Annotated in this window: 112 protein-coding genes and 1 tRNA gene (1 of these 113 running past the window's edge); 60 read left to right on the top strand and 53 right to left on the bottom strand. The window is 59.5% G+C overall.

Annotated features, from left to right (window positions below; translation table 11 throughout):
• Both AC2CGI_RS18050 and AC2CGI_RS18045 read right to left on the bottom strand, forming a co-directional pair.
• On the bottom strand, positions 1-247 hold the 5' end (the start) of the coding sequence (locus AC2CGI_RS18050) for an RNA polymerase sigma factor (RefSeq protein WP_021505140.1). The gene continues 299 nt to the left of window position 1, outside the view; only the first 247 of its 546 coding nucleotides appear in the window; the start codon lies at positions 245-247; its stop codon lies off the left edge, out of view.
• Positions 248-265: 18 nt separating this feature from the next.
• Complete coding sequence (locus AC2CGI_RS18045) at positions 266-799, bottom strand: tetratricopeptide repeat protein (protein ID WP_076741024.1); 534 nt, start codon at positions 797-799, stop codon at positions 266-268.
• Positions 800-1,001: 202 nt separating this feature from the next.
• Here AC2CGI_RS18045 and dusA point away from each other — a divergent pair, with 202 nt between their 5' ends.
• Entirely contained in the window at positions 1,002-2,012 is a 1,011-nt protein-coding gene (gene dusA, locus AC2CGI_RS18040; protein ID WP_019453217.1) for a tRNA dihydrouridine(20/20a) synthase DusA, read from the top strand.
• 155 nt (positions 2,013-2,167) lie between these two features.
• Positions 2,168-2,386: an envelope stress response protein PspG gene (gene pspG / locus AC2CGI_RS18035; RefSeq protein WP_004936761.1), complete on the top strand. Its 219-nt coding sequence runs from the start codon at positions 2,168-2,170 to the stop codon at positions 2,384-2,386.
• Between the two features lie 299 nt (positions 2,387-2,685).
• Here the strand turns inward: pspG and AC2CGI_RS18030 are convergent, their stop codons facing one another.
• Positions 2,686-3,669: a quinone oxidoreductase gene (locus AC2CGI_RS18030; RefSeq protein WP_015379219.1), complete on the bottom strand. Its 984-nt coding sequence runs from the start codon at positions 3,667-3,669 to the stop codon at positions 2,686-2,688.
• A 167-nt stretch (positions 3,670-3,836) separates the two neighbouring features.
• Between AC2CGI_RS18030 and dnaB the strand changes: the two genes are divergently transcribed.
• The gene (dnaB, locus tag AC2CGI_RS18025) at positions 3,837-5,261 is read left to right on the top strand and encodes a replicative DNA helicase (RefSeq protein ID WP_025160134.1); all 1,425 of its coding nucleotides are present in this window, start codon (positions 3,837-3,839) and stop codon (positions 5,259-5,261) included.
• 17 nt (positions 5,262-5,278) lie between these two features.
• The gene (alr, locus tag AC2CGI_RS18020) at positions 5,279-6,358 is read left to right on the top strand and encodes an alanine racemase (protein ID WP_076741023.1); all 1,080 of its coding nucleotides are present in this window, start codon (positions 5,279-5,281) and stop codon (positions 6,356-6,358) included.
• A gap of 44 nt (positions 6,359-6,402) precedes the next feature.
• On the opposite strand, the gene AC2CGI_RS18015 is transcribed toward alr, so the two are convergent.
• Positions 6,403-7,170 (bottom strand): transporter substrate-binding domain-containing protein, encoded by a 768-nt coding sequence (locus AC2CGI_RS18015; protein ID WP_076741022.1) that lies wholly within the window; start codon positions 7,168-7,170, stop codon positions 6,403-6,405.
• A 215-nt stretch (positions 7,171-7,385) separates the two neighbouring features.
• On the opposite strand from AC2CGI_RS18015, the gene AC2CGI_RS18010 reads away from it, so the two are divergent.
• The 5 genes from AC2CGI_RS18010 to maa all read left to right on the top strand — a co-directional run bounded on the left by AC2CGI_RS18010 (position 7,386) and on the right by maa (position 10,736).
• Positions 7,386-7,853 (top strand): Lrp/AsnC family transcriptional regulator, encoded by a 468-nt coding sequence (locus AC2CGI_RS18010; protein WP_004936775.1) that lies wholly within the window; start codon positions 7,386-7,388, stop codon positions 7,851-7,853.
• Positions 7,854-7,936: 83 nt separating this feature from the next.
• Positions 7,937-9,130: an amino acid aminotransferase gene (locus AC2CGI_RS18005; protein ID WP_041922290.1), complete on the top strand. Its 1,194-nt coding sequence runs from the start codon at positions 7,937-7,939 to the stop codon at positions 9,128-9,130.
• Between the two features lie 125 nt (positions 9,131-9,255).
• Complete coding sequence (locus AC2CGI_RS18000) at positions 9,256-9,672, top strand: secondary thiamine-phosphate synthase enzyme YjbQ (RefSeq protein WP_015379215.1); 417 nt, start codon at positions 9,256-9,258, stop codon at positions 9,670-9,672.
• A gap of 4 nt (positions 9,673-9,676) precedes the next feature.
• On the top strand, positions 9,677-10,030 hold the full coding sequence (locus AC2CGI_RS17995; RefSeq protein ID WP_021505135.1) for an MmcQ/YjbR family DNA-binding protein: 354 nt from the start codon (positions 9,677-9,679) through the stop codon (positions 10,028-10,030).
• A gap of 148 nt (positions 10,031-10,178) precedes the next feature.
• The gene (maa, locus tag AC2CGI_RS17990) at positions 10,179-10,736 is read left to right on the top strand and encodes a maltose O-acetyltransferase (RefSeq protein ID WP_053091215.1); all 558 of its coding nucleotides are present in this window, start codon (positions 10,179-10,181) and stop codon (positions 10,734-10,736) included.
• 31 nt (positions 10,737-10,767) lie between these two features.
• Here the strand turns inward: maa and AC2CGI_RS17985 are convergent, their stop codons facing one another.
• Positions 10,768-11,820: an NAD(P)-dependent alcohol dehydrogenase gene (locus AC2CGI_RS17985; RefSeq protein WP_004936787.1), complete on the bottom strand. Its 1,053-nt coding sequence runs from the start codon at positions 11,818-11,820 to the stop codon at positions 10,768-10,770.
• A gap of 229 nt (positions 11,821-12,049) precedes the next feature.
• Positions 12,050-14,878 (bottom strand): excinuclease ABC subunit UvrA, encoded by a 2,829-nt coding sequence (uvrA, locus tag AC2CGI_RS17980; RefSeq protein ID WP_015379213.1) that lies wholly within the window; start codon positions 14,876-14,878, stop codon positions 12,050-12,052.
• 277 nt (positions 14,879-15,155) lie between these two features.
• On the opposite strand from uvrA, the gene ssb1 reads away from it, so the two are divergent.
• Positions 15,156-15,686, top strand: coding sequence for a single-stranded DNA-binding protein SSB1 (ssb1, locus tag AC2CGI_RS17975; protein WP_004936793.1), 531 nt, complete (start codon positions 15,156-15,158; stop codon positions 15,684-15,686).
• An 85-nt stretch (positions 15,687-15,771) separates the two neighbouring features.
• On the opposite strand, the gene AC2CGI_RS17970 is transcribed toward ssb1, so the two are convergent.
• The 3 genes from AC2CGI_RS17970 to AC2CGI_RS17960 all read right to left on the bottom strand — a co-directional run bounded on the left by AC2CGI_RS17970 (position 15,772) and on the right by AC2CGI_RS17960 (position 18,142).
• Positions 15,772-16,728, bottom strand: a complete 957-nt coding sequence (locus tag AC2CGI_RS17970; protein ID WP_484593962.1) for a cyclase family protein — start codon at positions 16,726-16,728, stop codon at positions 15,772-15,774.
• A gap of 218 nt (positions 16,729-16,946) precedes the next feature.
• Positions 16,947-17,159 carry a YdgH/BhsA/McbA family protein gene (locus tag AC2CGI_RS17965; protein WP_004936800.1) on the bottom strand — a complete coding sequence of 71 codons (213 nt, stop codon included), beginning with the start codon at positions 17,157-17,159 and terminating at the stop codon, positions 16,947-16,949.
• 233 nt (positions 17,160-17,392) lie between these two features.
• The gene (locus AC2CGI_RS17960; protein ID WP_004936803.1) at positions 17,393-18,142 is read right to left on the bottom strand and encodes a 3-oxoacyl-ACP reductase family protein; all 750 of its coding nucleotides are present in this window, start codon (positions 18,140-18,142) and stop codon (positions 17,393-17,395) included.
• Between the two features lie 127 nt (positions 18,143-18,269).
• Here AC2CGI_RS17960 and AC2CGI_RS17955 point away from each other — a divergent pair, with 127 nt between their 5' ends.
• Positions 18,270-19,187, top strand: a complete 918-nt coding sequence (locus AC2CGI_RS17955; RefSeq protein WP_075684486.1) for a LysR family transcriptional regulator — start codon at positions 18,270-18,272, stop codon at positions 19,185-19,187.
• 55 nt (positions 19,188-19,242) lie between these two features.
• On the opposite strand, the gene bhsA is transcribed toward AC2CGI_RS17955, so the two are convergent.
• Positions 19,243-19,503, bottom strand: a complete 261-nt coding sequence (gene bhsA / locus AC2CGI_RS17950; RefSeq protein WP_004936809.1) for a multiple stress resistance protein BhsA — start codon at positions 19,501-19,503, stop codon at positions 19,243-19,245.
• Between the two features lie 195 nt (positions 19,504-19,698).
• On the opposite strand from bhsA, the gene AC2CGI_RS17945 reads away from it, so the two are divergent.
• The 5 genes from AC2CGI_RS17945 (at position 19,699) to AC2CGI_RS17925 (ending at position 24,804) form a co-directional block, all read left to right on the top strand.
• Positions 19,699-20,142 (top strand): lipocalin-like domain-containing protein, encoded by a 444-nt coding sequence (locus AC2CGI_RS17945; protein ID WP_015379208.1) that lies wholly within the window; start codon positions 19,699-19,701, stop codon positions 20,140-20,142.
• Positions 20,139-20,807 carry a glutathione S-transferase family protein gene (locus AC2CGI_RS17940; RefSeq protein WP_004936814.1) on the top strand — a complete coding sequence of 223 codons (669 nt, stop codon included), beginning with the start codon at positions 20,139-20,141 and terminating at the stop codon, positions 20,805-20,807. Before AC2CGI_RS17945 ends, AC2CGI_RS17940 begins: the two co-directional genes overlap by 4 nt.
• 47 nt (positions 20,808-20,854) lie before the next feature.
• Complete coding sequence (locus tag AC2CGI_RS17935) at positions 20,855-21,262, top strand: VOC family protein (RefSeq protein WP_015379207.1); 408 nt, start codon at positions 20,855-20,857, stop codon at positions 21,260-21,262.
• A gap of 333 nt (positions 21,263-21,595) precedes the next feature.
• Positions 21,596-22,957 (top strand): NCS2 family permease, encoded by a 1,362-nt coding sequence (locus tag AC2CGI_RS17930; RefSeq protein WP_004936819.1) that lies wholly within the window; start codon positions 21,596-21,598, stop codon positions 22,955-22,957.
• Between the two features lie 197 nt (positions 22,958-23,154).
• Positions 23,155-24,804 carry a Na+/H+ antiporter gene (locus AC2CGI_RS17925; RefSeq protein WP_004936822.1) on the top strand — a complete coding sequence of 550 codons (1,650 nt, stop codon included), beginning with the start codon at positions 23,155-23,157 and terminating at the stop codon, positions 24,802-24,804.
• Between the two features lie 73 nt (positions 24,805-24,877).
• On the opposite strand, the gene AC2CGI_RS17920 is transcribed toward AC2CGI_RS17925, so the two are convergent.
• Positions 24,878-25,765 (bottom strand): LysR family transcriptional regulator, encoded by an 888-nt coding sequence (locus AC2CGI_RS17920; protein WP_004936826.1) that lies wholly within the window; start codon positions 25,763-25,765, stop codon positions 24,878-24,880.
• A 139-nt stretch (positions 25,766-25,904) separates the two neighbouring features.
• Here AC2CGI_RS17920 and AC2CGI_RS17915 point away from each other — a divergent pair, with 139 nt between their 5' ends.
• Complete coding sequence (locus tag AC2CGI_RS17915) at positions 25,905-26,327, top strand: CidA/LrgA family protein (RefSeq protein ID WP_004936830.1); 423 nt, start codon at positions 25,905-25,907, stop codon at positions 26,325-26,327.
• On the top strand, positions 26,320-27,009 hold the full coding sequence (locus AC2CGI_RS17910; protein WP_004936833.1) for an LrgB family protein: 690 nt from the start codon (positions 26,320-26,322) through the stop codon (positions 27,007-27,009). Before AC2CGI_RS17915 ends, AC2CGI_RS17910 begins: the two co-directional genes overlap by 8 nt.
• Positions 27,010-27,050: 41 nt before the next feature.
• Here the strand turns inward: AC2CGI_RS17910 and AC2CGI_RS17905 are convergent, their stop codons facing one another.
• The 4 genes from AC2CGI_RS17905 to lpxO form a co-directional block, all read right to left on the bottom strand.
• The gene (locus AC2CGI_RS17905) at positions 27,051-30,989 is read right to left on the bottom strand and encodes a non-ribosomal peptide synthetase (RefSeq protein ID WP_076741021.1); all 3,939 of its coding nucleotides are present in this window, start codon (positions 30,987-30,989) and stop codon (positions 27,051-27,053) included.
• Positions 30,990-31,691: 702 nt separating this feature from the next.
• Positions 31,692-32,387, bottom strand: a complete 696-nt coding sequence (locus AC2CGI_RS17900) for a CTP synthase C-terminal region-related (seleno)protein (protein ID WP_171404461.1) — start codon at positions 32,385-32,387, stop codon at positions 31,692-31,694.
• Positions 32,388-32,502: 115 nt separating this feature from the next.
• Positions 32,503-33,423 (bottom strand): kdo(2)-lipid IV(A) palmitoleoyltransferase, encoded by a 921-nt coding sequence (lpxP, locus tag AC2CGI_RS17895; protein WP_004936843.1) that lies wholly within the window; start codon positions 33,421-33,423, stop codon positions 32,503-32,505.
• A gap of 299 nt (positions 33,424-33,722) precedes the next feature.
• A complete protein-coding gene (gene lpxO / locus AC2CGI_RS17890; protein ID WP_004936848.1) occupies positions 33,723-34,628 on the bottom strand; it encodes a lipid A hydroxylase LpxO in 906 nt (301 codons plus the stop codon).
• A 248-nt stretch (positions 34,629-34,876) separates the two neighbouring features.
• Between lpxO and AC2CGI_RS17885 the strand changes: the two genes are divergently transcribed.
• Both AC2CGI_RS17885 and AC2CGI_RS17880 read left to right on the top strand, forming a co-directional pair.
• Positions 34,877-35,218 carry a hypothetical protein gene (locus AC2CGI_RS17885; protein WP_004936850.1) on the top strand — a complete coding sequence of 114 codons (342 nt, stop codon included), beginning with the start codon at positions 34,877-34,879 and terminating at the stop codon, positions 35,216-35,218.
• Positions 35,219-35,363: 145 nt separating this feature from the next.
• Positions 35,364-35,594 (top strand): hypothetical protein, encoded by a 231-nt coding sequence (locus AC2CGI_RS17880; RefSeq protein ID WP_130054885.1) that lies wholly within the window; start codon positions 35,364-35,366, stop codon positions 35,592-35,594.
• A gap of 74 nt (positions 35,595-35,668) precedes the next feature.
• On the opposite strand, the gene fis is transcribed toward AC2CGI_RS17880, so the two are convergent.
• The 16 genes from fis to acuI form a co-directional block, all read right to left on the bottom strand.
• Positions 35,669-35,965 carry a DNA-binding transcriptional regulator Fis gene (fis, locus tag AC2CGI_RS17875; protein ID WP_000462905.1) on the bottom strand — a complete coding sequence of 99 codons (297 nt, stop codon included), beginning with the start codon at positions 35,963-35,965 and terminating at the stop codon, positions 35,669-35,671.
• The gene (gene dusB / locus AC2CGI_RS17870) at positions 35,947-36,951 is read right to left on the bottom strand and encodes a tRNA dihydrouridine synthase DusB (RefSeq protein ID WP_004936856.1); all 1,005 of its coding nucleotides are present in this window, start codon (positions 36,949-36,951) and stop codon (positions 35,947-35,949) included. Before dusB ends, fis begins: the two co-directional genes overlap by 19 nt.
• A 393-nt stretch (positions 36,952-37,344) precedes the next feature.
• Entirely contained in the window at positions 37,345-38,226 is an 882-nt protein-coding gene (gene prmA, locus AC2CGI_RS17865; protein WP_015379202.1) for a 50S ribosomal protein L11 methyltransferase, read from the bottom strand.
• Positions 38,227-38,237: 11 nt separating this feature from the next.
• Complete coding sequence (gene panF / locus AC2CGI_RS17860) at positions 38,238-39,683, bottom strand: sodium/pantothenate symporter (RefSeq protein ID WP_021505128.1); 1,446 nt, start codon at positions 39,681-39,683, stop codon at positions 38,238-38,240.
• Positions 39,673-39,915, bottom strand: a complete 243-nt coding sequence (locus AC2CGI_RS17855; protein ID WP_004936865.1) for a YhdT family protein — start codon at positions 39,913-39,915, stop codon at positions 39,673-39,675. Before AC2CGI_RS17855 ends, panF begins: the two co-directional genes overlap by 11 nt.
• A gap of 219 nt (positions 39,916-40,134) precedes the next feature.
• Positions 40,135-40,211, bottom strand: a tRNA-OTHER gene (locus AC2CGI_RS17850).
• A gap of 196 nt (positions 40,212-40,407) precedes the next feature.
• Positions 40,408-41,613 carry an MDR family MFS transporter gene (locus tag AC2CGI_RS17845; RefSeq protein ID WP_004936868.1) on the bottom strand — a complete coding sequence of 402 codons (1,206 nt, stop codon included), beginning with the start codon at positions 41,611-41,613 and terminating at the stop codon, positions 40,408-40,410.
• Between the two features lie 47 nt (positions 41,614-41,660).
• Positions 41,661-43,892, bottom strand: a complete 2,232-nt coding sequence (locus AC2CGI_RS17840) for a hypothetical protein (RefSeq protein WP_075684904.1) — start codon at positions 43,890-43,892, stop codon at positions 41,661-41,663.
• Entirely contained in the window at positions 43,892-44,845 is a 954-nt protein-coding gene (locus AC2CGI_RS17835) for a lactate/malate family dehydrogenase (RefSeq protein WP_015379200.1), read from the bottom strand. The genes AC2CGI_RS17840 and AC2CGI_RS17835 overlap by 1 nt, the downstream gene beginning before the upstream one ends.
• 25 nt (positions 44,846-44,870) lie before the next feature.
• Positions 44,871-45,938, bottom strand: coding sequence for a cupin domain-containing protein (locus AC2CGI_RS17830; protein ID WP_004936880.1), 1,068 nt, complete (start codon positions 45,936-45,938; stop codon positions 44,871-44,873).
• 419 nt (positions 45,939-46,357) lie between these two features.
• Complete coding sequence (accC, locus tag AC2CGI_RS17825) at positions 46,358-47,707, bottom strand: acetyl-CoA carboxylase biotin carboxylase subunit (protein WP_004936886.1); 1,350 nt, start codon at positions 47,705-47,707, stop codon at positions 46,358-46,360.
• A 12-nt stretch (positions 47,708-47,719) separates the two neighbouring features.
• On the bottom strand, positions 47,720-48,187 hold the full coding sequence (gene accB, locus AC2CGI_RS17820) for an acetyl-CoA carboxylase biotin carboxyl carrier protein (protein ID WP_004936889.1): 468 nt from the start codon (positions 48,185-48,187) through the stop codon (positions 47,720-47,722).
• A gap of 32 nt (positions 48,188-48,219) precedes the next feature.
• Positions 48,220-48,672 (bottom strand): type II 3-dehydroquinate dehydratase, encoded by a 453-nt coding sequence (gene aroQ / locus AC2CGI_RS17815; protein ID WP_004936891.1) that lies wholly within the window; start codon positions 48,670-48,672, stop codon positions 48,220-48,222.
• 287 nt (positions 48,673-48,959) lie between these two features.
• Positions 48,960-49,559, bottom strand: a complete 600-nt coding sequence (gene msrQ, locus AC2CGI_RS17810; RefSeq protein ID WP_004936895.1) for a protein-methionine-sulfoxide reductase heme-binding subunit MsrQ — start codon at positions 49,557-49,559, stop codon at positions 48,960-48,962.
• Positions 49,560-50,561 (bottom strand): protein-methionine-sulfoxide reductase catalytic subunit MsrP, encoded by a 1,002-nt coding sequence (gene msrP, locus AC2CGI_RS17805; protein ID WP_015379199.1) that lies wholly within the window; start codon positions 50,559-50,561, stop codon positions 49,560-49,562.
• Positions 50,562-50,717: 156 nt separating this feature from the next.
• On the bottom strand, positions 50,718-51,695 hold the full coding sequence (gene acuI, locus AC2CGI_RS17800) for an acrylyl-CoA reductase (NADPH) (RefSeq protein ID WP_021505125.1): 978 nt from the start codon (positions 51,693-51,695) through the stop codon (positions 50,718-50,720).
• Between the two features lie 203 nt (positions 51,696-51,898).
• Between acuI and csrD the strand changes: the two genes are divergently transcribed.
• The 10 genes from csrD to AC2CGI_RS17750 all read left to right on the top strand — a co-directional run bounded on the left by csrD (position 51,899) and on the right by AC2CGI_RS17750 (position 66,116).
• Positions 51,899-53,833 carry an RNase E specificity factor CsrD gene (gene csrD, locus AC2CGI_RS17795; protein WP_076741019.1) on the top strand — a complete coding sequence of 645 codons (1,935 nt, stop codon included), beginning with the start codon at positions 51,899-51,901 and terminating at the stop codon, positions 53,831-53,833.
• A gap of 413 nt (positions 53,834-54,246) precedes the next feature.
• Complete coding sequence (gene mreB / locus AC2CGI_RS17790; RefSeq protein WP_003855260.1) at positions 54,247-55,290, top strand: rod shape-determining protein MreB; 1,044 nt, start codon at positions 54,247-54,249, stop codon at positions 55,288-55,290.
• Positions 55,291-55,384: 94 nt separating this feature from the next.
• Positions 55,385-56,410 (top strand): rod shape-determining protein MreC, encoded by a 1,026-nt coding sequence (mreC, locus tag AC2CGI_RS17785; RefSeq protein ID WP_028127540.1) that lies wholly within the window; start codon positions 55,385-55,387, stop codon positions 56,408-56,410.
• A complete protein-coding gene (gene mreD, locus AC2CGI_RS17780; RefSeq protein ID WP_004936918.1) occupies positions 56,407-56,895 on the top strand; it encodes a rod shape-determining protein MreD in 489 nt (162 codons plus the stop codon). Before mreC ends, mreD begins: the two co-directional genes overlap by 4 nt.
• 10 nt (positions 56,896-56,905) lie before the next feature.
• Positions 56,906-57,490 carry a Maf family protein gene (locus tag AC2CGI_RS17775; protein ID WP_004936921.1) on the top strand — a complete coding sequence of 195 codons (585 nt, stop codon included), beginning with the start codon at positions 56,906-56,908 and terminating at the stop codon, positions 57,488-57,490.
• A 38-nt stretch (positions 57,491-57,528) separates the two neighbouring features.
• Positions 57,529-58,998 carry a ribonuclease G gene (gene rng, locus AC2CGI_RS17770; protein ID WP_004936922.1) on the top strand — a complete coding sequence of 490 codons (1,470 nt, stop codon included), beginning with the start codon at positions 57,529-57,531 and terminating at the stop codon, positions 58,996-58,998.
• 88 nt (positions 58,999-59,086) lie between these two features.
• Positions 59,087-62,890 carry an AsmA2 domain-containing protein YhdP gene (gene yhdP / locus AC2CGI_RS17765; RefSeq protein ID WP_076741018.1) on the top strand — a complete coding sequence of 1,268 codons (3,804 nt, stop codon included), beginning with the start codon at positions 59,087-59,089 and terminating at the stop codon, positions 62,888-62,890.
• Complete coding sequence (gene nit1 / locus AC2CGI_RS17760) at positions 62,887-63,747, top strand: deaminated glutathione amidase (protein WP_004936930.1); 861 nt, start codon at positions 62,887-62,889, stop codon at positions 63,745-63,747. Before yhdP ends, nit1 begins: the two co-directional genes overlap by 4 nt.
• Positions 63,748-63,754: 7 nt before the next feature.
• Positions 63,755-65,200 (top strand): metalloprotease TldD, encoded by a 1,446-nt coding sequence (gene tldD, locus AC2CGI_RS17755; RefSeq protein WP_021505122.1) that lies wholly within the window; start codon positions 63,755-63,757, stop codon positions 65,198-65,200.
• Positions 65,201-65,351: 151 nt separating this feature from the next.
• Positions 65,352-66,116 carry a CDP-diacylglycerol diphosphatase gene (locus tag AC2CGI_RS17750; protein ID WP_021505121.1) on the top strand — a complete coding sequence of 255 codons (765 nt, stop codon included), beginning with the start codon at positions 65,352-65,354 and terminating at the stop codon, positions 66,114-66,116.
• 58 nt (positions 66,117-66,174) lie between these two features.
• Here AC2CGI_RS17750 and AC2CGI_RS17745 read toward each other — a convergent pair whose 3' ends face one another.
• The gene (locus AC2CGI_RS17745; protein WP_076741017.1) at positions 66,175-67,857 is read right to left on the bottom strand and encodes a PglL family O-oligosaccharyltransferase; all 1,683 of its coding nucleotides are present in this window, start codon (positions 67,855-67,857) and stop codon (positions 66,175-66,177) included.
• A 692-nt stretch (positions 67,858-68,549) separates the two neighbouring features.
• Positions 68,550-69,491, bottom strand: coding sequence for a uridine-preferring nucleoside hydrolase UriH (uriH, locus tag AC2CGI_RS17740; RefSeq protein ID WP_015379191.1), 942 nt, complete (start codon positions 69,489-69,491; stop codon positions 68,550-68,552).
• Between the two features lie 207 nt (positions 69,492-69,698).
• On the opposite strand from uriH, the gene AC2CGI_RS17735 reads away from it, so the two are divergent.
• On the top strand, positions 69,699-69,974 hold the full coding sequence (locus AC2CGI_RS17735; protein ID WP_004936944.1) for a double zinc ribbon domain-containing protein: 276 nt from the start codon (positions 69,699-69,701) through the stop codon (positions 69,972-69,974).
• Complete coding sequence (locus tag AC2CGI_RS17730) at positions 69,971-70,315, top strand: hypothetical protein (protein ID WP_004936948.1); 345 nt, start codon at positions 69,971-69,973, stop codon at positions 70,313-70,315. The genes AC2CGI_RS17735 and AC2CGI_RS17730 overlap by 4 nt, the downstream gene beginning before the upstream one ends.
• On the opposite strand, the gene aaeR is transcribed toward AC2CGI_RS17730, so the two are convergent.
• Entirely contained in the window at positions 70,306-71,217 is a 912-nt protein-coding gene (aaeR, locus tag AC2CGI_RS17725) for an HTH-type transcriptional activator AaeR (protein WP_015379188.1), read from the bottom strand. The two genes, AC2CGI_RS17730 and aaeR, sit on opposite strands and share 10 nt — an antisense overlap.
• A 314-nt stretch (positions 71,218-71,531) precedes the next feature.
• Here aaeR and aaeX point away from each other — a divergent pair, with 314 nt between their 5' ends.
• From aaeX to AC2CGI_RS17700, 5 genes are all read left to right on the top strand, one after another.
• Complete coding sequence (gene aaeX, locus AC2CGI_RS17720; RefSeq protein WP_004936952.1) at positions 71,532-71,735, top strand: p-hydroxybenzoic acid efflux pump operon protein AaeX; 204 nt, start codon at positions 71,532-71,534, stop codon at positions 71,733-71,735.
• Positions 71,736-71,742: 7 nt separating this feature from the next.
• Positions 71,743-72,678, top strand: coding sequence for a p-hydroxybenzoic acid efflux pump subunit AaeA (aaeA, locus tag AC2CGI_RS17715; protein WP_004936954.1), 936 nt, complete (start codon positions 71,743-71,745; stop codon positions 72,676-72,678).
• Positions 72,678-74,645 carry a p-hydroxybenzoic acid efflux pump subunit AaeB gene (gene aaeB, locus AC2CGI_RS17710; RefSeq protein ID WP_033632003.1) on the top strand — a complete coding sequence of 656 codons (1,968 nt, stop codon included), beginning with the start codon at positions 72,678-72,680 and terminating at the stop codon, positions 74,643-74,645. Before aaeA ends, aaeB begins: the two co-directional genes overlap by 1 nt.
• Before the next feature lie 280 nt (positions 74,646-74,925).
• A complete protein-coding gene (locus tag AC2CGI_RS17705) occupies positions 74,926-75,393 on the top strand; it encodes a ribonuclease (RefSeq protein ID WP_004936959.1) in 468 nt (155 codons plus the stop codon).
• A gap of 5 nt (positions 75,394-75,398) precedes the next feature.
• Positions 75,399-75,698 carry a barstar family protein gene (locus AC2CGI_RS17700; protein ID WP_004936963.1) on the top strand — a complete coding sequence of 100 codons (300 nt, stop codon included), beginning with the start codon at positions 75,399-75,401 and terminating at the stop codon, positions 75,696-75,698.
• Between the two features lie 30 nt (positions 75,699-75,728).
• Here AC2CGI_RS17700 and yjgA read toward each other — a convergent pair whose 3' ends face one another.
• Positions 75,729-76,277, bottom strand: a complete 549-nt coding sequence (gene yjgA / locus AC2CGI_RS17695; RefSeq protein WP_004936968.1) for a ribosome biogenesis factor YjgA — start codon at positions 76,275-76,277, stop codon at positions 75,729-75,731.
• Between the two features lie 179 nt (positions 76,278-76,456).
• Here yjgA and pmbA point away from each other — a divergent pair, with 179 nt between their 5' ends.
• On the top strand, positions 76,457-77,797 hold the full coding sequence (pmbA, locus tag AC2CGI_RS17690; protein WP_004936970.1) for a metalloprotease PmbA: 1,341 nt from the start codon (positions 76,457-76,459) through the stop codon (positions 77,795-77,797).
• A gap of 138 nt (positions 77,798-77,935) precedes the next feature.
• Positions 77,936-78,322 (top strand): cytochrome b562, encoded by a 387-nt coding sequence (gene cybC / locus AC2CGI_RS17685; protein WP_015379185.1) that lies wholly within the window; start codon positions 77,936-77,938, stop codon positions 78,320-78,322.
• Positions 78,323-78,326: 4 nt separating this feature from the next.
• Here cybC and AC2CGI_RS17680 read toward each other — a convergent pair whose 3' ends face one another.
• Complete coding sequence (locus AC2CGI_RS17680) at positions 78,327-79,109, bottom strand: AraC family transcriptional regulator (RefSeq protein WP_004936980.1); 783 nt, start codon at positions 79,107-79,109, stop codon at positions 78,327-78,329.
• Between the two features lie 283 nt (positions 79,110-79,392).
• On the opposite strand from AC2CGI_RS17680, the gene AC2CGI_RS17675 reads away from it, so the two are divergent.
• The 3 genes from AC2CGI_RS17675 to AC2CGI_RS17665 are packed head-to-tail and all read left to right on the top strand — an operon-like array spanning position 79,393 to position 82,506.
• A complete protein-coding gene (locus AC2CGI_RS17675) occupies positions 79,393-80,847 on the top strand; it encodes an FAD/NAD(P)-binding protein (protein ID WP_021505114.1) in 1,455 nt (484 codons plus the stop codon).
• A complete protein-coding gene (locus AC2CGI_RS17670; protein WP_015379183.1) occupies positions 80,844-81,725 on the top strand; it encodes a formyltransferase family protein in 882 nt (293 codons plus the stop codon). The genes AC2CGI_RS17675 and AC2CGI_RS17670 overlap by 4 nt, the downstream gene beginning before the upstream one ends.
• On the top strand, positions 81,718-82,506 hold the full coding sequence (locus AC2CGI_RS17665) for a sulfite exporter TauE/SafE family protein (protein WP_015379182.1): 789 nt from the start codon (positions 81,718-81,720) through the stop codon (positions 82,504-82,506). The genes AC2CGI_RS17670 and AC2CGI_RS17665 overlap by 8 nt, the downstream gene beginning before the upstream one ends.
• A 37-nt stretch (positions 82,507-82,543) precedes the next feature.
• Here the strand turns inward: AC2CGI_RS17665 and rnk are convergent, their stop codons facing one another.
• Positions 82,544-82,954: a nucleoside diphosphate kinase regulator gene (gene rnk, locus AC2CGI_RS17660; protein ID WP_004936993.1), complete on the bottom strand. Its 411-nt coding sequence runs from the start codon at positions 82,952-82,954 to the stop codon at positions 82,544-82,546.
• Between the two features lie 453 nt (positions 82,955-83,407).
• On the opposite strand from rnk, the gene AC2CGI_RS17655 reads away from it, so the two are divergent.
• The 10 genes from AC2CGI_RS17655 to AC2CGI_RS17610 all read left to right on the top strand — a co-directional run bounded on the left by AC2CGI_RS17655 (position 83,408) and on the right by AC2CGI_RS17610 (position 92,203).
• Entirely contained in the window at positions 83,408-83,725 is a 318-nt protein-coding gene (locus AC2CGI_RS17655; RefSeq protein WP_086016691.1) for a glycine dehydrogenase, read from the top strand.
• Positions 83,726-83,761: 36 nt separating this feature from the next.
• Positions 83,762-84,127 carry a glycine-rich SFCGS family protein gene (locus AC2CGI_RS17650; RefSeq protein ID WP_004937000.1) on the top strand — a complete coding sequence of 122 codons (366 nt, stop codon included), beginning with the start codon at positions 83,762-83,764 and terminating at the stop codon, positions 84,125-84,127.
• Positions 84,127-84,423, top strand: coding sequence for a DUF4312 family protein (locus tag AC2CGI_RS17645; RefSeq protein WP_004937003.1), 297 nt, complete (start codon positions 84,127-84,129; stop codon positions 84,421-84,423). The genes AC2CGI_RS17650 and AC2CGI_RS17645 overlap by 1 nt, the downstream gene beginning before the upstream one ends.
• Before the next feature lie 30 nt (positions 84,424-84,453).
• A complete protein-coding gene (locus AC2CGI_RS17640) occupies positions 84,454-85,230 on the top strand; it encodes a DUF4311 domain-containing protein (RefSeq protein ID WP_004937006.1) in 777 nt (258 codons plus the stop codon).
• Between the two features lie 11 nt (positions 85,231-85,241).
• Positions 85,242-85,892 (top strand): DUF4310 family protein, encoded by a 651-nt coding sequence (locus AC2CGI_RS17635; protein WP_004937013.1) that lies wholly within the window; start codon positions 85,242-85,244, stop codon positions 85,890-85,892.
• A 63-nt stretch (positions 85,893-85,955) separates the two neighbouring features.
• Positions 85,956-87,095, top strand: coding sequence for an amidohydrolase/deacetylase family metallohydrolase (locus tag AC2CGI_RS17630; RefSeq protein ID WP_021505111.1), 1,140 nt, complete (start codon positions 85,956-85,958; stop codon positions 87,093-87,095).
• Entirely contained in the window at positions 87,079-88,197 is a 1,119-nt protein-coding gene (locus AC2CGI_RS17625) for a DgaE family pyridoxal phosphate-dependent ammonia lyase (protein ID WP_004937017.1), read from the top strand. The genes AC2CGI_RS17630 and AC2CGI_RS17625 overlap by 17 nt, the downstream gene beginning before the upstream one ends.
• Positions 88,194-88,934, top strand: coding sequence for a 2-dehydro-3-deoxy-phosphogluconate aldolase (gene dagF / locus AC2CGI_RS17620; RefSeq protein WP_004937022.1), 741 nt, complete (start codon positions 88,194-88,196; stop codon positions 88,932-88,934). Before AC2CGI_RS17625 ends, dagF begins: the two co-directional genes overlap by 4 nt.
• A gap of 86 nt (positions 88,935-89,020) precedes the next feature.
• Complete coding sequence (locus AC2CGI_RS17615) at positions 89,021-90,235, top strand: lactonase family protein (protein WP_076741016.1); 1,215 nt, start codon at positions 89,021-89,023, stop codon at positions 90,233-90,235.
• 51 nt (positions 90,236-90,286) lie between these two features.
• Positions 90,287-92,203 (top strand): BglG family transcription antiterminator, encoded by a 1,917-nt coding sequence (locus AC2CGI_RS17610; protein ID WP_044030379.1) that lies wholly within the window; start codon positions 90,287-90,289, stop codon positions 92,201-92,203.
• Positions 92,204-92,206: 3 nt separating this feature from the next.
• Here AC2CGI_RS17610 and AC2CGI_RS17605 read toward each other — a convergent pair whose 3' ends face one another.
• The 13 genes from AC2CGI_RS17605 to AC2CGI_RS17545 all read right to left on the bottom strand — a co-directional run bounded on the left by AC2CGI_RS17605 (position 92,207) and on the right by AC2CGI_RS17545 (position 101,264).
• Entirely contained in the window at positions 92,207-92,629 is a 423-nt protein-coding gene (locus AC2CGI_RS17605) for a helix-turn-helix domain-containing protein (RefSeq protein WP_015379178.1), read from the bottom strand.
• Positions 92,626-92,937 (bottom strand): type II toxin-antitoxin system HigB family toxin, encoded by a 312-nt coding sequence (locus AC2CGI_RS17600; RefSeq protein WP_004937033.1) that lies wholly within the window; start codon positions 92,935-92,937, stop codon positions 92,626-92,628. The genes AC2CGI_RS17605 and AC2CGI_RS17600 overlap by 4 nt, the downstream gene beginning before the upstream one ends.
• A gap of 294 nt (positions 92,938-93,231) precedes the next feature.
• A complete protein-coding gene (npr, locus tag AC2CGI_RS17595) occupies positions 93,232-93,504 on the bottom strand; it encodes a PTS phosphocarrier protein NPr (protein WP_004937034.1) in 273 nt (90 codons plus the stop codon).
• Positions 93,501-94,355, bottom strand: coding sequence for an RNase adapter RapZ (rapZ, locus tag AC2CGI_RS17590; protein WP_015379177.1), 855 nt, complete (start codon positions 94,353-94,355; stop codon positions 93,501-93,503). The genes npr and rapZ overlap by 4 nt, the downstream gene beginning before the upstream one ends.
• Positions 94,356-94,482: 127 nt before the next feature.
• Complete coding sequence (gene ptsN, locus AC2CGI_RS17585; RefSeq protein WP_016930212.1) at positions 94,483-94,944, bottom strand: PTS IIA-like nitrogen regulatory protein PtsN; 462 nt, start codon at positions 94,942-94,944, stop codon at positions 94,483-94,485.
• Positions 94,945-95,099: 155 nt separating this feature from the next.
• A complete protein-coding gene (gene hpf / locus AC2CGI_RS17580; RefSeq protein ID WP_004937038.1) occupies positions 95,100-95,387 on the bottom strand; it encodes a ribosome hibernation promoting factor in 288 nt (95 codons plus the stop codon).
• Between the two features lie 23 nt (positions 95,388-95,410).
• Positions 95,411-96,844 carry an RNA polymerase factor sigma-54 gene (gene rpoN / locus AC2CGI_RS17575; RefSeq protein WP_004937039.1) on the bottom strand — a complete coding sequence of 478 codons (1,434 nt, stop codon included), beginning with the start codon at positions 96,842-96,844 and terminating at the stop codon, positions 95,411-95,413.
• 52 nt (positions 96,845-96,896) lie between these two features.
• Positions 96,897-97,622, bottom strand: coding sequence for an LPS export ABC transporter ATP-binding protein (lptB, locus tag AC2CGI_RS17570; RefSeq protein ID WP_004937040.1), 726 nt, complete (start codon positions 97,620-97,622; stop codon positions 96,897-96,899).
• Between the two features lie 6 nt (positions 97,623-97,628).
• On the bottom strand, positions 97,629-98,168 hold the full coding sequence (lptA, locus tag AC2CGI_RS17565) for a lipopolysaccharide ABC transporter substrate-binding protein LptA (protein ID WP_004937045.1): 540 nt from the start codon (positions 98,166-98,168) through the stop codon (positions 97,629-97,631).
• Positions 98,137-98,715: an LPS export ABC transporter periplasmic protein LptC gene (gene lptC / locus AC2CGI_RS17560; protein WP_004937047.1), complete on the bottom strand. Its 579-nt coding sequence runs from the start codon at positions 98,713-98,715 to the stop codon at positions 98,137-98,139. The genes lptA and lptC overlap by 32 nt, the downstream gene beginning before the upstream one ends.
• Complete coding sequence (kdsC, locus tag AC2CGI_RS17555; protein ID WP_021505108.1) at positions 98,712-99,266, bottom strand: 3-deoxy-manno-octulosonate-8-phosphatase KdsC; 555 nt, start codon at positions 99,264-99,266, stop codon at positions 98,712-98,714. Before kdsC ends, lptC begins: the two co-directional genes overlap by 4 nt.
• Before the next feature lie 17 nt (positions 99,267-99,283).
• Positions 99,284-100,270 carry an arabinose-5-phosphate isomerase KdsD gene (gene kdsD, locus AC2CGI_RS17550; protein ID WP_033632015.1) on the bottom strand — a complete coding sequence of 329 codons (987 nt, stop codon included), beginning with the start codon at positions 100,268-100,270 and terminating at the stop codon, positions 99,284-99,286.
• Between the two features lie 16 nt (positions 100,271-100,286).
• A complete protein-coding gene (locus AC2CGI_RS17545; RefSeq protein WP_004937053.1) occupies positions 100,287-101,264 on the bottom strand; it encodes a calcium/sodium antiporter in 978 nt (325 codons plus the stop codon).
• Positions 101,265-101,567: 303 nt separating this feature from the next.
• Between AC2CGI_RS17545 and mlaF the strand changes: the two genes are divergently transcribed.
• From mlaF to murA, 7 genes are all read left to right on the top strand, one after another.
• Entirely contained in the window at positions 101,568-102,383 is an 816-nt protein-coding gene (mlaF, locus tag AC2CGI_RS17540) for a phospholipid ABC transporter ATP-binding protein MlaF (RefSeq protein ID WP_015379174.1), read from the top strand.
• 4 nt (positions 102,384-102,387) lie between these two features.
• On the top strand, positions 102,388-103,170 hold the full coding sequence (mlaE, locus tag AC2CGI_RS17535; RefSeq protein WP_004937059.1) for a lipid asymmetry maintenance ABC transporter permease subunit MlaE: 783 nt from the start codon (positions 102,388-102,390) through the stop codon (positions 103,168-103,170).
• 4 nt (positions 103,171-103,174) lie between these two features.
• Positions 103,175-103,723 (top strand): outer membrane lipid asymmetry maintenance protein MlaD, encoded by a 549-nt coding sequence (mlaD, locus tag AC2CGI_RS17530; RefSeq protein WP_004937061.1) that lies wholly within the window; start codon positions 103,175-103,177, stop codon positions 103,721-103,723.
• 14 nt (positions 103,724-103,737) lie between these two features.
• The gene (gene mlaC, locus AC2CGI_RS17525) at positions 103,738-104,367 is read left to right on the top strand and encodes a phospholipid-binding protein MlaC (RefSeq protein ID WP_004937063.1); all 630 of its coding nucleotides are present in this window, start codon (positions 103,738-103,740) and stop codon (positions 104,365-104,367) included.
• A complete protein-coding gene (gene mlaB, locus AC2CGI_RS17520) occupies positions 104,367-104,669 on the top strand; it encodes a lipid asymmetry maintenance protein MlaB (protein ID WP_004937064.1) in 303 nt (100 codons plus the stop codon). The genes mlaC and mlaB overlap by 1 nt, the downstream gene beginning before the upstream one ends.
• A gap of 140 nt (positions 104,670-104,809) precedes the next feature.
• Positions 104,810-105,064: a BolA family iron metabolism protein IbaG gene (gene ibaG, locus AC2CGI_RS17515; protein ID WP_004937066.1), complete on the top strand. Its 255-nt coding sequence runs from the start codon at positions 104,810-104,812 to the stop codon at positions 105,062-105,064.
• Positions 105,065-105,119: 55 nt separating this feature from the next.
• A complete protein-coding gene (gene murA / locus AC2CGI_RS17510; protein ID WP_004937068.1) occupies positions 105,120-106,379 on the top strand; it encodes a UDP-N-acetylglucosamine 1-carboxyvinyltransferase in 1,260 nt (419 codons plus the stop codon).
• 71 nt (positions 106,380-106,450) lie between these two features.
• Here the strand turns inward: murA and degS are convergent, their stop codons facing one another.
• The 3 genes from degS to zapG form a co-directional block, all read right to left on the bottom strand.
• Positions 106,451-107,509, bottom strand: coding sequence for an outer membrane-stress sensor serine endopeptidase DegS (degS, locus tag AC2CGI_RS17505; RefSeq protein ID WP_004937070.1), 1,059 nt, complete (start codon positions 107,507-107,509; stop codon positions 106,451-106,453).
• An 88-nt stretch (positions 107,510-107,597) separates the two neighbouring features.
• The gene (gene degQ, locus AC2CGI_RS17500; protein ID WP_004937072.1) at positions 107,598-108,968 is read right to left on the bottom strand and encodes a serine endoprotease DegQ; all 1,371 of its coding nucleotides are present in this window, start codon (positions 108,966-108,968) and stop codon (positions 107,598-107,600) included.
• A gap of 180 nt (positions 108,969-109,148) precedes the next feature.
• Positions 109,149-109,550 carry a Z-ring associated protein ZapG gene (zapG, locus tag AC2CGI_RS17495; RefSeq protein ID WP_004937074.1) on the bottom strand — a complete coding sequence of 134 codons (402 nt, stop codon included), beginning with the start codon at positions 109,548-109,550 and terminating at the stop codon, positions 109,149-109,151.
• A 231-nt stretch (positions 109,551-109,781) separates the two neighbouring features.
• Here zapG and zapE point away from each other — a divergent pair, with 231 nt between their 5' ends.
• On the top strand, positions 109,782-110,909 hold the full coding sequence (zapE, locus tag AC2CGI_RS17490; protein WP_004937077.1) for a cell division protein ZapE: 1,128 nt from the start codon (positions 109,782-109,784) through the stop codon (positions 110,907-110,909).
• Positions 110,910-110,996 lie beyond the last annotated feature (87 nt).

Genomic DNA, 110,996 nt, shown 5'->3' with positions numbered 1-110,996 from the left:
CTTGCCCCTGACGACGATGCTGGGCGCGAACTTCATTGAGCCAAATAGAGTGCAAGATGGCAAACAACCAGCGATCCAGGTGTGAACCGGGGGTGAATTGCGCGGCGCGCTCCAGCGCACGCACGCAGGTTGCCTGCACCAGGTCGTCGGCGACATCCCGCCGGTGCGAAAGCACCAGCGCATAGCGCCACAGGCGGGAGAGATAGTGGCCGAGTTCATCGCGTATCGCATCGCCGCTGATAGTCACCTCCGCAGGCGCGTCGGATCAAGATTCCGGTTGGCGGTCGATGGCCGCCGCCAAATCTCGGTACTCCTCGCACCCGGTGCCGCACAGCGACTGGATCACCTGCAGCTGTTGGCGCGCCAGGTCGGGCCGCCCTTTCAGCATATAGGCTTCCCCAAGGTACTCGCGCACTTTGGGGTATTTCGGATCGAGGGCCACTGATTTTAAATAATAGCCGATACCCTCATCGGCGCGGCCCAGTTTGCGCGTGGCGTAGCCGCGATAATTCAGTGCGACGGCGGTGTTGGGATTTTGCAGCGTGTTGAGCATATCGATCGCTTCCTGATAGCGGCCGCTTTTCGCCAGTGCATAGGCATAGTTAGTGCGGTCGGCGTCGTCGACTTTGCTGCCTTTATCCACCGTGCAGGTCTGGGTTTTACTGTCGTAAACCTGGCCTTTCGGACAGGTCGGCGGGGTTTGACCGCTGCCGTCGCCGCCCATCGCCAGCGCCGCGCCGGAAAACAGCAGGCAGCCGGCAATGGCCGATGCCAGCAGGCGTTTAATGAAGCTGTTCATGGTTGTGTCCTCAAGGCAGAGGCGCCGTGCGCGCCCGTAATGAGATAACACCTGAACGAGTGAATTTATTCGCCTTACTCCCCCTTATTTACGCCACCGGCAAGGCGGTTTTCCCAACGGCGTCGATTGTCGTTATAATAGCCGTTTGCGGCCGCGCGCCGTTCGTTGAACCCAGACAGACTCAGGTAGCCAGTAACTCAGCATGACGAAAGACAACCACGCCCCAACCTACGCCGCCAATCGCTTCTCCATCGCGCCAATGCTCGACTGGACCGATCGTCATTGCCGTTACTTCCACCGCCTGCTGACCAAGGAAACGCTGTTGTACACCGAAATGGTGACCACCGGCGCGATCATCCACGGCAAGGGCGACTATCTGGCCTATAGCGAAGAAGAGCATCCGGTGGCGCTGCAGCTGGGCGGCAGCGATCCGGCCGCGCTGGCGCACTGCGCCAAACTGGCGGAGCAGCGCGGTTATGACGAGATTAACCTCAACGTCGGCTGTCCGTCCGATCGGGTGCAAAACGGTATGTTCGGCGCCTGCCTGATGGGGCAGGCGACGCTGGTCGCCGACTGCATCAAGGCGATGCGCGACGTCGTATCGATTCCGGTGACGGTGAAGACCCGCATCGGCATTGACGATCAGGACAGCTACGCTTTCCTGTGCGACTTTATCCAGACCGTCGCCGGGCGTGGCGAGTGCGACATGTTCACCATCCACGCTCGCAAAGCCTGGCTCTCCGGCCTCAGCCCGAAAGAGAACCGCGAAGTGCCGCCGCTGGACTACCCGCGCGTTTATCAGCTGAAGCGGGATTTCCCGGCGCTGACCATCGCCATCAACGGCGGGGTGAAAACGCTGGAAGAGGCGCAACAGCACTTGCAGCATCTGGACGGCGTGATGATGGGGCGCGAGGCTTACCAGAATCCGGGCATCCTGGCGCGGGTCGACAGCGAACTGTTCGGCGCGCAGACCGCGGTGCCGGACAGCGTGGCGATCGTCGAAGCGCTGTATCCGTATATTGAGCGCGAGCTGTCCAACGGCACCTATCTCGGCCACATTACTCGCCATATCCTCGGTCTGTTCCAGGGCGTGCCGGGCGCGCGCCAGTGGCGTCGCCATCTGAGCGAGAACGCTCACAAGCCGGGCGCCGATGCGCGGGTGGTGGAGCAGGCGCTGGCGTTAGTGCGTCAGCCGCGTGTCGAAATGGCGTAGCCGAAAAAATTTGACCAACAGTTAGTCTTTTTCACCAGGCATTCGGCGCACTGCCGGATGCCTTCCTCGTTTTTTCAATAGGTTAGCCATTCCGCCATTCTGGCACGCTTCTTGTAATTCACTCTGCAGATACGTTGCATTGCAAAGGAGCAATCATGTTGGAAATCTTCTTTCTCATTGGCTTTGTGGTGATGCTGATGGTGACCGGCATCTCGCTGCTGGGGATCTTCGCTGCGCTGTTGGCGGCGGCGGCGTTCATGTTGTTGGGCGGGCTGTTCGCGGTGGTCATCAAGCTGCTGCCGTGGCTGATTTTGGCGGTGGTTGGGGTATGGATTTACCGCTCAATGCAGAAACCCCAGGTCAGGCGTTACTGATTTTTTGCTGAATAATCAGTCAGTCGCGATGAAACTTGCATAACTGCCTGCCACGCTAATGCGGCAGCGATCACAGCTTGGCAGTTTTCCCCGGCGATGTGGCACATAAAGCGTGTTTTTTGCCGGACGGGGCTGTTAGGATGTTGGTCGATGCAGTGATGCGACCCATTTCATCACCGTGAGAGACACCTAAAATTCGTGTTGCTAAAGCAACCCCTGTCTCTGGCGGACTCTGCTCTACCCCTACAAAACGCAGTAACAGAAAGGGCTCCGCAAGGAGCCCTTTTCTTTGGCTGCTATCAGGGGATCAGCAGGCTGGAACCGCTGGTGCTGCGGCTTTCCAGCACCTGGTGCGCACGCTGGGCGTCGGCCAGCGCGAATTTCTGCTCGTCTCTCACCTCCACCCGAATGGCGCCGCTGCCGATCAGCGAGAACAGCTCATTGCTGGCGTACTGCAGCTCGGCGCGGTTGGTGATGTAACCGTTGAGGGAAGGGCGGGTGACGTACAGCGAGCCCTTCTGATTCAGCAGCGCCAGATCGACTCCCGTCACCGGGCCGGAGGCGTTGCCGAAGCTGACCATCAGGCCGCGCCGCTTCAGGCTGTTGAGCGAGGCCTGCCAGGTGCTTTGCCCCACCGAATCGTACACCACGCCAACCTTCTCGCCGTGCGTCAGCTCGGCCACCCGCTGGGCGATATCCTCTTTGTGGTAGTTGATGGTGGCCCAGGCGCCGGCCTGTTTCGCCAGCGCGGCCTTCTCGTCGGAGCCGACACTGCCGATCAGGCGTGCGCCCAGCGCTTTGGCCCATTGGCAGGCGATCAGCCCGACGCCACCGGCGGCGGCATGGAACAGGAACACTTCACCCGGTTGCACGTCGTGGGTCTGGCGCAGCAGGTAATGCACCGTCAGCCCTTTGAGGAAAGAAGCGGCACCCTGCTCAAAGCTGAGGTTGTGCGGCAGCAGCGCCACTTTTTCTTCCGGCACATTGTGGACTTCGCTGTAGGCGCCGAGCGACGACTGCGCATACACCACCCGGTCGCCCGGTTTGATCGCGCTGACCCCGGCGCCAACCTTGACCACCACGCCGGCCGCCTCGGTGCCGAGGCCGCTCGGCAGGCTGGCCGGCGCGTACAGCCCACTGCGCACATAGGTGTCGATGTAGTTGATGCCGATCGCTTTGTTCTCGATCTGCACTTCGCCAGCGGCTGGGTCGAGCGGTGTAAAATCAACGTATTGCAAGACTTCCGGCCCGCCGGTGGCGGAAAACTGAATGCGCTTGGCCATATCGTTACCTCGTTTGAGTGTCTGATTTCACCCTATTCTTTTTAGTATCGGAGATCCAGTTCACCCGTGCGGGATTCAATACCTTTTTTGCATCGGTTATGACGCAAAAATCACGTATACTCTCGCGTCAAGATCCTTCATTCGCAACCGGATAAAGACTACGTTTCATGGCAGGAAAAAAACCAACCAACAAAACAAACGCGGACGAAACCAGAGAGCGTTCCAGAGATCGTCAGATGGAAGGGCTGAAGATGCCGCCGCACTCGCTGGAGGCCGAGCAGTCGGTGTTGGGCGGTTTGATGCTGGATAACGAGCGTTGGGACAACGTGGCGGAGCGCGTGGTCGCCAACGACTTCTTCAGCCGCCCGCATCGCCTGATCTTTACCGAGATGCAGCGTCTGCTGGAGATGAGCAAGCCTATCGACCTCATCACCCTGTCCGAATCGCTGGAGCAGAAGGGCGAGCTGGACTCGGTGGGGGGCTTCGCCTACCTGGCCGAGCTGTCGAAAAACACCCCGAGCGCCGCCAACATCGGCGCCTACGCCGACATCGTGCGCGAGCGCGCGGTGGTGCGCGAGATGATCTCGGTGGCTAACGAGATCGCCGACGCCGGCTACGATCCGCAGGGGCGCAGCAGCGAAGACCTGCTCGATCTGGCGGAATCCCGCGTATTCCAAATCGCCGAGAACCGCGCCAGCAAAGACGAGGGCCCGAAGGGCATCGAACGCATCCTGGAAGACACCGTCTCGCGCATCGAGCAGCTGTATCAGCAGCCGCACGATGGCGTGACCGGGGTCGATACCGGCTATCAGGACCTCAACAAGAAAACCGCGGGCATGCAAAAGTCCGATCTGATCATCGTCGCCGCCCGTCCTTCGATGGGGAAAACCACCTTCGCCATGAACCTGTGCGAAAACGCCGCGATGACCCAGGAAAAACCGGTGCTGATCTTCAGCCTGGAGATGCCCGGCGAACAGATCATGATGCGTATGCTGGCGTCGCTGTCGCGTGTGGATCAGACGCGCATCCGTACCGGCCAGCTCGACGATGAGGACTGGGCGCGCATTTCCAGCACCATGGGCATCCTGCTGGAGAAGCGCAACATGTACATCGACGACTCCTCCGGCCTGACGCCGACCGAAGTGCGCTCGCGCGCGCGGCGCATTTTCCGCGAGCACGACGGGCTTAGCCTGATCATGATCGACTACCTGCAGCTGATGCGCGTGCCGGCCCTGTCCGACAACCGTACGCTGGAGATCGCCGAGATTTCGCGCTCGCTGAAGGCGCTGGCGAAAGAGCTGCAGGTGCCGGTGGTGGCGCTGTCGCAGCTGAACCGCAGCCTGGAGCAGCGCGCCGACAAACGCCCGGTCAACTCCGACCTGCGTGAATCCGGCTCCATCGAGCAGGATGCCGACCTGATTATGTTCATCTATCGTGATGAGGTGTATCACGAGAACAGCGATCTGAAAGGGATCGCGGAAATTATTATCGGTAAGCAGCGTAACGGCCCGATCGGCACCGTGCGCCTTACCTTTAACGGCCAGTGGTCGCGTTTCGATAACTACGCGGGGCCACAATACGATGACGAATAATCAGCTAAGGAACTGAAATGAAAGCGGCAACCGCTGTAATCGACCGCCGCGCTCTGCGACATAATCTGCAACAGGTGCGCCGCCAGGCGCCGCAAAGCCGCCTGATTGCCGTTGTGAAAGCAAACGCTTATGGACATGGCCTGCTGGAAACAGCACACACCCTGCAAGACGCCGACTGCTACGGCGTGGCGCGCATCGGCGAGGCGCTGATGCTGCGCTCCGGCGGCATCGTCAAACCGATCCTGCTGCTGGAAGGCTTCTTCTGTGCCGAAGACCTGCCGGTGCTGGTGGCGAACAACATCGAAACCGCAGTGCACTGCATCGAACAGCTCGAAGCGCTGGAGCAGGCCGAACTGGCGCGCCCGGTGCCGGTGTGGATGAAGCTCGATACCGGCATGCATCGGCTGGGGGTGCGCCCCGAGCAGGCGGAGGCGTTTTATCAGCGCCTGTGCGCCTGCCGCAACGTGGCGCAGCCGGTCAATATCATGAGCCACTTCAGCCGCGCCGATGAGCCGGAGTCCGACGCCACCCTGAAACAGATCGCCTGCTTTGAGCAGTTCGCGCTAGGCAAACCGGGCCAGCGCTCGGTCGCCGCCTCCGGCGGCACGCTGCTGTGGCCGGATGCCCACAACGAGTGGGTGCGTCCCGGCATCATTCTGTACGGCGTCTCGCCGCTGGATAACGGCAGCGGCGCCGGGTATGGCCTGCTGCCGGCGATGACGCTGAAATCCAGCCTGATCGCGGTGCGCGAGCACAAGGCCGGTGAAGCGGTGGGCTATGGCGGCACCTGGGTAAGTCCGCGCGATACTCGCCTTGGCGTGGTGGCGATGGGATACGGCGACGGTTACCCGCGCAGCGCGCCGACCGGCACGCCGATCCTGATTAACGGCCGCGAAGTGCCGATCGTCGGCCGGGTGTCGATGGACATGATTTCGGTCGATCTCGGGCCGGACGCCGCCGATAAGGTGGGGGATGAAGCGGTGCTGTGGGGGCCGGCGTTGCCGGTCGAGCGTATCGCCGCCTGTACCGGCATCAGCGCTTATGAACTGATCACCAAGCTCACGCAGCGCGTGGCGATGGAATACATCGGTGACTGATGCGCCGCAGGGGCCGACGTGCGTCGGCCCCGTTTCTCAGCGCGTTACTTCTTTACCGCCAACCACTTGTCGATAATTTTCTGATACTCGCCGGTCGCCTTGGCCAGGTGCAGCCACTGATCCACATACAGTTTCCAGCTCAGATCGTCGCGCGGCAGCATGTAAGCCTTCTCGCCGTACTGCATCGGTTTGGTCGGATTCACCGCGCACAGCTTCGGATAGCGCTTTTGTTGGTACAACGCCTCGGAGGCGTCGGTGATCATCACGTCCGCCTTGCGATCCACCAGCTGCTGGAAAATGCTCATGTTGTCGTGCGTCAGCGTCAGTTTGGCCTTCGGCAAATAGGCGTGCACGAAGGCTTCATTGGTGCCGCCCGCCGGTTCCAGCAGGCGCACCGACGGTTTGTTGATCTGTTCTATCGTGCGGTATTTCTTCACGTCGGTGCAGCGCACCAGCGGGATTTTGCCATCGGTATCCAGCTTGTCGGCGAAGAACACCTGTTTTTGTCGCTCCAGCGTGACGGAGATGCCGCCCATGGCGATGTCGCACTTGCCGGAGACGAAGTCCGGCGTCAGGGTTTTCCAGCTGGTTTTCACCCACTTCACCTTGGCGCCCAGGCTCTTCGCCAGCAATTCCGCCATGTCGATATCGATGCCTTCATAGCCGCCGTCTTCCTTGAGGAAGGTGTAGGGCTTGTAGTCGCCGGTGGTGCAGACCTCCAGGGTCTTTTGCTGCAGCACTTTGTCCAGGTGGGATTGTGCGCCGGCGCTGCCGGCGGCGAGCAGCAGCGCGAGAGGGAGTAACTTTTTCATCTGGCGTCCTTTTTATACATTCGTGGTTTTATGCGTTACTTCGCCGTTAATTGTCGTTTGCCTGCATGAGTTAGCCGTTTTTTATGCCGCTTACCGGCGAAAACGTCGGGCGTTGCTGCTGTACGCGATTTAAGCGCCAGGGTGTGACGTCGGCAACGGTAAAAAAACTGGTAGGCTGTAACGTCAACATTTATTAACACAGTTTACAGGTGGCTATGTACAACATTGACGATTTTGATATGAAAATCCTGACGCTGTTACAGGCCAACGGCCGTCTGACCAATCAGGAGCTGAGCGAGCTGGTGGGGCTCTCCGCCTCCCAATGTTCGCGGCGGCGCATCAGCCTGGAGCAGGCGCAGCTGATCCGCGGTTACCACGCGCGGCTGGCGCCAGAGGCGGTCGGCCTGGGGCTGGTGGGGCTGATCGAAGTCAGCCTGATCACGCACGCGCAGGAGCAGATCGACAGCTTTCATCAGATGCTGGAGGAAGTGGACGCGATCCTGGACGCTTACAAGACCACCGGCGACGCCGATTACCTGCTCAAAGTGGCGGTGGCGGACCTGCCGGCGCTGAGCGAATTCATCAGCCAGACGCTGTCGCCGCACAAAAGCGTGGCGCATATCAAAACGGCGGTGGTGCTCAATCGCATCAAGGAAAACGGTTTATTGCCGGTGGCGAGATAAAGCTAAAACCGAATGCGCTTTTCCGTCTATATTAGGAACGTAACGCTGTGCCCAAAACCACAATAAACCAGGAGAAAAACCCCGTGTTCCAGAACGTTGACGCCTATGCCGGCGATCCCATTCTGTCGCTGATGGAAAAATTCAAACAAGACCCGCGCGCGCACAAGGTGAACCTGAGCATCGGCCTGTACTACGATGCGCAGGGCATCATTCCGCAGATGCGGGCGGTCGCCGCGGCGCAAGCGCAGTTGAACAGCGTCGAGCATGGCGCCTCGGTATACCTGCCGATGGAAGGGCTGCAGTCTTACCGTTCCGCCATCCAGCAGCTGCTGTTCGGCGCGCAGCACCCGATGCTGCAGCAGGGGCGCATCGCCACCATTCAGACCGTCGGCGGTTCCGGCGCGTTGAAAGTGGGCGCCGACTTCCTGAAAAGCTATTTCCCGGATTCGCAGGTGTGGGTCAGCGATCCGACCTGGGAAAACCACGTCGCCATCTTCAGCGGCGCCGGTTTCAAAGTGAATACCTATCCATATTTCGACAGCGAAAGCCTGGGCGTGAAGTTCGACGCCATGCTGGCTGCGCTGAAACAGCTGCCGAAGCACAGCATTGCGCTGCTGCACCCGTGCTGCCACAACCCGACCGGTTCCGACCTGACCCCCGCCCAGTGGGATGAGGTGGTCAAGGTGATCGCCGAACGTGAAATCATTCCGTTCCTCGACATCGCCTATCAGGGCTTCGGCGGCGGCATGGAGCAGGACGCCTACGCCATTCGCGCCATCGCGGCGGCCGGTTTGCCGTGCCTGGTGAGCAATTCGTTCTCGAAGATCTTCTCGCTGTACGGCGAGCGCGTCGGCGGCCTGTCGGTGGTGTGCGAAAGCGAAGAGGCGGCCGGGCGCGTGCTGGGCCAGCTGAAGGCCACCGTGCGCCGCAACTACTCAAGCCCGCCAAACTTCGGCGCGCAGCTGGTGGCCAAGGTGCTGAACGACGCCCAGCTCAAAACCCAGTGGCTGGACGAGGTGGAGAGCATGCGCACCCGCATTCTCGAGATGCGTCACGCGCTGGTGGACACCCTGAAGAGCGCGCTGCCGCAGCGCAACTTTGATTACCTGTTGGCGCAGCGCGGCATGTTCAGCTACACCGGCTTCAGCGCGGCGCAGGTCGATCGCTTGCGTGAAGAGTTCGGTGTCTACCTGATCCACAGCGGCCGCATGTGCGTGGCCGGCCTGAACCACAACAACGTGCGTCAGGTGGCCGAGGCGTTTGCCGCGGTGCAGTAACGCCTGTTAGTCTGAACGGACGTTCATCGGGAGCGATAGCGATATCGCTCCTTTTTTATTGCCGGCGCGCCGCCGAAGTTGCCGCAAACCGGAGAGAGAATATACTGATTGAGGGGCGCTCACTCATGTGGCATCAGCAAACGCTAATCCTCAGCGCAAAAGCGCGTGGCTTTCATCTGGTTACCGACGAGATAGTCAACCAGTTAACCCACTTACACCGCCTGCAAACCGGCCTGCTGCATCTGTTGCTGCAGCACACCTCGGCCTCGCTGACGCTCAACGAGAACTGCGATCCCACGGTGCGAGCCGATATGGAGCAGCATTTCCTGCGTCAGGTGCCGGAAAACGCACCCTATCAGCATGACTACGAAGGGCCGGACGACATGCCGGCGCACATCAAATCCTCGCTGCTGGGCGCTTCCTTGACGCTGCCCGTCAGGCACGGGCGGCTGATGTTGGGCACATGGCAGGGCATCTGGCTGGGGGAGCACCGCATCCACGGCGGATCACGCCGTATTGTGGCCACGTTACAGGGGGAATAACCCAATGAATAACAGCGCATTGCTGGAGTACTGCATGGCGAAGCCGGGCGCGGAGCAGAGCGACCAGAACCAGTGGCAGGCCAGCCAGATCAAGGTGGGTGACGTGATGTTCGCCATGGTGTGCGAGGTCGAAGGGCGGCCGGCGCTGGCGGTCAAGTCCAGCCCGGAGCTGGCGGAAAGCCTGCGTGAACACCATCCGGAGATCGTCGCCTGTAACGGCCTGAACAAGGCGCACTGGAATACGGTGTTTCTCGACGGCAACCTGCCGAACTCGCAGTTTTACACGCTGATCGACAGCTCCTATCAGCTGGTGGTGGACGGCCTGCCCGAACACGTGCGCCAGGAACTGCGCGCCTGATTGCCGGGCGGCGGCGCCGCCCGTTTTTCTTCTGTTTTTTTCATGTTAAAGCGTGATCGCGACCTGGGTTTGGGAACGTTCCCTTTTTATTGCGGCACTAAAACAGCTACGCTTGGGCATTCAAGACACGCGGATGAAGGAGGCCGACATGGCCATGAGCGAAGAAAAGCGCAAGATGATCGCCGGGGAACTGTACGACGCCGGCGATGAACTGCTGCGCAGCGAACGCCGGCGCGCACGCCAGCTAACGCATCGCTATAACCACTCCTCGCCGGAAGAGGGCGAGCTGCGCAAACAATGGCTGGGTGAGTTGCTGGGTTGCTATCAGGGCGGCACCATCGAGCCGACCTTCCGCTGCGATTACGGCTATAACATCTATCTCGGCAAGAACTTCTACGCCAACTTCGACTGCGTGATCCTCGACGTATGCGAGGTGCATATCGGCGACAACTGCCTGCTGGCGCCGGGCGTGCATATCTATACCGCCACCCATCCGCTGGACGCCGAGACTCGCGTCGGCGGGGCGGAGTTCGGTAAGGCTGTCAGGATTGGCGACAACGTGTGGATCGGCGGGCGTGCGGTGATCAATCCGGGAGTGACCATCGGCGATAATGCGGTCGTGGCCTCCGGCGCGGTGGTGACCAAAGACGTGCCGGCCAATTGCGTGGTGGGCGGCAACCCGGCCAGGATCATCAAGCAGCTATAAAAAAACGGGCGCCGCCGGGCGCCCGCCGTCATCAGGCGCGCAGCGAGTCGATATCCACCACGAAGCGGTACTTCACGTCGCTTTTCAGCATGCGTTCATAGGCCTCATTAATTTGCTGCATCGGGATCAGCTCGATATCCGACGTGATGCCGTGCTGCCCGCAGAAGTCCAGCATCTCTTGCGTTTCCGCGATGCCGCCGATCAGCGAACCGGCGATGCGGCGGCGCTTCATGATCAGGTTGAACACCTGCGGTGACGGATGATCGTGCTCCGGCGCGCCGACCAGCGTCAGGGTACCGTCGCGGCGCAGCAAGTTGAGGAACGGGTTCAGATCGTGCTGAGCCGCTACCGTGTTGAGGATGAAGTCGAAGCTGTTGACGTGCTGCGCCATCTCATCCGGGTTGCGCGAAATCACCACTTCATGGGCGCCGAGGCGCTTGGCGTCTTCGATTTTCGACGGCGAGGTGGTGAACAGCACCACATGCGCGCCCATCGCCCGCGCCAGTTTGACGCCCATGTGCCCCAGCCCGCCGAGCCCGACGATGCCGACCTTTTTGCCTGGCCCCGCGCCCCACTGGCGCAGCGGCGAATAGGTGGTGATGCCGGCGCACAGCAGCGGCGCGACGCCGGCCGGATCGAGGTTTTCCGGCACGCGCAGCACGAAGTCCTGATCCACCACCAGATTGGTGGAGTAGCCGCCGTAGGTCACGGCGCCGGTGTGGCGATCCTGGCCGTTATAGGTGCCGGTAAAGCCGTTCTCGCAATACTGTTCCAGCCCCTCATCGCAGCTCGGGCAGCTGCGGCAGGAATCCACCATGCAACCGACGCCGACCAGATCGCCGATCCGGTAACGCGAGACATGGTCGCCGACGGCGCTAACGCGGCCGACGATTTCGTGGCCCGGCACCACCGGGTAAATCGTATTGCTCCATTCATTGCGCGCCTGGTGCAGATCCGAGTGGCAGACGCCGCAGAACAACACCTGAATTTGCACATCGTGGTCGCGCAGGGCGCGCGGCTGGTAATCGAAAGGCACCAGCGCAGACTTCGCGTCATGCGCGGCATAGGCATGGGTAATGTTCATGGTCGCTCCAGTTATCAATGTAGGGGGGACAACGTTTGACCGGCAGCGAAGTGCCGGCGAGACGCGGCCTGAATCAGACAGGGCGGCCGCCGAGGGAACATTGATGATAGAAGCGGTGAGCGTGGAGGGAAATGCCTGAAAATGTCGAAATCTTGCCTGTTTCTGTTCGATTGCGGGGAAACGGGGCAGCGTGCGGACCGCCTGAACGACGGCCTGCACGCCGGCGACATTACTGGTTCAACAGCGGCTTCAGGAAGCGTGCGGTGTGCGATTTCTCGCAGTCGGCGACCGTTTCCGGCGTGCCGGCGACCAGGATCTCGCCACCGCCGCTGCCGCCTTCCGGCCCCAGATCGACGATCCAGTCGGCGGTCTTGATCACGTCCAGGTTATGTTCGATGACCACGATGGTGTTGCCCTGATCGCGCAGCTGATGCAGCACCGCCAACAGCTGCTGGATATCGGCGAAGTGCAGACCGGTGGTCGGTTCGTCGAGGATATACAGCGTTTGGCCGGTGCCGCGCTTCGACAGTTCGCGCGCCAGCTTGACGCGCTGCGCTTCACCGCCGGAGAGCGTGGTGGCCGACTGGCCGAGGCGGATGTAGGACAGGCCGACATCCATCAGGGTCTGCAGCTTGCGCGCCAGCGCCGGCACCGCGTCGAAGAAATCGCGCGCTTCTTCGATGGTCATCTCCAGCACTTCGTGGATGCTCTTGCCCTTGTACTTCACTTCCAGCGTTTCGCGGTTATAACGCTTGCCCTTGCACTGGTCGCACGGCACGTAGATGTCCGGCAGGAAGTGCATCTCGACCTTGATCACCCCGTCGCCCTGGCAGGCTTCACAGCGTCCGCCCTTGACGTTGAAGCTGAAGCGGCCCGGCGTGTAACCGCGGCTGCGCGATTCCGGCACGCCGGCGAACAGCTCGCGCACCGGGGTGAAGATACCGGTGTAGGTGGCCGGGTTGGAGCGCGGCGTGCGGCCGATCGGGCTCTGATCGATGTCGATCACCTTGTCGAAATGTTCCAGGCCGGTCACTTCGCGGAACGGCGCCGGTTCGGCGATGGTGGCGCCGTTGAGCTGGCGCTGGGCGATCGGGAACAGCGTATCGTTGATCAGCGTCGATTTGCCGGAGCCGGACACGCCGGTGATGCAGGTAAACAGACCGACCGGCAGCGTCAGCGTCACGTCTTTCAGGTTGTTGCCGCGCGCGCCGCTCAGCTTCAGCACCTTGGTCGGATCGGCCTGCACGCGCTGCGCGGGGATGGCGATCTCGCGTTTACCGCTGAGGAACTGGCCGGTCAGCGATTCCGGCTGCGCCATGATGTCGTCGACGGTGCCTTCCGCCACCACCTGGCCGCCGTGTACGCCGGCGCCGGGGCCGATGTCGATCACGTGATCGGCGGCGCGGATGGCGTCTTCGTCATGCTCCACCACGATCACCGTGTTGCCGAGGTTGCGCAGGTGGATCAGCGTTTCCAGCAGGCGCTCGTTGTCGCGCTGGTGCAGGCCGATCGACGGCTCATCCAGCACGTACATCACGCCCACCAGGCCGGCGCCGATCTGGCTGGCCAAACGGATTCGCTGCGCTTCGCCGCCGGAGAGCGTCTCCGCCGAGCGAGACAGTGACAGGTAGTTCAGGCCGACGTTCACCAGGAATTTCAGGCGGTCGCCGATCTCTTTCAGCACTTTCTCGGCGATTTTGGCGCGCTGGCCGCTGAGCTTCATGTTCTGGAAGAAGGTCATCGCATGGCCGATGCTCAGATCGGAGATCTCCGGCAGCGTGGTGTCTTCGACAAACACGTTGCGCGCTTCTTCACGCAGGCGAGTGCCGTGGCACGAGGCGCAAGGGCGGTTGCTGATGAACTTCGCCAGCTCTTCGCGCACCGCGCTGGACTCGGTCTCTTTATAGCGGCGCTCCATGTTGTGCAGCACGCCTTCGAACGGATGGCGGCGCACGGTGGTGTCACCGCGATCGTTGATGTATTTGAACTCGATAGACTCTTTGCCGGAGCCGCTCAGCACCGCCTTCTGCACGTTGGCGCTCAGGGTGTTGAATGGCGCTTCGACGTCGAACTCATAGTGCTCCGCCAGCGAGCGCAGCATCTGGAAGTAATAGAAGTTGCGGCGATCCCAGCCGCGGATCGCGCCGCCGGCCAGCGACAGCTCGGGGTTTTGCACCACGCGATCCGGATCGAAGAACTGCTGCACGCCCAGGCCGTCGCAGGTCGGGCAGGCGCCGGCCGGGTTGTTGAAGGAAAACAGGCGCGGTTCCAGCTCGCGCATGCTGTAGCCGCAGATCGGGCAGGCGAAGTTGGCGGAAAACAGCAGCTCGTCCGCTTTTTCGTCGTCCATATCCGCCACCACCGCGGTGCCGCCGGACAGCTCCAGCGCGGTTTCGAACGATTCGGCCAGGCGCTGCGCCATGTCGTCGCGCACCTTGAAGCGATCGACCACCACTTCGATGGTGTGTTTCTTCTGCAGCTCCAGCTTCGGCGGATCGGACAGATCGCACACTTCGCCGTCGATGCGCGCGCGGATATAGCCCTGGGCGGCCAGGTTTTCCAGCGTTTTGGTGTGCTCGCCCTTGCGGTCTTTCACCACCGGCGCCAGCAGCATCAGGCGCTTGCCTTCCGGCTGGCTCAGCACGTTGTCGACCATCTGGCTGACGGTCTGCGCCGCCAGCGGAACATGGTGATCCGGGCAGCGCGGCTCGCCGACGCGGGCGAACAGCAGGCGCAGGTAGTCGTGGATCTCGGTAATGGTGCCGACCGTGGAGCGCGGGTTGTGCGAGGTGGATTTCTGCTCGATGGAGATCGCCGGCGACAGGCCTTCGATATGATCGACGTCCGGTTTTTCCATCAGCGACAGGAACTGGCGCGCATAGGCAGAGAGTGATTCGACATAGCGCCGCTGCCCTTCGGCATACAGCGTATCGAAAGCCAGCGAAGACTTGCCGGAACCGGACAGGCCGGTGACGACGATCAGTTTGTCACGCGGGATGATCAGGTTGATGTTTTTCAGATTATGGGTTCGAGCACCACGAACTTCGATATTGTCCATTTACACTTCCCGTCTTGATGATACACCGCGCCTGTCGCGATTTTTGCGGGGGATTTTGTGATGGATCTCGCAAAAAACCGGCACAGCCTGGTCGAAACGCATAATTATGACACAAAAAAACCTGAATGAATATCCAGTATGCGAATGCAACAAGGCCGATCGAAAAGACAATTCTGGAATGCAATTCGCACTTATCAACACGGGTGTGGTTTCGTACTCAGCGTGGTAAACTGACGCGTTTATACTGTGTAGAAATCAATCATCGGGAGAAGTGCTCATGGCCAGCAGAGGCGTAAACAAAGTAATTCTGGTCGGGAATCTGGGTCAGGATCCAGAAGTCCGTTACATGCCGAACGGCGGCGCAGTGGCCAACATTACCCTGGCGACCTCCGAAAGCTGGCGTGACAAGGCGACCGGCGAACAGAAAGAGAAGACCGAGTGGCACCGCGTCGTGCTGTTCGGCAAACTGGCCGAAGTGGCGGGGGAATACCTGCGTAAAGGCTCTCAGGTCTACATCGAAGGCTCCCTGCAGACCCGTAAATGGCAGGATCAGAGCGGCCAGGATCGCTACACCACCGAGATCGTGGTTAACGTCGGCGGCACCATGCAGATGCTGGGCGGCCGTCAGGGCGGCGGCGCACCGGCCGGTCAATCTGCCGGTGGCCAGGGCGGTTGGGGCCAACCTCAGCAGCCACAGGGCGGCAACCAGTTCAGCGGCGGCCAGCAGCAGTCTCGCCCGGCGCAGAACAGCGCACCGGCGACCAGCAACGAACCACCAATGGATTTCGACGACGATATTCCGTTCTAAGCCTGGCGACAGCGCTAAAAAAACCCCGCTCAGGCGGGGTTTTTTGTGTTCGTTAGCCGCTGATTTTCTGCGGCGGTGTCGCCAATCAGTAAATTGCTACCGGGTTGATATTGACCTGGATTGAACCGACATACAGCGGTTGCCCCAGTACGAACAGGAATTCCCAGGTTTTCGTGCGGACCAGCGGGCGGCTGTCGATCAGCTCCAGGTTATAGACGCCGCGTTTGGCCAGCAGGTACTGGTTGACCGGGAACTCTTCGTCATTTTTCGGGTTAGGGTAAACTTCGGAGGCCCAGGTATCACCGCCGAAGGCCACGATGCCTTGGTCGGCCAACCATTTCGCCGCTTCCATGCCGATGCCCGGTTCAACTTCCAGGAACTTTTTATTGTCTTTGCCAATCAGCTCCAGCCAGCCGGTGTTGAACAAGACAACGTCGCCTTTGCGTAAACTGATGCCCTGCTTTTTAAGCACCGCTTGAATATCCGCAACGGAAAATTCGGTGCCGCCCGGAACGATCGCTTTATTATAATAAGCCGTCATATCGAGTACGACGCCGCGTGTGACCATGGGCGGCACTTTTTCCACGCCCAATTTTTTTACGCCATCTACGGTGACGAAATCCGCCGCCTTATTGCCGTTATAATAAACATTGTCGATGCCGATATGGCCAATGCCATTCAACTGAGTGCCGACGCCGGTCCAGGCATTCACCAATTCATCATTAAAGGTGAATTTATTTGGGCCAAGCGTTTTACCATCCTGTTGACCAGGCTGAATATTATATAAGCGGAAGCTGCGGTGGCGGAACGCTGGGAAATCTTTATCGACGGGCACCGCCAATGGCAATGTCTTGCCTTGTTTTACCAACTGCACAGACTGTAATACGACCTCTGGCGTGAGCAGGTTGGCCGCGCCGATTTCGTCTTTTGCGCCGTAAACGGAAGGATACCAGTCTGACGACTGAGCGGCGGATTCTGCGGCGTGCGCGGGCACTGCGGCCAGCAAAGGCAGCAAGAGGGAGAGGCGATACAATGATTTCATCAGTGACTCATCCTTATAACGGAGTATTGCAGGGCGAATGAAAGTGAGCCTCCGGAAATTGGCGGCGTGAGGCCGCCGAATAATAACCGGTGAGGGAACGGCTCATTTTTTCTGTGTACTGGGTACGTCAGCGTGATTTAAAAAAAGCGCCCGGCGATGATTTCCTTAATCATGCGGTAATGAATAACGCCGTATGCACGGCGTTATCGCTAAACGCATTATTTTTTCAGTTCTGCACTCATGGTGACGAAATTGCCCATGTAGGCGCTGGTAATTTTGTAGCCGCTTGCGCCGGCTTCTTGCGCTTTTTTAGCGATGAGGGCTTCGGTGGAATCCAGTGTTCTGCCGGTTGCGGTCACGCTTTCTGCCGCGGCGTTAAACGACAGCATGGAAAACAGAGCGAGTGAAATAACGGTGGTCATGGTTTTCATATCTTTATCCTGTGTTCGAAGGTTCGAAAAATAAGGGTGTCCGGTACGACACGATGGAGCGAAGGATAAAGACGTCGGCCTGGTGAATAAATAACAGAATCGTCAATAAACTATTCCATTTTTGCGCATAAACTAATTCTATTATTGTCTTTCAAGGCCGAATATGCCGTGCGAGGTGAGAAGCGGTCGTCGGGGAGCGAATGAAAAAAAAGCCCCTTGCGGGGCTTTGAGCGCTACGCCGAGAAGCCGCCGTCGATGCTCAGACTGGCGCCGGTGATATAACCCGCCTGCGGGCCCGCCAGGTAGGCGACGAAACCGGCGATTTCTTCATCTTTGCCGTAACGGCCGATCGCCATCAGCTGCTTGAGCTGATCGGCGAACTCGCCGGCGTCCGGGTTCATTTCGGTGTCCACCGGACCGGGCTGCACGTTATTGACGGTGATGCCGCGTGGGCCGAGATCGCGCGCCATGCCCTTGGTCAACCCGACCAGCGCCGATTTGCTCATCGCGTACACCGCCGCGCCGCCGAACGGCACGCGCTCTGCGTTGGTGCTGCCGATGTGGATGATACGGCCGCCGTCGTTCATGTGGCGCGCCGCCTCCTGGCTGGCGACGAATACGCTGCGTACGTTGACCGCCAGCATGCGATCCAGGTCGTCCAGCGCCAGTTCCTCGGTGCCGCCCAGCGTAAATACCCCGGCGTTGTTCACCAGAATATCCAGGTTGCCGAAGTGACTCACCGCCTGGCGAACCGCCTGCTGCAGCGCCGCAGCATCGGCGCTGTCGGCCTTGATGGCGAGGGCTTTGCCGCCGGCGGCGGTAACGGCGCTCGCCACCGCTTCGGCGCGATCGGCCGAGGCGGCGTAGGTAAAGGCGACGGCGGCGCCCTCGCTCGCCAAGCGTTTCACGATGGCGGCGCCGATGCCGCGGGAACCGCCCTGAACGAATGCGACTTTGCCTTGCAGTGGGAGTGCTGTGGTCATGTTATTTCTCCAGAGTGGATGAGGGTAAAGTGTCGGCATTCAGTATCGGAGATCGCTTGCACGGCCACTAGCCACAAAGAGCTATAATCAGTTAAAACCATTAGTTTAAAATCCATAAGGAAAAAGCATGCTGGGACATCTGGAGTGCTTCGTCAGCAGCGCGGAAAACGGCAGTTTCTCCGCCGCCGGCCGCAAGCTGGGCCTCAGCCCGGCGGCGGTAAGCAAGAATGTCACCCGGCTGGAGGCGGTGGTCGGCGTGCGGCTGTTTCAACGCAATACCCGCAAGTTGATCCTCACCGAAGCAGGCGAGCGTTTTCTCGGCGAGGTGAGCGGCGGGTTGCAATCGATCCAGTGTGCATTGAAGGGGTTGAGCAGCGGCGGCGGCGCGGCGGCCGGCGGCTTGAAGGTCAGCATGGGCACCGCCTTCGGCCTGCACTTCGTGTTGCCGATGCTGCCGATGTTTTTGACGCAGTACCCGGCGATTGTACCGGACTGGCATTTCGACAATCGCCAGGTGGATCTGATCGGTGAGAACTTTGACGCTGCGCTGGGCGGCGGCATCGAGTTGGCGCAGGGGATGATTGCTCGCGAGCTGGCGCCCGCGCATGGCGTATTGGTCGCTTCGGCAGAATACTTGCGGCAGCGGCCGCCGTTGACGGAGCCGGAGCAACTGGCGCAACACGCCGGGATTTTCATCCGTTCGCCGCAGACCGGGCGCATTCGCCACCAGCCGCTGCGAAATGCCCAGAATGAGCAGCGTGCGCCGGGGATGACGGTCAGCATGACGGTCAATGAACCGGAAGCGGCGGCGCGGGCGGCGGAAATGGGATTGGGCATCGCGCTGATCGGCATGCCGAATGCGGCGCCTTATCTGGAAAGCGGCCGTCTGGTGCGGGTTCTGCCGGGCTGGTATGTCGATCGCGGCAGCGTGTATCTCTATTTCCCCACCACCAAATTCTTACCGACCAAAACCCGGGTGTTTGTCGATTTCATCACCGAACAGTTCCGCCTGCAGAAGTTGGCGGCGCGCTTTGACGCCCGCTAAAACGAGAAAAGCCCCTTGCGGGGCTTCTTTCTTCCGTCGGTTGGCTGTCCGACGATCAGTTGAAGATTTCTGCGGTGCCGTACAGTTTGTTCTGACCACCGGCGGCGACGATGCGGTAGGCGCTGGCGCCCGACGCGGCGGCTTTGCTGGCCAGTTCGCTTTCCAGCGCGCTCAGGTTAGCGGCGCCGCTCACGGTGACGACGCCGATCTTCTGGGCGTCTGCAGCAGGTTGGCTGGAAGGTAGGTCAGCGGCGAAGGTAGCGAAAGAAGCGGTAGCCAGCAGTGCAGCGGTAGCAAAAATTTTGACGTTTTTCATGATGCGTTCCTCAGAGTGTTTGTTAGGTGAGAGCCCGTTGTCTCTCGATGTGTTAAATACTAGTGCACCGGATGTGAATAAAAAATCGGAGAGTTTTGAGTATCTCTGTCAAATAAATTGATTGTTTTTCATCCGCTGGCGCGGGGCAACAATCGCCACTACCCTTTACAGACGATCCTTAACCGGAGAAGCGTCATGACGATGAATGCGTTTATCGGTAGTTGGGCGTTGGTGTCGTCGGCGTTCAAAAACCAGAACGGCGAGCTCAATTACCCGCTGGGCGAGCAGGTGTTGGGGCGCATCCACTATGAGGCCAACGGCACGATGGCGGCGCAGCTATACAGCGCCGTGCGGCCGCGTTTTGTCGCCGACGATTTGACGCAGGGATCCGAGCGGGAGATCCATGCCGCCTTCATCAATATGATTTGCTACTTCGGCCGTTATCAGGTGGAAGAAAGTGAGCAACGGGTGGTGCATCAGGTTGAAGGCTGCTCGTTCCCCAATTGGATAGGCAGCCGTCAGGTGCGTTTTTACGCCTTTAACGCCGATCGGCTGACGTTGCGCACGGTGCCGCTGCAGCTCGGCAACGGCGTGCAGGTTGGCGAACTGGTGTGGCAGCGGACAGGAGCGTCGTCATGATCATCGTTCATCATCTCAATCACTCGCGGTCGCAGCGCATTCTGTGGTTTCTGGAAGAGCTGGGCGTGCCCTATCAGGTGCAACGCTACGAGCGCGATCCCAACACCATGCTGGCGCCGCCGGCGCTGAAAAAGATCCACCCGTTGGGCAAATCGCCGGTGATCGTCGATGGCGATCTGACACTGGCGGAATCCGGCGCCATTATCGAATACTTGCAGGAAGCCTACGACGCACAGGGCATGTTTATGCCAACCGACTTCCACGCGCGTCAGCAATACCGTTACTGGCTGCACTACGCCGAAGGATCGCTGATGCCGCTGTTGGTGATGAAGCTGGTGTTCAGCCGTCTCGGCCAGCCGCCGATCCCCTGGCTGCTGCGGCCGGTGGCCGGCGCGATCGGCAAAGGCGTGCAGCGGGAATACCTCGACAAGCAGATCGCGCCGCACTGCGAATTCCTCGAACAGCACCTGAATAAGGGCAGTTGGTTCGTTGGCAACGACTTCAGCGCGGCGGATATTCAGATGAGCTTCCCGCTGGAGGCGATGGCGGCGCGCGGCGCGTTGGATGATTGCCCGAAACTGCGCGGTTTCCTGCAGCGCATTCACGCCCGGCCCGCCTACCAGCGGGCATTGGAGCAGGGCGGCCCTTACGACCTGCTGAGTTAGGCGGATGGGCTATACTCGATGGGGTCATTCTTCATCGGAGGTAGCCCATGGCTACGCAAATCTTCGTCAATCTGCCCGTACGCGATCTGCCTGCCTCAATGGCGTTTTTCACCCAGCTCGGCTTCAGCTTCAACCCGCAATTTACCGACGATACCGCCGCCTGCATGGTGGTCAGCGACACGATTTACGTGATGCTGCTGACCCACGACAAATTCAGGATGTTTACCCCGAACCCGATCGGCGACGCCAAACAGGCCACCGAAGTGTTGGTGTGCCTGTCGCAACCCAGCCGGGCAGCGGTGGACGAACTGGTGCGCAAGGCAATCGCCGGCGGCGGCAATACCTATCATCCGCCGCGGGACTATGGCGTGATGTACGGCCACGGATTTCAGGACCTGGACGGCCATATCTGGGAATTGATGTATATGGATCCCGCGGCGGTGCAGGCGCAATAAGCTCGCCGTGAAGCAGGTCGGCAGGGGCGCCGGATCGCCCCGTCTTTTCGCGCAGAAGCTATTCCCGCCGTTTTCTGCATAAATTGCCGCGATCTTTAGTTGATTAGACGCTAGGGAAGGCAGGATAATCGTTTGCCTTGAATAAACCACCATAAATCACCCGTACCGCGCGCTGCGAGTTAAACGTTTGCCTGGGTGCGCATCGCCGTTGGCGGTGTGGCATAAGGGCAGGGATGCGGAACGTGACGTAAACGATTACGTGGCGATCGGGCGCGGGCGAGATTACAGGCCTGCTGTGACGGGCCGATTCATGAAACACAGGGGAAGTAACCTATGTCGAACTCTCAAGCGAACCACGCCGCAAAACCAACCGGCGGGCTTGATGGCTATTTTAAAATTTCCGCGCGCGGCAGCAGCGTGCGTCAGGAGGTGGTGGCGGGGCTGACCACCTTCCTGGCGATGGTGTACTCGGTGATCGTGGTGCCGAGCATGCTGGGCAAAGCGGGTTTCCCGCCGGCGGCGGTGTTTGTCTCCACCTGCCTGGTGGCCGGTCTGGGGTCGCTGTTGATGGGGCTGTGGGCTAACCTGCCGATGGCCATCGGCTGTGCGATCTCGTTGACCGCCTTTACCGCCTTCAGCCTGGTGCTGGGCCAGCACATCAGCATTCCGGTGGCGCTGGGCGCGGTGTTCCTGATGGGCGTGCTGTTTACCATTATCTCGGTCACCGGCATCCGCGCCTGGATCCTGCGCAACCTGCCGATGGGCGTGGCGCACGGCACCGGCATCGGCATCGGGCTGTTTCTGCTGCTGATCGCCGCCAACGGCGTCGGCCTGGTGGTGAAGAACCCGCTGGATGGCTTGCCGGTGGCGCTCGGCGCGTTCACCTCTTTCCCGGTCGTCATGACGCTGGTCGGCCTGGCGGTGATCTTCGGCCTGGAGAAACTGCGCGTGCCCGGCGGCATTCTGCTGGTGATCATCGCCATTTCCATCATCGGCCTGATCTTCGACCCGGCGGTGAAATACCAGGGGCTGTTCGCCATGCCGAGCCTGGCGGACGCTGACGGCAAATCGTTGATCTTCAGCCTGGATATCATGGGCGCATTGCAGCCGGTGGTGTTGCCGAGCGTGCTGGCGCTGGTGATGACCGCGGTGTTCGACGCCACCGGCACCATCCGCGCGGTGGCCGGGCAGGCCAACCTGCTGGATAAAGACGGGCAGATCATCAACGGCGGCAAGGCGCTGACCTCGGATTCCCTGAGCAGCATCTTCTCCGGCCTGGTGGGCGCCGCGCCCGCTGCGGTTTACATCGAGTCCGCCGCCGGCACCGCCGCGGGCGGCAAGACCGGCCTGACCGCCACCGTGGTCGGCATTCTGTTCCTGCTGATCCTGTTCCTGTCGCCGCTGGCCTATCTGGTGCCGGTTTACGCCACCGCGCCGGCGCTGATGTACGTCGGCCTGCTGATGCTGAGCAATGTCACCAAGCTGGACTTCAACGACTTCGTCGACGCGATGGCCGGCCTGCTGTGCGCCGTGTTCATCGTGCTGACCTGCAACATCGTCACCGGCATCATGCTGGGCTTCAGCTCGCTGGTCATCGGCCGCATCTTCTCCGGCGAATGGCGCAAGCTGAACATCGGCACCGTGCTGATCGCCGTGGCGCTGGTGGCGTTCTACGCCGGCGGCTGGGCGATTTAAGCCGCTTGGGTTTCCCTCGCCCGCCGGGCGGGGGAGCCTGTTACGGCAATTCCCTTCTTAAGATAAGTCTTCTTCTGCTCTGCATCGCGTTTTGAAAGGCACAACAAGCTTTAACGGCTGTAAAAAAAGTGATCTACTATCGTGACCAACGCAGGCCCTGAGCCGATGTCGTCTGAATCGTAGAGTCTAAGGAAAGCATGGAAATCTTTTTTACAATCCTCATTTTGATCCTGGTGGTCTCCCTGTCCGGGGTGGTGACGCGCATGTTGCCGTTCCAGGTGCCGCTGCCGCTGATGCAAATCGCCATCGGGGCCCTGCTGGCCTGGCCGCATTTCGGGCTGCACGTCGATTTTGATCCCGAACTGTTCCTGGTGCTGTTCATCCCGCCGCTGCTGTTTGCCGACGGCTGGAAAACGCCGACGCGCGAATTCCTGCATCACGGGCGTGAAATTCTCGGCCTGGCGCTGGTGCTGGTGCTGATCACCGTGGTCGGCGTCGGTTATCTGATCTACGCCATGGTGCCGGGCATTCCGCTGGTGGCGGCCTTCGCCCTGGCGGCGGTGCTGTCGCCGACGGATGCCGTGGCGCTGTCCGGCATCGTCGGCAAAGGGCGGATCCCTAAGCCGATCATGGGCGTGCTCGAGGGCGAGGCGCTGATGAACGACGCCTCCGGCCTGGTGTCGCTCAAGTTCGCCATCGCGGTGGCGATGGGCACCATGGTGTTCACCGTGGGCGGCGCGACCCTTGAATTCCTCAAAGTGGCGATCGGCGGCCTGCTGGCCGGCGTGGCGGTCACCTGGACCTACAGTAAATCGCTGCGGGTGATGAGCCGCTGGAGCGGCGACGATCCGGCGACCCAGATCGTGTTCCTGCTGCTGCTGCCGTTCGCGTCCTACCTGATCGCCGAACATATCGGCGTTTCCGGCATCCTGGCGGCGGTGGCGGCGGGGATGACCATCAGCCAGTCCGGCGTGATCCGCAACGCGCCGCTGGCGATGCGTCTGCGCGCCAACAGCGTGTGGGCGATGCTGGAATTCGTGTTCAACGGCATGGTGTTCATCATGTTGGGCCTGCAGCTGCCGGGCATTCTTGAAACCTCCATCCTGCAGGCGGAGCTGGATCCGACCATCCAGACCTGGTACCTGTTCGCCGACGTGGCCACCATCTACGCCGCGCTGTTGGTGCTGCGCTTCACCTGGCTGTGGGTGATGAAGAAGGCCAGCAACCGCTTTATGAAAAAGCGTCCGCTGCAGTTCGGCGATTACAGCACGCGTGAGCTGTGGGTGGCGTCGTTCGCCGGGGTGCGCGGGGCGATTACCCTGGCCGGTGTGCTGTCGATACCGCTGTTGCTGAGCGACGGCACCGCCTTCCCGGCGCGCTATCAGCTGGTGTTTATCGCCGCCGGGGTGATCCTGCTGTCGTTGATCGTCGGCGTGCTGGCGTTGCCGCTGCTGCTGCGCGGCGTGCAGGTCACCGACAAGAGCGCCAGCAAGCAGGAAGAGCGCATGGCGATCGCCATGGCGGCCGAAGTGGCGATTGAGAGCGTGAATAAAATGGAAGAGCGCCTGGTTGCCGATACCGAAGAAAACCTCGATCCGCAGGTGTTGAAAGAGGTCAGCTCGCGGGTGACGGGCATGCTGCGGCGGCGCATCGCGTCGAAAGACGATATCGAGAATGCGCTGGCGATGGAAAACCTCGAGCGGCGTTTCCGCCTGACGGCGCTGCGCGCCGAGCGCGGCGAGCTGTACCACCTGCGCGCCACGCAGAAAATCAGCAACGAGACGCTGCAAAAACTGCTGCACGATCTCGACCTGCTCGAAGCGCTGCTGATCGAACGCGAAGGGTAAATCTCAGAAGAGGAATAAACGTTTTCCTCTTTATTTCTGTCCTGAAGGGCCGCCTGTGCGGCCCTTTTTTTGGTTACTTGAGCGGCGGCCAGTAGTCGCGGCAGCAGGCGATCCAGGCCTGCGCGCTGTGCGACAGGTAGCTGCCCTGGCGCCAGATCAGGCCGATTTTCCACTCCATGCGCGGCTCCAGCGGCAGCCAGACCAGGTTTTCCTTGTCCAGCCAGCGACAAACCGGCTCCGGCAGCATGGCGATGCCCACGCCGGCCTGCACCATCGAGGCGAGAAAGTCCCATTGGCCGCTGCGCACCGCGATTTGCGGTTCAAAGCCGGCCAGGCGAAACGCCTTCATCAGCATCTTGTACAGCGCAAAGTCTTCGTTATAAATCAGGATCGGGCTGTCGGCCAATTCGGCGATATTGATGCTGGTGCGGTTGAGCCACTGCGGCGTGCGCGGCGCCACCACGCACATCGGATGGCCCAGCAGCGGCAGAAAGGTCAGCGGCTGCGCCGAATCGAAGGGCAGCACCGTCATCGCCAGATCCAGTTCACCGGACATCACCGCCTGTTCGACCGACAGCCCGCCCAGCTCGGAAATCTTTAATTCGATGCCGGGGTAGGTCTGGCGAAAGCGGCGGATCAGATCGGCAATCTGCCTGCCGACCATCGGCGGAATGCCCAGCCGCAGCACGCCCTTTTTCACCGAGCTGATGTCTTCCAGCTCCGCCTCCAACTGGCGGAACTCGTCGAGGATCGTCAGGCCGCGCTGGTACACCGCCTGGCCGCTGTCGGTCAGGCGCAGCTTGCGGCCTTCGCGGATCAGCAGCGTGCATTCCAGCTCTTCCTCCAGATGCCGCAGCATTTTGCTGATGGTGGGCTGGGTGACGAACAGTTTTTCCGCCGCGCGGGTGAAGCTTTGCTGGCGCACCACTTCAACGAAGTAGCGCAGGGTGCGGACATCCACGTTAGGGTTCTCCTTGGGGACGCTACCGGCGAGAAACTATTCCCGGACGGCATGATGTCGATAATTTTAATTCATTTCAGGCGTGGTTTCCCGGCTGCGTATACTGTAGGCCGTCAATTATTGTTTGAGGTCATCTTTCATGTCTCTGGCGTTACGCCGCGTTGCCCCCTCCCTGCTGACCCGTTTGCAGGTGCCGATCCAGGTGGCGTTGTATGCGGCGCTGTTTCTGATCGCCGATCGTCTGGTGCAACAATTCCACCTGCCGCTCCCCGCCAATATCGTCGGCATGCTGATGCTGCTGGCGCTGATCCTGCTGCGCATTCTGCCGCTGAGTTGGGTCAAGGCCGGCTCCCGCTGGCTGCTGGCGGAAATGCTGCTGTTTTTCGTGCCGGCGGTGGTGGCGGTGGTCAACTATGCCCAGCTGTTGATGGTCGAAGGCTGGAAGATCTTTTTGGTGATCGCGGTCAGCACCATGCTGACGCTGGGCGCCACCGGGCTGGTGGTGGACAGGGTGTATCGGCTGGAGATTTGGCTGCAGCGGCGGAAGCAGCGCCATGAATGATTTTATCCTCAGTCTGGCCTGTTTTCTGGCGACGCTGGCGCTCTATTTCGCCAACAAGAAACTCTATCGCCGCCGCCGCACGTTGCTGCTGATGCCGCTGGTGCTGACGCCGATGATTCTGGTGTTGCTGCTGGTGGTCACCCACATCTCCTATCAGGACTACATCGGTGAAACCCACTGGCTGCTGTGGCTGCTGGGGCCGGCGACCATCGCCTTCGCGGTGCCGGTGTACGAGAACCTGCATATCATCCGTCGCCACTGGCTGTCGCTGACCGCCGGGGTAACGACCGCGGTGCTGGTAGCGGTTTACAGCTCGGTGTGGCTGGCGCGCCTGCTGACGCTGCCGGAAGAGGTGCAGCGCAGCCTGGCGGTGCGGTCGATCACCACGCCGTTCGCGCTGGAGGCCGCCAAGCAGATGGGGGGCCAACCGGACCTGGTGGCGTTGTTCGTGGTGATCACCGGGGTGTTCGGCATGGCGGTGGGCGACATTCTGTTTCTGCGGCTGGCTGTACGCAGCCGCCTGGCTAAAGGGGCCGGATTTGGCGCATCGTCGCACGGCGCCGGCACCGCCCGCGCCTATGAACTGGGGCCGCAGGAGGGCGTAGTGTCGAGCCTGGTGATGATGTTGGCCGGCATTATCACGGTGGTGGCCGCGCCACTGATCGGCCGGCTGATGTGGTAAGGAGGCGGTCTGCGGCGAACTGCGCCGCAGACCGTAGAGCGTCAAGGAAGGTTGCCGAGCATCGCCGGCGTGCGCGATGACTGCCGCAAGGCGCGTCCTATCTCCTCGTGGCTGAAGATAATGGAGTGATGATTGCAGGGCAACGGATGCACCTGCAGATGTTGACCGATTGCCGACAGGCCATTGTCGGCAATCGCCAGCAGTTCCCGCTCATCGCCCAGGCCGGTGATATTCAGATTTGCATCTTCGGTCGCCTTGAACAGCGTGATGCGTGCATGTTGCAACGGTGCGCTGAGCGTTTGTTTTGCCAATGCCAGCTCCGTCGGCTCTGCCTTTAAGGCCCGGTCGGCGGCCTCGCCGTCAATACCCAACATGGCCAGCATCGCCGCCAGCATGCCCGGCTCGCTGCGGATCTGGAATGGGGTTCGGTAGAAGGTATCAAGCAGGAACAGTTGGATATCGCGATAGCCCTGGCTTTCCAGTTGAGCGGCCATCTCCAGCGCGATCAGGCCCCCTAGCGACCAACCCAACAGACGGACGGGGCGCGCCGGCGACAGCCGCATATGGCCGAGATAATACGCCGCCAGCTCGCGTAGCGAAGTGATGTGCGGCTGTTGGAACAGGTTGTAATTGTTGATGCCTAACACATTGAAATCTTTCTCTAAATAGTTCGCCAGATCGCGATAAACATCGCAACCGGTGACGGCAGGATGGATCATCCAAACGCTGTCGGGGGTGATGGCGTGGTTCAGGCGCTCTACCTGTTTAAAGGTAAAACTGGCCTGATTCAGACGGGTCAACAGCTGCTGCAGGGGTTCGGAGGTGGCTGGAGCCGTTGCGGGCACGCCGTCGGTGAGAATACGGGCCTGGCCGCGCAGCGTCGAGTGAGCAAACAGCGTTTTAATGCCTAACGAATGCCCGTGTCGCTTCAGTTTAACCAGCAGTTGAATGGCGTGCAGCGAATGGCCGCCCAGCGCGAAGAAATCATCGTCGCGGCCAATGCGCGTTGTGCCCAGCAGTTCGCTCCACAGTTCGGCCAACTGCTGTTCCTGCTCGCCTTGCGGGGCTTCATAAGCAGCGGTTTCCTGCATGTTGGCTGGTGCCGGTAACGCTTTGCGATCCAGCTTGCCGTTGGGCGACAGCGGAAAAGCATCCAGCCGGATAAAACAGGACGGCACCATAAAGTCCGGCAGGTGTTGCTGCAATTGCCGACGCCATTCGGCGGCGTCGGCCGTTTGCTCTGGGGCGATGACATAGGCGACCAGGCGCTTGCCGCCGCTTTCGTCTTCCCGTGCCAGAATGGCGGCGTCTTCAACCCCTGAACACTGTCTGAGCTGTTGCTCGATCTCGCCTAATTCAATGCGCAGGCCGTGGATTTTGACCTGGAAATCGTTTCTGCCCAGATACTCAATGTTGCCATCCGGCAGCCAGCGGGCCAGATCGCCGGTTTTATACAGGCGAGCCTGCGGCTCGGCGCTGAAAGGATCGGCGATAAATCGCTCGGCGCTCAGCGCCGCGCGGTTCAGATAACCACGGGCAACCTGAATACCACCGATATGCAATTCGCCGGCGATGCCAGGCGGTAACGGTTGCAGTTGGTCATCCAGAATATGGAGCTGGGTATTGGCGATCGGTTTACCGATCGGTACCAGTGGGCGAGGATCATCGGGCAGGCATTGCCAGCTGGAAACGTCTACGGCGGCTTCCGTCGGGCCGTAGAGATTGTGCAGTTCCGCCTGCGGCAACTGCTGCAGGCAACGTTGTACCGTCGCGAGCGGCAACGCCTCGCCGCTGCACACGATGCGTTTCAGGGAGGCGCACTGCGCCATATCGCCGTGGCGCAGAAACAGTTGCAGCATAGAGGGGACGAAATGCAGTGTGGTGACGCCATGTTGTGCGATGCAGGCGCTGAGATAATCCGGTTCCTGGTGACCGCCCGGTTTGGCGATGGCCAGCCGGGCGCCGACCATCATCGGCCAGAAAAACTCCCAGACAGAGACGTCGAAGCTGAACGGGGTTTTCTGCAGCACGACATCATCCGGCGTCAGTGTATAAGCCTTTTGCATCCACAGGAGTCGGTTGATCACCCCGCGGTGTTCGTTCATCACCCCTTTGGGTTTCCCCGTCGAGCCGGAGGTGTAAATCACATAAGCCAGGCTGCGCTGTGGATCGGCGGCCAGCGGCGGCGGGTTGCCATCCGGCGCTTGCCGCCACAGATGGCTCTCACGTTGAAGATGCAATCGCGGCACGGCGATATCGCGCAGCGGGTGCAGCGCGTGTTCGCCGCCATCGTCGATCAGAACGAATCTGGCGCTGCAATCTTGCAGCATGTGGCGCAGGCGGTCTTGTGGATAGTCGGGATCGAGCGGTACATAGGCGGCGCCCGCCTTCAGGATGGCGTACAGGGCAATCACCATATCCGGGCTGCGGTTGACGCATACCGCGATGCGATCGTCAGGCTGTAATCCCTGCAGCCTGAGAAAGGCAGCCAATCGATTCGCCCGCTGATTCAGCTGTTGATAACTGATCTCGTGGTCCCCGTAGCACAGCGCCGGCGCTTCTGGCGTCAGCGCGGCCTGCCGTTCCAGGAATTGATGTACGCCTTGCGGCATGTCTGCCCATGTTTGTCGGGTTTCATTCCATTGATGGAAGATTTGCTGTCTTTCCTGCGGCAACAGCAGCGGTAACTGCCCCAGCGGCAGCGCCGGATCGCCGTCCAGTAGCGTGTTCAGCAGGTGCAGTATGCGGGCGGCGATGCGCTCACCGTCTTCCTGACTGAACCAGGCCTGATTGAAGTTGAACTCCAACAGCGGGTCGTCGCCCGGATGGTAATGGCGCAGGTAGACGCCGAGGGGCAGCTGTTCCTGACCGTGGTGCAGGTTTTCCACCTTGAACTGGCTGCCTTCCAGTTCGATGTCGGTCGGAAAAACCTCCAGAGAAAAGCTGATGTCGAACAGCTGGCGCCGCTCCTGCTGATGCAGGTTCAACTGGCGGTTGAGTTCGGCAATGGGAAAACGCTGGTGACGATAACACTGGCGCAGCTCGCTGCCGATTTGCCGCAGTAAGTGGCCGAAGGATTGCTGTGAATCGACCGTGATGCGCAGTGGGATCATCGAGGAAAACATGCCCAATGTTTGCTTATGTTCGGCGGTACTGCGGTTATGTACCGGCACGCCCAGCGTGAATTGATCGGTTTGCCAAATCCGGGCGAACCAGGTGGCCAGCAAAGCGCTAAAAAAATGCATTGCAGAACCGCCCTGCGCGGCGGCGTATTGTTCCAACTGTAGGAAACGCTCGCGTGGCAACCGCTTGATTATCTGATGGCTGGGGTAGGTTTGTTGCCCACAGTGATTTTGGCGGCGTTCCAGCATGGAGGGGGGCGCGTCGATGAAACGCTTCAACCAGAAATCACGATCGCGCTCGTAGCGTGGAGACTGCTGATAGGTGCGATCGCTGATGACGAAGTCTTGGTAACGCGAGTGGGGGGCTTCGTTTTTTATCCCTGCTTTTAATTGTTTATAGCGCTCCATGATCATTTTGCTCAGCAGGGAAATTGAGGTGCCGTCCGCAATCAGGTGATGGGAAGCAAGCAGCCATAGCGTGCTGGATCCGCTGACTTTGGCCAGGTGGCAGCGCCAAAGCAGGCTGTCATACAGTGAATAAGGCTGCAGGAATTGAGAACGAAGGTGTGTTTCTGCCAGGCTGATGGCATCTTGTCTGTGCGAAAAATCGTGGTAATGCAGGTCGATATAGGCCCGGTCGCAGGTTTCCTGGGTAATGCCTTGCGGCGTTTCTTTCAGCGTGGTTTGCAACGCATCATGTTGTTGCTGTATTTGCCGTATGGCTTCTTGAAACAGCGGTAGCGAAATCTCGCGCTCTACGCGCCATAAACACCCAACGTTATATAAGGGGATATCGGGGTTTAAAGATTGGTCTAGCCACACGGCTTGTTGCACGGTCGTCAGGGAATAAGCGGACACGGAACCACCTCCACAAATAAGGAATGAATCGAATTAAATAAAGTGAGTCGCAGCCAAGCACTCGAACATTATAAAAGGTGATTATTAAGTTGGCCTGTTTTCACATTAAATATTTTTAATGGTTTTATTTTATTATAATAAATGCAATGATTTTAGCGTTAATGATTTGTATTTTATTTATTTTTAAACTGGTTTTTTGCCATTGCTTTTGTGGCGTGTTAATCACGATTGACTAGCTTTTATTCGTGATATTAGTAAGCGAAATCATGTAATTTATTGTTTTATTTGTGATTTTTTATTTTTGGCAAAAGGGGGGCGGAGCTGAGGCGGTTCGTAAGCGATAACGGAGTGGTATCTCAGCGGGCAAGTTCGGTTGCTTCTCTGCAAGAGATAACAGGCTGAATCATAAAAAATTATAAAGAATCTCTTATGTTGTATTATTATAAAAGAAATAATAATGAATAATAAGAAGTGAAGCTTATTGTGATTTCATGCATTTCTTTATTCGTAATTCTGCTGTTAACTTTCATAGGAGTATGACGTTTCAATTAAACTGCGATGAATGATCCGTTATTGGGCAATTAATGGATTAACTTTAATGAGATAATAAATGTGAAACGTTGATGCCGAGTGATACCCGAAATGAAAGACGCAACGAGAACCCTGTCTCGCTGCGGCTCGATCCTACGGGGAGGTAGCAGGTTAGCAGACGGCGGCTTTGACGAGTTCCACCACCAGCGGCGAAAGCTCGCCGCGCAGTGCAGCGCGTTCTGATTGGAACAGCGTGGCGACGTAAAAACGCCGCTCCGGCAGTTCGATGGCGCGCACGTCGCCTTCGGCATCGTGGCCGCTGATAATCAGCGGGAAGCGCTCAAGGTCGGCGACGAAGTCCGGAGCCACGCCAAAGTTGCAGTGGTAGCCTTCATGGGTGCTCAGGCTGCCGTAGGCCTGCGCGACGCGGGTGTCAGGCTGAAAAACGATGTCGCCGGTTTTTTCCACCAGCGAGCAGCTCAGCGGGGCGATCACCAACCGGCCACCGCTGTCGGTTTCCGCATGGCCGGCGTCGTGCCAGCCCATCACGTTGCGGGCGTACTCGATGATGGCGTACTGAAAGCCGCCGCAGGAACCGAGGAACGGCACGTCGTTTTCCCGCGCATGCCTGATCGCCATAAAGGCGCCGTCGTCGTGACAATATGGGCTGCCTGGCACCACCCAGATGGCATCGAAATCTTGCAGGACATCGGGGGAGGTCAGGGTTTCGGTCGGTAGCCACTGGGGCTGCACGTCGATGTCGAGATGGGCGGCGGTGAGCTGGAGCGCCACGGGGATGGCCTGATGGGCCACGGCTTGCGGGTTGTAATCACCGACCAGAGCAATGCGGACTTGAGCTTTCATCATTTCCTTTCCTGTGCGGGTAAAGAGGGAGATTACAGGAAAGCGACATGTTGAGCCGCAGATTTTTTAAACGCGGCGCACAAAAAAGCCCGGCGTCGGCCGGGCTGGAAAACGGGGCTCAGTACAGCGACGGCGCGCCGACTGGCCGGGTTTTGAAGCGGCGATGTAGCCACAGATATTGCTCCGGCGCCCGCATGATCTCTTTCTCGATCACTTTGTTCATATAAGCCGCCGCCGCCTGTTCGTCGCTGAGCGGGTAGTCTTCCAGGGCCGGCTGGATCAGCAGGTCGTAGCCGCGGCCGCCTTCACGGCGGATCAGCACCACCGGCACCAGCGCCGGGTTGGCCATGCGCGCCAGCATGAAGGTGCCGCTGGTGGTGGCGGCCTGATCGACGGCGAACAGCGGCGCGAATACGCTGCCGCGCGGGCCGTAATCTTGATCCGGCGCGAACCAGACCGCCTCACCGCGCTTGAGTGCGTGCACCATGCCGCGCAGATCCTTGCGATCGATCATCGCCTTGTTGGAGCGCATGCGGCCCTTGGTTTGCGCCCACTCCATCGCCTTGTTGTTGTGCGGGCGGTACATCGCCATCATCGGCTGGCACAGGCCCATTGCCCGGCCGCCCAGCTCAAGCGACATAAAGTGCACGCCGATCACCAGCACGCCGCGGTCGTCACGCTGCGCCATTTTGAGGTGGTTGATGCCGGAGACGTTAAACCAGCGCTTAACGCGTTTATCCGACCAGAACCAGGCCATGCCGGTTTCCAGCAGGCCCATGCCGAGGGACTCAAAGTTGCCCACTACTTTACGCTCGCGCTGCGCTTCGTCCATCTCGGGGAAGCACAGTTCGAGGTTGCGGCGGGTGATGGCGACGCGACGCTTAAGAAAGCGCATCGAGGTGCGCCCCATCCATACGCCAAGGCGGTTAAGCAGCGGGTAGGGGAGTTGCACCAGCAGGAACAACAGGGCCAGACCGAACCAGGTCAGCCAGTAGCGCGGGTGCAGCAAGGAAAGTTGAAATCTCTTTTGGCGTTTCATAGCAGCTCGTTTATGCGTTAGGGGGGTAGCAACCTGTAGCGCATAAAGGATCCACTCGATAGCGATACAACGACTCAGACACCCGGGGACGGCCAGGGTTTAGTCAGAATTCCATAATTGACTAAACATTTACATTCGAAGGGCGGTTTGCGCTGCTATCAGGCTTCGGAGGGATAGCTGTTGGCCAGCGGAGGCGGCTCTAGGAATGCGTATGTTAACACAGGGTACGGGGTTCAGAGGAAGAGAGGCATGCGAATATTCTCATTCGCATTGCCTCTGGATTGACGATTGGCGACGGTTTACAGGCTGGGGAGGATGATGGCGGCGAAAATGGCGGCGATCACCAGCCATTTCAGCAGGTAGTAACCGCGGCGATTACGCGCCTTCAGGCGCTGGCCGGCGTCGCGCACCGCGTTGACGTATTTGAAGATGCGGTTGATGCCGCCGGTGCGGTCCTGATCGTCGTTCGGCGAACTGGCCGCCGACATCAGCGTAGCGCCGACCCAGTGGTTGACCGCCTGCGCCCAGCGCCATTTCATTGGCCGCTCGACGTCGCAAAATAGAATGATGCGCGTCTGGTCGGTGGCGTTTTGCGCCCAGTGCACGTAGGTTTCGTCGAAGATCACCGCTTGGCCGTCGCGCCAGCTGTGCTGCTCGCCGTCCACTTCGATGAAGCAGCGATCGTCGTTAGGCGTCATCAGCCCCAGGTGGTAGCGCACCGAGCCGGCGTAAGGATCGCGGTGTTTACCCAAATGGCTGCCGGGCGGCAGCTCGGCGAACATCGCCGCCTTGACCGATGGGATGCGGTTGAGCAGCTCGACGGTTTTCGGGCACAGCGTTTGCGCCGAAGGGTGGCTGTCGCTGTACCATTTCAGATAGAAACGTTTCCAGCCGCGTTTGAAGAAGGTGTTGAAGCCGGCGTCGTTGTGCGACTGCGCCTTTTTGATGTGATCCTGCAAACGCACGGCTTCCTCGCGGATCACCTGCCAGTTGTCGGTCAGCGTTTGCAGCTCCGGGAAGCCTTTTTCGTCGAAATAGGGCTGTTTGGCGGGCAAACGCGAGAAACCGGTCATAAACATGTTGATCGGCCCCATAAACGTGGAGTGATCGAACAGCTGACGGGTAAGCTTTTGTTTCTCTTTGCCGCGGGAGTGTGCGTAGAGGAAGCTGATGATAAAAATGCCGATAATGATCGCGGCAACCATAGAATCCATCCCTGTTGGAGCTTGTTAAAAATTCGTACAAATTATAGTTTTATGACAGGAAAAATTTAACTTTTTCGTGCGCTTTCCCTGCGTGTGCTGCTTGTTGGCATAAAAAATCAATAAAATGATTTGTAATGAAATTTTATATCGATTTTTTTGGTTTTAGTCCTATTCTTAAATCGTTCAAGGGGTGTTTCATGCCATCTTGTTTCATGACGAATGGCACGTATCTGAGAAAAGAGGGACTTATGAAAAAATCAATCATTGCCTTGTCTGCACTGCTGCTCGCTTCCCCGGTGTTCGCTGCTGAAACCGCGACCGACACCGCCGCTCACGCCAGCAACGAAGTTGTCGCCGAGGCGCACAAAGGGGCGGATACCGCCAAAGAAAAGCTGCACCAGTCTCAGGACAAGGGTGAAGAGCTGAAGCTGAAAGCCAAGCATGCCGCCGAAGGCAAGAGCGACAGCGTCGGCAGCAAAGTGAGCGAAGGTTCGCAAAAGGCCTGGCACTCCACCAAACAGGGATCGGAGAAGGCTTGGGACAAGACCAAGCAAGGGGCGGAAAGCCTCAAGAACAAAGTGACCGAGTAAGGTCTCCGCTTTACCCCAAGGGCCGCGCTGCGGCCTTTTTTATTGCCTGCAATCCAGAGCCGATGCCCCGCTTTGTCGCCCCGATTAAAACGTGAGAGTATTCTTCATCGATTGGCGACTCAATCGTAAGCAAGAAGGAAGCGCTATGAAATCCCACTGGATAAGGCGGTTATTGACACCCCCACCAGCCTGGACAGGCAGAGCATCGGTTATCTTGGGCATGCTGGTGTTTGTGGTGTTGAGCGGGCTGGATAGCCTGGGCGTGGATTTGGACGGGTGGAAGCGCTACGTGATGATCGCGGGCGTGGCGGGTATTTGCTATTTCTTTGCCGGATATATCGATAAGCGCATTCCGCGCAAATCCTCGCCCATGTAGGCACAAGTCAGAAAAAGAAAAAGGCGCTTATCAAATGAGATAAAGCGCCTTTTCAACACGTTAACTGACTAGTATCAGTTCATGCCGTATTTTTTCAGCTTCTTGCGCAGCGTGCCGCGGTTGATGCCCATCATCAGGGCTGCGCGGGTCTGGTTGCCACGGGTGTATTGCATCACCATGTCCAACAGTGGCTGTTCAACTTCAGCCAGTACCAGCTCATACAGGTCATTTACGTCTTGACCGTTCAGTTGAGCAAAATAGTTCTTCAGTGCTTGTTTAACCGAGTCACGCAGAGGCTTTTGAGTCACCTGATCTTGTGAGTTAACGGTAGAAACGGTCAGTACGTCAGAATTTACGCGTTGTTCGAACATAGTTCTGTCAGCTCTTTTTTTACGCTAAGATTTTCGAAATATGCCTCCAACGCCTCCAGCTGTTCGCTGGCATCCTCTATGGCGTTGAATGTGCGCCGAAACTGGTCATTCGGAGCGTGTTCCTGGAGATACCAGGACACGTGCTTACGAGCAATCCGGAATCCCTTGCCTTGGCCATAGAAGCCGTGCAATTCCCGAATGTGCCCAATCAACAAGCGCTTCACCTCGCCAAGCGGCAGCGGCGGCAGCAACTCCCCAGTGTCCAGATAATGCTGGATTTCCCGGAAGATCCAGGGTCTCCCCTGAGCAGCGCGGCCTATCATCAGGGCATCAGCCCCGGTGTAGTCGAGCACTGCTCTGGCTTTATGCGGGTCAGTAATATCCCCATTCGCGATAATCGGAATGGAAACACTCTGCTTAACTGCCCGAATGCTGTCGTATTCCGCGTCGCCGTTAAACAGACAGGCGCGGGTTCGGCCGTGAATCGTCAGGGCCTGAATACCACAGTCTTCGGCCAGTTGGGCAATCTCTACACAGTTACGGTGCTCTGGCGCCCAGCCGGTGCGAATCTTCAACGTTACCGGCACATCCACCGCGTCAACCACCGCGTGGAGGATCCGTTTTACCAGATCCGGGTACTGCAACAAGGCGGACCCGGCAAGCTTCCGGTTCACTTTTTTGGCCGGGCATCCCATATTGATGTCGATGATCTGCGCGCCGCTGGCCACGTTGATACGCGCGGCGGCGGCCATATCATCAGGATCGCATCCGGCAATCTGCACGGAGCGGATCCCTGGTTCATCGCTATGCACCATACGCAGACGCGACTTATCCGTCCGCCACACCTCCGGGTTGGAGGAGAGCATTTCGGATACAGCCATCCCAGCACCCATTGCATGACAGAGGGTTCTGAACGGGCGATCTGTAATACCGGCCATCGGGGCCGCAATCAGGCAATTAGTAAGCTGGTGGTGTCCAATGCGCATAGACAAAGAGTGACCATACTGTGTCCGCAAGGGCGCGTATATTACGCATTTTTGCGCCGAGATGAAAGGCCAAACTTTAACCAATTGGCTCGCTATTAGGGCAAAAAATGCGCTGCGCAGTGATTCATAAAAATATTGTATATATTTTACAATGAGTTGACGAAAAGTGCTTATTTTGTGTGCGGTAAAATATTCGCCTTTGCGCAGGATATTATCTGCATTCGCCCGCTATTTTTGCCGGGATAACCTGCCTGGAAGGCGCATTGTCAGGGCGATCCATCGTTGAAAGGCAAAAAATTGCATAAAATTTTGTCTTGCCCGTGGGTCGATCGCCGGACAAAAAAAATCCACCGGCGCGGGGCCGGTGGATGAGGGAGCAATATACCGTGACGCTTACTTACGGCGGCCGGTGATGCGGCACCACTCTTCACGCTCGGCGACCGGATCGAGCGTGAACTTCTCTTCGTAGGCTTGTGCAACGCTGCTCGCCTGGCTGGCCAGCACGCCGGACAGCCCCAAATGACCGCCGGCCTTCGGCAGGCAACCGATCAGCGGCGCCAGTTCGCGCAGCGGGCCGGCGAGGATGTTGGCGACCACCACGTCCGCCAGCAGGTCCGCCGGCTGGTCTTTCGGCAGATACAGCTCCAGACGCTCTGAGACGCCGTTACGCTGCGCGTTGTCGCGGCTGGCCTGAATGGCCTGGGGATCGATGTCGATGCCGATAGCGCGCGCCGCACCCAGCTTCAGCGCGGCGATCGCCAGGATGCCTGAACCGCAGCCGAAATCGATGACGGTTTTGCCGGCCAGATCGAGGCCGTCCAGCCACTGCAGACACAGCGCGGTGGTCGGGTGGGTGCCGGTGCCGAACGCCAGGCCCGGATCGAGCATCACGTTGACCGCGTCGGGATCCGGCACGTCGCGCCAGCTCGGGCAGATCCACAAGCGCTCGCCGAAGCGCATCGGGTGGAAGTTGTCCATCCATTCGCGCTCCCAGTCCTTGTCTTCCAGCTGCTCTATCTTGTGGCGGAATCCGGCGCCCAGCAGCGGGTGCTGTTCCAGCATCGCCACCACCTCGGTCATATCGGTTTCCGCGTCGTACAGGCCGATCACATCGGTATCGCCCCACAGCAGGGTTTCACCCGGCAGCGGCTCGAACACCGGGTTGTCGTGGGTGTCCTGGAAGGTCACCGACACGGCGCCGCTTTCCACCAGCGCGTCGCTCAGGTCTTCCGCCTGGCTGCCGGTGGTGTTCAGTTTGAGTTGGATCCAAGGCATAGCAATTCTCTTCAAGAGGGTAATGATGACGCCGCCCGGCGCTTTTCGCCGACGACGTTACCGAGATAAAACGCCAACAGGCTGAGCAACAGCGAAGGCACGATAGGGTGCAGCCCTGCCGGTTGCAGGTTAAAGCTGGCCAATAGCGTATAGCATACCGCACCCGACACCATTGAGCTAAGCGCTCCCTGTGCATTGGCGCGTTCCCAATACAGGCCCAGCACCAGCGGCCACAGGAAGACCGCCTCCAGCCCGCCGAAAGCCAGCAGGTTGAGCCAGATGATCATCTCAGGCGGCCGCCAGGCCGCCAGCAGCACCAGCAGACCGAGGATCAGCGTGGTCAGGCTGGAGAAGCGCTTGATCAATCGCTCGTTGTGGATCTGCTGCGGCCGCACGCCCAGGTAGAGATCCTTGATGATGGTGGCGGAGGATTGCAGCAGTTGGGCGTTGATGGTCGACATGATCGCCGCCATCGGCGCCGCCAAAAAGATCCCGGCGGCGTACGGCGGCAGAACGGTGATCATCAGCGTCGGGATCACCTGGTCGGGGATCTTGAGATCCGGCAACACCGCGCGGCCGAGCGCGCCGGCCAGGTGCATGCCGAACATCAGCACCGCCACCACCACGGTGCCGAGCAGAATGCCGCGATGCACCGCCTTGCTGTCCTTGTAGGAGATGCAGCGCACGGCGGTGTGCGGCAGGCCGATCACCCCGAAGCACACCAGGATCCAGAATGACGCCATAAACGGCAGGCTGAGGATCTGATCGCCGCCCTGCGGCGACACCAGCGCCGGATCGATCTGCTGCAGTTTGCTCACTGCGTTGTCCAGTCCGCCGGCGGCATGGATCACTGCCACCAGCAGCAGCACGGTGCCGAGCAGCATCACCAGCCCCTGCATGGCGTCGTTCAGCACGCTGGCGCGGAAGCCGCCGAAGGCGGTGTACAGCGCGATGCTGATGCCGAAGATCAACAGGCCGGTGTCGTAAGGAATGCCCGCGGCGGTCTCCAGCAGGCGTGCGCCGCCGATGAACTGCACCGTCATGGCGCCGAGGAACGCCACCAGCAGGCTGAGGCTGGCCAGCCACACCAGCAGGCGGCTTTGGTAGCGGCCATACAGCATGTCATTGAGAGTAATGGCGTTGTAGCGCCGCGCCAGGATGGCGAATTTCTTGCCCAGCACGCCGAGCGACAGCCACACCGCCGGCAGTTGGATCATCGCCAGCAGCACCCAGCCCAGGCCGTATTTGTAGGCGGCGCCCGGCCCGCCGATAAACGAACTGGCGCTGATGTAGGTGGCGGTCAGGGTCATCGCCAGCACAAAGCCGCCCATCGAGCGGTTGCCGAGGAAATATTCGCTGAGGAAGTTTCCGTTCTGGCGGCGTCGATAGGCGTACACCGACAGGCCGAACACCAGCAACAGGTAGGCGACCAGCGGCAGGATCACTTCAGTTTGCATCGCGGTCCTCCAGCGAAATGTCGCGGAACACCGTGCGCACCATCAGCCAGCACAGGCCGATGAACAGCAGCGGCACCAGCAGGCAGGCCATTTCGAACCAGTGCGGCAGGCCGGTGACGCCGATGGCGCTGTCCGGCAGGTAGGCCGCCAGCCCCCAGGCCAGCAGGTAGAGCAGCGTCAGCCCCAGCGCCCAGCGCGCTTCGCGGTGCGCCTGAATAAAGCGTTTGTCCATCAGTGTCCCCCATAGGTTTACGATGATGGCTTGTGACAAGAACAGATGAAGGAACAGGATTGTACGGAATGTGCGGCGTTTGGCTAATAAATTATTCACCTTTCCGGTGAACGCAACGGGGCGATGGAAAGAAAAGAGGGGGGTAAATATATAAATTTTTACCGGTTTATTTCGATGAGAAAATAATTAAAGAGAATGGGAAAAGTAATGGGTTTATATTGGTTGGCGCAACCGGAATCGAACCAGGTGACCTCTGTGAAGTATGACACAGCGCTCTACCACTGAGCTACACGCCTGCAATAAACAAATTTATAACATCTCCTAATCATTCATGTAAATAGATTTATTTTATTTTTTAGCATTAAATAAATCATTCGATTAAATAATGACCTGCATATCCTTCGCTATTTATTTACTGTGATTAATATCACGATAAAGCCGCCCCGTTAATACGTTTAAACAAGGGCGGCGTTAATTAGCGGGTTAACAATGTCACGCGGTTATCGTTCTTTTCTCAGATATTCTTTCCGAAATAGTATAAAGAACGATGACGCCGATGCATAAAAAGAACATCACGGCATACAGGGCGCCACCGCCACCTTGTTTTAACAGCAAACCGCCGACAAAAGGGGCGAGCGCCAGGCCAAATTCGTAAAACGTGGCGGCACCGAAGTAAGCCCCTTTTAGGTTAGCCGGCGCCATACGATCAATTTGTATATTGAGCGTAGGGAACAGGATGACTTCGCCGAGGCTGAGCAGGAACATGGCGACCAACCACAGCAGCCAGCTTTCACTGGAAACCAGCAGGAAGACAATTTGTGAAAGCGCGAGAAAGAACACGCCCAGGCTGGTTTTCAGTGCCAATGACATGCGGCGGGTAAAGCGCTCGGTGAAATACTGCAGCGTTATCACCGTGGCTGCATTGATGAATATCAGCACGCTGAGCAGGTATTCGGGGTTGTACACCTGGCTGATCATGAGATATTGCGGCAGCGTCACGTCGATCTGCCCGTAGACCAGCATCACCAAAATGTTGGCGACTACCAACACCTTGAACGCCTGATCGTTCCAGATAATCCGCAAAGAGCCAATGAATGAGAAGGTGGCGTTGCGCGTTTCTTTACCGTGCCCCGCTTTGAATACCGCGAGCACCAGCAGCAAATAGCAAAGGAACGACAATGCGGTAACGAAGAAGGTGGCCTTCTGCGCCGTCAGCCCGAGAGCGACACCCACTAATGGGCCTACGGCTGCGCCCACGTTCATCAGGAAGTAGCGGATGTTCAACGCGCGTTCTCGCTCTTGCCTGTCATGGAGAATATCGCCGATCACCGCTTTGCTGGCGGGTTCGATCAATGAGCGCGAAATGCCATTGAGTAAAATACCGACAAAATACCACGCCGGTGAGTTGGCCAACGCAAGTACGCTAAATGAAATGATAGCGGCAATTGCACCAAGAATAATCAACGTGCGACGGCCATATTTGTCTGATGCGCCACCGAAGAGATAGCCGAAAGAAATAGACACGATAAGTGATACGCTCATCATGACGCCGATTTCCACCGGCGTCATCGCGTAGTTATTTCTCATGAGAATGGTAATGAATGGCCAAATCATGAAAAAGCAGGCGCGCGTCAAAAACGTCCCGATAAAGATAACCCATATTTCTTTTGGGAAATAAGGGATGAATGTTGACCTCAAGGCGGTTTCTCCTTAAATGTTGCTCGTCGTCTGTTGAACCGAGTGTATTACACCTTTTCCAAACTTTCCTTTTCCCATCGGTTAGCCAGAGTGAGTAACGGCGTCACTCCGGTTTCTCTAATCCTCGCGATGAGATTTTTCCGCTGATCGAAGATAACCGGATGCGGGCTGATGCCTTGAATAATCGCGGCGACAGTCGCCGAGACTGGCGCGCTATGCGCCAGCGTTGGAATCGCCAGAACGTTCATGCAGTATTCGAACATGGAATCGACGGAGTTCAATTTACCCAACATCAAGAACGTCATTTCATCTCCGACGAGGGTAGCGCCAAGGCTGTCGAATATCATTTTGACTTGCGCCACGGGCTTCTCTTTCAGATGGAAACTGAGCAGTGCGCGGAACTGGTCGCGATTCAGACGGCCCTGTTTCATCTCGTCATTCAGCATGGCGAGTGCCTGGCGTACATAATTTTCCTCTTCGTTGAACAGATCTGCCGAAGCGCAGCGGAAATGCTGTTTGAGGAAATACCAGTGAAAGACATATTTGCCGTCGAATTCAAGGCGAACAACGTTGGTGAAGTCTTCCAGATCGTGCCGTTCCGGGTGGAAGTCGCTGAGATCGCAACGAATATCGATGCCGGAAGCGGAGGCGATTCGGCGGCAAATGGTGGTGATATCAGCTTCGCCCAATAGCGCTTGCAGCATATGCTGCATGTTGTTGCCGCCGGCGGCCAACTCGCAATAGGCGTCTTTACCTGGCGTCAGGTATTTGATTCGGTTGTCGCGCGCATTGAGTGATGAGGCAATTTCAGCCCACTGGTTATGTACTTCCTGGCTTCTGATCGTTTCCAAACGAGGGTTTTTTTCATAGAACGCGATGACGCGCGGATCGACAGCCAGGCCGCTGCGTTTGAGTATTCCGGCGTCGAGCTGCGCGCTTGCTTGGTTTTTCACCAGGACATTGATGAAGTTGCGCAGCGAACTCTCCCCGCAATCCGAGAACGAGACGTCAGAATCCGGCGCGGGGCGGCAGGTTTTGGTGATGCACAGCGGCGGAAAATAGCGGCCGTACACTTCGCGATCGTAATAGTCATGGCAGCGATCGGGGAAGTGCGTCTCGCCCGTCGCCGTTTCGCCGAACAGCTCCCCGCTCAGTTCCCGCAGTTGCTGCATGTAGGCGGTCAATTTGCCGAAGTTACCCTTGCATTTCAGCCACAGCGCCGCGTTGAGCAAATGAAACACCTCTCTGTCGTGCTCGGCGGTGCGGCTGGCCGCGATCAGTAAACGACATAAATTGTGCAACTCGGCCAGCAAGCTGTCGCGATCGGCACAGTGGATACCGACGTAATCCTGCACACGTCGCGGCAGATAGCGGTGATACTTGTTGAAAGGCAGATGCAATGCAATGAAGTCAGCGCTGAATCCCTCGGTTTGCAGCCGTGCGACGGTGCTTTCGGTAAAATTTTCCGCCAGCATGCTGGCGCGCAAGGTGGCTTCATCTTTTTGCTGGCGGGCATGTTCGACGGCGGCCTGCGCGTTTTGCCAGGCGGGGAATAGGCCGGCTTGATGCACGGCTTCTTGCTGCGCCGCATTCAGGCGTGCTTCCAGCTCGGTGATTTCGGCATTGAGCGCCAGCAGCTGCGCCTCTTTATTCTCAGCAGCGCTTTTGCCCAGCGTTTTTTTGCCGGCTTTGAGCGCGGCGATCGCGGCTCGACATTGTTGGATCGGCACCTGCTGCGCTTTAACGGCGTTTTCCGCCTGTTGCAGGATCTGATTCAGCGCTTTTTCTTGCGCTTTCAAATGGGCGCCGAGGGAGAGCGCTTCGCGTTCTGCGGCTGCGATCTGCGCTTTTGTGTCCTCGAACTGTTGCAGTACGCTGTCGCAAAGCCGGCGTATTTGCACAGAAAGCCGATGTTGCTGCTCAATGGCAGCGTGAAAGTCCGTTTCATCTCGTACATGCTGATATAACGAGGCGATATCATTGTCGGTGAAACGCGGGCTGCTCATGAAAGCCACCAGCCGTGCAAGGGTAGAGGGGGAAAACCAGGTGAACGGATTCTTCACCTCTTTGCTTACGTCAAACTCGACCAGGTCAGTACGGTAGAACAACGCGCGCGCCACCTGGCCGATCGGGTGTTCGGCGCCAAGAAAACGGTAATACTTTTCCGCGAGTTCGTTGTTGCACCACAGCACCCCGTACAGTGGCGAAAGAAAACGATACTCAGGGCGTAACGGCATGTAGAGATCGCGGAAAATCTGTCTGGTTTGATCGGTCGTCATCAGCTAAAACCTTGGATGATGTTTTTTAACTTGAGCGCCGCCTGGTGGATTTGTTGTTGCTCATCCTGATTGGGCATCAGCGACAGCGGCGTAAAGACGCCGTCGCGCAGAGCCAGCGGCCAGGACATGAACACGCCCAGTTCCGGCAGCCAGACCGAACCGCAGCAGGGGGTTTCGTCCCGTTGGATGATGCGCTCAAGCAAGATAAGAATGGAGGCGGCCGGGCCATATTTAGGAGGGCGCCGCATTTTGTGAAATATGTCCAACCCTTGATTGCGGGTATCGGTGACGATTTGCGCCAGCGCCTGCGCCGAAAGTAGCTGGTTCAGCGGTCCCTCGTCGGTTGTTACCTGGCTGAGCAAGGGCACCAACCCGGCGCCGTGCTCGCCGCAGACTGTCAGGCTACGCGCGTCGATGCGCTGCATGTCGATCCCGGAAATGCGGCAGATGCTTTTCAGCAGCCTGGCGGTGTTGTGCGCGGCGCCGATGCCTATCACCCGGCAGCGAGAGTCGAGCAGGATTTTATCGATGTAATAGCTGATGCTATCCACCGGATTGACCGCATTGATGATGTGACAGCCGGGAGCAATGAAGGGTTTGGCTCGGCTAAAAATGGCCTCGCTGAGCCGTACGTGATCGTCCAGCAACGCCTGGCGGTCATGCATCGGAAAGGTTGAAGGCACGCCATAGCAACAGAGGATCACGTCAGCCCCGTCGATGTGGCGGTAGTCATCCGTTACAACAATCTTGGGTAAAGACGTTCGGTTATGGCGTGAGAAGAGCGCTTCCGCCAGCAGGCCATCAAGAATATCTTCGCAAACGGCTGAATACTTTTCGGTATTTCGGCAGATGATCACGACTTCATTGACGCTGCCACGTCGCTCGGTCGTACTTAACAGCGCGTTTAGCGTCTCTTGCCCAATGCCGCCGAATCCCAATAAAACAATTTTCATGACCGCTCCTGATGACCTGCCCGTCTTATGCTTCGATCAGTTCGGCCAGTCTTGCATACTGCTTCTCAACCATACTCCACCCTTTATCGAGTACGGCTTTGACACGCTGGAATTGTTCTTCGGTCATCCCCTTGAAGAACGCTTTATCCACTTCCTGATGATCGCCATCGAATTCGGAGTGATCCTCGAAATGGTTCTGTTTGCTCGGATCGAACACGTGTTTGATGTTGTTATAGAACACGAAAGCCGAACCTTCGATGACAAAGTGCACCAGGATAGCCTGTTCCAGATTATCCAGCGTGATCATCTGATGGTTGAACCAGATGCACAGTGCTTCAAAGATCGCGTCTTCGCGAACCTGGAGGTTGTCGCGGCTGTTGCGCAGCACCTCGTCATGGCCGAATTCTTCTTTCAGATGTTCACTGAAGAAACGCGAGAAGCGAACGTCTTCACACAGTGCGCTACGCAGCAGCACCATTTTTTGGAACTGATCGGACAGGATCTGCAGGTAGTCCAGGAACAAGGATTTTTTCGCCTCGGAGAACGTTTTATCCTTGGCGAATGCGGTAAAGATCGGGTTGTCCTGGTAGCGCTCGATGTAGCGGGCGTTATGCGCTTTAAGCTGATGGTAGTAAGCGTAGGGATCTTGATCGAAAGTCACCAGCGGTTTGCTGGGATCTTCATAGAGCCCGCGCTCCTCAAACTGGATTGACAGCCCCCAGTAGCCGTTGTCGCCTGCGCCGATGAAGCCGTGATCCGCGCCTGGCGGAATGCAGATGACATCGCCTGGAACGGCCCGGCGGTCAACGCCGTCTCCCAGCAGGATCGCTTCCCCTTCACAAATGATATACAGCGAAGATATTGGATGAACATGCACATCCAGCTTTTCGTTTTTCGCCAGACGCACCCAGCTTACTGCCAGGCGTGCCTGTTCGGGAATAAAGCGGTTCATTTCCTCATTGGCGCGGAAATTCTTCACTTCGCCCAAAAGCTTCTCAATCCCGTTTTCCTTAATGCTTTTTATGGTTTCCATGTCAGCACGGTGGTACAGGGAAAACACGGGCTTACGGTCGTATTCAGTTACATGGCTCATTAAGACATTACTCATCTAAGTCAATAAAAAGGATAAATAAAAAGAGAAAAAGAGCGCGCTGCATTCGATCGACGGCGACAATAGCACGGGCTATCACCGAGCGGATGTGATCGGGGTCAAGCTTTGTAATTAATACGTTAATTTTGTTAAAGCTTATGGCGTGTGAAAATGCGATGGATTGAGTTTTTCTCTTGCTAATATTTATTTGTAAGCTATGAGTTAAATATTTTTTGTTTAAAAACATATTATTATGTTTTTTGTAGTGATGTGGGTGGAGGGCTGGATGAATGTGAAGAGAAAGTTATCTGTGAAGATTTGATTCTATTTTGCGCGGTTGAACGAAAAAATCAGGCGGGCGCGAGAAAAGAAAAAGGCCGGTGATTAACCGGCCTTTCGTCAGACGATGCTGCGTGGCTGCCTTAGGTTTCCTGCAGACCCAGCTTCTTCTCCAGATAGTGGATGTTGGTGCCACCGTGCTGGAAGTTTTCGTCGTTCATGATCTTCTGCTGCAGCTCAACGTTGGTTTTGATGCCGTCGATGATCAGTTCAGCCAGGGCGTTTTTCATGCGGGCGATCGCCACGTCACGGTTTTCGCCGAAGGTGATCAGTTTGCCGATCATGGAGTCATAGTACGGCGGTACGGTATAACCGGCGTAGATATGAGATTCCCAACGCACGCCGAAACCGCCTGGCGCGTGGAAGCGGGTGATCTTGCCCGGGCTCGGCAGGAAGGTGTTCGGATCTTCGGCGTTGATGCGGCATTCTACCGCGTGGCCGTGGATCTTCACTTCTTCCTGTTTGATCGACAGCGGCTGACCGGCAGCGATGCGCAGCTGCTCTTTGATCAGATCCACGCCGGTGATCATTTCGGTAACCGGGTGCTCTACCTGAATACGGGTGTTCATTTCGATGAAATAGAACTCGCCGTTTTCATACAGGAACTCGAAGGTGCCCGCACCGCGGTAGCCGATTTCCACGCAGGCTTTCGAGCAGCGCTCGCCGATGTAGCGGCGCATTTCGCTGGTGATGCCCGGCGCCGGCGCTTCTTCGACCACTTTCTGGTGGCGGCGCTGCATGGAGCAGTCGCGCTCGGCCAGATAGATGGCGTTGCCCTGGCCGTCGGCCAATACCTGAATCTCGATGTGACGCGGATTCTCCAGGTATTTTTCCATGTACACCATGTCGTTGTTGAAAGCCGCTTTGGCTTCCGCTTTCGTCATGTTGATGGACTGCTCAAGGTCTTTGTCGCTGCGCACCACGCGCATGCCGCGACCGCCGCCGCCGCCGGAGGCCTTGATGATCACCGGATAACCGATGCGCTTGGCGAAGGCACGGTTTTTATCCATGTCGTCGGTCAGCGGGCCGTCGGAGCCCGGCACGCATGGCACGCCGGCTTTTTTCATGGCGTTGATCGCGGAAACCTTGTCGCCCATCAGGCGGATGGTTTCGGCTTTCGGGCCGATGAAGATGAAACCGGAGCGTTCAACCTGCTCGGCGAAGTCGGCGTTCTCGGACAGGAAGCCGTAGCCCGGGTGGATCGCCACCGCGCCGGTGATTTCCGCCGCCGAGATGATGGCCGGGATGTTCAGGTAGCTTTTTACCGATGGCGCAGGACCGATGCAGACGGTCTCGTCGGCCAGCAGCACGTGTTTCAGATCGCGGTCGGCCGCGGAGTGAACCGCAACGGTCTTGATGCCCAGTTCTTTACAGGCACGCAGGATGCGAAGCGCGATCTCGCCGCGGTTGGCGATAACAATTTTATCAAGCATGGGGGCGCCTCGTTATTCGATGACGACCAGCGGCTCGTCATATTCGACCGGCTGGCCGTTTTCCACCAGGATGGCTTTCACGACGCCGGACTTGTCCGCTTCGATCTGGTTCATCATTTTCATGGCTTCAACGATGCACAGGGTATCGCCGGCGTTCACTTTCTGACCCACTTCCACGAAGGCTTTCGCGTCCGGGCTTGGGGTGCGGTAGAAGGTGCCTACCATTGGGGAACGAACGACGTGGCCACTCACGGCCGCCGGTGCTGCAGGGGTTTCTGCCGCAGGCGCGGTGGCAACGGCGGTAGCCAGGGCTGGCTGCTGCTGTGCCGGCATCGCGTAAGCCTGCTGCATGACGGGATAAGCCTGCGCCGGTGCGGCACGGCTGATGCGAACCGATTCTTCGCCTTCAGAGATTTCCAGTTCAGAAATGCCTGATTCTTCAACCAGTTCGATCAGTTTCTTGATTTTACGAATATCCATGAGTGTGATTCCGTACTCTTTTTGTGGAGCAATTAGTGGGTTTTCGACAGACGGTTAACCGCTGCCTGTAAAGCGAAAGCGTAGCCATCCGCGCCGAGGCCGCAAATCACGCCTACCGCTACGTCTGAGAGATAAGAGTGATGGCGGAAAGGTTCGCGGGCGTGCACGTTGGACAGGTGGATCTCGATGAACGGGATCTGCACCGCCAGCAACGCATCGCGCAACGCCACGCTGGTGTGCGTGAACGCCGCCGGGTTTATCAGAATGAAATCGGTGTTGCCGCGCGCCTGATGGATGCGATCGATCAGCTGATGCTCGGCGTTGGACTGCAGATGGCTCAGGGTAATATCCAGTGCGGATGCCTGGTTTTCCAATCCGTTAACAATCTCTGTCAGCGTCGTGCTGCCGTACTTCTCCGGCTCACGCGTCCCCAGCAGATTGAGATTGGGGCCGTTCAGAAGCAAAATGTGAAACTTATCCGCCATTGTGCTGGTATCTCCGGCAATAAAACCATCATCGTAGAAAATAACCCGATGTTACCGATTTGTCACCTGTTAAGGGGCAAATTCACCCTGAGAACAGAAACAAGGTCGGGCATTATAACGATATCGTAGCAATTCGCAGCTAAATACTGGTCTTATCAGCGAAGATATTCAACCCCAAATCGACCAACTCGGGGTTCCGTGACAGGAATATGAGCGCTGGAACACAGAAAAAGTTCCCGCCGGCGGCGTGCGTTTTTCAACGACAATCCCGCGCGCCGCCGCGCGATTCAGCGCCACCAGGCGCGGAATTTCTTGTAGCGCAGGCCCAACAGCGCCACCGCCAGCAGCGCGTAAATGAACGGCTGGGGGGAAAAGGTTTTGACCGACCACAGATAGTGGATGGGGGCGAGGATCGCCGCCAGATAGACGAAGTTGTGCAACGTTTGCCATTTGGCGCCCAGTTTGCGCATCGCCCACAGCGTCGAGGTGGCCGCCAGCGCCAGCAGGATCAGCCAGGTGAGGATACCGAGCGTCAGATACGGGCGGTTCACCAGCTCGCTGCCCAGCAGGCCGAGATTGCTCAGCCCCAGCTCCAGCGTGGAGTAGCTTATCAGGTGCAGCGTGCCCCAGGCAAAACACCACAGCCCCACCAGACGACGGCAGCGGATCAGCAGCGGCTGGCGGGCGTAGCGCGCCAGCGGGGCGATCATCAGCGTGGCCAGCAGCAGTTTCAGCGTCATCCTGCCGGTAAAATGCTGGATGTCCTTGGACGGATCGGCGCTGAACCAGCCTTGATCCACCGCCAGTACCAGCCAGAGAAAGGGCAAAAACGCCGCCAGATGCAGGGCGGCTTTCAGCCATTTGATGTGAACAGGCGTCAGGCGCACTTAGAAATTCTCCCGCAGATCCATGCCGCGATACAGCGACGCCACCTGATCGGCATAGCCGTTGAACAGCAGCGTCGGTTGGCGTTTGACGTCGAGAATGCCGCCGGAGCCGATGAAGCGCTCGGTGGCCTGCGACCAGCGCGGATGATCGACGTGCGGATTCACGTTGGCGTAAAAACCGTACTCGTTCGGCGCGGATTGGTTCCAGGTGGTCGGCGGCTGATCGCGCACCAAGCGGATATGCACGATCGATTTGATGCCTTTGAAGCCGTATTTCCACGGCGTGATCAGTCGCAGCGGCGCGCCGTTTTGCGGCGGCAGGGTTTTGCCGTACACGCCGACGGTCAACAGCGCCAGTGGATGCATCGCCTCGTCCAGCCGCAGCCCTTCGACGTAGGGATATTTCAGGCCGCCGCCGATAAAGCGATCTTTCTGGCCGGGCATCTGCTCCGGATCGTACAGCGTCTGGAAGGCTACGTAACGCGCGTTGCTGTTCGGTTCGGCCAGCTTGAGAAGCTTGCCCAGCTCGAAACCGATCCACGGCACCACCATCGACCAGGCCTCGACGCAGCGCATGCGGTAAATGCGCTGCTCCAGCGGGAAACGCTTCATCAGATCGTCGATATCCAGCGTTATCGGTTTCGCCACTTCGCCGTCGATGCGCACTTTCCAGCCTTCGGTTTTCAGCCCGCCGGCGTTGGCGGCCGGATCGGCTTTGTCGAGGCCGAACTCATAGAAGTTGTTGTAGCCGGTCACCTTGTCTTCCGGCGTCATCGCCAGCTGCGCCTGCCAGGCGGCCGGTTTGCTGAATGCCAGCGCTTTGCCCGGTGGCGCCTTGGGGCGATCGTTGCCCTTGAACCACGACAGCAGGTCCGCCCGCGCGCCGGCAGGCAGCGCCAGCGTAGCGGCGCTGATGCCGAGCGCCTGCAGCACCTTGCGCCGCTGATGGAACACGCTCTCCGGCGTGACGTCGGCCTCGGTTAATTTCGGGTGTTTGTTCATGCTTATGTTCTCCGCGACTGATTCCCGCCGCCTGTAAGCGGCAAACGGGTCTCCATGAAATAAGCATGGCGCTAAAGCCGGCCGGAAGCGAGGGGGCGCGGGAAAATATGAAATTTCGCAGAAGCGGGAACTCCCCCCGTCGCCGAGGGGAGAAGGTCAGCGGATTTTCACCAGGGTGCGGCCGGTGATTTGGTTGTTCAGCAGCGCGGCGGCGGTGGCCGGCGCCTGTTCGAGGGTGATTTCGTGCGTGGCCTGCTGATAGAAACTGTCCGGCAGAATGCCGGCCAGCCGTTCCCAGGCGGTTTGGCGGCGGTGCAGCGGCGTATGCACTGAATCCACGCCCTGCAGACGCACGTTGCGCAGAATGAACGGCATCACGGTGGTCGGCAACTGATAACCGCCCGCCAGGCCGCAGGCGGCGACGGTGCCGTTATAGTTCATCTGTGCCAGCACCCGCGCCAGCAGTTTGTCGCCGACGGTGTCCACTGCGCCGGCCCACAGCTGTTTCTCCAGCGGACGCGGCGTGTCGATATAGCCATCGCGCGACATCACCTCTTTGGCGCCGAGCGCTTTCAGGTACTCGGTATTGCTGTCGCGGCCGCTGATGGCGGTCACCCGGTAACCCAGCGCTGCCAGCAGGGCGATAGCGGTGCTGCCCACGCCGCCGCTGGCGCCGGTGACCAGGATATCGCCGTCGTCCGGGTGCACGCCGCCTTCCTCCAGCGCCATCACGCACAGCATGGCGGTAAAGCCGGCTGTGCCGATGATCATCGCCTTGCGCTCATCCAGCCCGTTCGGCAGCGGCACCAGCCACTCACCGGAGACGCGCGCCTGCTCGGCCAGGCCGCCCCAGTGGTGTTCGCCTACGCCCCAGCCGGTGAGCACCACGCTTTGCCCCTCTTTGAAGCGATCGTCGCGGCTGTGGCGCACGGTGCCGGCGAAATCGATGCCCGGCACCATTGGGAAGTTGCGCACGATCTTGCCTTTGCCGGTGATCGCCAGCGCATCCTTATAATTTAGGCTGGACCAGTTGATGTCGACGGTGACATCGCCTTCCGGCAACCGATCGCTGCCGATATCTTTGATATGAGCCAGAGTTTGGTCGTCTTGTTGTTCCAATAACAGTGCACGCATGTCACTCTTCCTCTCGTTTACACTTTTCTATCAATGGCTGAATCACATTTATTTGACTATATGCATAATAAGCGGCCCAAGTCCTGATAAAGGACAAAAACGGCGCTTGCAGGTTTTATTCCTCGGCAAGGCTTGTTAGGGTTGGACGGCTCCTTTTGGCTACAGGGGCACACTCACTTAACCATAGCGGACAAGGCACAGGGATGCGATTTACCACCAAACTCTCTGCATTGATCACTCTGTTGGTCGCACTGGCGATGTTTTTGATGCTGATGGGATGCTCATACAGCTTCTTTTACGTTACCCAGGATCGCCAGGAGCGCCGCTTGGATTCGCTGGTTACCACTCTCGATCAAGCCATGCTGAGCGAGCCGCCGCAGGAGCAGGAGAAATGGTTGCCCATCGTCATGCGCACGCTCGGCATCGTGTCGATCCGCATAGAGGCCGGGACCAGCCAACTGCTCGACTATAAATTGCCGACGGTCAAAAAAGAGCACTGGGATGCGCTGAACGGCTATCGTCAGGTCTCGCGCCCCCTGTTGCAGCACCCGGGCAGCACGCTGTACATCACCTACCTCGATCCCTTCGCCAGCGACGTGCGTACGCTGCAATCCACCGCCGCCGTCACGCTGTCGATCGTCGTCATGGTGGTGATTTTGCTGTTCAGCCTGCGCTGGCTGCGTGAACAGGCCGACGGCGAAGATCGTCTGGAACGCCGCGCGCGGCGCATTCTGAACGGCGAGCGTGAAAACGTCATGCAGGGCGACGTGCGTGAGTGGCCGGCCAACGTCAGCGGCGCGCTCGACCGCCTGCTGGCCGATCTGGCGGAAGCGCGGGAAGAGCGCAGCCGGGTCGATACGCTGATCCGCGCCTTCGCCGCGCAGGACGCCAAAACCGGGCTGAATAATCGCCTGTTCTTCGATAACCAATTGACCACTCAGTTGGAAGATGAAGGCTCGCACGGCATCGTGATGATGGTGCGGCTGCCCGATTTCGAGACCCTGCGCGAGACGCACGGCAGCGTGGCGGTGCAGGAGCTGATGTATTCGCTGGTCAACCTGCTGTCTACCTTCGTGATGCGCTACCCGTCGGCGCTGCTGGCGCGCTACTTCCACAGCGATTTTACCGTGTTGTTGCCGCATCGAACCCTGAAGGAGGCCGACGGCATCGCTTCACAGCTGGTCAACGCCATCGATGCCTTGCCTTCCACGGCGCTGATCGATCGCGAGGCCTTCCTGCACATCGGCATCGTGGCGTACCGCAGCGGTCAAACCACCGAGCAGGTGATCGATTATGCGGAGCAGGCGACGCGCCACGCTACGCTGCAGGGCGAAAACGGGTGGTATGTGTACGACAGCCAGGTGCCGGAAAAGGGGCGCGGCAGCGTCAAGTGGCGCACGCTGCTGGAACAGGTGCTGGCGCGCGGCGGCCCGCGGCTGTATCAGAAACCGGCGGTGACCGTGGAAGGCGAGGTGCACCATCGCGAGATCATGAGCCGGATCTATGACGGCACCCAGGAATTGCTGCCGGCGGAATATATGCCGCTGGTGCAGCAGCTGGGGTTGGCGGAGAGTTACGATCGCCAACAGGTGAGCCGCATCATTCCCTTGTTGGCGCAGTGGCCCGAGGAAACGCTGGCGTTCCCGCTGTGCGTAGACTCGATTTTGCAGCGCTCTTTCCAGCGCTGGCTGCGGGATACGCTGTTGCAGTGCGAAAAAAGTCAGCGTCGACGAATTCTGATTGAACTTGCGGAGGCAGATGTGTGTCAACATATCGACCGTTTGCGTCCGGTGCTGAGGCTGTTGTCAGGGCTGGGCTGCCGCCTTGCGGTGTCCAAAGCGGGTTTAACCGTGGTCAGTGCGTCCTATATCAAGTCGCTGCAGGTGGAGATCGTCAAGCTCCACCCGGGGTTGGTGCGGAGCATCGATAAGCGGGACGAAAACCAGCTGTTCGTGCAGAGCCTGACCGGCGCCTGCGCGGGTACGCGCGCGCAGGTGTTCGCCGCCAGCGTACGTACGCGCAACGAATGGCAGACGCTGAAAGAGCGTGGGATCCATGGCGGGCAGGGCGACTTTTTCGCGTCGCCGGAACCGATCGACGCGGGGCGTAAAAAATATTCACGTCGTTATCGCGTTTAAGCTGATTGCCGGACAAAAATTGACGTAGAATGAGCGCCGGATCCATCTGGGCCATGTCACCCGTCATTTTGGAGTTTTCTCCAATCTGCCTGCGACAATGACGCCTATTTGAGATAGGCTCTTGTCAGCTTTTATCTGGTTGGCGTTGGTAGGTGCTTACCATCGGCGGCAATCAGGGAATATGTTAGATTTTATGAGCTGTGTTACGCCGTTTCGTGCGTTGACAGGGTGGTAAACTGAGCCTTTGTTCAGGGAATTCAGGCCTCATCCAATTTCCGTGCATTCGAGCAGAAACAATACAGACTATTTTTCACCGAAGTAGAACGTTTTTGCGCCTTGTCGCTGCTTCGTGTGGTTGGTAAAGTAGGCGGATTTTATTTTCCGCCCCCAGCTTGCAGGATTATCCTTTCGTTATGTTTAAGAAATTTCGTGGCATGTTTTCCAACGACTTGTCCATCGACTTGGGTACCGCCAATACCCTGATTTATGTTAAAGGGCAAGGCATCGTACTGAATGAACCTTCGGTGGTTGCCATTCGTCAGGATCGTGCCGGCTCCCCAAAGAGCGTTGCGGCCGTCGGTCATGACGCCAAACAGATGCTGGGCCGCACCCCCGGCAACATCGCGGCTATTCGCCCGATGAAAGACGGCGTGATCGCCGACTTCTTCGTGACCGAAAAAATGCTGCAGCACTTTATCAAACAGGTTCACAGCAACAGCTTCATGCGCCCAAGCCCGCGCGTGCTGGTCTGTGTGCCGGTCGGCGCGACCCAGGTTGAACGCCGCGCTATCCGCGAGTCCGCCCAAGGGGCCGGCGCGCGCGAAGTGTTCCTGATTGAAGAGCCGATGGCGGCGGCGATCGGTGCAGGCTTGCCGGTTTCCGAAGCGACAGGCTCCATGGTGGTGGATATCGGTGGCGGTACCACTGAAGTGGCGGTGATCTCGCTGAACGGCGTGGTGTACTCCTCTTCCGTGCGCATCGGCGGCGACCGCTTCGATGAAGCCATCATCAATTATGTGCGCCGCAACTACGGCTCGCTGATCGGCGAAGCGACCGCCGAGCGCATCAAGCACGAAATCGGTTCTGCCTATCCGGGCGACGAAGTGCGCGAAATCGAAGTCCGTGGCCGTAACCTGGCCGAAGGCGTACCGCGCGGCTTTACCCTGAACTCCAATGAAATCCTCGAAGCCCTGCAAGAGCCGCTGACCGGCATCGTCAGCGCGGTGATGGTGGCGCTGGAGCAGTGCCCGCCAGAATTGGCCTCCGACATTTCCGAACGCGGCATGGTATTGACCGGCGGCGGCGCGTTGCTGCGCAACCTCGATCGCCTGCTGATGGAAGAAACCGGCATCCCGGTCGTGGTGGCGGAAGATCCGCTGACCTGCGTGGCGCGCGGCGGCGGCAAGGCGTTGGAAATGATCGACATGCACGGCGGCGATTTGTTCAGCGAAGAATAGTCAGCCCCTGGAAGGAGGAATCGTATCGGATGAATGCGCACAGCGAGAATCGGGTACGGTTCCTCTTTCTGTTGTCGAGGAACTCGCATAATTTATGAAGCCGATTTTTAGCAGGGGGCCTTCCCTGCAACTGCGACTTTTTTTGGCGGTGATTGCGGCCATTGGCCTGATCGTTGCCGACAGCCGGCTCGGCACGTTCGTGAAGATACGTAACTACATGGACACCGCAGTCAGCCCTTTCTATTTTCTGGCCAACGGGCCGCGTAAAGTTTTGGACAGCGTGTCAGAGACGCTGGCCACCCGCCAACAGCTGGAGCTGGAAAACCGCGCTCTGCGGCAGGAACTGCTGCTGAAAAACAGCGATATTCTTCTTCTTGGCCAATTCAAGCAGGAAAACGCCCGCTTGCGCGAGCTGCTGGGTTCCCCGCTGCGTCAGGACGAACACAAGATGGTCACCCAGGTGATCTCCACCGGTTCCGATCCGTATAGCGATCAGGTGGTGATCGACAAAGGGTCGGACAACGGCGTCTATGAAGGCCAGCCGGTGATCAGCGACAAGGGCGTGGTCGGTCAGGTGGTGGCGGTGGCGAAAGTCACCAGCCGCGTGCTGCTGATCTGCGACGCCTCGCATGCGCTGCCGATCCAGGTGCTGCGCAACGATATTCGGGTGATCGCCGCGGGCAGCGGCTGCGCCGACGATCTGCAACTGGAGCATCTGCCGAACAACACCGACATCCGCGTCGGCGACGTGCTGGTCACCTCCGGCCTCGGCGGCCGCTTCCCTGAAGGGTATCCGGTGGCGGTGGTCTCCTCGGTCAAGGTCGACAACCAGCGTGCTTACACTGTGATTCAGGCGCGGCCGACCGCCGGTCTGCAGCGCTTGCGTTATCTGTTGTTGTTGTGGGGCGCCGATCGCAACGGCGACATGCCGCTGCCGCCGGACGAAGTGCACCGCGTGGCCAATGAACGCCTGATGCAGATGATGCCGCAGGTGCTGCCGCCTGCCGGTTCCGTCGGGCCACAGCTGCCGGCTCCGGCCACCGGGGTGGCGCCGCAAACCACGGCACCGGCCTCTGCTCAGCCTCAGGTTCAGCCCGCGGCGGCGGGGGTGGTGCAATGAACAGCTACCGCAGCCACGGGCGCTGGATAATCTGGCTGTCGTTCCTGGTGGCGTTGGTGCTGCAAATCATGCCGTGGCCGGAGCAGATCTACATGTTCCGGCCTTCCTGGCTGGTGCTGATCCTGATCTACTGGGTGATGGCTTTGCCACATCGGGTCAACGTCGGCACCGGCTTCGTGCTGGGGCTGATCATGGATCTGATCCTCGGTTCCACGCTGGGCGTGCGCGCGCTGGCGCTGGGCATCATCGCCTATCTGGTGGCGTTCAAATTCCAACTGTTCCGCAATATGGCGCTGTGGCAACAGGCGCTTATCGTCGTGTTGCTGTCGCTGTCGATGGATGTGGTGGTGTTCTGGGCTGAGTTTTTAGTGATCAACGTCTCTTTCCGCCCAGAGGTGTTCTGGAGTAGTGTGGTAAACGGCATTTTGTGGCCGTGGTTATTCCTGTTGATGCGTAAAATCCGCCGTCAGTTCGCCGTACAGTAAGGGTATATCAATGACTTCGCTTTATCTGGCCTCCGGCTCCCCACGTCGACGTGAACTGCTGACCCTGCTGGGCGTGTCGTTCGACATTCTGCTGACGCATACCGAAGAGCAGCGCCGGGAAGGCGAAGCCGCAGAAGCCTATGTGCGCCGCCTGGCGCAGGACAAGGCCAAAGCGGGCGTGGCGCTGGCGCAGGAAGATCGGCCGGTGCTGGGCGCCGACACCATCGTGGTGCTCAACGGCCGGGTGCTGGAGAAGCCGCGCGACGAAGCCCATGCGGCGGACATGCTGGCGGCCCTGTCCGGCAAGCAGCATCAGGTGATGACGGCAGTGGCGATCGCCGATCGCCACGACGTGCGTTGCCAGCTGGTGGTGACCGACGTGACGTTCCGCAGCCTGTCACAACAGGATATCCGCGACTATATTGCTACGGGCGAACCGATGGATAAGGCGGGCGCCTATGGAATTCAAGGAAAGGGTGGTTGTTTCGTCAGAACGATAACCGGGAGTTATCACGCAGTGGTCGGTCTGCCGCTGGTCGAAACACATGAGCTGCTCAGTAATTTTGTCGCATTACGTGATGTAAGAACCGGTTGATGGGCGCTGCCATTATCGACCGGCTCTGAGGAGAAGGCATGACAGCTGAGCTACTGGTTAATATCACACCGTCTGAAACGCGGGTCGCCTATATCGATGGCGGCATTCTGCAAGAGATCCATATCGAACGCGAATCCAAACGCGGCATCGTCGGCAATATCTATAAAGGGCGCGTCAGCCGCGTCCTGCCGGGCATGCAGGCGGCGTTCGTCGACATCGGCCTCGATAAGGCCGCCTTCCTGCACGCCTCTGACATCATGCCGCATACCGAATGCGTCGCCGGCGATGAGCGGAAAAACTTCCACGTGCGCGACATCGCCGAGCTGGTGCGCCAGGGGCAAGACCTGATGGTGCAGGTGGTGAAAGATCCGCTTGGCACCAAGGGCGCGCGTCTGACCACCGATATCACGCTGCCTTCGCGTTATCTGGTCTTCATGCCGGGTGCGGCGCACGTCGGCGTGTCGCAGCGCATCGACAGCGAAGCCGAGCGCGAGCGCCTGAAGGCGATCGTGGCGCCGCACTGCGACGAGCTGGGCGGCTTTATCATCCGCACCGCGGCGGAAGGCATCGGCGAGGAAGAGCTGGCGCAGGACGCCGCATTCCTCAAACGGCTGTGGACCAAGGTGATGGAGCGCAAGAAGCGCAACCAGACCAAATACAAGCTGTACGGCGAGCTGGCGTTGGCGCAGCGCATCTTGCGCGATTTCGCCGGCGCGGCGCTGGATCGCATCCGCGTCGATTCGCGGCTGACGCACGATCTGCTGGTGGAGTTCACCGGTGAGTACATCCCGGACATCACCAACAAGCTCGAGCTCTATACCGGCAGTCAGCCGATTTTCGATCTGTACGATGTGGAAAACGAGATCCAGCGCGCGCTGGAGCGCAAGGTGGAGCTGAAGTCCGGCGGCTATCTGATCATCGATCAGACCGAGGCGATGACCACGGTCGACATCAACACCGGCGCCTTCGTCGGCCACCGCAACCTCGACGAAACCATCTTCAATACCAACATCGAGGCGACACAGGCCATTGCGCGCCAGCTGCGGCTGCGCAACCTGGGCGGCATCATCATCATCGACTTTATCGATATGAACAACGAAGAGCATCGCCGCCGGGTGCTGCACTCGCTGGAGCAGGCGTTGAGTAAAGATCGGGTAAAAACCACGATCAACGGCTTCTCTCAGCTAGGCTTAGTTGAAATGACGCGTAAACGAACGCGTGAAAGCATTGAACATGTGCTCTGTCACGATTGTCCTACTTGCAATGGGCGCGGCACCGTGAAAACGGTGGAAACCGTGTGCTACGAGATCCTGCGCGAGATTGTGCGCGTGCATCACGCTTACGATTCCGATCGCTTCCTGGTGTACGCCTCTGCGGCGGTCGGCGAAGCGCTGAAGAGCGAAGAGTCGCATGCGCTGGCCGAAGTGGAGATTTTCGTCGGCAAACAGGTGAAGGTGCAGATCGAACCGTTGTACAGCCAGGAGCAGTTCGACGTCGTCATGATGTAGCCCGCCCGACATCGGTAGGGGCCCGGCACGCCGGGCCCGTCAGTGCATAGATATTCCCGTTGCCAGGCAGCGGAGCAAGGAGAACTGCGTGAGGCGACTGCCTGGGATTCTGTTAGCAACAGGCGCCACCCTAATCGTGATTGTGGCGCTGCTGATCAGCGGGCTGCGCCTGATGCTGCCGAAGCTGAACGACTACCGTCCCCAACTGCTGGCGCAGGTGGAGAAGCTGTCCGGCGTGCCCGTGCAGATGGATTTCCTACAGGGCAGTTGGGAAACCTTCGGCCCGCAGCTTGAAGTGCGTAACCTGAGCGTTACGCTGCCCAAAAGCGATGTGCATATCGAGCGCGTGACGCTGGCGCTGGATGTGTGGCAGTCGCTGTTGCACTGGCGCTGGCAGTTCCGCGATCTGACCTTCTATCAATTCCGGCTCGATTTGAACGCCACGTTGGGCGGCGATCGGCAGGGCGAAGGCCTTGAGCCGGGTAAAATCAGCGATCTGATGCTGCGCCAGCTCGACCATTTCGATCTGCGCGACAGCCGTATTTCATTCCTGACGCCCGCCGGCGCGCGCGCCGAATTCGACATTCCCCAGCTGACCTGGCTCAACGGCCGCGATCGCCACCGCGCCGAGGGGCAGATCAGCCTGTCGACGCTGAACGGCCAGCACGGCGTGGTGCAGCTGCGCATGGACCTGCGCGATAATCAGGGCCTGCTGGACACCGGCACGGTCTATCTGCAGGCCGACAACATCGACATGAAACCCTGGTTTACCCGCTGGCTGCGCGCCAACACCGGGCTGGAAAGCGCCGACTTCAGCCTGGCTGCCTGGCTGCAGGTGCAGAACGGCGAGATCGCCGGCGGCCATGCGTTGCTCAAGCAAGGGGCGGCCAACTGGAATACCGGCGCCGCGCAGCACCGGCTGGACGTGGATAATCTGGCGCTGTCGCTGCGCCGCCAGGGCACCGGTTGGCAGCTCGACGTGCCGCAACTGCGGTTGAGCACCGACGGCCAGGCCTGGCCGCAGGGCGCGCTTTCCGCGCTGTGGCTGCCGGAAAACACCGAATTCATGGGGCCGGCGCAGAATGAAGAACTGCGTGTGCGCGCGACTGATATTCAGCTGGAGCGTCTGTCGGCGCTGCTGCCGACCTTCTCCTTCCTCAGCCCGGACGTGCTCGAGCGCTGGAACGATCTGCAGCCGCAGGGGCAATTGGAAGCGCTGGCGCTGGACATTCCGCTCAAGCAGCCGGAAAAGAGCCGTTTCCAGGCGCTGTGGCGCGATGTCAGCTGGCAGCGTTGGGAACTGCTGCCGGGCGTTAACCACTTCTCCGGGGCGTTGAGCGGCGGGGTGGAGAACGGCCGCCTGACGCTGGGGCTCACCGACAGCACCCTGCCTTACGGTGACATGTTCCGCGCCCCGCTTGAAATCAGCAGCGCGCGCGGCGCGCTGACCTGGCGTTACAACGATCAGGGCTGGGAGCTGGCGAGTCAGGGGCTGGACGTCAAGGCGAAGTCGCTGTGGGTCAACGGTGATTTCCGTTATCAGCAGCCGGCCAAGGGCGATCCGTGGCTGAACATCCTGGCGGGCATCCGCCTGTATGACGGCGCCGACGCCTGGCGCTATTTCCCGGAACCGTTGATGGGCAAGCATCTGGTGGACTACCTGAGCGGCGCCATTCAGGGCGGCCAGGTGGATAACGCTACGCTGATTTATTCCGGCGATCCGCAGCACTTCCCGTATCGTAAAAACGAAGGGCAGTTTGAAGTTTTCGTACCGCTACGTCACGCCACCTTCCAGTTCCAACCGGGCTGGCCGGCGCTGACCGATTTGGCGATCGATCTCGATTTCGCCAACGAGGGATTGTGGATGCATGCGCCGCAAACCCGATTGGGTAAGGTGGCGGGTAAAAATATCAGCGCGGTGATCCCGGATTACCTGAAAGAGCGGCTGCTGATCGACGCCGAAGTCGCGGGTGCGGGCAGCGACGTGCATGACTACTTCATGCAGACGCCGTTGCACGATTCGCTCGGGGCGGCGCTGGAGCAGCTGCAGATTGGCGGTGATGTCAGTGGGCGCTTACATCTTGATATTCCCCTGGACGGCGAGCAGGTCAGAGCCACCGGCGAAGTGGCGCTGAACAACAATTCGTTGCTGATAAAGCCGCTGGACAGCGAACTGCAAAAGCTCAGCGGCAAGTTCCGCTTCGACAACGGCAACCTGCAGAGCGACCCCCTGTCGGCCAACTGGTTCGGGCAGCCGGTGGCGGTCAACTTTTCCACGCAGGAAGGCGATCGCGATTACAAGATCAATGTCGGCCTGAAGGGCGACTGGCTGCCGGGCAAGTTCCCCGGCCTGCCAAAAGAGGCCGCTGATGCGCTCAGCGGCAGCGCGCCCTGGCAGAGCCAGGTGGCCATCACGCTGCCGCATCAGGGCTCGGCCAGCTATGATATCGGCATTGACGCGGATTTGAAGAAAGTGAGCAGTCACTTACCTTCACCGCTGGACAAGGCACCGGGCGAGGCACTGCCGGTGAACGTCAAGGTCAAAGGCGGTCTGAACGGTTTCATGTTGACCGGCAGCGCGGGCAAACAGAACCGCTTCAACAGCGAATGGAACTTCGATAAAAAACAGGTGAATCTGGCGCGCGCCGCCTGGCAAACCAACGGGGGCGGCACGCCGCCGCTGCCGGCCGGCAAGTCGATGACGCTGAATCTGCCGGCGCTGGACGGTGAGCAGTGGCTGGCGCTGCTGGCGCCGGCACTGAAACAGGGCGGCGGCAGCGGTCAGGTGGGCGGTTTCAGCTTCCCTACCACCGTGGCGCTGACTACGCCGCAGCTGCTGTTGGGCGGCCAGGCCTGGCATAAGCTGACGCTATCGGCCGAAAAACAGCTTGGCGCTACCCTGGTGAGCGCCAAGAGCGACGAAGTGGACGGCAGCCTGCGGGTGGCCGATCGCGGGCCGTGGCGCGCCGATATCAACTACCTGTATTACAACCCACAGTTCGCCGAGACGAAAAACGCGGCGGGCGCACCGTCGCCGTCGACCGAGAAAGTTTCCTTCCGCGACTGGCCTTCGCTGATGCTGCGCTGTAAGTCGTGCTGGGTGCTGGGGCAGAACCTCGGCAAGGTCGAGGCGGATCTGACTAATCGGGGGGATACCCTGACGCTGGATCACGGTCTGGTCGATACCGGTAAAGGGCGTATGAGCGCCACCGGCCTGTGGAAACAAAACGCGCAGGAAGAGCGCAGCTCGCTGAAAGGCAAACTGCTCGGCGGCAAGATCGATGAAACCGCCGCCTTCTTCGGCATCACTATTCCGCTGAAGGGGGCGCCTTACGACGTGGACTTCGATCTGTACTGGCACGGCGCGCCGTGGCAGCCGCAGGTCGATACGTTAAGCGGCGCGCTACAGGTCAAGATGGGCAAGGGCGAGATCGACAGCATGGGCGGCGGCCGCGCCGGCCAGCTGCTGCGGCTGGTCAGCTTCGACGCCCTGCTGCGCAAGCTGCAGTTCGATTTCAGCGATACCTTCGGCAAAGGTTTCTACTTTGATTCCATCCGCAGCACCGCCTGGCTGAAAGATGGCATAATGCATACTGATAATCTATTGATCGACGGCCTGGCGGCGGACATCGCCATGAGCGGCCAGATCGATCTGGCGCGCCGCCGCATCGATATGGAGGCGGTGGTGGCGCCGGCGATTTCGGCGACCGTCGGCGTGGCCACGGCGTTTGTCGTCAACCCGATCGTCGGCGCGGCGGTATTTGCCGCCTCGCAGGTGCTGGGGCCGCTGTGGAGCAAGATTTCGCTGATTCGCTACCATATCGGCGGCGATCTCGACCAGCCGAAGATCAATGAGGTACTTCGTAAGGCAAAGGAGGATAAGGCGTCATGAGGAATGCTAACGTTGCGTTGTTGCAGTTGTGCAGTGGCGATCAGGTGCGCGATAACCTGGCCCAGATTGAACAGCAGATTAAGCAGCTCAATGCCGGGGTAAAACTGGTCATGACGCCGGAGAACGCGCTGCTGTTCGCCAACTCCGCGGCCTACCGCCAACAGGCGGAAAAACAGGGCGATGGCCCGCTGCAGAACGCGGTGCGTGAGCTGGCGCGCCGCTATGGGGTGTGGTTGCTGGTGGGCTCGATGCCCTTGATCAGCCGCGAAAACCCGGAACTTATCACTACCAGCAGCCTGTTGTTCGACGAGCAGGGCGAGATCCGCGCCCGCTATGACAAACTGCATATGTTCGATGTGGATATCAACGATGCGCACGGCCACTACCGCGAGTCGGATACCTACCAGCACGGGCAGCACCTGACGGTGGTGGATACGCCGGTCGGGCGCTTGGGCATGACCATATGCTACGATCTGCGCTTCCCCGCGCTGTTCCAGGCGCTGCGGGCACAGGGCGCCGAACTGATTTCGGTGCCGGCGGCGTTTACCCGGGTCACCGGCGAGGCGCATTGGGAAATCCTGCTGCGCGCCCGGGCGATCGAAAACCAGTGCATGATCCTGGCGCCGGCGCAGGTGGGGCGCCACGGACCGACTCGTCGTACCTGGGGCCACACGCTGGCTGTTGACGGCTGGGGCAAGGTGCTGGCCGAGAACGCGGACGCCGTGGCGGCGCTGAAGGTGCGCGTGGACACCGCAAGCCTGAAAAATATTCGTGCGCAGATGCCGGTGCTGCAGCACAACCGATTCCAGACGTCGCTGACGGCGCCGTCTGACAAGCTATCCTCCAATCAAGAGTGAAACCATTATGAGCCTGACGTTTGTCAGTGAGCAGTTACTCGCTACCAACAAGCTGAGTCATCAAGACCTGTACAGGGTACTGGGTCAACTGGCAGAACGCCGTATCGACTACGCCGATCTCTATTTTCAGTCCAGCTATCACGAAGCCTGGGTGATCGAGGACGGCATCATCAAGGATGGCTCTTACAATATCGACCAGGGCGTCGGCGTGCGCGCCGTCAGCGGTGAGAAGACCGGCTTCGCCTATGCCGATCAGATCACCCTGAATGCGCTGCAGCAGAGCGCCCAGGCGGCGCGCAGCATCGTGCGCGAGCAGGGCGACGGGCGGGCGCATACCCTGGGCGAAATCGGTTACCGGGCGCTGTATCCGCTGCTCGATCCGCTGCAAAGCCTGCCGCGCGAAGAGAAAATCGCCCTGTTGCACCGCGTCGACAAGGTGGCGCGCGCCGCCGATGCGCGGGTGCAGGAAGTGAACGCCAGCATCACCGGCGTTTACGAGCAGGTGTTGGTGGCCGCCACCGACGGCACGCTGGCGGCGGACGTTCGCCCGCTGGTGCGTCTTTCCGTCAGCGTGCTGGTGGAGCAGGACGGCAAGCGTGAGCGCGGCTCCAGCGGCGGCGGCGGCCGTTTCGGCTATGACTACTTCCTGGAAACCGTCGACGGCGACGTGCGCGCCGATGCCTACGCCAAAGAAGCGGTGCGCATGGCGCTGGTCAACCTCGGCGCGGTGGCGGCGCCGGCCGGCAATATGCCGGTCGTGCTGGGCGCCGGCTGGCCGGGCGTGCTGCTGCATGAGGCGGTGGGCCACGGCCTGGAAGGCGACTTCAACCGGCGCGGCACCTCGGTGTTCAGCGGCCATATGGGCGAGCTGGTGGCGTCCGAGCTATGTACCGTGGTGGACGACGGCACCCTGCAAGGGCGCCGCGGCTCGCTGGCGATCGACGACGAAGGCGTGCCGGGCCAGTACAACGTGCTGATCGAAAACGGCGTGCTGAAAGGCTACATGCAGGACAAGCTCAACGCGCGGCTGATGGGCGTCGCCCCGACCGGCAACGGCCGCCGCGAGTCCTACGCGCATCTGCCGATGCCGCGCATGACCAACACCTACATGCTGGCGGGCCAATCGACGCCGGAAGAGATCATCGCCAGCGTCGAGTACGGTCTGTACGCGCCGAACTTTGGCGGCGGCCAGGTGGACATCACCTCCGGCAAGTTTGTATTCTCCACCACCGAAGCCTACCTGATCGAGAAGGGACGCATCACCAAACCGGTGAAAGGGGCGACGCTGATCGGCTCCGGCATCGAGGCGATGCAGCAGATCTCGATGGTCGGCAACGATCTGGCGCTCGATAAAGGCGTGGGCGTGTGCGGCAAGGAAGGCCAGAGCGTGCCGGTGGGCGTCGGCCAACCGACGCTGAAACTGGACACGCTCACCGTCGGCGGCACGGCGTAATCTTTCCTCAAGGGGCCACGCGTTGGCCCCTCAACCATGCTCCATTTCGCGGCCTTTCTCGCATTCGTAACGCTAAGCGCGGCAGGACGCCGTAGCCTGCACGACATAATGGAATGAAATTGACGTGGCGAAAAAACAGAGCACGACAAGAATGACGCGCCTGGCATTATCCGCTCGGCGTTGGCTGCTGGTGCTGGGCGTTCTGTCCCTGACGGGCTGCGCCCGTTCCGATGCGCTGTGGGGTGTGGTCGATAAACTCTGCATGGCCAACTATCAGCAAAAACGCAATCCGGCCCCGTGCGAGCAGATTTATATGCCGCAGGGGAAGGCCCTGGGCTTTAGCGTGCTGCAGAACCCGCGTTACCCTTATCACTTTATCCTGGTGCCGACGGCGCCGCTCTCCGGCATTGAAAGCCCGCAGCTGCTGGTTGGAGAACGGACGGACTATTTTGGCTATGCCTGGCTGATGCGTTACCGGCTGGCCGCCGAGTATGGCGGGCCGGTGCCGGATGATATGTTGGGCATGGCGATCAACTCCGCTTACGGCCGCAGCCAAAACCAGTTGCACATTCACCTGACCTGTCTGCGCGAGGACGTGCGGCGCCAATTGCAGGCGGAACGCCCCTACATACAGGAACAATGGCGGCCTTTGCCGGATAAGTTGTTGCGCCACACCTATTATGCTCGCCGCGTGATGCAGCCAGCCGTGATGGGCATCTACCCGATTAAGGATTTGGCGGATTATTTCCATCTGTCGCCGCCGCAGCTGGCGGAATATGGCGTGGTCGTCGTTCCGACGATGTTTGCCGGCCGGCAAGGGTTTATCTTGTTGGCCTCGAAGCGCGGCTGGGACGTCGGCAATCGCGCGTCGGTAGAGTCGCTGCTGGATAAAGAGTGCGCGATATTGCCGCGTTGATTTTGCTACATAAATGACGCAGGTGAGAGCGACGAGGCATCGCTCTCACCTTGTTGCCCTACCTAAACCGCGCATCCCGCGTAAACAGGAAAGCGGCTTCCCGCAGGCGAGCGTCGGCTTGTGCCTGATCCCCCTGATAGCGCAAGATCATGATCAGCGTGGCGTAGACGTTGGCGTCGATGCGGTGCTGCAGATAGGCATTGGCCCACTGCCGATAGCCGGTCAACAGGGCATCATCACGCGTCTGGTTGTAGACCAGCAGCGCGTGAGATTGCTCGTCGAAGGTTTTGCGCTCCCGGTAGATCCAGGCGGCCGGCGACGGCATCTGCTCGATGCTGTCGATGTTGGCCAGCATAGTGCGCTCCGACTGGGTGAGCGCCATGCGCCCTTGCCAGGCGAAGACCGCCATCACCAGCACGCCGACCGCCGCCACCGCCACCGGCAGGCTCAGGGCTTTGGCGAACGGCAGCGGGCGGGGCTCGCCGGTTTGGCCGTCCAGCAGCGCCAGCAGCAGCAGAAACGCCAGCCAGTGCGGCGCAGACAGATAGAAAGGGTATTCCAGCTGGGTGTGTATCAGCATCGGCAGCAGCACCAGGAACAAGCCGACGCGCGCACCGTTCGGCTGTTCTCGATCCCGTTGCCAGGCGCTTTTCAGCAGCCGTGCGCCGGCGGCAAGGACGATAGCGATACCTGCCAGCGCCGGCAGGCCACCCTCAATCCACCACAGCAGGATTTCATTGTGCGGATGCCCGGCGACTTCCAACACTTCTCGCCAGGGCATTTCCTGCAGGCGAAAGTGCGCGAAGCTGTATTCAAAACCGCCGTAACCCCAGCCCAGCAGCGGCTTGGCCAGGATCATGGCGCCGACGTCATGCAGCATGGTGAGGCGAGCGCTATTGGACAGCTCCCGACCGATCAGACCCGCGCGGCCATCCAGGCCGAAACCGGTGAATAGCACCGCCAGGCCGATCGCCACGCCCAGCAGCAGCGCGCCGCCGGCCCAGCGGCTCGCGGCCGGGCGCCGGCGGGCAAAACGGCACAGCAGCAAAGCCGCCGCCAAGGCGCCGCCAAGCCAGGCGGCGCGCGACTGGATCAGTACCAGCAGGGCGGAGAAAACGGCCAGCAGCGCGAGCAGCGGGATTTGCCGCCGCCACGTTGGCGCTGAGAGGGGAGCAAGCAGCAGCCAGAGCGCCAAGGCCAGCCCGGTGGCGATAAAGCTGCCCAGCACGTTCGGTTGCTGAAAGACGCCGTAGACCCGGCTGCCGTTAGGGGCTACCCAGGCCAGCGTGGGGGCGAACAGCTGCAGCGCCGCCAGCAACGCCTGAACGCCGATGGCGAACAGCAGACCGTACAGCAGCAGCTCGCGCTGTCGGGCGGTTAGGCGCAGCTGCAGGCAGGCGACATAGAACAGCCAGCCGCCGAGCAAACCGGCGCAGCGCCACAGGGCATCTTCGCGCCACTCGAGGCGGGTATACAGCAGCGGCAACGCCAGTACGGCGATGCCGAGCAGCAACCGCCGGGCGGTGGGGGTCAGCGAAAAACGGATGCGACCCAGGCAAACGGTAAACGTCACGATCAGCGTGGTGAGCGCCATGACGCTCCAGGCCAGAATGTTTTGCGGCAGCGCCAGACCGTCGCCGCCCATGTTGGGGTAATAAACCGGCAGGACCGCCGCCATCCAGATCAGCAGCAGGGGCAGCACGGCGATGGTCGCTGCGTTAGCGGGAGATTTATCGGCCATGGTTAACCTGCCATGGCCTGATAGCGTTTATGAAATGCATGTTTTGATTATTCCCTATCCTTTATCCTGATGTTGAAATGCGTGTAATGTTCAATTCGAAAATGTCTCATGGGAAATTTAATCCGTCTTCATGGTGAAGCGATAAATAATGTTTACCCTGAGAATGCGCGAGACCGTGTGCCTAAAGAAAGGTTAAGCCGTATTTTTCACCCGCAAAAGGCATTTTTGTTGTTTGCAAAAACAGATGCGCTATTTTCTCAAATCCATTGTGATTCAGTCAAATTTTAATCTAATATTATTTTTATTCATTGAAATCAGTTGGTTGAGGGTTGTCTTGACGTGTGTGAATATCGTGGGGCATCTCGGCGATGGCCTATGTCGGCAGTCAATGTGAAGAATAAAATAGGTATCTTATTGTTTAATTTATTTCGTCAGCGGCGGCGTGACGGCGGAGATTTATTCCATCGTTTTCCATTGCTGGTTTTTAAATTCAATGTGATTTTTATGGTTTTATTTTTATTAAGATTCTTCTTGTCTTTGCCTGTTTTTTTTAATTTTTATAAAATGATTTATTGTTAGGATTGTTCTGCTGTATTGGAAATAAAAGAGGTTATGGCCTGAGCCTCCCGTTGCCGCGGCAGAATACGGACTAACGCGCCTGTAAAAGCGCGTTAATCTCGTTTCTCATTCGCTTACTCCACCTCCCCGATCCGCTCCAGCGCATCCACCACCAGATCCCAGAATTTATCCTGATCCAGTTTGACCGCTACCTGGGTGTGGCAATCCGGCGGCGGCGGCGCGCGGAAGTCCGCGACCGTCATGCCTAAGGTGAGGGTGCCGGTCAGCTCTATATTTACCGGCGCTTTGCGCACCGTCATGACGCTCGGATCGATCACATAGGCCACCGCGCATGGATCGTGCACCGGCGGGGCGCTGAAGCCCTGCGCCTGTTGGTACATACGCCCAAAGAATGCCAGCAGTTCGCCGACGAAGGCGGCCGGCCGGGTGCCGAGGGCGGCGATGCGTTCGCAGACTGCCGGCGTGGCCAGCGCCTGGTGGGTGAGATCCAGCCCGACCATGGTCAGCGGCCATTTTTCGTTGAACACGATGTGCGCCGCCTCGGGATCGATTTTGATATTGAACTCCGCCACCGCGCTCCAGTTGCCCACATGATAGCCGCCGCCCATCAGCACCACTTCCTTGACCCGTTCGGCAATGCGCGGCTCTTTACGCACCGCCATGGCGATATTGGTCAGGCCGCCGGTCGGCACCAGCGTCACGCTGCCCGGTGGGTGGGCCATCACGGTTTCGATGATCAGGTCTACCGCGTGGCGTGAGTCCAACTGCAGGTGGGGTTCCGGCAGCACCGGGCCATCGAGGCCTGAGTCGCCGTGAATGTCGGGCGCCACTTCGATATTGCGCACCAGCGGACGCGGGCAGCCGGCGGCGAAGGGGACGCCGGTGATATTGGCGATACGGGCCACCGCCAGGGCGTTGCGCGTCACTTTGTCCAGCGTCTGGTTACCCACCACGGTGGTGACCGCCAGCAGGTCGATCTGCGGATTGCCCCAGGCCAGCAACAGAGCGATGGCGTCGTCATGCCCCGGGTCACAGTCCAGTATGATTTTTTTCATGGTTATTCCTGATGCAGGGAGAGGTTTCCGCAGCATAACGCAGCGCGACGGCGTGGGATAATGCCGATGGTGCTTTTGTTAACGGCATCAAAGCCTTGCCACTTTTACGATGTAATGAAACGTAAATCCTGCTCGCCGGGCTTTACCCTGGAGTTTACTCCAGGGTTTACAGTGAGGTTCAGCGTCAATGCACAGAGGAGAGGCGGGATGAGCTTACTGAAACGGTTGTTGGGGCAAGGCGGTATTCACGGCGGTCATCAGCGCGCGGGCCACGGCGGCGGGCATCATGGCAACCGCTATAACCAGCATGGCGAGCCGGGGCCGCAGTGCCCGGAATGCCGGGCAGTGAATAAATCGGGCGCCCGTTATTGCCACCGCTGCGGTCAGCCGTTTGCCGCGCTAAGCGCCACCTGCGGCCAGTGCGCCGCACCGTTGCCGCCGGGCAGCCGCTTTTGTCCGCAGTGCGGCGGCGGTGTGCCGTGAACCGGGGCGGTTGGACACTCGCGCTGCTGCTGGGCGCCATGGCGCTATGGACGCTGCTGGCCTGGGGCGTAGCCGGGGTGCTGGCCTGGCTCCCGGCGTTGGCGGAGGCAGCCGGGAAGGCATCGTTGCCGGTGAACGGTGCGCTGAGCCTGGTGCCGCAGGCGGTGCTGGACGCCTGGCTGCCATGGCTGAAACAGCTGGGCAGCGGGCTGGCGAGCTATTTTCCTGTGCTGCTGACCTGGGCGGGCTACGCCGTCTGGCTGCTGTGGGGCTTCGGCATGGTGGCGCTGACGCTGCTGGCCGCGCTGGCGCGCCGCTATTTGAGCGCCGCTCAGCGATAGCCCTGATAGACCGCCGCTACGCGTTCGAAATAGTCGGTTAAATAGTTGATGCACACCTGCACCTTCAGCGGCAGTTTGTCTTTCTCGGTATAGAGCGCGTAGATCGGCCGCGGATCCGAATGGTAGCTTTTGAACAGGATCTCGATCTCGCCGCGTTTGATCTCTTCGATCACCCACATCAGCGGGGCGTAGGCGATGCCGGCGCCGTTTTTCAGCCAACGGATCATGGTGGAGGAGTCGTTGGTGACGAAGCGCCCCTGCGGGGAAATGCGTGTGGTGATGCCTTCCGGCGACATCAGTTCAAATTCGCTGTCGGGCCGCACGCTGTACTCCAGCCAGGAGAAGTTGACCATGTCGCTCGGCTTCTGCGGCGTGCCGTGCTGGATCAGGTAGCTTTTGGCGGCGCACACCACCATCGGCATCTGCCCCAGGCGGCGGGAGAACAGGCTGGAGTCCTGCAGCGCCCCGGTGCGGATCACCAGATCCAGTCCGTCGGTGATCAGATCCGGCGCCGGAATGCCGGTTACCAGGTTGACCGTCAGGCCTGGGTACTCTTTCATCATCTCGGCGGTCATGTTCGCCAGCACGTTTTGCGCCATGGTAGATGAGCTGCCGATGCGCAGCGTGCCGGCGGGAGTATTGTTAAATGCGTACAGCTGCTCATGCACCTCGCTGACTTCCTGCAGCATGCGTCGGCAGCCCTGATAGTAGATTTTGCCGGCCTCGGTCAGGCCGATGCTGCGCGTGCTGCGGTTCAACAGCTTGACCTGCAGTTCATTTTCCAGTTTCGAGACGGTCTGACTGATCGATGAAACGCTCATGTCGAGTTGGCGTGCGGCCGCGGTAAACGACCCGAACTCAACCACTTTGGCGAATACCGACATCCGTTTTAATCTTTCCATTATTCACTCTGGCTTAAAAGTGATTTAGATCACAGATTGTTGATGACTTGATAGTAAGCAGGCTAATATAACGTGGTCGGGTGAATAGACCTTACCAACGTGCGAGAGCGATCGGCAACGCAATCCTGCCGCTCCTCCGGCACCCTCGCAATCCCTGTCGTGGATGTCTGCCCCCAAGTTTAACCTTTTTTCGGGTTCGTGACCTGGACAAGCTGTCCGGTCAAGATTTGTGGCGCGCGCACGCTAAAATGTAAAGAGAATGTGAATGGCGAGATGTGTCTTTCCCCGGCGTAGTGAACAATAAGGAAAAAGTGATGAGTTTGCTTCCGGTTATGGTCATCTTCGGGCTGTCGTTTCCGCCGGTGTTTTTCGAGCTGCTGGTGTCGCTGGCGCTGTTTTTTCTCCTGCGCCGCCTGCTGCAGCCGACGGGGATTTACGATTTTGTCTGGCATCCGGCGCTGTTTAACACCGCGCTGTATTGCTGCTTGTTTTATCTGATTTCGTGTCTTTTTGTTTGAGGTCGCTGTGAAAAATTTTTCGATAAAAATAACCCGAATCGCGATCACTTTGATTCTTGTGCTGTTGGGCATCGCCGCGATATTCAAGGCCTGGGTGTTCTACACCGAGTCGCCGTGGACGCGTGATGCCAAGTTTACCGCCGATGTGGTGGCGATCGCCCCGGACGTCAGCGGCCTGCTGACCGACGTGCCGGTGGTGGATAACCAACTGGTGAAGAAAGGCCAGGTGCTGTTCGTGGTCGATCGGCCGCGTTATGAGCAGGCGCTGGCGGAAGCCGGCGCCGACGTCGCCTACTATCAGACGCTGGCGGCGGAAAAACGGCGCGAGGCCGGCCGCCGCGTGAAGCTGGGCGTGCAGGCGATGTCGCAGGAAGAGATTGACCAGTCGAACAACTCACTGCAGACCGTGCAGCACCAGTTGGCGAAGGCCATTGCGGCGCGCGAGCTGGCGCAGCTGGATCTGGAACGCACCACGGTGCGGGCGCCGGCCGATGGCTGGATCACCAACCTCAACGTCCATGCCGGCGAATACATCACCCGCGGCTCGGTGGCGGTGGCGCTGGTGAAGAAAGATTCCTTCTACATCCTGGCGTACCTGGAAGAAACCAAGCTGAATGGCCTGAATAAGGGCGACCGCGCGGAGATCACCCCGCTCGGCAGCAACCGCATCATGCACGGCACCGTCGACAGCGTGGCGGCGGCGGTGAACAACAGCAGCAGCACGGTGAACAACAAAGGGTTGGCCTCGATTGACAGCAACCTGGAGTGGGTGCGCCTGGCGCAGCGCGTGCCGGTGAAGATCCTGCTGGACGCCAAGGATCAACAGCATCCGTACCCGGCCGGCACCACCGCTACCGTGGTGATCGTCGGCAAGAACGATCGCAATGCCGACAGCGGCTCGCCTTTTGTGCGCCTGATGCACCGGCTGCGTGAGTTCGGCTAATGAGCAGCCCAACCTTTATCCGGCTGAGATTCGCCTTCAAACTCAGCTTCGCGATTGTGTTTGCGCTGTTCGTCGGCTTCCATCTCAATCTGGAAACCCCGCGCTGGTCGGCGATGACCGCCGCCATCGTCGCCGCCGGCCCGGCCTTTGCCGCCGGCGGCGAACCTTTCTCCGGCGCCATCCGCCACCGCGGCTGGCTGCGCATTATCGGCACCTTTATCGGTTGCTTCGTCGGCCTGATCATTATCATCACCACCGCCCGCGCGCCGGTGGTGATGCTGTTGCTGTGCTGCATCTGGGCCGGTTTCTGCACCTGGATCTCTTCGCTTATCAAGGTGGAGAACTCCTATGCCTGGGGGCTGGCCGGGTATACCGCGCTGATCATCATCGTGACGGTCGCCACCAGCGAGTCTCATCTGCTGGAAGCGCCGCAGTTCGCCATCGAGCGTTGCAGCGAGATCGTGCTGGGGATCGTCAGCGCCGTGTTGGCGGATCTGCTGTTCTCGCCGCGTTCGATCAAACAGGACATCGATCGGGCGGTGGATCAGCTGCTGGTGGCGCAATACCGCCTGATGCAGATGTGCATCAGCAATGCCGACAAAGAGGATATCGATCGCGCCTGGAGCAATCTGGTGAAGAGCACCACGGCGCTGGACGGCATGCGCAACAACCTGATGATGGAGTCCTCGCGCTGGCAGAAGGTCAACCGCCGGGTAAAAGCGCTGCATACGCTGTCGCTGACGCTGATCACCCAGGCCTGCGAAACCTATCTGATCTTGTTGAATCACCCGGACGCGCTGAAAGACAGCCTGCGTGAGCAACTGATGGTCCCGGCGGAAACCCCGCAGGAGATCCACAAGCGCATGAAGCTGTTGCGCCAGGTGCTGACCACGCATCGTTCCGAGGAAACGCTGCCGACCCTCACCGGCTGGGTCGGCGCGGCGACGCGCTACCTGCTGCTGTCGAAAGGCGTGCACGCCAACTGCAGCATCAGCGCGGTGGAAGAGGGGGTGTTGAGCAACGAAACCGTGGTCAAGCCGACTTCGGCGGAAGGGCATCACGCGATGATCAACGGCCTGCGCACCTTTGTGGCGACGGCCTTCGGCAGCCTGCTGTGGCTGTGGACCGGCTGGACGTCCGGCAGCGGTTTTATGGTGATCATCGCGGTCATCACCTCGCTGGCGATGCGCACCCCGGCGCCGCGCATGGTGGCGATGGATTTCGTGCTGGGCATGCTGGCGGCGATCCCGGTCGGCTCTCTGTTCTTCATGGTGATCCTGCCGGCGACGCAGCAGAGCATTTTGCTGCTGTGTCTCAGCCTCGGCCTGCTGGCGTTTTTCATCGGCATCGAGGTGCAGAAGAGGCGGCTCGGTTCGCTGGGGCTGCTGGCCGGGACCATCAACATTCTGGTGCTGAGCAACCCGATGGAGTTCAACGTCACCCAGTTTCTCGACGGGGCGCTGGGCCAGTTCCTCGGCAGCTGCGTTGGGCTGATGGTGCTGCTGCTGATCCGCGACAATTCGCGTGAACGCACCGGCCGCACGTTGCTCAACCAGTTCGTCAGCAGCGCGGTGTCGGCGCTGACCACCAAGGCGGCGCGTCGTCGGCAAAACCACCTGCCGGCGCTGTATCAGCAGCTTAACCAGCTGCTGATGATGTTCCCGAACGACATCGCCAAGTATCGTCTGGCGCTGAACCTGATCATCGCCCACCAGCGCATGCAGCGGGCGGAGATTCCGGTCAGCGAAGAGCTGTCGGCCTTCCACCGCCAGATCCGCAGCACCGCCGATCGGGTGGTCTCCGCCAAGAACGACGTCAAGCGCGCCTATTACTACGATCGCTTGCTGGGTGAAATGAACGAGTACCAGCAGAAGCTGGTGGACAATCAGGCGCCGCTCAGCGTCACCGGGCCGGTGAAACGCCTGGCCGACATGCTGCATCGCTATCGTCACGCCTTGATCGATTGATGCGTTCCCTCCTGTTGCGCCGCGTTGTGCGGCGCCTTCCCTGACTATACTGAAAGCAGCGCCTGGCATGGCGAGCCGTCTCATGTGAGGCGGCCCGTTTTCAGAGAGACTCCGAGTGCCAGAACGGCTGGAAAGTGGCATCATTGTCATGAGTGGATGAAACGCTTACCGCCGCGAAAACGTGACGTGCCGGTCATCTTAGTTTCATCCTGGTCGGCTATATACCTAACTAGCCTGGGGGCGCTGCGGCGCCTTCGGCGGCATAATTTCAGGGAATGTCATGAACAAGCGGATTCTGTTGGCGATTGTCATCGCCGTGGTCATCGCCGTCTTCAGCGCGCTGCGCGGCAACGAGCACCGTGCGATCGGCGGCAATGCGACGGTGGTGCAAGCGCCGGCGGGGCAACAGCAGAGCATCGATCGGCTCACGCAGCAGCAAACGGTGGTGAGCTACCTGCAGCAGCATCAGCGGCTTCCGGGCTATTACGTCACCAAGAAGCAGGCGCGCGAGCAGGGCTGGGACCCGCGTTCAGGCAACCTCTGTGCGGTATTGCCGGGCAAGGCGATTGGCGGCGATCGATTCTCTAACCGTGAAGGGCAACTGCCGAGCGCCGGCGGCCGGGTCTGGCGCGAAGCGGACATCAATTACCAGTGTGGCCGGCGCGGCGCCGATCGCCTGCTGTATTCGAGCGACGGTCTGATCTTCGTCACGCGCGACCATTACAAAAACTTCATTCGTGTGGAGTGAGTTTGATGGCAAAAGTAGAGTTTGATTTTGAACAGATCCAGGATGTGCCGACCTTCTACCGCGATTTTGCGCACAAGTTTGCGCTGGACGAGGGATTCGGCGCCAACCTCGACGCGCTGTGGGACGTAGTGACCGGCGATATCGGTCTGCCGGTGGAAATCGAGTTCACTCACCTGAATGCCCGCAGCAAGCGTCGTTTCGGCGCGATCATTCTGCTGTTTGAAGAGGCGGAAGAAGAGCTGGAAGGCAGCCTGCGCTTCAATATCCGCGAAAGCAGCGGCGAACCGGCACATCACCGGGGATGAAACGGGTTCATCCCGGGATGGCGGCGGCGCTTAGTCGGCCGCTTCGGCCAGCTCGCGCAGGTATTGGAAGATCTGGCGGTAAGCCTTAGGCGGCTTGTTGGCGGCCTTCTCTTTCTGCGCGTTGCGCACCAGTGAACGCAGCTGTTGGCGATCGGCGGCCGGGTACAGATCCAGGATCGACGGAATGACGTCATCGCCTTCTTCGACCAGACGGTCGCGCAGCGCTTCCAGCTTGTGGAACAGCGAAACCTGCTGGTTGTGGCGGTTTTTCAGCTTGTCGAGCGCGGTCTGGATCGGCTCGATATCGCGGGCGCGCAGCATTTTACCGATCAGCTGCAGCTGACGGCGACGGCCCTCTTTTTTGATCTTCTGCGCCAGTTCGATGGCGGCACGCAAATCTTCATCCAACGGAATGCGATCCAGCGCGTTTTTGCCCAGATCGACCATTTCGGCCCCCAGGTCTTTCAGCGCTTCGGCATCACGTTTAATCTCACTTTTACTGACCCAGATAATCTCGTCATCGTCCTCGTTTTCATTCTCCGGGACATCGTCGAGCCAGTCTTCAGGCTGTTTGTTCATGGTAGGCTCCGTTAAAAAGAGGCTAATCCTAACAGGTTGCCGGCTTTATGCGAAATTCAACGCGGTTCCTGTTAGACTCAACGGCAGAGATCTCAGGATTTTTGCGCGCCGCTCCGCGTGCACAACTACGCCGCTCCGGCACTTTTCTCAACGATTTTCTGATTAATTATGGCAGATTGATGAAAGTAGTCACTCAAGTTGCAGAACAGCGCAAGGCGCTGGAACAGGCCGTTTCTCAGGCGCTGGAGCTGGCCCGCGCCGGTTCCGACGCGGCGGAAGTCGCGGTCACCAAATCGACCGGCATCAGCGTCAGCACCCGCTTCGGCGAAGTGGAAAACGTCGAGTTCAACAGCGATGGCGCGCTGGGCATTACCGTGTATCACCGCCAGCGCAAAGGCAGCGCCTCTTCCACCGATCTCAGCCCGGACGCCATCGCTCGCACCGTACAGGCGGCGCTGGACATCGCGCGCTATACCTCTGAGGATCCCTGCGCCGGCCCGGCGGAGAAAGATCTGCTGGCGTTCGAGGCGCCGGATCTCGATCTGTTCCACCCGACCGAGCTGGACGCCGAGCGCGGCATCGAGCTGGCGGCGCGCGCCGAGCAGGCTTCGCTGGCGGCGGACAAACGCATTACCAACACCGAAGGCGGCAGCTTCAACAGCCACTACGGCATCAAGGTGTTCGGCAACAGCCACGGCATGCTGCAAAGCTACTGTTCCAGCCGTCACTCGCTGTCCAGCTGCGTCATCGCAGAACAGGACGGCGACATGGAGCGGGATTACGCTTACACCATCGGCCGGGCGATGGGCGATCTGCACAGCCCCGAGTGGGTGGGGCAGGAGTGCGCCCGCCGCACGCTGGCGCGTCTCGCGCCGCGCAAACTGTCGACCATGAAGGCGCCGGTGCTGTTCGCCTCCGAGGTGGCCACCGGATTGTTCGGCCATCTGGTAGGCGCCATCAGCGGCAGCAGCGTTTATCGCAAATCTACCTTCCTGTTGGACTCGCTCGGCAAGCAGATCCTGCCGGCGTGGCTGACCGTCGAGGAGCATCCGCACCTGCTGAAAGGGCTGGCGTCGACGCCGTTCGACAGCGAGGGCGTGCGCACCCAGCGGCGCGATATCGTCAAGGATGGCGTGCTGCAAACCTGGCTGATGACCAGCTACTCGGCGCGCAAGCTGGGCCTGCACAGCACCGGCCATGCCGGCGGCATCCATAACTGGCGCATTGCCGGGCAGGGCGCAGACTTCGCCGGCATGCTGAAGCAGCTCGGTACCGGCCTGGTGGTCACCGAATTGATGGGCCAGGGCGTCAGCGGCGTCACCGGCGATTATTCTCGCGGCGCCGCCGGTTTTTGGGTGGAAAATGGCGAGATCCAGTACCCAGTCAGCGAGATCACCATCGCCGGCAACCTGAAAGACATGCTGCGAAACATCGTCAGCGTCGGCAGCGATATCGAAACCCGCAGCAATATCCAGTGCGGTTCGGTGCTGCTGCCGGAAATGAAGATCGCCGGCCAGTGATCCGCTGCGCGGCCGGCGCCCGCCGGCCGCGCGTTATCCCGTCTCAACCTTGCTTACAAATCTCCGGTTTCGATTTTTCCCGGCCTTGCCTATGGTAACGGTGGGTTAATTACAACAATAACTGGAAGGTGAGCAAACATGCAGAATACCCTGAAAGCGTTGGCGGCGTTGACGCTGCTGGCAGCCAGTTCGCTGGCGGTCGCCGCCGATCTGGGCGACGATATGGACACCCTGGCGGAAAACTACAAAACGGTGCTGAATACCGACTCCGCCGCTACCCTCAAACAGAGCCTGCAGAACATGCGCGCCGCCGCGCAGGATGCCAAACAGGGCACCCCGCCGAAGCTGGAAGACAAAGCCGCCGACAGCCCGGAGATGAAAGATTTCCGCAGCGGGTTGGATACCCTGATCGGCCAGATCGATCAGGCGCTGGCGCTGGCCAATCAGGGCAAAGTCGCTGAAGCGAAGCAGCTGGCGCAAGGCTTCAAACAAACCCGCGACGCCAACCACAAGAAATTCCGCTAATCCGTCAACCGTCGCGCCCGTCTTCCGTCAAATAGGAGGAGGGCGCCTGCCCCAGCACGCGGCGGAACATGGTTGAAAACGCCGCGCTGCTGTCATATCCCATCTCCATCGCCACCTGCGTCACGCTGTGCCCTTCGGCCAGCAGCGCCAGCGCCAGCACCACGCAGGCGCGCTGGCGCCATTGCGAAAAAGGCAGGCCGGTCTGCGCGCGAAAGAAGCGGCTGAAGGTGCGAATGCTCATGTACAGACGCGGGGCCCACCGCTGCGCGGAGTCGTGGGCGTCGGGGTGTTGCAAAAAGGCGCGGCACAGCTCACCCAGCCGAGGATCGGCGGGCAGCGGGATGTGCAACGGTAAAGGTTGCAGCCGGGCCAGCTCGTGCAGCAGCAGCGCCGCCAGCGCGCCGTCGCGGCCCTGTTGTTCATACTCCAGCGGCATATCCACCGCCGCCATCAACAGCTGGCGCATCAGCGGCGTGACGCTGACCACCTGACATACCTGCGGGCGTTCGGCGGGTAACGCGCCGGGTTCGAGATACAGGCTGCGGGTGGTGACGCCGACCATCCGCACCGCGTGCGGCATCTGCGGCGGCAGCCACACCGCGTGCTGCGGCGGAACGACCCAATTACCTTGCTGCGTGAAAACGTGCATGACGCCGGTAGCGCCGTACAGCAACTGCGCGCGCCGGTGGCTGTGCATTGGCAGCAGGTGCCCCGGCGGATAATCGGTGCCGATGGCGATCACCGCGCGGGTTACGTGGTCGATGTCATCAATGCGGACGTTGCGCATGTGTTCCCTTTGGCGGGCAAATTGGCCGAAACGCAATGATAGTTGGCCTTTCATATAAAGCAAGCCAGCGACGGTCGCCCTACTATCGGGGCAGAAAAATAACGCTTGTTCGGGGCGCCGTTATTTTATCGGCCATGAAGCCCGTACAAGTCTTCACACCAGGGTGGGACGAAGGTTCTCGTTCTCGCAATACAAGAAGTTAATAAGGAATAAAGCGTCATTTTATTCCAACACCTGAAGCAATAGTTCTTAGCGCAGTTCAATGACTATAAGGTGATATTTCATGTATAAGTTCGGTGTGATTGGCGGCGGGGCCGCCGGCATCTCTTTTGCCTATAACTTTATAAAAAATAAGTCGGTTAATCATTGCAAAAGGCCGCTTTCCCTGACGGTTTTCGACAAGCAGGGATTTAAAGGCGGTATGGCATACAGCAGCGATTTTGACAGCCATATATTAAATATGACGCCGGAAAATATGTCGGCGGATATTTTCGACGAAGCGCACTTCGTTGATTGGATCGCCATGCATTTTCCGCAGTTTTGCCAGGATCGTTATCCGCCGCGCTGGCTGTATCGGGAATATCTCGATTTTATTCGCGACATGACGATATATATGGCGGCGGACAGTAACGTAGCGCTGAATTTCGTGACCGCCGAAGTGAATGCCATCGCGCCGCACGAAGCCGGCTATCGGCTGACCACCGCCTGCGGCGGCGCCGAGCAGATGAACGCGCTGGTGCTGTGTTCGGGGCACAACCCGCCGGAATGCCTTTACCCGGTGGATGGGGTGATCGCTTATCAGGCTCATCAGGATCTGCCGCCGATCAACCCTTATTCGAGCATCGGCGTGATCGGCTGCAGCCTGACGGCGATTGACGCCATCGTTGAACTGATGGAGCGGCTGGGAGCGACCGACATCTGCGCCCTGTCGCGCTCGGGCCTGTTCCCCAGCGTGCAGCCGGCGCTGATGCGTCCGCCGCCGGAGGCGTTTGTTGAGGCGCTGCGGCGCTTTGTCGCCGGCCGCGATTTTATTGACGCGCATCAGCTGGTGCATGCGATCAACGCCGCGCTGGCGCGCCACTATCCGGGGCCGGAGCGGCTGACGGTGCTCTCGGCGCTGGGGGAAAGGCGCGATTGCTACCGCGATCTGGCGGACAGCCTCGATCGCGCGCGCTTTGCCAGGGAGCATATCTGCAGCTATCTGGCGGCGATCCACCCGGCGGTGTGCGCCGCCTGGGTCAAGATGGATGCCAACAACCGGCAGGTCTTCATGCGCTTTTACAACTCCTCCTGGATGCGCAATCGGCACGCCATGCCGATCAAGAATGCCAACAAGATCGTGGCGGCGCTGGAGAGCCAACGCCTGCGCGCCTGCGGCGGCCTGGTGGATATCAGCAAGGCAACGGACGGGTTTATCCTTCGTTGCCATGAGACGCGGGTGCGCGCGCAGTATCTGTTCAACTGCACCACGCCTTCCTATCAACTGCCGCCCAACCGCCTGAGCCAGCAGCTGCTGCAAGACGGGCTGGTGCAAGAGAACCTGTTCGGTGGCGTGAAGTGCAACCCGCATACGCTGAAAATCGCCGACCGACGCGGCCGTGAGCAGCATCTCTACTCGCTCGGCGCGCCCGCCAAGGGCGATCTTTTTTATACCTCGGCGATGGAATCCATCACGCGGGATATCAGCAAAATCGTGTTCAACAACCCTATTTTCAACGCAAAGAAGGCTGAAGTATGAAAAACGTAGCGCTCTTTGTCGGTAACGACATTTTCTCCTGGCTGGTGTGTCAGGATCTGATCGCCGCCCTGAAAGGCGAGTGTGCTTTTACGGTGTATTTCCCCTTGGCGAAAAGCGGCGGCCGCACCCAGGAGCCGGCGGTTCGCCGCCTGGGGCTGTACGAGCGCGAGGTGCTGAACGATTTTGTATTCCCGTTCGTTGGCCGCAACGCCGCCGCCTGTGAGGGTGCCTATCAACCGCCGGCCCTGTTCCTGGCCGCCGCCGGGGTCAAAGCGCATCGCGTTCTCGACATCAATGACGCCACGTTTATCAGCAGCCTGGAGCATATGGACGCGGTGATCTCCCTGCGCTGCTATCAGAAATTCTCCGCCGACTATGTGCGCGCCTTCAGCCGACGCGGCAAGCTGCTGTGGAACCTGCACCCCGGCGACTTGCCGCGCTATCGCGGGGTGATGACGCTATTCCGCGCAATGATGAACGGTGACAAGGGCTGTGCGGTGACGCTGCATGAAATGGATGAGCACTGGGACGCCGGCCCGGTGCTCGCCCGTCTGCCCGCCGAGCTGCGTCACGATCTGTCGTTCCTGGAAAACATGATGTTGCTGGGCGTGCAAAGCGGCACCTTCCTGGCGCGCCAGCTCATGCGGGCGGAACGGCGCGAAGCGATAGCGGCGGAAAAGCAGGGTGATTCGCGCTATTGGGGCTTCCCGGACGCACAGACGCTGGCGCGGGCGGAACAGGCGGGCATTGAGCTGGTGGATCACGACGCCGTGCGCGATCAGTATCTGGGGCTGTTCGTCGGCGATCGTTTCCATCCGCTGGCGGGGCAGTTCTGCGCCGGGTTCGACGACTTCGTGCGGGCGCACGGCCATGATTGAAACGTTGATTGTACTGGGTGCCGGTTTTCTGACCGGCATCACCACCATTCTGTTCGGCTTCGGTGGCGGCTTTGTGGTGGTGCCTTTTGTCTATCACCTGATCTCCGCCTCGGGCGAGCAGCCCGGCCAGGCGATGCATATTGCTGTAGCGACCTCGACAGCGGTGATGATCCTCAACGCGAGTTATGCCACCCTGACCAACTGGCGCAGCGGCAACCTGCTGCGAGAAACCATCGTACCGCTGATCTTTTTCATCGGCATCGGCGCGGCGCTGGGCGCGTTCGCCTCCTCGCTGCTGGCGGACGGCGTGATCCGCTGGCTGTTTGTGGTCTATATGACGGTGACCATCGCCGACTGTCTGTTCCGCCGGGGCTTCCTGATCAAACCGGCGCGCGCCGAACTGTCTCCCGCCACGTTGTGGGGCGGCGGGCCGTTGATCGGCGGCATCGCCACGCTGCTGGGGGTGGGCGGCAGCGTGATGACCGTGCCGCTGCTGCGTCGCCATGGTTACGACATGAAATATTGCGTCAGCGCCGCCAACCCGCTGTCGATCCCGGTGGCGGTGATCGGGGCGCTGATGTATATCGTGTTGGGGTGGCGCGAGATGAGCGGGCCGCAGTATCTGGGTTACGTCAATCTGAACATTCTGGGGCTGCTGGTGGCGGCGGGGATTGCGGGGATCGTGTTTGCCAGGCGCTGTTTGCCGAAGGTGAGCGATGCGCTGCATGCCAAAATCTACGTGCTGCTGCTGATCGCCGTGCTGATCGCTATCTGCCTCTGAGACAGAAAGGGCGGCCGGATGCCGCCCTGAAAACCGCTTAACGGTGGTATTCGCCCGCCGCTTCCGGCTGGTACAGCAATTCCAGCACTTCAATCCGCGCTTCTTCACCGTTCGGCAATTGCCAGGAGATCTGCTTGCCGACGTGCATGCCGAGCAGCGCTGCGCCCAGCGGCGCCATCACCGACAGCTGATCGTGGCTGTCTTTCAGCGAAGCAGGGTAGACCAGCGTGCGCACATGCTCTTCATCGGTGTGCAGATCGCGAAAACGCACGCGGCTGTTCATGGTCACCACGTTGGCCGGCATTTTCTCCGGCGGCAGGATTTCCGCGCGATCCAACTCGTCGTTCAGCGCGGCGGCGACGTCGGTGTTGGCAAAGGCCGGTTGTTCCAATAGCGCATCCAGGCGTTCCGCATCCAGCTCATTAATAGTAATGATGGGTTTGGTCATTCCACTCTCCAGTCAAATCAAAGGGCGCCAGTCTGTGCGCCCATAAATTCGGAAAAACAACACAAAGCAACACCCCCGCGCCAGAGGAGCGGGGGTGTGGGTAATGTCGATTTGTCCCATTGATAGTAGGCGGTTGGGGCGAGAAAAGAAAGAGATCCCGATCACGAAGGCTTTTATCGTCAATCGAGACAAAAAAAACCGTTAGCCGGGTTATGTATTTGTTATCTCATTCACTTTTTCGCCGCAGCGCCGTTTTGCGAAATGGATCTCCGCGCGTCATTCGATTTCCACTTCGAACTGGAAAAAACCGGTCTCCACAGAAAATCTTGCCGGGGGTAGGGTAAAGACATCACAGAAAGCGGGTTATTCAGGTGATGCGCTTTACGGCTTACTGATTAATGTGGGATCTAGGGGTACTGAAAAGTGAATGATGGATCTGCTTCATTAAAAGAAATTGAACAATCCGATATCAGCGAAGCCGGTGAGATCACCGCTCGGGTGCTGGCGGATATTACCGCGATGCTGAATGCTGAGAATATTTATACCAATGCGGTGCAGCAACAGATGCTGGAATCGCATATTCGCGCCATGGTGCTGCGCTCAATAACCGGCGAGCCGTTGCCGGAGGTGGATAAATCATTGTTCGACGAAATTTCCGCCGAGTCCATGCAAATGGCGGAGCGCGTGGTGGATCAGTTTGGCACATTGCCTATCGAAGAGGCCTATTTGCTGTCCGTGCACTTCGAAGTGGCGAAAGATAATAACGCATAGCGGTTAACGCATCGATTTCAATCAGGAGAATATACCATGGGTCAAATTACCGTAGTGATCGGCGATCGTTTGGGCAAAGGGCAAAAAGTCGGCCAGGGCGTTGAAAACGCAGGCGGAAAAGCGGTGGTCATCCCCGGCGTGGCGGCGGATATGAAGCTGGGCGACGTCATGAAAGCGGAAAACGCGCAGCTGGGCATCTCTTTTTGCGGCAGCGGCGGCGCCGGTGCGATTACCGCGCAAACCAAATACGGCTACAAAGCCAAATACGGCATGCGTTCGGTGGAAGAGGGCGTGACGGCAATTAACGAAGGCTGCAACGTGCTGGGTTTCGGCTTTATGGATAAAGAAGAGCTGGGCCAGAAACTGGTGGAAGCCTACGTCAAAAAACATGGCAACCCATAATGAAAGAGCAATATACCACATCGGTAAAGGTGGAGGGTAAAGGCGACAGCAAAGCGAAAGCTTTTGCTTCCGCCTTGGCTAATGTGCAGGGCGCGGTATTAAAGTCCACCAACAATATTCTGCTGCGCATCGAGCCGCAGGACGTCAGCGTAGTGAAGGCGGAAGAGAAAATAACTAAAGAGAAATTTCTTTTCTTCTTTTTGCCGCGTGAAAGAAAGAGCTATGCCGTTTCTCTGGAAATAACCGTGAACGTAACCATTATCAATACCGAGAAGGTTGTCTTCGTCACGAAATAAAAACGTTAGCATAAATGAAAGGGTATACTGATGTTTTTAATCATCTTATTTAAATCGATTATTATCGGTGGGCTGGTGGGGGTCGGCGTAGGGGCCGGCGCCGCACGCATGTTCCACGCGCCGACAACACAGGGCATGGGAGCGTTTCGCACCCTGGGTGAGCTGAACTCCTGCGAGGGCGATCCGGCTTCCCACTTCTCATTCGGTCTGGGCTTCTTCTTCAACGCCTGGGCGTCTTCCGTGGCGGCGGGCTCCTTCACGCAGGACGTCGATCACCGCATCATCCCGCACTGGGGTGCGGCGGCCCTGATGGTCAAGAATCGCAATCTGGCGCAAACGCTGCACGATCCGAAAAAAATGGCTATCGCCTGCGGCATCATCGGCATGCTGGTGGTGGCCTTCCTCAATACCACCGCTTCCGCCGTGCCTGCCGCGCTGCAGGTCACCGCGATCAAGGTGCTGGTGCCGGCGGCCAACCTGCTGGTGAACACCGTGATGCCGGTGATCTTCTGGCTGGCGGCGATCGACGCCGGGCGCCGTTCCGGCTTCTGGGGCACCATCTTCGGCGGCCTGGCGCAGCTGATCATGGGCAACGCCGTACCGGGCCTGGTGCTGGGCATTCTGATCGGCAAGGGCGTGGAAGAGAGCGGCTGGAACAAGATCACCAAGATCATGATGGCGGTGATCGTGCTGCTGTTCGTGCTGAGCGGCTTCTTCCGCGGCTTCGACATGAAAGTTCTCGAGTCCTTCAGCCTCGGCGTGCCGGGCTGGCTGGACGCCATTCACAACACCCTGAGCGGTAAATAAGGAGCGGGATGATGGAAGAGCAAACCCAAAAAGGCTTCTGGTACGCCGACTGGTCATTCCCGATTTTTGTTGGCCTGCTGTCCTCCGGCGTGTTCGCCGGGACGCACATGTACTACCTGTACGGCATCGGCGCCTTTAACGAAGTGGCCTTCGTCTCCATGCTGCGGGCGGGGATGGATACCGGCGTGTACGGCGCGGTGGCGGCGTTCGGCGCCAGCTTCCTGTTCGCGCGCATCATCGAAGGCTCGCTGGTGGGCATCCTCGACATCGGCGGCGCGATCCAGACCGGCGTCGGGCTGGGCGTACCGGCGCTGCTGCTGGGGGCCGGCATCGTGTTCCCGGTCGCCAACTTCGCCGCGTCGCTGGCCACCGGTCTGATCATCGGCCTGGCGATCGGTTACGTGATCATCCTGGCGCGCAAATTCACCATCAATCAGAGCAACTCCACCTACGGCGCGGACGTGATGATGGGCGCGGGCAACTCGTCGGGCCGTTTCCTCGGGCCGTTGATCATCCTGTCGGCGATGACCGCTTCGATCCCGATCGGCATCGGTTCGCTGCTCGGCGCGCTGCTGTTCTATATCTGGGGTAAACCGATCACCGGCGGAGCGATCCTCGGCGCGATGATCCTGGGGGCGATCTTCCCGGTAGCCATTTCTTAAGAGGCCTGCGCCAGGCGCCGCCCGAGGCTGAGGCGGCGCCCGGGCTAACAGGAGCAATGCGGTATGTATGACTTAGTAATCAGAGGCGCCAGACTGGCGGACGATACGCTGATCGACCTGGCGGTAAAGGACGGCAAAATAGCCTCGGTGGGGCGGCTGGCGGCGGACGTCAGCGCCGTTCGCCAGCTGGATCTGGCGGGCAACTGCCGCCTGAGCGCCGGTTGGATCGACGCGCACGTGCACTGCTATCCTGAATCGCCGATTTACCATGACGAGCCGGATCGGGTCGGCGTCGCCAGCGGCGTCACCAGCGTGGTCGACGCTGGCAGCACCGGCGCTGACGATATCGACGCCTTTTATCAGCTGACGCGCAGCGCCAAAACCAACGTTTTCGCCTTCCTCAACATCTCGCGCATCGGCCTGCTGCGGCAGAACGAGCTGGCGGAGTTGACGGACATCGACAAGCGCGAGGCCGGCCAGGCCATCGCCAATCACCCCGGTTTCATCATCGGCATCAAGGCGCGCATGAGCAGCAGCGTGGTGGGGAAAAACGGTACCCGGCCGCTGGTGTTGGCCAAAGAGATCCAGCAGGAAAACCGCCAGCTGCCGCTGATGGTGCATATCGGCAACAACCCGCCGGATCTGGACGACATCGCCGATCTGCTGACCCGCGGCGACATCATCACCCACTGCTACAACGGCAAACCGAACCGCATTCTGACGCCGGCGGGCACATTGCGCGAGTCTATCCAGCGCGCGCTGCGGCGCGGCGTGTTGCTCGACGTGGGGCACGGCACCGCCAGCTTCAGCTTCGAGGTGGCGCGCCAGGCGATCAAACTGGGCATTTTGCCGTACACCATCAGCTCCGATATTTACTGCCGCAACCGCATGAACGGGCCGGTGCATAGCCTGGCGACGGTGATGTCCAAATTCTTCAGCGTCGGCCTGACGCTGCCGCAGGTGATCGCCTGCGTGACGGAGAACGCCGCGTCGGCGCTGCAGCTCAGCGGCAAAGGGCGGCTGGAGCCGGGCTATGACGCCGATTTCACGCTGTTTGAACTGCGCCGCGAACCGCAGGTGTTCGCCGACGCCGAAGGGCAAACCGCCGAGGGCGAACGGCTGTTGGTGCCGCTGGCCGCGGTGGTGGCCGGGAAAATCCTATTAACCGAACAAGGGGAGGCAAGCCATGTCTTCGATTTATGAAAAATACGGTTTGAAGCAGGTGATCAACACCTCCGGCCGCATGACCATTCTCGGCGTTTCCACGCCGCGCCAGGACGTGATCGACGCCGTTGATTACGGCCTGAACCACTATTTCGAAATCAAGGATCTGGTCAACAAGACCGGCGCCTATATCGCCGATCTGCTCAACGTGGAGGACGCGGTGATCGTCTCCTGCGCCTCGGCGGGCATCGCCCAGTCGGTGGCGGCGGTGATCGTTAAAGATAACGCCAATCTGCTGGTGAACCTGCATTCGGCGCCGATCGCCGTGCCGCGCGAGATCGTGCTGCCGCGCGGTCACAACGTCAACTTCGGCGCGCCGGTGGACACCATGGTGGCGCTGGGCGGCGGCAAGGTGGTGGAGGCGGGCTACGCCAACGAATGTTCGCCGGAGCAGATTGAAGCCTGCATCACGCCGCAGACGGCGGCGATCCTGTACGTCAAATCGCACCACTGCGTACAGAAAAGCATTCTGTCCGTCGAACAGGCGGCGGTGGTGGCGCGCAAACATAACCTGCCGCTGATCGTCGACGCCGCGGCGGAAGAAGATCTGATGTGTTACTACCAGATGGGGGCCGATCTGGTGATCTACAGCGGCGCCAAAGCCATCGAGGGGCCGACCAGCGGCCTGGTTATCGGCAAGAAACAGTACGTCGGGTGGGTGAAGCTGCAGTCCGGCGGCATCGGCCGGGCGATGAAGGTCGGCAAAGAGGGCATCCTCGGCCTGACGCAGGCAATTGAAAGCTATCTGACGCTTGAGAAAACCACCGGGCAACAGATGGTGGCGCGGATGACGCCGTTCCTCAACAGCCTCAACACCCTGACCGGCGTCAGCGCCAAAACCGTCTGGGACAGCGCCGGCCGCGATATCGCCCGCGCCGAGATCACCTTTGATGAGGCGGTGCTGGGGCGGTCGACCTATGACATCGTTCAGGCGCTGAAAACCGGCGATATTGCCATCTACTTCCGCGGCTACAAGGCCAACGAGGGCAAGATTGAGGTCGACGTGCGCAGCGTCGACGAGCAACAGCTGATGACCGTCTTTAGCTGTATCAAGAACCTGTTTACGGAGAAACAAGCATGAAGCTGCAGCCTAACTACTATCGCGACCGCGTCTGCCTGAACGTGCTGGCCGGCTCCAAAGCCAACGCGCAGGACATCTACGCCGCGGCGGAAGGCCATGTGCTGGTGGGCGTGCTCTCCAAGAACTACCCGGACGTCGACAGCGCGGTGACCGACATGCTGCGCTATGCGCGCCTGATCGACAACGCGCTGTCGGTCGGCCTGGGCGCCGGCGATCCGAAGCAGTCGGCGATGGTCAGCCTGATCGCTCAGCAGGTGCAGCCGCAGCACGTTAACCAGGTGTTTACCGGCGTCGGCGCCAGCCGCGCGCTGCTGGGCCAGAACGACAGCGTGGTCAACGGTCTGGTGTCGCCGACCGGCCGCGTCGGCTGGGTGAAGATCTCTACCGGCCCATTGAGCGCCGCGGCGCCGGACGGCATCGTGCCGGTGGAAACTGCCATCGCTTTGCTGAAGGACATGGGCGGCAGTTCCATCAAGTATTTCCCGATGGGCGGCCTGAAGTGCAAGGACGAATACCAATACGTCGCCAAGGCCTGCGCCGAGCATGACTTCATGCTGGAGCCGACCGGCGGCATCGATCTGGAAAACTACGAGCCGATCGTTGAGATCGCCCTGGCGGCCGGAGTGAAACGCGTGATCCCGCATATCTACAGCTCGATCATCGACGCCGCCAGCGGCGACACGCGTCCGCAGGACGTGAAAACCCTGCTGGCGATGACCAAAAAGCTGGTGGGTTGAACGCGTAATGGGATGAGGTAAACGCTGGGAGGCGAAGGTTTTCCCGTGGCGCGGCATGCCGCGCCTTACCTATACTGAGGATTACCATGCGAAACTGGCAGGTTCCAACCCGACGCACCGCGTTGTTCCTGGCGCTGCTGGCCGTGACCGGCCCGGCGCTGCATGCTGAGGATGCAATGAACTCCACGTCATCTCATTTCGCCTATATCGGCACCTACAATCCCAACGGCGAAGGCGTTTACCGGGTGCAGGTCGATCCGGCCAGCGGCGCGCTGAGCCACGCCACGCTGGTCAGCAACGTGCCGAATCCGGCGCAGCTGACGCTGAGCGTTGACGGCAAGACGCTGTATGTCGCCAGTGAAGTGGCCGACTTCAACGGCGGCAAACACGGCGGCATCACCGCTTACCGGGTCAATCCGGCCGATGGCGCACTGACGCAGCTCAACCAGGTAGATTCGCAGGGGGCAGGGCCGGTGTATCTCTCCTCGACGCCGGACGGCCGCCATCTGCTGGTGGCGAACTATGTCAGCGGCAGCGTGGCGGCTTTCCCGATTGAAGCGGACGGCAGCCTGGGCGCCGCCAGCTCGGTGCAGCAACAGCAGGGCCCGGCGGGCGCGGCCAAACCGGCGGCGGCGGTGAACGGCAGCTTCGCCATCAGCGATCACAATGGCCCGCATGCCCATATGATCGCCAGCGATCCGAGCGGCAAGTTCGTGTTCTCCACCGATCTGGGGTTGGATCGCATCTACCAATGGCGCTTTGACGCCGCGAGCGGCCGCCTGACGCCGAACGATCCGCCGTGGATCGCCGCCTCTTCCGCCGGCGCCGGCCCGCGTCATTTTGTGTTCCACCCGGACGGCGACACCGTGCTGCTGGTGAACGAAGAGGCCTCGACATTGACCAGCTACCGTTTTGATCGCCAAAAAGGTACTCTGAAACAACTGCATGCGGTTTCCGCGCTGCCCGCCGACTATCAGGGCACCAGCTTCGCTTCGGGGCTGGCGCTCAGCAAGAACGGCGACACGCTGTACGTCGCCAACCGGCTGCATAACAGCATTGCCCAGTTCAGCGTGGGCGCCGGCGGCGAGTTGACACCGGTGGCGGAAACCTGGACCCGCGGCGATTATCCGCGTTCGCTGGCGCTGAGCCCGGATGGCCGCTATCTGTATGCGCTGAACCAGCGCAGCGATAACGTCACTCGCTTCAGCGTCAACCCGACGGACGGCAAACTCAGCTTTGTGGGCGGCTATCTGCCGATCGGCAGCCCCTCGCAAATGGCGTTCCTGCCGCCGGCGAAGTAACCCGTGGCCCGCCCGGTTCGCCGGGTGGGCCGCCTGATTGACGGACACAGAATGGTGCGATTTCCTTACCCGCGTTTGGCTTACTTGTTCGATGCTTTGCAAACCGAGACTTTGCCGCAGGATGAGCTGGCGAAGCGTTTCGCCGTGTCCACCCGCACGGTGCGGGCGGATATCACCGCGCTGAACGAGATCCTGGACAAATACGGTGCGCGCTTCGTGCATAGCCGCGGGGCCGGCTATCGTTTGCAGGTCGATAACGCCGCGCTATTCAGCGCCCTGCAGCATCAGGAGCGCCGCAAACAGGCCACCCCGCGCAGCGCGCAGGAGCGGGTGCATTATCTGCTGGTGCGTTTTTTGACCTCAGCCTTCTCCCTCAAACTGGAAGATCTGGCCGACGAGTGGTTCGTCAGCCGCGGCACGCTGCAAAACGACATGGCTGAGGTGAGAGAGCGTCTGGCGCACTATCAATTGACGATCGAAACCAAGCCGCGCTACGGCATGAAGCTGTTCGGCGCGGAGATGGCGATCCGCGCCTGCCTGACCGATCTGCTGTTCCAGCTGCAGTTGGCCGACGCCGAGAACCCGTTGCTCAACAACGAGATCCTGTTGCAGCCGCAGGTGGCGGCGTTCGCCGGATTGTTGCACCCGCTGTTGTCGCAATACGCCATTCGCCTGACCGACGAGGGCGAGCAGTACCTGATCTTCTACTGCGCGGTGGCGCTGCGGCGCATCAACGACGGTTATCCGCTGCCGGACTTCGAGGTGGAGGACGGCGACGAGGCGGTGCGTCAGGTGTCGACCCGTCTGGCGGCGGAGCTGCGCGCGGCCTCCGGCAAAGAGATCTCGATGGCCGAAGAGGCCTATCTGCGGGTCAACATCGCCGCACGGCGCGTGCAGGACGTGCAACCGACCGAGATCAACGCCGACGATGAAGAAGCGCTGGTGGACTACATCCTGTCCTACATCAACGCACACTATAACTACAACCTGCAGGGTGACGAGCAGCTGCGGGCCGATCTGCTCACCCATATCAAGACCATGATTACGCGGGTGAAATACCAGATCAATATCCCCAATCCGCTGCTGGCCAACATCAAGCAGCACTATCCGATGGCTTACGACGTGACGCTGGCGGCGGTCTCCAGCTGGGGCAAGTACACCCCCTATACCCTGAGCGAGAACGAGATCGGCTATCTGGTGTTGCACATCGGCGTGGGGCTGGAGCGGCATTACAACATCGGTTATGAACGCCACCCGCAGGTGATGCTGGTGTGCGACACCGGCAACTCGACGGTGCGCATGATCCAGGCGCAGATTGCGCGCAAGTACCCGCAGCTGGTGATGACGCGCATCGTCTCGCTGCGCGATTACGAGATGCTCGCGCACATCGACGAAGACTTCGTGATTTCCAACGCCCGCATCGGCGAGAAGAACAAGCCGGTGGTGGTGATGTCGCCGTTCCCGACCGATTATCAGCTGGAACAACTGGGCAAATTGGTGCTGGTGGATCGCACCAAACCGTACATGTTGGAGAAGTTCTTCGACGCTGAGCATTTCATGGTGATCAACGAGCCGCTGACGCAGGCGGAGTTGTTCAGCCGGGTGTGCGGCCAGCTGGAGCGAGAAGGGTACGTCGGCGCGGATTTTTATCCGTCGGTGGTCGAACGCGAGGCGATCGTCTCCACGCTGCTGGGCGAAGGTATCGCGCTGCCGCATTCGCTGGGGCTGCTGGCGAAGAAGACCGTGGTGGTGACGCTGCTGGCGCCGCAGGGCGTCGCCTGGGGGGAAGGTGAGGTTGCGCACGTGATTTTCCTGCTGGCGATCAGCAAGAGCGATTATGAAGAGGCGATGGCGATCTACGAGCTGTTCGTCACCTTCGTGCGTGAACGTTCAATGAGCCGCCTGCTGGGCAGCGACAGTTTCGACAGCTTCAAAGCGGTGGCGCTGGACTGCCTGAGCCGGAGTTGAGGGCTAATCCGCTTCCGGCAGGAACAGGGCCGGGGGCAGATTGAAACGCTTGGCCAGCGCCATAATGTGCGGAATGGTCAGCGATCTTTTACCGTTCAGGATTTGGTTAACCAACGACTTTTTACCGATCTCATGTTCAAAATCACTTTGGCTGAGTTGGTGCTGTTCCATAAGGACGCGAAGCGCGGCTACCCCCTGTGGTAACTGGGCGATACGCTGGTTGAATGCGGTAAATTCGGCGCTGTTGTCTTCATATTCGGCGATCTTTTTTGCCAGCATGTCAATCAGCGGATGGTGTTCGTCGTTTTCCAGCAGGTATTCCACCAATTCAAGCGCTTCCCGGTAGTCTTGCTGAGCGCGGCTGCCCTGCAACAAGGGCACGGCGCGCAGTAGCGCATCGGCCGCCTTAATGGCATCTGTAATCATGATGAACTCCTTCGATAGTGCTGCATCAGCTTGTCGTATTCGGCGTGGCTAACGATATGCTTTATGAAGACTTTCTGTGTCTCGAAGCTGGCAAAGAACAAGATCCGCAGGTGGTTGCCGCCGACGTCAATGACCCACCATTTCTCTTTGTATTTCATACGATCGAGCGAAGGAAAAAGCGCTTTTAACTCGTCCGGCGTGCGGAACTCGCCCCGTCGCAACGCTTTATAAATGGCCTCGAGAGCAGTGGCTTCATTGGGATATTGCTTCGTTGCGTTATTGAACGGTTCCCTGGAAATGATATGCATCGTTCCTTCGATTCCTACCCGGTGAACATTATAGCGACTGCCGGTGAAGTTCACAAATTGTAAACTTTTCGTTGTCCCGTAAGCAAAGCGTGGGGAAACACCCGCCTGTTGTCTGTTTTTGCGTTACACACTATTGCGATTATCGTGGTGGGGGTAAATCCATGACGTGAATTTACAGGCGGTTACGGCTGATTCTGGAAGCGGATTCGCAAAGTGAGAAACGGGAGGGCTACGTTATGGGAGGGGGGGAGGCAACACATGCGCCGAGGCGACGCATGGGGAGAGTCTCAGCGACTAATCTTCATCAAACCCGGAGTTGAACAGCTCGACCACCGCCGCCAGCGCGTTGACTTCGTCGGGGCCGGTCGCTTCGACTTCGATATGCCGGCCCTGGGCGGAGTCCAGCATCAGCAGCGCGATGACGCTGCTGGCTTCGGCTTCGGTGCCGCTTTCGTTGCGCAGCATCACTTCGGCGTCGAAGCTTTGCACCAGTTCGAACAGTTTCATCGCCGGGCGCGCGTGCATGCCCAGCTTGTTTTTGATTTCAACCGTCTGTTTGACCGTCATTGTTTGCGCTTTTCCAGCGTGCGGTGGCGCGACTGCACGTTCTTGCCGCGCGAGCGGAAGTAATCGGCCAGCTGTTCCGCCACGTACACCGAACGGTGCTTGCCGCCGGTACAGCCGATGGCGACCGTCAGGTAGCTGCGGTTGTTGGTTTCCAGCATCGGCAGCCACTGTTCCAGATAGCTGCGGGTCTGGTAGATGAAGTTGTGCACTTCGGTATGGCGATCGAGGAACGACGCCACCGGTTTGTCCAGGCCGGTCATCGGCCGCAGCTTCGGATCCCAGTGCGGGTTCGGCAGGAAGCGCACGTCGAACACGTAGTCGGCGTCGATCGGGATGCCGTGTTTGAAGCCGAAGGATTCGAACACCATGGTCAGTTCGCGCTCGCGCTTGCCCAGCAGGCGGGTGCGCAGCATTTCGGCCAGTTCGTGCACCGACATTTCCGAGGTGTCGATAATCAGGTCCGCCCGCGAGCGCAGCGGTTCGAGCAGATCGCTCTCTTCGTCGATGGCGCTTTCCAGCGACAGGTTTTTGCTGGAGAGCGGGTGCAGGCGGCGGGTGTCGCTGTAACGGCGGATCAGCGTGTTGCGATCGGCGTCGAGGAACAGCAACTGCGGCGAGAAGCTGTCCGGCAGCTGAGTCATCGCGTATTCGAACACTTCCGGTGATTCAGGCATGTTGCGCACGTCGATGCTGACTGCTGCGGAGATATTGCGTTCCGCCAGCGTATTGGCGAGCTGCGGCAGCAGCACTACCGGCAGGTTGTCAACGCAGTAAAAACCCATGTCTTCCAGCGCCCGCAAGGCGACGGATTTTCCGGAACCGGAACGGCCGCTGACAATCATCAGCACCATGTGGCAACTCCCCTGGCATCGCGGCGGCGTTCATCGCCACCGTTAAACTTTGTTATTCCGGCCGTGGCCGGATCCATCATCATAAAACAGTATCGTTATCCGGGCTGGAAGTCACGCCGGCCGGGCATCACTCGGTGATGATTTGGTAAAGTTCTTCGTCGCTCTGCGCGGCGCGCAGGCGGCGGCATACGGTTTTGTCGGCCAGGCGTTTGGCGACCAGCGACAGCGTATGCAAATGGGTTTTGCACTGATCGGCAGGCACCAGCAGCGCGAACAGCAGGTCGACCGGCTGGTTGTCGATAGCGTCGAAAGCGATGGGTTGGTCGAGACGGATAAACACGCCAACGGCCCGCAGTGTGTCCTCTTCCAGTTTGCCGTGGGGAATGGCGATACCGTTGCCGATACCGGTGCTGCCCATGCGCTCCCGGGTGAGAACCGCGTCAAACACCACCTGCGAAGGCAGATTGAGCTGTTTGGCGGCCAGTTCGCTGATAATTTCCAAAGCCCGCTTCTTGCTGGTGCAGTGTACCGAGCTTTTGGTGCACTCGATGTTTAACACCGAGCTTAATTGCATATATTCGTTGTTCATCTCATCTTCACTTAAAACCGCGCCGCCGGGCGAACCCGGCAAGGCGGTTTTTCGTCGGTTTTAACCCTGATTACCGTTCGGCGCGTCACCCATGCGGGTCACGCGCCGAAGGGTGAGGCGGCGACGGATGCCGCCTCATGGAATGGGTTAGGGTGTCAGTGTTGCTTCAATTTGTCTTTATGTTTGTTCAATTGACGTGCCAATTTGTCGATCAGCGTATCAATTGCGGCATACATATTCTCGTCTTCCGAGGTGGCGTGCAACTCGCCTCCATTCACGTGCACCGTTGCTTCCGCAATTTGCTGCACTTTTTCCACACTTAATACAACATACACCTGATTGATGCGATCAAAATACTGTTCGAGTTTGGCGAACTTGTTGTTCACGAACTCGCGCAACGGATCGGTGATTTCGATGTGGTGTCCGGTAATGTTGAGCTGCATAGTGTCTTCCTTCTCAATAGAGGTCAAACCAACTGTTTACGCTGGTTCGACGGCGGGATGGACAAAGACTCTCGGTACTTGGCGACGGTGCGCCGCGCCACGATGATCCCCTGATCGGCGAGCAGGGTGGCCAGCTTGCTGTCGCTGAGTGGTTTGGCGGGGTTTTCCGCCGCAATCAATTTCTTCACCAACGCGCGGATCGCCGTCGAGGAGGCTTCGCCGCCGCTGTCGGTATTCACGTGGCTGGAGAAGAAATATTTCAATTCGAAAATGCCGCGCGGGCTGTGCAGAAACTTCTGCGTGGTGACGCGCGAGATCGTCGATTCATGCATCTCCACGGCCTGGGCGATATCCGCCAGCACCATGGGTTTCATAAACTCTTCGCCTTGCTCGAAGAACGCCTGCTGTTGATCGACGATGCAGCGGGTGACCTTCAGCAGCGTCTCATTGCGGCTCTCCAGGCTTTTAATCAGCCACTTGGCTTCCTGCAGATTGCTGCGGATGAACTGGCCGTCGGCTTCGCTGCGGGCGCTGTTGCCCAGCGCGGCGTATTGCTGATTGATCTTCAAACGCGGCACGCTGTCGCCGTTGAGCTCGACCGTCCATTTGTTCTGCGTCTTGCGCACCAGCACGTCCGGAATCACGTATTCCGATTCGCCGGTATTGATCGACTGCCCCGGGCGCGGATCGAGCGACTGAATCAGCAGCATCGCTTCTTTCAGTGTATCTTCTTTTAGCCGGGTTGATCGCATCAGGCTGCGAAAGTCGTGGTTGGCCAGCAGATCCAGATGCTCGCTGATGATCAGCCGCGCTTCGGCCAGGTAAGGGGTGTCTTTGGCGTATTGGGAGAGCTGCACCAGCAGGCAATCGCGCAGATCGCGCGCGGCGACGCCGATCGGATCGAAACGCTGCACGCGCTTCAACACCGCCTCGACTTCCTCGAGGGTCACGTTTTCGTCGCCCAGGCTTTCCAGAATGTCTTCCAGCGGCACGGTGAGATAGCCGGTGTCGTCCACCGCGTCGACGATGGAGGTGGCGATGGCGGCGTCGGTATCGGAAAACGGCGTCAGATCCACCTGCCACATCAGGTAATCCTGCAGCGTTTGGGTGGTCTCGCCCTGATAGACCGGCAGCTCGTCGTCGCTGTAGTCGGTGCCGGTGCCGGACGGCGTGCCGGCGGTGTAGATCTCATCCCAGGTGGCGTCCAGCGGCAGCTCTTCCGGCATGTCTTTCTGTTCCAGCGCCTCGCGGGTATCGAGCCCCTCGGTCTCCTGGGTTTCTTTGGCGTCGATTTCGTCGTGCAGATCGGTCTGTTCAAGCAGCGGATTGCTCTCCAGCGCCAGCTGGATCTCTTGCTGAAGCTCAAGCGTGGACAACTGCAGCAGGCGGATCGCCTGCTGGAGCTGAGGAGTCATGGCCAGCTGTTGACTGAGCCTGAGTTGCAAACCTTGCTTCATAGTTTTCTGTCTACTTCCGTTAACGGTGTCGCCCCGCAGGGCGCGCCGGCGCTTAGAGGCGGAACTCTTCGCCCAGATAAACGCGTTTAACCTGCTCGTCGGCCAGAATAGCATCCGGCGTGCCGTGGGCAATCAGTTTGCCCTGGCTGACGATGTAGGCGCGTTCACATACGTCCAGCGTCTCGCGCACGTTGTGGTCGGTGATCAGCACGCCCAGGCCGCTGTCACGCAGGTGCTCGATGATTTTTTTGATGTCGATAACGGAAATCGGATCCACCCCGGCGAAGGGTTCGTCCAGCAGAATGAATTTCGGGTTGGCCGCCAGCGCGCGGGCGATTTCGACGCGGCGGCGTTCACCGCCGGACAACGCCTGGCCAAGGCTGTCGCGCAGATGGGAGATATGGAACTCTTCCATCAGCTCCTTGGCACGGTCTTCGCGCTGTTCGCTGGTGAGGTCGGGACGGATCTCCAGCACCGCCATCAGGTTGTCGTACACGCTCAGGCGGCGGAAGATCGACGCTTCCTGCGGCAGGTAACCAATACCGCGGCGCGCGCGGGCGTGCAGCGGCAGCAGGCTGATGTCTTCTTCGTCGATCACGATGCGCCCGGCGTCGCGCGGCACGATGCCGACCACCATGTAGAAGGTGGTGGTTTTACCGGCGCCGTTCGGGCCGAGCAGGCCGACGATCTCGCCGGATTTCACTTTCAGGCTGACGTCTTCGACAACTTTACGGCCCTTGTAGGCTTTCGCCAGGTTTTCTGCGATGAGTGTTGCCATAAGTGATTAGTTACTCTTTTTTTGCTCGTTTTTGTCTTGCAACTGCGACGGTACCAGAACCGTTGTCACGCGTTTGCCTTTATCGCTAAACGCCTGCATTTGCTGCTGTTGCACCAGATAGGTGATGCGATCGCCTTTCACGTTGCTGTCGAGCTGCTCCAGATAGGCGTTGCCCGTCAGGGTCACCAACTGGGTCGCCACGTCGTAACGCACTTTCTGCGCGTGGCCTTTGACCGGCTTGCCGCTGTCCTGCATCTGGTAGAAGGTTACCGGGTTGCCGAACGCTTCAATATAGGTCTTATTCTGATCTCCGCCCGGGCGGGTGACTACCACCTTGTCGGCGCGAATATCGATGGTGCCCTGTTTGATCACCACGTTGTCGGTGAAGGTGCTGACGTTGCTTTGCATGTCCAACGACTGCTTGAGCGAGTCGATGCTGACCGGCTGGCTGGAGTCGGATTTCAGCGCCAGAGCGGGGGCGCTGGCGGCCAAAACTAAGCTGCCGAGCAACAGGTTACGGAGTTGGTTTTTGGTTCTGAATTTCATAGTTGGTCTTAACCTTATCAATCAGCTCAGCGGTTTTGGTCCGCAGGTTCCCACGCATTTTCATGCCGTTAGAGGTAAAATTGGTCCCGTAAAGCGTGACTTCGTCATCGGAGGTGACGTCCTGGGTGACCAGGTTTACCTGAGCGTTGTCCGTCTTAATTTTTTCCAGCTGCGAGGTGGTGGTCAGGCTGTTCACCTCGACGTGACCATACAGATACAGCATTCGGTCTTTAGTCAGTTTGGCGCGATCGGCGCGAACTGACCAGGTGGCCACCGCATTCTCATCGAACAGCGTCATCACCGGCTGGGTGAACCAGCTCAGCTCGCCGGCGGTGTAATACTTCGCGTCTTCCGCCACCAGTTTGTAATTCAGCTTGCCGGCCGGGTTGTACACCACGGTGACCGTGTGCTGGCTCTGGTAGGTCGGATCCTGATCGTTGACCGGGCCAGGGGCCGTGTCGTCGCTGAAGTCCGTCATGTTCCAGCCGATCAGCGCCAGAACGATCACCGTCAACAGGATGGTGATCCACAGTTTGGTTTTACTCATATCGACAGCCCTTTGGCGTCCTCCAGCTTATTTTGAGCCAAAAGAATGATGTCGCACAGTTCGCGTACCGCGCCGCGGCCGCCGGCAATGCGGGTGACGTAGTGGGCGCGCGGCGTCAGCAGCGGATGGGCGTCCGCCACTGCGACCGCCAGGCCGACCTGCGCCATCACCGGCCAGTCGATCAGGTCATCGCCGATATAGGCGACCTGATCCGCCGTTAACGACAGTTTATCCAACAGTTCGCGGAAGGCCAAAAGCTTATCGGACTGCCCCTGATACAGATGGGTGATGCCGAGCGTCTGCGCGCGGTCCTCCAGCAGCTTGGCGGAGCGCCCGGTGATGATCGCCACCTCGATGTCTGAGGTTTTCAAGCAGCGGATGCCGTAGCCGTCGCGCACGTTGAACGCCTTCAGTTCTTCACCGTTGTTGCCCATGAAGATCAGGCCGTCCGACAGCACGCCGTCAACGTCGCAAATCAACAGGCGGATGTTCCCGGCACGCGCCATAACCTCTTGTTCTACCGGCCCGTAGCAGGTTTCTACCATACCCATTCCGTTCTATTCCTTAATTAAACGACGCCGGCGCGCAGCATGTCATGCATATGTACCACACCCAGCAACTGGTCGCCATCGGCAACCAGCAGCGCGGTGATGTGGCGTTGTTGCATCAGGTTCAATGCATCGACCGCCAGGAGGTTGGGGCGCACCCGCACGCCGCCCGGCGTCATGACATCGGCAATCTTCGCCTCGTGCAGGTTGATGCCCATGTCGAACACCCGGCGCAGGTCGCCATCGGTAAAGATGCCGGCGATTTTCATCAGATCGTCGCAGATCACCGTCAGGCCCAGATTTTTGCGGGTGATTTCCAGCAACGCGTCGCGCAACGAGGCGTCGGCGCTGACGTGGGGAATTTCATCGCCGCTGTGCATGATATCGCTAACCCGCAGCAGCAGTTTGCGGCCGAGTGCGCCGCCCGGATGCGACAGCGCGAAATCTTCCGGCGTGAAACCGCGCGCTTTCAGCAGCGCGACGGCCAGCGCATCGCCCATCACCAGCGTGGCGGTGGTGCTGGTGGTCGGCGCCAGCCCCAGCGGGCAGGCTTCCTGCGGCACCTTGATGCACAGGTGGATATCCGCCGCTTTACCCATCGAGCTTTCCGGATTGTTAGTCATACAGATGAGGGTGATCTGTTGGCGTTTCAACACCGGGATCAGCGCCAGGATCTCGCTGGACTCGCCGGAGTTGGAGATGGCGAGCACGATGTCCTGCGGGGTGACCATGCCCAAATCGCCATGGCTGGCCTCCGCCGGATGAACGAAGAATGAGGGCGTGCCGGTGCTGGCGAAGGTCGCGGCGATCTTGCAGCCGATGTGGCCGGATTTGCCCATGCCCATCACCACCACTTTGCCGCCGCAGGCGGCGATGGTTTCGCAGGCGCGGGTGAAGTCTGCGTTGATGTAGCTGTCGAGCTGAGCCAGCCCTTCACGCTCTATCTGAAGCACTTCTTTGCCGGCCTGTTGAAAATCGAAGCCCGGTTGCAACTCAATGTTCGACATACTCATTCCCGTCGGTTTAGCCGAAAGTACTGAAAGGGTTAAAGAACAGCACCGCAAGATACGCAATAAAGCCGCATAATAACAGCGCGCCCGCCAGGTGGCCGATGCGATGTTTGCGGCCGATGCACAGCACGCTCAGCAGCACGCTGGCCGCCAGCATCACCCAGTAATCGCGCTGGAAGGCGGCGGTGTCAACGCTGCCCGGCGACAGCAGGGCGGGTACGCCCAGCACGATCACCGTGTTGAAAATATTGGAGCCGATGATATTGCCAATCGCCATATCATCCTCGCCCTTGAGCGCCCCGGCGATGGAGGTGGCCAGTTCGGGCAGGCTGGTACCGATGGCGATAATGGTCAAACCGACCACCAGTTCGCTCAGACCGAAATAGTGTGCGATCACTGTCGCGTTATCGACCACCATTCTGGAAGAGAGCGGCAGAATGATAAACGCCAGCACCAGCCACAGCACCGCCACGGTATTGCTGCTGTCCTGCGGCAGCTCGGCGATCTGCTCCATGGTCAGGCTGTCGCTGCCCTCGCGCTGCGCCAGCCGGGCGATTTTCAGCATCAGCAGGATGAAGCCGGCGGCGGCGGCCAGCAGCAGCACGCCGTCCAGCCTGCTCAGGGTGCCGTCCATCAACACGAAACCGCATAATACTGTGACCGCTAACATCAGCGGCAGTTCGCGCCGCAGTATCTCAGAGCGCGCGGCCAGCGGGTGAATCAGCGCCGCCACGCCCAGAATCAATAAAATGTTGGTGATGTTGGAACCTAATACGTTGCCAACGGCCATATCTATCTGCCCGTTCAGCGCGGCGGTGGTAGACACGATCAGCTCCGGCAGCGAGGTGCCGATGCCGACGATGGTCATGCCGATGATCAGCGGCGGTACGCCGAGCGAGCGGGAAATCACGGCAGCACCATAAACTAAGCGGTCTGCACCGTACACCAGTAGAAATAAACCAACGATTAATAATGCTATCGCGAGAAACATGCAGGGTCCTTTGTCGGGTATTATCCCGGTTCGTTGGTTAAAGCCGTCAATGCGGCGGTATTGCTTGCCCTCCGTTGCGCGCGTTTAAGCCGCAGCAACGGTTTTCCCCGGCTAATAGTTGAACAGTTTCGTTTTTTTTCGTTATGGCGCCAATTTTGACCGGGTGGCGCGGAAAAGTAAAACCAATGGCACCATTGGTTGCGAAATGGCAGTAAGTTTTTGTAAAGATGAGACGGATTGCGCCCATTGCTTTAACATCACGGGTAGATTCAGCAAAAGATGAGTCGTAAAGGGTCCATTAACATGCTCCAAAAGGCAGATAATTTGGTCGAAGTGCGCGACATGAGCTTCTCGCGCGGCGACCGACGGATATTTGAAGACATCAACCTGACGGTGCCCCGCGGTAAGGTCACGGCGATCATGGGGCCATCAGGGATCGGCAAAACCACGCTGCTGCGCCTGATCGGCGGCCAGCTGGCGCCGGACAGCGGGGAGATTTGGTTCGACGGCGACAACATTCCCGCGTTGTCCCGCCGTCAGTTATACGACGCGCGCAAAAAGATGAGCATGCTGTTCCAGTCGGGCGCGCTGTTTACCGATTTGACCGTATTCGAAAACGTGGCCTACCCGCTGCGCGAGCACAGCAACCTGCCGGAGCCTTTGTTGCACAGCACGGTGCTGATGAAGCTGGAAGCGGTGGGGCTGCGCGGCGCGGCCCAGCTGATGCCCAATGAGCTTTCCGGCGGCATGGCGCGCCGGGCGGCGTTGGCGCGCGCGATCGCGCTGGACCCGGAAATGATCATGTTCGACGAACCCTTCGTTGGCCAGGATCCGATCACCATGGGGGTGCTGGTCAAGCTGATCGACGAGCTGAACCATGCGCTGGGCATTACCTGCATCGTGGTGTCGCACGACGTGCCGGAGGTGCTGAGCATCGCCGACTACGCCTACATCGTGGCCGACAACCGGGTGATCGCCGAAGGCACCACGCAGCAATTGCAGAACAATCCTGATGCGCGCGTGCGCCAGTTCCTGGATGGTATAGCGGATGGGCCGGTGCCGTTCCGCTATCCGGCCGGGGATTATCAGACCGAACTGCTAGGCTTAGGGAGTAAATAAGCTCATGTTATTAAGAGCGTTAGCGTCGTTGGGGCGCAGTGGCATCAACACCAGCGCCAGCTTCGGCCGCGCCGGGTTGATGCTGTTCAACGCGTTGATTGGCCGGCCGGAACCCGGCAAGCAGTGGCCGCTATTGTTGAAACAGCTTTACAGCGTCGGCGTGCAGTCGCTGCTGATCATCATGGTCTCCGGGCTGTTTATCGGCATGGTGCTGGGCCTGCAGGGCTATATCGTGCTCACCACCTACAGCGCCGAGGCCAGCCTTGGCATGATGGTGGCGCTGTCGCTGCTGCGCGAGCTGGGGCCGGTGGTCACGGCGCTGCTGTTTGCCGGCCGCGCCGGTTCCGCGCTCACGGCGGAAATCGGCCTGATGAAGGCGACGGAGCAGATCTCCAGCCTGGAAATGATGGCGGTCGATCCGCTGCGGCGCATCGTGGCACCGCGCTTCTGGGCCGGACTTATCAGCATGCCGCTGCTGACCATCATCTTCGTGGCGATCGGCATTTGGGGCGGTTCGGTGGTCGGCGTGGATTGGAAGGGCATCGACAGCGGCTTCTTCTGGTCGGCGATGCAGGGCGCCGTGGAGTGGAAAAAAGATCTGCTCAACTGCCTGATCAAAAGCGTGGTATTCGCCATTACCGTAACCTGGATTGCCATTTTCAATGGGTACGACGCCGTGCCTACCTCTGAAGGGATTAGCCGGGCGACGACGCGTACCGTGGTGCATTCGTCACTGGCGGTGTTGGGATTGGATTTCGTGCTGACCGCACTGATGTTTGGGAATTGATTCGATGCAAACGAAGAAGAGTGAAATCTGGGTTGGGGCATTTATGCTGATCGCGCTGTGCGCCATCGTGTTTATCTGCCTGCAGGTGGCGAACCTTAAATCGATCGGCAGCGAGCCGACCTACCGCATTTACGCGACGTTCGACAACATCGGCGGCCTGAAACCGCGTTCGCCGGTGAAAATTGGCGGCGTGGTGATCGGCCGCGTGGCGGACATCGAACTCGATTCGAAAACCTACACGCCGCGCGTGGCGCTGGATATCCAGAAAAAGTACGACCAAATCCCGGATACCAGTTCGCTGGCGATCCGCACCTCCGGCCTGCTGGGCGAGCAATATCTGGCGCTTAACGTGGGCTTTGAAGATCCTGATATGGGCACCACCATCCTGAAAGATGGCGGCACCATTCAGGACACCAAATCAGCCATGGTTCTGGAAGACCTGATCGGCCAGTTCCTGTATAAAAGCGGCGGTCAGGACAGCGCCAAATCGGGAGACGCGGCCGCTGAGCCGGCTGCCGGCGCCGCACCGCAACCCGCTGTTCCAAATCATTAAGAGAGGATACCTGCATGTTTAAACGTTTACTGATGGTGGCTCTGCTGGTGGTTGCACCGCTGGCGAGCGCAGCCGACCAAACCAATCCCTACAGCATGATGCAAGAAGCGGCGCAGAAGACTTTCAGCCGTTTGAAGAACGAACAGCCGAAGATCAAGCAGGACCCGAACTACCTGCGTGCCATCGTGCATCAGGAACTGATGCCGTTCGTGCAGGTGAAATACGCCGGCGCGCTGGTGCTGGGGCGTTACTACAAAGAGGCAACGCCTGCGCAGCGCGAAGCTTACTTCACCGCCTTCCAGGCTTACCTGGAGCAGGCTTACGGCCAGGCGCTGGCGATGTATCACGGCCAGACTTACCAGATCGCGCCTGAACAGCCGCTGGGCAATGCCGACATCGTGGCTATTCGCGTCACCATCATCGACAACGGCGGCCGCCCGCCGGTGCGTCTGGATTTCCAATGGCGCAAGAACAGCAAAACCGGCTACTGGCAGGCGTATGACATGATCGCCGAAGGCGTCAGCATGATCACCACCAAGCAAAATGAGTGGGCGTCTACGCTGCGTACTCAGGGCATCGACGGCCTGACCAAGCAGCTGCAGGCCGCCGCCGCGCAGCCTATCACGCTGGACAAGAAAAACTGATGTCGGCAGCGCTCAGCTTCGAATCAGAGCGGCAGACGCTGATCCTGCGCGGTGAACTGGACCGGGAAACGCTGCAGCCGCTGTGGCGGCAGCGCGCCGCGCTGATGGCGGATAAAACCGCGATCGACGTGGCGCAACTGCAGCGCGTGGACTCCGCCGGGCTGGCGCTGTTGCTGCATCTGCAGGAAGAGCAGCGCCAACGCGGCGTAGCGCTGAAAATTTTCGGCGCTACCGAGCGCCTGAAAACGCTGATCGCGCTCTACAACCTGCAGGCGATAATGCCTGTCGATACCGCCGGTTAGCGGCGTTTTAGGCCGCTCTTGCGTGGTAAAACGATACAAAGCCCCTGTTATGCAGGGGCTTTTTCTTTAGTTTAAGAAAACATCGTATTCCACTAAGATACTAGGCTGTTTATGATCCTTTAGCGGCAGAACTGGATACTATGGAAACCAACGAGATTAAAGACGTGCTGATGCAGGCATTGGCACTGGATGAAGTACATGTGACGGGCGACGGTAGCCATTTTCAGGCGATCGTGGTCGGTGAACTGTTCGCCGGCATGAGCCGCGTCAAAAAACAGCAGACGGTTTACGCACCGCTGATGGAATACATTGCGGACAACCGCATTCATGCCTTGTCTATTAAGGCGTACACCCCTGAAGAGTGGCAGCGAGACCGCAAACTCAACGGATTTTAAGGCTGTTTGCCCTGCCGGGCGGGCAGCTTCAGATTAGATAACAGAGAGTAGTCAGATGGATAAATTTCGTGTGCAGGGTCGGACCCGCCTGAGCGGTGAAGTGTCTATTTCCGGGGCCAAAAACGCCGCCCTGCCGATCCTGTTCGCCGCCCTGTTGGCGGAAGAGCCGGTCGAGCTGCAGAATGTCCCTAAGCTGAAGGACATCGACACCACCATTAAACTACTCAACCAGTTGGGTACCAAGATTGAGCGCAACGGTTCGGTCTTCGTGGACGCCAGCGGTGTGAACGAGTTTTGCGCCCCTTACGATCTGGTGAAAACCATGCGCGCTTCCATTTGGGCGCTGGGGCCGCTGGTGGCGCGTTTCGGCCGCGGTCAGGTTTCCCTGCCGGGCGGCTGCGCGATTGGCGCGCGTCCGGTCGATCTGCACATCACCGGCCTGGAGCAGTTGGGCGCTGAGATCAAGCTGGAAGAAGGCTACGTCAAGGCGTCCGTCGAGGGCCGTCTGAAGGGCGCGCACATCGTCATGGACAAGGTGAGCGTGGGCGCGACCGTGACCATCATGAGCGCCGCGACCCTGGCGACCGGCACCACCGTTATCGAAAACGCCGCGCGTGAGCCGGAAATTGTCGATACCGCCAACTTCCTCAACACGCTGGGCGCGAAGATCAGCGGCGCCGGCAGCGACAAGATCACCATCGAGGGCGTCGAGCGTCTGGGCGGCGGCGTGTATCGCGTGCTGCCTGACCGCATCGAGACCGGCACCTTCCTGATCGCCGCCGCGGTTTCCGGCGGCAAAGTGATGTGCCGCAACACCCGTCCGGACACGCTGGATGCGGTGCTGGCCAAGCTGCGCGAAGCCGGTGCCGATATCGAAGTGGGCGAAGACTGGATCAGCCTGGACATGCACGGCAAGCGCCCGAAAGCGGTCACCGTGCGCACCGCGCCGCACCCGGGCTTCCCGACCGACATGCAGGCCCAGTTCAGCCTGCTGAACCTGGTGGCGGAAGGCACTGGCGTTATCACCGAAACCATCTTCGAAAACCGCTTCATGCACGTGCCGGAATTGATCCGCATGGGCGCACACGCGGAGATCGAGAGCAACACTGTGATCTGCCATGGCGTTGAACAGCTGTCCGGCGCCCAGGTGATGGCGACCGATCTGCGCGCTTCCGCCAGCCTGGTGATCGCCGGCTGCATCGCCGACGGCGTGACCGTTGTCGATCGCATCTATCACATCGATCGCGGCTATGAGCGTATTGAAGACAAGCTGCGCGCGCTGGGTGCGAACATCGAGCGCGTGAAAGGCGAGTAAGTCATTAGCGCCGGCGCGGCTGCGTCGGCAGGATGAATAGCAAAGGGCCGGTTATCAATGCCGGCCCTTTTTTAATTGCTGTCTTCCGGGAATTCACCCACCGTCATTTTCAACGTAATGCGTTTGCCGTCGCGCAGCACGATAACCGGTATCTCGGTGCCCGGCCTGATCTCCGCCACCTGATCCATGGTTTCCAGCACGGATACCGCCGGTTTGTTATCCACGTTGATGATGATGTCGTTGATCTGGAAACCGGCGTTGCTCGCCGGGCCGTTCGGCGTAATTTCGGTCACGATGATGCCCTGCAGGCGATCGATGCCGGAATTGGAGGGGCGCAGCGGAATGATCTCCTTGCCCTGAATGCCGAAATAGCCGCGGATAACGCGTCCGTCGCGGATCAGCTTGTCCATGATCTTGGTAGCCAGTTCGATCGGGATCGCAAAGCCCAGTCCTTCCGGCGTTTCGCCGTCGGTGATTTTGTCATAGGTCAGGGTGTTGATACCGATCAGCTCACCCAGCGAGTTGACCAGCGCTCCGCCGGAGTTGCCGCGGTTGATTGAGGCGTCGGTCTGCAGGAACGTCTGCCGGCCAGTGGTGCTCATACTGATGCGCCCGGTAGCGCTGAGGATACCCTGAGTCACGGTTTGCCCCAGGTTATAGGGGTTGCCGATCGCCAGCACCACGTCGCCGACGTGGGCAACGCGATTTTTATTGGTCGGGATCACCGGCAGGTTGCCGGGATCGATCTTCAGCACCGCCAGGTCGGTCAGGCCGTCGGAGCCGACCAGCAGCGCTTCATAGCGGCGGCCATCCTGCAACACCACGGTGATCTGCTGAGCGTCTTTGATCACGTGGCGGTTGGTGATGATATAGCCGCGTTCGTTCATGATCACGCCGGAACCGAGCGACAGCACGTTGGCGGCGCCGTTCAGGTTACGGTTGTAGATGTTCACCACGGCAGGGGCGGCGCGGCGCACCGCCTTGTTGTAGCTCACCGGCGTTTCGTCGCTGGTATTCTCGGTTTTCTCTGCAAACAGGCCGTTGGAAGAGCGCAGCATGGGCAGGGCGGCCAACAGCAGGCCGGCAACGATGAGACCGATAACGACAGAACGCAAGAGCTTAGCAAACATGGAGTTTTCGTGGTGTGGTGAACGATGTTCGGAGGATAGCATGAGTTAACCGGGCGCAGTATGTCACCGAGCCCGGTTTTTGCACAAATTAACGCAGCAGCAGATAAATGGTTTCGTTACCGCGCACGATATTGAGTGCCATCACCGGTGGCTTGGCTTCCAGCACCTTGCGCAGCGCGGTGATACTGTCCACGCGCTGGCGGTTGACGCCGATGATCACGTCGCCTTTTTGCAGGCCGATTTGCGCCGCCGTCGAGCCTTTATCCACGTTCTCCACCTTCACGCCCTTGTCGCCGCTCGGCAGCGCGCCGTTGCTGAGGGATACTCCCTGCAGCGCCGGCGACAGCGTTTCGGCGTTGGTCGAGGCGCTCTCGCTGTTGTCCAGCGTGACCGAGACTTCCTGCGGTTTACCGTCGCGCAGCAGGCCTACCTTGAGCGTTTTGCCCGGTGCGGTGGTGCCGACCTTGGCGCGCAGTTCGGCAAAGCTGTTCACCGGTTTGCCGTCGACGGAAACCAGAATATCCCCGGCTTTGATGCCGGCCTTGGCGGCGGCGGATTTCGGCAACACTTCGCTGACGAAGGCGCCGCGCTGCGCGTCGGTGTTGAAGGCTTTGGCCATGTCCGGGGTCATTTCACTGCCCTTGATGCCAAGCAGGCCGCGTTTCACTTCGCCGAATTCGATCAGCTGCTGGCTCAGGTTCTGCGCCATATTGCTCGGAATGGCGAAGCCGATGCCGACGTTGCCGCCGCTCGGCGCCAGAATGGCGGTATTGATGCCGATCAGTTCGCCGTTCAGGTTAACCAGCGCGCCACCGGAGTTGCCGCGGTTGATGGAGGCGTCGGTCTGAATGAAGTTTTCCAGCCCTTCCAGATTCAGGCCGGTGCGGCCCAGCGCCGAGATGATGCCGGAGGTGGCGGTTTGGCCCAGGCCGAACGGGTTGCCGACCGCCACGGCGAAGTCGCCGACGCGCAGCTGGTCGGAATCGGCCATCTTGATGGCGGTCAGGTTTTTGGTATCGCTGAGCTGCAGCAGGGCGATGTCGGACTGTTCATCGCGCCCGACCAGCTTGGCGTCCAGCTCACGGCCGTCGTTCAACTGCACGCGGATTTTATCGGCGTTGTTGATGACGTGGTTGTTGGTCAGCACGTAGCCCTTGGCGGCGTCGATGATCACGCCGGAACCCAGCCCTTCAAACGGGCGGGAGCTCTGCTGTTGGCCGGGGAAGTTGGGGCCGAAGAAGCGTCTGAACTCTTCCGGCAACTGTTGACGCTGCACCTGGGTGCCGGCGACATGCACGCTCACGACGGCGGGCAAGACTTTTTCCAGCATCGGCGCCAGGCTCGGCAGCGGCTGCCCCTGCACGGCGACGGGCAGGGCCGCGTTGGCCGCCGGTGCGGCGCTGAGCGCCAGACCGAGGCTCATTGCCAATGCACTAAGAATTAACGACTTTTTCTTCATTGATGATAACTCTCTCAATACCTGCCGATGAAAATTTGATGATAAGGCAATCGCCTTGTCATAGTGAAGGGTAAGACCGTGAATTTGCGTGCAAAGTTCAGTAAAGGTAATGCGAAGGAAGGTCAATATGGCACAAACGGGATTAAACCCGCGGGAGGCCCCGCGGGCGAAGAAGGAATATCAGTCGCGGCGTGCGCTTTGACCGCGCAGCAGGCCGGAGGCCCCTTCCGAATAGTCGCGCGGCATTTCCACCGGCGCCTGATCGTTGTCCGCTTCCGCTTCGGTCAGGCGATAGCGGAACGGGTTCTCCTGCATCGGCAGATCCGGCAGCAGGTTGTTGGAGCTTTTCGCCATGTGCTGATACAGCTGGCGATAATCGCGCGCCATGTTATCCAGCAGCTCGGCGCTGCGGGCGAAGTGGCCGACCAGCTCCTGACGGTACTCTTCCAGCTCGGTTTTGCTCTTGTCCAGCTCATTCTGCAAGACTTGTTGTTGACGCAATTTACGGTTGCCAAAACGCATCGCCACCGCACCAATCACGATACCGACGACCAAACCAATCAGCGCATACTCCCAGGTCATGATGACTCCTATTTTGACTTCGTTGTTCCGCAGGGATTTTTCACTTAATAATATCCACTATAACCGTTAACCTTGTCCGAGTGGAATCCTGATGCGCTTCCACCTAATTTTTACAGGGTTTTCAGCGGCGCCCGCAGCGGGCATTTGTGGCGATAACGGTGCGAATCGGCATCAACTTGCCGCCAACGTTGGCTAAATAATTTCTAAGCGTTCTTAGGGAACATCGAACAGATGCAGGCACTATCACCGTTATCTCGCTACCAGCAGGCGCTGGATGCGGGGGAATATCAGGCCGATGAGGTTCAACGCCGGGCCGTCACTCAACTGGATCGCATTTATCAGGCTCTGCGGCAAAAGCCGGCGGCGAACGCGCCTGCCGGCGGGCTGCGCGGCAAGCTCAGCCGCTTGCTGGGCAAAGGCGGCGACACGGCGCCGCAGCGCCCGGTGCAGGGGCTGTATATGTGGGGCGGCGTCGGGCGCGGCAAAACCTGGTTGATGGATATGTTCTTCCACAGTTTGCCGGGCGATCGCAAAATGCGTCTGCACTTCCACCGCTTCATGCTGCGGGTGCATGAAGAGCTGACCGAGTTGCAGGGGCGGGAAAACCCGCTGGAAATCGTCGCCGACGGCTTTAAGGCCGAGACCGACGTATTGTGCTTCGACGAATTCTTCGTCTCCGACATCACCGACGCCATGCTGCTGGCCACGCTGCTGCAGGCGCTATTCGCGCGCGGCATCACGCTGGTGGCCACCTCGAACATCCCGCCGGACGATCTGTACCGCAACGGTCTGCAGCGGGCGCGTTTCCTGCCGGCCATCGATCTGATCAACGAGTACTGCGACGTGATGAACGTCGACGCCGGCATCGACTATCGTCTGCGCACCCTGACCCAGGCGCACCTCTACCTGACACCGCTGAGCGACCAGACGCGTGAGGCGCTGGATCGGATGTTCGTCAAGCTGGCGGGCAAGGCGGGGGAGGACGCGCCGGTGCTGCAGATCAACCATCGGCCGCTGCAGGCGATCCGTTCGGTGGACGGCGTGCTGGCGGTGGATTTCCACACGCTGTGCGAAGAGGCGCGCAGCCAGCTGGACTACATTGCGCTGTCGCGGCTGTATCACAGCGTGATCCTGTATAATGTGCAGGTGATGGGGCCGCTGAAAGAGAATACCGCGCGCCGTTTCCTGGCGCTGGTGGATGAATTTTACGAGCGTCACATCAAGCTGGTGATCGGCGCCGAAGCGTCGATGTTCGAGATCTATCAGGGGGTGCAGCTGAAATTTGAATTCCAGCGCTGCCTGTCGCGCCTGCAGGAAATGCAGAGCGAAGAGTACCTCAAGCTGCCGCATCTGCCCTGAGCCCGCCGGGCCTATCGCCGGTTGTCCGCCGCCGGCGATAAATTTATTTTCCATTCAAAAACCGTTCGATCTTTGTGAGCGACTTCT

It is taken from the genome of Serratia sp. LSHTC3 (assembly GCF_057197125.1).
The sequence above is the reverse complement of the archived record's forward strand: the minus strand, read 5'-3'. Positions and strand labels throughout refer to the sequence as shown.

What these genes read in the sequence shown, in the direction of transcription:
- dnaB (WP_025160134.1), top strand. Translation starts at nt 3,837, where the DNA reads ATGGCAGGAAAAAAACCAACCAACAAAACAAACGCGGACGAAACCAGA.
- uvrA (WP_015379213.1), bottom strand. Translation starts at nt 14,878, where the DNA reads ATGGACAATATCGAAGTTCGTGGTGCTCGAACCCATAATCTGAAAAAC.
- AC2CGI_RS17940 (WP_004936814.1), top strand. Translation starts at nt 20,139, where the DNA reads ATGATCATCGTTCATCATCTCAATCACTCGCGGTCGCAGCGCATTCTG.
- cybC (WP_015379185.1), top strand. Translation starts at nt 77,936, where the DNA reads ATGCAGAATACCCTGAAAGCGTTGGCGGCGTTGACGCTGCTGGCAGCC.
- lpxP (WP_004936843.1), bottom strand. Translation starts at nt 33,423, where the DNA reads ATGAAACGCCAAAAGAGATTTCAACTTTCCTTGCTGCACCCGCGCTAC.
- AC2CGI_RS17700 (WP_004936963.1), top strand. Translation starts at nt 75,399, where the DNA reads ATGGCAAAAGTAGAGTTTGATTTTGAACAGATCCAGGATGTGCCGACC.
- AC2CGI_RS17675 (WP_021505114.1), top strand. Translation starts at nt 79,393, where the DNA reads ATGTATAAGTTCGGTGTGATTGGCGGCGGGGCCGCCGGCATCTCTTTT.
- rnk (WP_004936993.1), bottom strand. Translation starts at nt 82,954, where the DNA reads ATGACCAAACCCATCATTACTATTAATGAGCTGGATGCGGAACGCCTG.
- lptA (WP_004937045.1), bottom strand. Translation starts at nt 98,168, where the DNA reads ATGAAATTCAGAACCAAAAACCAACTCCGTAACCTGTTGCTCGGCAGC.
- AC2CGI_RS17680 (WP_004936980.1), bottom strand. Translation starts at nt 79,109, where the DNA reads ATGCGCAACGTCCGCATTGATGACATCGACCACGTAACCCGCGCGGTG.
- accC (WP_004936886.1), bottom strand. Translation starts at nt 47,707, where the DNA reads ATGCTTGATAAAATTGTTATCGCCAACCGCGGCGAGATCGCGCTTCGC.
- dusA (WP_019453217.1), top strand. Translation starts at nt 1,002, where the DNA reads ATGACGAAAGACAACCACGCCCCAACCTACGCCGCCAATCGCTTCTCC.
- prmA (WP_015379202.1), bottom strand. Translation starts at nt 38,226, where the DNA reads ATGCCTTGGATCCAACTCAAACTGAACACCACCGGCAGCCAGGCGGAA.
- pspG (WP_004936761.1), top strand. Translation starts at nt 2,168, where the DNA reads ATGTTGGAAATCTTCTTTCTCATTGGCTTTGTGGTGATGCTGATGGTG.
- AC2CGI_RS17885 (WP_004936850.1), top strand. Translation starts at nt 34,877, where the DNA reads ATGAAAAAATCAATCATTGCCTTGTCTGCACTGCTGCTCGCTTCCCCG.
- AC2CGI_RS17960 (WP_004936803.1), bottom strand. Translation starts at nt 18,142, where the DNA reads ATGACCACAGCACTCCCACTGCAAGGCAAAGTCGCATTCGTTCAGGGC.
- mreD (WP_004936918.1), top strand. Translation starts at nt 56,407, where the DNA reads ATGAACAGCTACCGCAGCCACGGGCGCTGGATAATCTGGCTGTCGTTC.
- AC2CGI_RS17745 (WP_076741017.1), bottom strand. Translation starts at nt 67,857, where the DNA reads ATGGCCGATAAATCTCCCGCTAACGCAGCGACCATCGCCGTGCTGCCC.
- AC2CGI_RS17615 (WP_076741016.1), top strand. Translation starts at nt 89,021, where the DNA reads ATGCGAAACTGGCAGGTTCCAACCCGACGCACCGCGTTGTTCCTGGCG.
- degS (WP_004937070.1), bottom strand. Translation starts at nt 107,509, where the DNA reads ATGTTTGCTAAGCTCTTGCGTTCTGTCGTTATCGGTCTCATCGTTGCC.
- acuI (WP_021505125.1), bottom strand. Translation starts at nt 51,695, where the DNA reads ATGCGTGCACTGTTATTGGAACAACAAGACGACCAAACTCTGGCTCAT.
- ssb1 (WP_004936793.1), top strand. Translation starts at nt 15,156, where the DNA reads ATGGCCAGCAGAGGCGTAAACAAAGTAATTCTGGTCGGGAATCTGGGT.
- dusB (WP_004936856.1), bottom strand. Translation starts at nt 36,951, where the DNA reads ATGCGCATTGGACACCACCAGCTTACTAATTGCCTGATTGCGGCCCCG.
- mlaB (WP_004937064.1), top strand. Translation starts at nt 104,367, where the DNA reads ATGTCGGCAGCGCTCAGCTTCGAATCAGAGCGGCAGACGCTGATCCTG.
- AC2CGI_RS17910 (WP_004936833.1), top strand. Translation starts at nt 26,320, where the DNA reads ATGAATGATTTTATCCTCAGTCTGGCCTGTTTTCTGGCGACGCTGGCG.
- AC2CGI_RS17735 (WP_004936944.1), top strand. Translation starts at nt 69,699, where the DNA reads ATGAGCTTACTGAAACGGTTGTTGGGGCAAGGCGGTATTCACGGCGGT.
- mreB (WP_003855260.1), top strand. Translation starts at nt 54,247, where the DNA reads ATGTTTAAGAAATTTCGTGGCATGTTTTCCAACGACTTGTCCATCGAC.
- AC2CGI_RS17635 (WP_004937013.1), top strand. Translation starts at nt 85,242, where the DNA reads ATGGAAGAGCAAACCCAAAAAGGCTTCTGGTACGCCGACTGGTCATTC.
- zapG (WP_004937074.1), bottom strand. Translation starts at nt 109,550, where the DNA reads ATGACCTGGGAGTATGCGCTGATTGGTTTGGTCGTCGGTATCGTGATT.
- AC2CGI_RS17605 (WP_015379178.1), bottom strand. Translation starts at nt 92,629, where the DNA reads ATGATTACAGATGCCATTAAGGCGGCCGATGCGCTACTGCGCGCCGTG.
- AC2CGI_RS17930 (WP_004936819.1), top strand. Translation starts at nt 21,596, where the DNA reads ATGTCGAACTCTCAAGCGAACCACGCCGCAAAACCAACCGGCGGGCTT.
- npr (WP_004937034.1), bottom strand. Translation starts at nt 93,504, where the DNA reads ATGACGGTCAAACAGACGGTTGAAATCAAAAACAAGCTGGGCATGCAC.
- rpoN (WP_004937039.1), bottom strand. Translation starts at nt 96,844, where the DNA reads ATGAAGCAAGGTTTGCAACTCAGGCTCAGTCAACAGCTGGCCATGACT.
- maa (WP_053091215.1), top strand. Translation starts at nt 10,179, where the DNA reads ATGGCCATGAGCGAAGAAAAGCGCAAGATGATCGCCGGGGAACTGTAC.
- lpxO (WP_004936848.1), bottom strand. Translation starts at nt 34,628, where the DNA reads ATGGTTGCCGCGATCATTATCGGCATTTTTATCATCAGCTTCCTCTAC.
- nit1 (WP_004936930.1), top strand. Translation starts at nt 62,887, where the DNA reads ATGAGGAATGCTAACGTTGCGTTGTTGCAGTTGTGCAGTGGCGATCAG.
- AC2CGI_RS17955 (WP_075684486.1), top strand. Translation starts at nt 18,270, where the DNA reads ATGCTGGGACATCTGGAGTGCTTCGTCAGCAGCGCGGAAAACGGCAGT.
- AC2CGI_RS18030 (WP_015379219.1), bottom strand. Translation starts at nt 3,669, where the DNA reads ATGGCCAAGCGCATTCAGTTTTCCGCCACCGGCGGGCCGGAAGTCTTG.
- tldD (WP_021505122.1), top strand. Translation starts at nt 63,755, where the DNA reads ATGAGCCTGACGTTTGTCAGTGAGCAGTTACTCGCTACCAACAAGCTG.
- mreC (WP_028127540.1), top strand. Translation starts at nt 55,385, where the DNA reads ATGAAGCCGATTTTTAGCAGGGGGCCTTCCCTGCAACTGCGACTTTTT.
- kdsD (WP_033632015.1), bottom strand. Translation starts at nt 100,270, where the DNA reads ATGTCGAACATTGAGTTGCAACCGGGCTTCGATTTTCAACAGGCCGGC.
- AC2CGI_RS17610 (WP_044030379.1), top strand. Translation starts at nt 90,287, where the DNA reads ATGGTGCGATTTCCTTACCCGCGTTTGGCTTACTTGTTCGATGCTTTG.
- AC2CGI_RS17775 (WP_004936921.1), top strand. Translation starts at nt 56,906, where the DNA reads ATGACTTCGCTTTATCTGGCCTCCGGCTCCCCACGTCGACGTGAACTG.
- alr (WP_076741023.1), top strand. Translation starts at nt 5,279, where the DNA reads ATGAAAGCGGCAACCGCTGTAATCGACCGCCGCGCTCTGCGACATAAT.
- AC2CGI_RS17965 (WP_004936800.1), bottom strand. Translation starts at nt 17,159, where the DNA reads ATGAAAACCATGACCACCGTTATTTCACTCGCTCTGTTTTCCATGCTG.
- AC2CGI_RS17970 (WP_484593962.1), bottom strand. Translation starts at nt 16,728, where the DNA reads ATGAAATCATTGTATCGCCTCTCCCTCTTGCTGCCTTTGCTGGCCGCA.
- AC2CGI_RS18000 (WP_015379215.1), top strand. Translation starts at nt 9,256, where the DNA reads ATGTGGCATCAGCAAACGCTAATCCTCAGCGCAAAAGCGCGTGGCTTT.
- uriH (WP_015379191.1), bottom strand. Translation starts at nt 69,491, where the DNA reads ATGAAAAAAATCATACTGGACTGTGACCCGGGGCATGACGACGCCATC.
- kdsC (WP_021505108.1), bottom strand. Translation starts at nt 99,266, where the DNA reads ATGGGTATGGTAGAAACCTGCTACGGGCCGGTAGAACAAGAGGTTATG.
- dagF (WP_004937022.1), top strand. Translation starts at nt 88,194, where the DNA reads ATGAAGCTGCAGCCTAACTACTATCGCGACCGCGTCTGCCTGAACGTG.
- accB (WP_004936889.1), bottom strand. Translation starts at nt 48,187, where the DNA reads ATGGATATTCGTAAAATCAAGAAACTGATCGAACTGGTTGAAGAATCA.
- yjgA (WP_004936968.1), bottom strand. Translation starts at nt 76,277, where the DNA reads ATGAACAAACAGCCTGAAGACTGGCTCGACGATGTCCCGGAGAATGAA.
- AC2CGI_RS18010 (WP_004936775.1), top strand. Translation starts at nt 7,386, where the DNA reads ATGTACAACATTGACGATTTTGATATGAAAATCCTGACGCTGTTACAG.
- bhsA (WP_004936809.1), bottom strand. Translation starts at nt 19,503, where the DNA reads ATGAAAAACGTCAAAATTTTTGCTACCGCTGCACTGCTGGCTACCGCT.
- AC2CGI_RS17625 (WP_004937017.1), top strand. Translation starts at nt 87,079, where the DNA reads ATGTCTTCGATTTATGAAAAATACGGTTTGAAGCAGGTGATCAACACC.
- msrP (WP_015379199.1), bottom strand. Translation starts at nt 50,561, where the DNA reads ATGAACAAACACCCGAAATTAACCGAGGCCGACGTCACGCCGGAGAGC.
- mlaF (WP_015379174.1), top strand. Translation starts at nt 101,568, where the DNA reads ATGCTCCAAAAGGCAGATAATTTGGTCGAAGTGCGCGACATGAGCTTC.
- AC2CGI_RS17630 (WP_021505111.1), top strand. Translation starts at nt 85,956, where the DNA reads ATGTATGACTTAGTAATCAGAGGCGCCAGACTGGCGGACGATACGCTG.
- ibaG (WP_004937066.1), top strand. Translation starts at nt 104,810, where the DNA reads ATGGAAACCAACGAGATTAAAGACGTGCTGATGCAGGCATTGGCACTG.
- AC2CGI_RS17855 (WP_004936865.1), bottom strand. Translation starts at nt 39,915, where the DNA reads ATGGACAAACGCTTTATTCAGGCGCACCGCGAAGCGCGCTGGGCGCTG.
- AC2CGI_RS17665 (WP_015379182.1), top strand. Translation starts at nt 81,718, where the DNA reads ATGATTGAAACGTTGATTGTACTGGGTGCCGGTTTTCTGACCGGCATC.
- panF (WP_021505128.1), bottom strand. Translation starts at nt 39,683, where the DNA reads ATGCAAACTGAAGTGATCCTGCCGCTGGTCGCCTACCTGTTGCTGGTG.
- hpf (WP_004937038.1), bottom strand. Translation starts at nt 95,387, where the DNA reads ATGCAGCTCAACATTACCGGACACCACATCGAAATCACCGATCCGTTG.
- fis (WP_000462905.1), bottom strand. Translation starts at nt 35,965, where the DNA reads ATGTTCGAACAACGCGTAAATTCTGACGTACTGACCGTTTCTACCGTT.
- AC2CGI_RS17915 (WP_004936830.1), top strand. Translation starts at nt 25,905, where the DNA reads ATGTCTCTGGCGTTACGCCGCGTTGCCCCCTCCCTGCTGACCCGTTTG.
- AC2CGI_RS17830 (WP_004936880.1), bottom strand. Translation starts at nt 45,938, where the DNA reads ATGAGCCATGTAACTGAATACGACCGTAAGCCCGTGTTTTCCCTGTAC.
- AC2CGI_RS17650 (WP_004937000.1), top strand. Translation starts at nt 83,762, where the DNA reads ATGGGTCAAATTACCGTAGTGATCGGCGATCGTTTGGGCAAAGGGCAA.
- AC2CGI_RS17705 (WP_004936959.1), top strand. Translation starts at nt 74,926, where the DNA reads ATGAACAAGCGGATTCTGTTGGCGATTGTCATCGCCGTGGTCATCGCC.
- aaeB (WP_033632003.1), top strand. Translation starts at nt 72,678, where the DNA reads ATGAGCAGCCCAACCTTTATCCGGCTGAGATTCGCCTTCAAACTCAGC.
- AC2CGI_RS17600 (WP_004937033.1), bottom strand. Translation starts at nt 92,937, where the DNA reads ATGCATATCATTTCCAGGGAACCGTTCAATAACGCAACGAAGCAATAT.
- AC2CGI_RS18045 (WP_076741024.1), bottom strand. Translation starts at nt 799, where the DNA reads ATGAACAGCTTCATTAAACGCCTGCTGGCATCGGCCATTGCCGGCTGC.
- AC2CGI_RS18015 (WP_076741022.1), bottom strand. Translation starts at nt 7,170, where the DNA reads ATGAAAAAGTTACTCCCTCTCGCGCTGCTGCTCGCCGCCGGCAGCGCC.
- aroQ (WP_004936891.1), bottom strand. Translation starts at nt 48,672, where the DNA reads ATGGCGGATAAGTTTCACATTTTGCTTCTGAACGGCCCCAATCTCAAT.
- AC2CGI_RS17985 (WP_004936787.1), bottom strand. Translation starts at nt 11,820, where the DNA reads ATGAACATTACCCATGCCTATGCCGCGCATGACGCGAAGTCTGCGCTG.
- mlaC (WP_004937063.1), top strand. Translation starts at nt 103,738, where the DNA reads ATGTTTAAACGTTTACTGATGGTGGCTCTGCTGGTGGTTGCACCGCTG.
- mlaE (WP_004937059.1), top strand. Translation starts at nt 102,388, where the DNA reads ATGTTATTAAGAGCGTTAGCGTCGTTGGGGCGCAGTGGCATCAACACC.
- zapE (WP_004937077.1), top strand. Translation starts at nt 109,782, where the DNA reads ATGCAGGCACTATCACCGTTATCTCGCTACCAGCAGGCGCTGGATGCG.
- rng (WP_004936922.1), top strand. Translation starts at nt 57,529, where the DNA reads ATGACAGCTGAGCTACTGGTTAATATCACACCGTCTGAAACGCGGGTC.
- AC2CGI_RS17925 (WP_004936822.1), top strand. Translation starts at nt 23,155, where the DNA reads ATGGAAATCTTTTTTACAATCCTCATTTTGATCCTGGTGGTCTCCCTG.
- lptB (WP_004937040.1), bottom strand. Translation starts at nt 97,622, where the DNA reads ATGGCAACACTCATCGCAGAAAACCTGGCGAAAGCCTACAAGGGCCGT.
- AC2CGI_RS17640 (WP_004937006.1), top strand. Translation starts at nt 84,454, where the DNA reads ATGTTTTTAATCATCTTATTTAAATCGATTATTATCGGTGGGCTGGTG.
- AC2CGI_RS17900 (WP_171404461.1), bottom strand. Translation starts at nt 32,387, where the DNA reads ATGATGAAAGCTCAAGTCCGCATTGCTCTGGTCGGTGATTACAACCCG.
- AC2CGI_RS17750 (WP_021505121.1), top strand. Translation starts at nt 65,352, where the DNA reads ATGACGCGCCTGGCATTATCCGCTCGGCGTTGGCTGCTGGTGCTGGGC.
- AC2CGI_RS17835 (WP_015379200.1), bottom strand. Translation starts at nt 44,845, where the DNA reads ATGAAAATTGTTTTATTGGGATTCGGCGGCATTGGGCAAGAGACGCTA.
- csrD (WP_076741019.1), top strand. Translation starts at nt 51,899, where the DNA reads ATGCGATTTACCACCAAACTCTCTGCATTGATCACTCTGTTGGTCGCA.
- degQ (WP_004937072.1), bottom strand. Translation starts at nt 108,968, where the DNA reads ATGAAGAAAAAGTCGTTAATTCTTAGTGCATTGGCAATGAGCCTCGGT.
- AC2CGI_RS17645 (WP_004937003.1), top strand. Translation starts at nt 84,127, where the DNA reads ATGAAAGAGCAATATACCACATCGGTAAAGGTGGAGGGTAAAGGCGAC.
- AC2CGI_RS17545 (WP_004937053.1), bottom strand. Translation starts at nt 101,264, where the DNA reads ATGTTTCTCGCGATAGCATTATTAATCGTTGGTTTATTTCTACTGGTG.
- AC2CGI_RS17945 (WP_015379208.1), top strand. Translation starts at nt 19,699, where the DNA reads ATGACGATGAATGCGTTTATCGGTAGTTGGGCGTTGGTGTCGTCGGCG.
- pmbA (WP_004936970.1), top strand. Translation starts at nt 76,457, where the DNA reads ATGAAAGTAGTCACTCAAGTTGCAGAACAGCGCAAGGCGCTGGAACAG.
- ptsN (WP_016930212.1), bottom strand. Translation starts at nt 94,944, where the DNA reads ATGAACAACGAATATATGCAATTAAGCTCGGTGTTAAACATCGAGTGC.
- AC2CGI_RS17880 (WP_130054885.1), top strand. Translation starts at nt 35,364, where the DNA reads ATGAAATCCCACTGGATAAGGCGGTTATTGACACCCCCACCAGCCTGG.
- AC2CGI_RS17670 (WP_015379183.1), top strand. Translation starts at nt 80,844, where the DNA reads ATGAAAAACGTAGCGCTCTTTGTCGGTAACGACATTTTCTCCTGGCTG.
- AC2CGI_RS17840 (WP_075684904.1), bottom strand. Translation starts at nt 43,892, where the DNA reads ATGACGACCGATCAAACCAGACAGATTTTCCGCGATCTCTACATGCCG.
- AC2CGI_RS17935 (WP_015379207.1), top strand. Translation starts at nt 20,855, where the DNA reads ATGGCTACGCAAATCTTCGTCAATCTGCCCGTACGCGATCTGCCTGCC.
- aaeX (WP_004936952.1), top strand. Translation starts at nt 71,532, where the DNA reads ATGAGTTTGCTTCCGGTTATGGTCATCTTCGGGCTGTCGTTTCCGCCG.
- mlaD (WP_004937061.1), top strand. Translation starts at nt 103,175, where the DNA reads ATGCAAACGAAGAAGAGTGAAATCTGGGTTGGGGCATTTATGCTGATC.
- lptC (WP_004937047.1), bottom strand. Translation starts at nt 98,715, where the DNA reads ATGAGTAAAACCAAACTGTGGATCACCATCCTGTTGACGGTGATCGTT.
- aaeR (WP_015379188.1), bottom strand. Translation starts at nt 71,217, where the DNA reads ATGGAAAGATTAAAACGGATGTCGGTATTCGCCAAAGTGGTTGAGTTC.
- rapZ (WP_015379177.1), bottom strand. Translation starts at nt 94,355, where the DNA reads ATGGTGCTGATGATTGTCAGCGGCCGTTCCGGTTCCGGAAAATCCGTC.
- AC2CGI_RS17995 (WP_021505135.1), top strand. Translation starts at nt 9,677, where the DNA reads ATGAATAACAGCGCATTGCTGGAGTACTGCATGGCGAAGCCGGGCGCG.
- murA (WP_004937068.1), top strand. Translation starts at nt 105,120, where the DNA reads ATGGATAAATTTCGTGTGCAGGGTCGGACCCGCCTGAGCGGTGAAGTG.